Origin of the sequence: Micromonospora sp. WMMD964, from assembly GCF_029581455.1 — a bacterium.
Lineage (GTDB): Bacteria > Actinomycetota > Actinomycetes > Mycobacteriales > Micromonosporaceae > Micromonospora.
In genome coordinates this window covers 1,765,621-1,879,957 of sequence record NZ_CP120860.1, presented here as the reverse complement: position 1 = coordinate 1,879,957, position 114,337 = coordinate 1,765,621, and the positions used below count along the sequence as shown (strand labels likewise).

Sequence of the window (114,337 nt, the reverse complement as noted above, 5' to 3'; positions counted from 1 at the left end):
AACCAGAATCGGGTCTGACCCGGCGTACCGAACAGGTACAGGATCAGGTCTCGGTCGATCGAGATCCGGCCGAAGTCCATGGCCACCGTGGTAGTCGACTTGCCCGGCACCTGCCGGGTGTCGTCGACGCCCACGCCGGCCGAGGTCATGATGGCCTCGGTGGTCAGCGGCGTGATCTCCGAGACCGAGCCGACCAGCGTCGTCTTACCGACGCCGAACCCACCGGCGATAACGATCTTCGCCGACGTCACGCGGCCGCCCGGGTTCGGCGGGCGGTGCGACATGTCAGAGCCTGCGAAGTCCACTCAGCACCCTCTCCAGCAGTTCAGTGCCCACCGCGTCGTCGGAGTCGTCCAGGATGGTCGGCTCGTGGACCGCGACCAGGCCGTCCGTCGCCATGTCGGCGATGAGCACCCGGGCCACACCGAGCGGGAGCTGCATCCGCGCCGCGATCTCCGCGAGCGACTGCACGCGTCCGTCACACAGCGCGGCGATGTACTGGTGTTCGCGGCCCTGGCCGCCGTTGCCGTTGGCAGCGGCGCGACCGCGCACCGTCGTCTCGACGAGCGCTTCCAGCGCGATGTCGAGCATTCCCGCAGCCGCACGCGGCTGCGGGGTCAGCGCGTCACCGACCCGGTCGACCAGCAGCGCCATCTCGTAGCCGACCTGGCCCACGTCGGAGCTGCGAGCAGCCAGCACGGCGAAGGACGAGCCATCCGAGATGGACATCAGGAACAGGAAGCCATTGTCCATCTCCACGACGGTCTGCAAAACCGCGCCTCCCTCGAAGCAGCGCGCTGCCCCCTGGGTCAGGCTGACCAGACCCGACGAGATCGCGGCGAGCTGGTCGGCCCGGTCGCGCGGCAGATCCCGTGACGACGCCAGGAGTAGGCCGTCGGCCGAGACGGCGACCGCATGCGCGACACCGGGCACCCGGTCGGCGAAGTTGGCCAGAAGCCAACCAAGATCCTGAGTAGTTGTCATCCTTCTTGCTCCTTCTGCCCGCTCCCGGCCACCGGGCCTGAGCCAGACTGCGAGGATTGCCCACCCGAAGTCGCCTCCGGGTTGGTCGGGTTGTCCGAGGTGCTACGCCCTCGCTGCACGCCCCGGTGATAGGCGGAGAGCAGGCCACGGACCGCCTCCGGGGAGCGCCGCTGGACCGAGGTGGTGGGCTTCTCCACGGCACCCGGCACCAACTGCGCCATCGGCTTGCGCTTCGGCAGACCGGTCGTGGTGGTCTCGCTCACCGGCACCGCGTCAGCGGCTGCCGAGGCAGCACGCCAGCCGTCGTCGGCCGCGGTCTGCCAGCCGTTGGTCTGCGGCTGGGGCCGGCGGTTCGGCAGGCTCTCAGCGAGGCTGGGGCGACCGCCCTCAGCTGCTGTGGAGCCGTTGCCCCGCGGCGCTCCTCCGGCCGTCGGAGTGTCTGCCATCGGTGTGTTACCTGTCGTCCCGGGTGGTGTCTTGTGGACCGCCTGACCGGTGGCCTCGACCGTGGCGAACTGCTGGGTCGCGTTGTCGCCGTTCTTCGCCGGTTGGGCACCGGCGGCGCCCTCCTCCGGACCCGGGCGGCGGGTACGGAACCAGGCCGACTCCAGCTCCCGGAAGATCGGCAGCTCCATCGTCTCGTCCGCGTACCGCTGGCGGTTCTGCGCCTGCGGTTGCTGCGGAGCCGGTCGACTCTGCGCAGCCGGAGCGGGAGCCGAGGCGGGAACCGGGGCCGGAGGCTGGGCCGGAGCCGGAGGCTGGGCGGCTGCGGCGGACGGCTGTTCGCCGGGTCGCGGCACTCGCGGCAGCTCGGTGGTCATGTCCAGAGCGGCGGCGAGCCGCTCGGGCACCGGCGGGGTCGCGGCGTCCCGGTCGCCGTTCGGCACCGGCGGCCAGGCCGGCGGCGCCGGGGCTCCGGCGGCCGGCGCGGGCGGAGCCGACCGGGGCGTGAACCCGCTGAACGACTGGCCGGAGGCCGGCGGCGCCGAGTACGGCTGACCGGACGCCGGCGACGCCGACACGGGCGAGGCGGACACCGGCGGACCGCCGTACGGCTGGCCGGAGGCCGGGGCGGCGGACACCGGCTGACCGGTGTACGGAGCTCCGGAGTACGGCTGGCCGGAGTAGGGCTGACCCGAAGCCGGCGAGGCGGAGACCGGCGCACCGGAGTAGGGCTGCGCGGAGACCGGGGGCGCCGAGTACGGCTGCGTCTCGGGGCTGCTCGGCAACTGCCGGGGAATCGACGGCTGCTGGCCGGTGCTCGGGCCGTCATCTCCGGCGCGACGCTGCGGCAGCGGGTCGATCCCCTGGCCGTTGGCGGGCCGCGGGGTGAACCCGTCGCCACCGTTGACGCCGTTCGTCCCGGCCGCGCCGGTCAGGTCGGACCAGGCGGGCATCGAGCGGTAGCCACCGGCGTTGGCCGGGGTGCCGGATCCGTTGCGCGACGCGGGCTCGAACGGGCGACCGCCGAGGGTGACCTGGTTGCCGGACTCGCTGGGGCGAGGGCCGTTGCCCAGCGCCGGCAGCGCGCCGAAGACCGGGGCGGGCCCGTTCTGCTGAGGGTTGCCGACGGCGGGCAGGGCCGGGGGCTGCTGCACCCGACCGGAGAGCGCCCTGGGCACCAGCACCGAGGTGGGCAGGGTCACGTCGGCGACGGTGCCGCGGTCGGAGCCGGGGCGCAGCTCGACCCGTACGCCGTGCCGGGACGCCAGCCGGGCGACCACGACCAGGCCCATCATCCGGGAGACGGCCACGTCGACCTGCGGCGGCGTCGCGAGCCGCTCGTTGAGGTCGTGCAGCTGGTCGGCGCTGATGCCGATGCCGCGGTCCTCGACGTAGAGCGAGGCACGGTCGCCGACCCGGCGGGCCTCGACCATCACCTGCGAGTCGGGCGGGGAGAACGCGGTGGCGTTGTCGAACAGCTCGGCGACGAGGTGCACCAGGTCGTTGACCGCGTGCGCGGCGACCTCGATGTCCCGGTCGATGACGCCGAACTCGATCCGGGTGTAGTGCTCGACCTCGGACTGGGCGGCGCGCAGCACGTCGATGAGCGCGGCCGGCTCCCGCTGCACACGGGTGGAGTCGGCACCGGCGAGCACCAGCAGGTTCTCGTCGTTACGGCGCATTCGGGTGGCCAGGTGGTCGAGCTGGAACAGCTCGGCCAGCCGGTCCGGGTCCTCCTCGCCGCGCTCCAGCCGGTCGAGGTGCCCGATGAGGCGGTCGACCAGGATCTGTGAACGGCGGGCCAGGTTGACGAACATGGTCGCGACGGAGGCGCGCAGTGCCGCCTGCTCGGCGGCCGTGCGGACGGCTTCCAGGTGGACGGCGTTGAACGCCTCGGTCACCTGGCCGAACTCGTCACGGCTGCGGACCGGCAGCGGCTCGGCGATCTGGTTGGCCAGCTGCACCGGGGTGAGCTGCCCGACGACCTGCGGGTCACGCAGTCGGGCGACCGCCTGCGGTAGGCCGTACTGGGCGACGGAGAGGGCACCCTGCCGCAGCTCGCGGAGCGAACGGGCCATGGACCGGGCGACCAGGTACGCGAAGAGGATCGCCAGCAGCAGCATGCTGAGCAGCAGACCGGTCTCCAGGAAGACCTGGCGCTGGACGTCCGAGCGGAGGGCTTCGGCCTCCTTGACCACCTGGCTGTCGAGCTGCGTCTCCACGGTGCGGATCAGCTTCGCGTTGGCCGTCATGGCGGCTTCCCACTGGTCCGGGCCGAACGGCGCGCCCCGCATGTCGCCGGTGGTGTTGCCGTCGATCCAGCCGGTGTAGTTCTGTGCCTGCCGACGGTCGCCACCCGCGACGGTCTGGTCGTGGAACTTGGCGTCGTCCGGGGTGGCGACGGCCTTGAAGCTCTGCAGCGCCTGCTGCTGGCCGGTGCCACTGGCGATGTAGTCCGTGCGCAGCGCCGGCGTCAGGCGCTTCCCGCCCTTCACACCCAGCGCGCGGTGCACCACGACCCGGCGTACGGCGAGGAACTCCTTCTCCCGGGCGACCGCCGCGGCGGCGCGCATCCGGTCGCTCAGGTCGTTGTCACCGGCGAGCTGCGTGGCCGAGTCGCGGATGGCGAGCAGGTCGCTGATCAGACCCTCGTACGCCTGCACGGTCTCGGTGAGCGCGAGCTTGCCGTTGAACACCTGGCTGCGGATGCCCGACAGGTCCTGCAGGTTCTGGTCGATGCCGTCGAGCAGGCCCTCCAGGCTGCCCGGCAGGTCCTCGATGTCGGCCCGCTGCTGCCGGTAGGGGATCGCGTCCTGGTCCACCCGGGAGTTCACCCGGTTGTAGGCCTCCTGGTACTGCGCCGTCGGCTGCGTCCCGTCCGCGCCCAGCAGCAGCACGGCGGCGGTGCGCTCGTCCTGCAGGCTGTCGACCAGGTCACCGGAGTAGCTCGACAGGTTCGCCAGGTCGCCGGCCCGGTTGGCATTGTTGAGCGTCTCCACGTGGTCGACCAGACCACTGGTGCCCACCACGACCGTGGCGATGGTCGGCACGATCATGATTAGACCGAGCTTGGACCAGATCGGCATGTCCCCGAGCCGGCTGGCCGGCTGGCGCAGCCGTGACAGGAGGGAGCCCGCCATCTTTGGCCGTTTGCTCACAACACCGCCCTCGCGATTACAGCTTCAACGCGTTGCCCCGGGCAACGCCCAGCGACCGACCCGGCGGGTCGGACCCCCGAGATTCCATCACGCCGGTCCGCAAGAAGAAAGCCCAGGTTGTCCCCGACCGAAGGTGTGATGAGATGTTGATGCGATTTGATAGCAGTCCGTCTGGCCGGAGTAACTGAAGGTAATGGAACATCCGCACCGTGTTGTCCTGCTCGCCGGCCCTTCGGGCTCCGGAAAGTCGTACATAGCGCAGCAAACCGGGTTGCCCGTGCTGTGCTTGGACGACTTCTACAAAGACGGCGATGACCCTACGTTGCCGCGACGAAACGGCCAGGTGGATTGGGAATCCCCCCAGTCCTGGGACGCCTCGACAGCGGTGGAAATCATTGCTCGTCTAGCTCGCGAAGGCCGAGCCGAAGTGCCGGTTTATGCGATCGGTGCGGACCGAAGGGTGGCCACCCGGCCATTCGACGTCGACGGATCGCCACTTTTCGTGGCCGAAGGGATCTTCGCCGCCGAGATCGTCGAGGAGTGTCGACGCCGTGGGCTGCTCGCCGGGGCGTACGCGCTGCGCCGCCCGCGCGGGGCGACCTTCCTCCGTCGGCTGGCCCGCGATCTGTCCGAACAGCGCAAGGCTCCCCGGGTGCTGGTCCGGCGGGGCGTGGCACTCTTGCGGGCCGAGCCCGCGGTCCTGCGTCGGCAGACCGGGTTGGGCGCGGAGGCGGCCCGCGCCCGTGAGGTGCTGCGCCGGGTGTCCGGGCTGCTCGCCGGCCACCCGCACGGCTGAGGCGGTCAGGCCAGCAACTCGGCGTACGCCGGCTTGATCACCTCATCGATGATGCGCAGCCGCTCGTCGAACGGGATGAAGGCGCTCTTCATCGCGTTGATGGTGAACCACTGCAACTCCTTCCAGCCGTAGCCGAACGTGTCCACCAGCAGCGACATCTCCCGCGACATGGAGGTGCCGCTCATCAGCCGGTTGTCGGTGTTGACGGTCACCCGGAAGCGCAGGTCCCGCAGCAGGCCGATCGGGTGGTCCGCGATGGAGGGCACCGCACCGGTCTGCACGTTCGACGAGGGGCACAGTTCCAGGGGGATCCGCTTGTCCCGGACGTACGCGGCCAGTCGACCGAGCGCGCCGTCGGGGGCGATGTCGTCGACGATCCGCACGCCGTGGCCGAGCCGGTCCGCTCCGCACCACTGGATCGCCTGCCAGATCGAGGGCAGACCGAACGCCTCGCCGGCGTGGATGGTGAAGTGGAAGTTCTCCCGCTGCAGGTACTCGAAGGCGTCCAGGTGGCGGGTGGGCGGGAAGCCCGCCTCGGCACCGGCGATGTCGAAGCCGACCACCCCGGCGTCCCGGTGCCGCACGGCCAACTCGGCGATCTCCTGGGAGCGGGCGGCGTGCCGCATCGCCGTGAGCAGGGTGCCCACCCGGATGGTCAGGCCCGCCTCGACGGCCTGGGCGGTGCCCTCGGCGAACCCGGCCAGCACCGCCTCGACCACCTCGTCCAGGCTGAGGTCATGCTCCAGGTGCTGCTCCGGGGCGAAGCGCACCTCGGCGTAGACCACCCCGTCGGCCGCCAGGTCCAGCGCGCACTCGCGGGCGACCCGCCGTAGCGCCGGCGCGGTCTGCATGACCGCCACGGTGTGCGCGAACGTCTCGAGGTAGCGCTCCAGGGAACCGGAGTCGGCCGCCTCCGCGAACCAGCGTCCCAGCGCCTCGGGGTCGGTGGCGGGCAGCTCGTGGCCCACCTCGGCGGCCAGGTCGACGATTGTCGCCGGCCGCAGCCCGCCGTCGAGGTGGTCGTGCAGCAGTGCCTTCGGAGCTTTGACGATGTCCTCGTACCGGATTGTTGCGACCATGCTCAGACCCTAGTCAGCCGGCCGCCGTCCACCCGACCAGGCCGCTCATCCGGGCCAGCCGTAGACGCGTTCGACGGCGAGTCGGATGACCAACCGGCCGTCGGCGACCATGGCGGCCCGGTACTCCGCCCAGTCGGGGTGCTCACCACGGATGCGCCGGTAGACCTCGACCAACTCCTCCACCGTGGCGTCGTCCTCGGTGGCGGCGGGCGGGGTGAGGTCGGCGGTGCCGTCGGCGACCGCGTACGCGCCACCGTCGCCGGTGGTCACGTGGAAGCTCGCCCGGGGGTCGCGGCGCAGGTTGCGGGCCTTGGCCCGGTCGCCGACCGTCGAGCATCGAATGAGCCCCGGCTCGGCCAGGTAGTCGAGGTTCGACAGTTGGGGTCGGCCGTCCCGGCGCAGGGTGACCAGGACCCCGCGCCCGCGTTCGCCGAAGAGCCGCCAGAGAGAATTCGTTGACATGTCATCGACCGTAGGGGGCAGCTCGATGACATGTCAACGATCCGGGTAGGCTGGCGGCATGGACGCGCCACGGTGGCTGGACGAGCGGGAGGACCGCGCCTGGCGGGGCTACCGCCGGATGCGTCGCCTGCTCGACCTGGAGTTGGCCCGGGACCTGACGCAGGACAGCGGTCTCTCCGAGCCCGACTACGACGTGCTCTCCGACCTCTCCGAGTCACCCGAGGGGCGGCTGCGCCTCCGCGACCTGGCCGACCGGATGCTCTGGTCCCGCAGTCGGCTCTCGCACCACCTCACCCGCATGCAGCAACGTGGCCTGGTGACCCGGGAGGAGTGCCCGGACGACGCCCGGGGCTCGATAGTCGTGCTCACCCCGAGCGGCCGGGAGGCCATCGAGGCCGCGGCCCCCGGCCACCTGGCCGCCGTCCGTCGAAACCTCATCGACCTGCTCACCCCGGCCGAGATCGAAGCCCTCGGAGCGCTCACCCACCGGGTCGTCGACCACCTCGGCGGCCGGACGCCCCGCCCCCGGCACGAGCCGGCGACCTGACGTGGATCCCCGCATCCTGCACCGACTGCGCTGCCCGGTCTGCGGTGAGCCGCTGAACGAGACGACCGCCGGCACCGCCCGGGCGTTGCGCTGCCCGCGCCGGCACAGCTTCGACATCGCCCGCCAGGGTTACGTCAACCTGCTCGCCGGTCGGGCCCCGCACGTCGGGGACACCGCCGAGATGATCGCTGCTCGGGCGGACTTCCAGGCCGCCGGTCACTACGACGTCATCTCCGCCGCCCTCGCCACCGCCGCCACCGAGGCCGTCGGCCGTCTCCACGCGTCGGCCGGTTCCGGGCGGCACCGTCGCACGGAGGTAAGCAGAGCAAAGGACACCACACCGGGGGTACGCGTCGAGCCCCCGGTGCCCGACGTCGACGCGTACCCCCTGGTGGTGGACGCCGGCGCCGGCACCGGCCGGTACCTCGGCGCGGTGCTGGCGGCGCTGCCGGACGCCGTGGGTCTGGCCCTGGACGTGTCCAAGCCGGCGCTGCGTCGCGCGGCCCGCGCGCATCCCCGGGCCGCCGCCGCGCTCGCCGACACCTGGCAGCGGCTACCGCTGGCGGACGCCTCGACCGCCGTACTGCTGAACGTCTTCGCACCGCGCAACGGCCCGGAGTTCCACCGGGTGCTCGACCCGGCCGGCACCCTGCTCGTGGTCACGCCGGACGCCGACCACCTCGCCGAGTTGGTGGACGCGCTCGACCTGCTCCGGGTGGACCCCGAGAAGGCGGACCGGGTGACCACCACCCTGGGCGGGTACTTCACACCGGTCGGATCCACCGGGCACCGGGCGGAGCTGGCCCTGACCCGGGCGGAGGCCGCCAGCCTGGTCGGCATGGGCCCGAGCGCGTGGCACACCAATCAGGTCTCCCGCACCGAGCGACTGGCCGCGCTGCCCGAGCCCGTCCGGGTGACGGTGGCGGTCCGGGTGGCCGCCTACCGACCCCGCTGACCTCAGGTGGAGAGGTCGACCTCTTCCCAACCCGGAGGCTCGTCGTGGTACGGCCCGCGCAGGATCACCGCCCACTCCAGTGCCCAGCGGCGCTGCCCGATCGCGTTCGCGTCGACCAGCCCCGGTGCCCGGCGGCCGTCGCGCTCGGTCTCCAGGTAGGCCCAGTCCAGGCAGTAGTGCAGGTCGAGCAGAGCCGCCGCGTCCGCCGGGTGCTGCGGCGCGGTGAGGATCCGGGAGCGCCAGTGCGGGAAGGTCTCCCCACCGGCGATGTGCGGCAGTTGCTCGACCAGCCGTTCGTCGACGGCCAGGGTGGGGTCGAGCTGCTTGCTCAACCCGAGCACCCAGGCCAGCGCGAAGAGCGCGTCGTGGTGCAGCACGAACGACCGGTGGTCGCCCTTGCCGCCCATCACGAACTGCCACTCCGGCGGGGTCACCATCTCCACCAGGTGTGAGCCGAGCAGCCAGCTCATCGCCGCCTGCGGGGGCATCCCGAAGCACCGGGCCAGGATCAGGTGCAGAACGGCGATCCGCGCCTCGATCTCCCCCGTGGGGCGCAGGTCGATCTCGTCACCCGGCTCCCACACCAGCGGGAACTGGGCCGGCGGCAGCGGCAGCCCGAGCCGGGACAGCTCCTCCAGGCTCGCCTCGCGCACCTCACGTGGGTCGGGGGCAGCAACGGTCACGGCGGATCTTCCTGTCTGCTCGCGCCGGCGCACGGCCGGTGTCCCCCCTTGGCCTGCGACAATAGCGCTCTCAGGTGACCGGCACCACGCCCACCCCGGCCCTTGTTCCGGTCAGCCGACGCGCTCGATGACCAGCGGGGTCGACGCCGGAGCCGTCGGCGCGACGCGCACCGCGCTCGCGGCCTCCGCCAACGCCGCCGGGATCCGCGTCGCGTCCTCGGCCCGCACCTCGTAGAGCGCGTCACCGGCCCGCACCGGGTCGCCCGGTCGCTTGTGCAGCACCACACCGGACGGCACGCTGACCGGGTCCTCCTTGCGGGCCCGACCCGCGCCGAGCCGCCACGCCGCGACCCCCATGGCGTACGCGTCGACGGCGGCGACGTACCCGTCCCGGTCGGCGCGGACCACCTCGACCTCGGCGGCCCTCGGCATCGGAGCGTCCGGGTCACCGCCCTGTGCCCGGATCATCGCCCGCCAGGAGTCCATCGCCCGACCGTCGCGCAACGCCGCCGCCGGGTCGGCGTCCGGCAGTCCCGCGGCGTCGAGCATCTCCCGAGCCAGGGCGAGAGTCAGCTCCACCACGTCGGCCGGCCCACCACCGGCCAGCACCTCGACCGACTCGGTCACCTCGACGGCGTTGCCGATCGCCAGGCCGAGCGGGGTGGACATGTCGGTGAGCAGGGCGACGGTCCGGACGCCGTGCGCGCCGCCCAGCTCGACCATGGTGCGCGCCAGCTCGCGGGCCTGGTCGACGGACTTCATGAAGGCGCCCGAGCCGACCTTGACGTCGAGGACCAGCGCGCCGGTGCCCTCGGCGATCTTCTTGCTCATGATCGAGCTGGCGATCAGCGGGATCGCCTCGACCGTGCCGGTCACGTCGCGCAGCGCGTACAGCTTGCGGTCCGCGGGTGCGAGCCCGGCGCCCGCCGCGCAGATCACCGCGCCGACGTCGTCCAACTGCTTGATGAACTCGTCGTTGCTGACCGTGGCCCGCCAACCCGGGATGGACTCCAACTTGTCCAACGTGCCACCGGTGTGGCCGAGACCCCGGCCGCTCAACTGCGGCACGGCCGCTCCGCACGCCGCCACCAGCGGAGTGAGCGGCAGCGTGATCTTGTCGCCGACACCGCCGGTGGAGTGCTTGTCGACTGTCGGCCGACGTACCGCCGAGAGGTCGAGCCGCTCGCCGCTGGCGATCATCGCGGCGGTCCAGCGGGCGATCTCCGGCCCGGTCATGCCGTTGAGCAGGATCGCCATCGCCAGGGCGGACATCTGCTCGTCCGCGACAGCTCCCCGGGTGTACGCGTCGACCACCCAGTCGATCTGCGCGTCCGACAGCACCCCGCCGTCCCGCTTGGCCCGAATAACGTCAACAGCAGCAAAACTCATCAGAAGATCTTCCCTAGTCTGTTGCAGATCCCGACCCACGGCAGCTGACCACGTCAGGGCGGGGGCCGACCGTGCCCGGCGGAGGGATCAAGCCTGACCGCCCGGAGCCGGGCACGGTCGGCCCCCGCCCTCAACCTCAAGAAGCAGACCAGCGCACCGGGATCTCCGCAGGCGGCTCACCCTCACCGGCCCAGAAGATCGTGCCGGTCTCGTCCACCACCACGACCCGGGGCGTGCGGGCCATCCCCCAGGTGATCGCCTCGGCCGGATCATCCCAGCTCGGCGCCTCCTCCAGCACACCGGTCTCGGCGCCCGCGTCGTCCCCGGCCGAGCGTTCCCAGTACGCCGTCCAGACCTGCCGGCCGGCGGACAGGTCGGCGTGCACGAAGACGGTGCCGCGCCCACGCCATGCGGCCAGCCGCTCCGGCACCACCGGCACCGGCGTCTCCCCGGTGACGGCTTCCAGGTCCTCCACGCCGAAGGCGTGCGGCAGCAACTCGGCCATCCGCAGCGGGTCGCCCTTGGTCTCGATCAGGCACTCCGGGCCGCCGTGCTCCCAGAGCAACTGGCGGCAGCGACCGCACGGCATCAGCGGCTGGCCGGTGGCGTCGACGCAGGACAGCGCGACGAGTCGACCGCCGCCGGTGGCGTGCAGGCTGGAGACCACCCCACACTCGGCGCAGAGCGTCACACCGTACGCGGCGTTCTCCACGTTGCAACCCACCACCACGCGGCCGTCGTCGACCAGCGCGGCGGCACCCACCGGGAACGTCGAGTACGGCGCGTAGGCGTGCCGCATCGCGTCGGTCGCGGCGGCGCGCAACCGCGCCCAGTCAATGTCGGTCATGCTGCCATTCTGCCGAAGTAGCCCAGGTCAGAAGCGGGCAGGGCTCCCGCCCACTCCCACTCCCGCTTGACTCCCCACTCCCGCATTCGCTCCCGCTCGCGCTCCCGCCTTCGTGATCAAGTGATGAAAAGTAGGTGAGAGACGCCTCTGACGCCTACTTCTCATCACTTGACCATGGAAGAACGTGTGGGAGGGCTGGACGGCGCACGAAGCGTGCCCGGCGGAAAGGCCCGCCGGGCACGGCTCGGGCGTCAGCCCTTGATGTACGGCTTACCGTCGGCCGCCGGTGCGCGCACCCGGCCGACCAGCCCGGCGACGGCCAGGATGGTCGCCAGATAGGGCAACATGGCCAGGAACTGGCTGGGGATCGAACTGCTGATCGCGCCCAGGTAGGTGGCGAGCTGGTCGGCGAAGCCGAAGAACAGCGCGGCGAGCAGCGCACCGGTCGGGTTCCACCGGCCGAAGATCAGCGCGGCCAGGGCGATGAAGCCCTTACCGCCGATCATGTTCTTGGTGAACGAGTAGAGCGCGAGGGTGTACGACGCGCCGCCGATCCCGGCGACCACTCCGGCCAGCAGCACGTTGCGGTAGCGGATCCGCAGCACCTTGACGCCGAGCGTGTCGGCGGCGATCGGGTGCTCGCCGACCGAGCGCGTACGCAGACCCCACCGGGTGCGGAAGAGCCCGATGTGGATCACCAGCACGAGCAGCAGCCCGAGGTAGAGGAAGATGTTGCCGCGGAACAGCGCCGGCCCGAGCACCGGGATGTCCTTCAGCAGCGGGATCTCCCAGTTGCTGAAGCGGGGCGCGCTGTTGTACTTCGCCGCGTCGGTCTGCATGAGCCGCTCGTAGAGGAAGCCGGTGACGCCGACCGCCAGCAGGTTCAGCACGATGCCCATGACGACCTGGTCGACCAGGTAGCGGATGGCGAAGACGGCCAGCAGCAGCGAGATGAACGCGCCACCGATGGCGGCGGCGACCAGGCCCACCCAGACGCTGCCGGAGATGCTGCCGAACAGGGCGCCACTGAAGGCACCCATCAGCAGTTGGCCCTCGATCGCCACGTTGACCACGCCGGAGCGTTCGCAGAGCACACCGGCGAGCGCACCGAAGATCAACGGCAGGGCCAGGATGAACGTACCCCGAATGATGTTGACCAGCGGCATGAAGTTCTGCCCGGCCGGCGCGGCGGACACCTGCCAGCAGAGGAACGAGAGCACGAAGGCGATGAGCCCGACGCCGAGCACGGGGAGGAACCACCGCTTCGGCACACCGGCGAGCAGCGCCGCGCCGGCGGCGATCGTGATGATCCCGAACAGGATCGCCCCGATCGTGCCGTTGATCTCCAGTGCGGTGCCGGCCGCGTCGTCGCTGAGCGTGAACCGGGCCTGTTGGTCGGTGGCGAGCGCACCGAAGAGCACCGCCGCCAGCAGGCCGAGCCCCAGCAGCGTGATGCCGACCTTGCGGTTACGGGTCCAGAAACCCTCGTCGACGGGTGCGACGGCGATGTCGGGGACAGCCATGGTGGACATGAGTTACCAGCCCTTCGCCAGGCTCGTCTGCAACCGGGCGGCGCGTGCGGCCCGGAGCTGGAAGATCGCCTTCACCAGGGCCGGCGCGGCGATGAAGATGACGATCAGCGCCTGGAGCACGGTCACCAGCTCCAGCGAGATCCCGGAGTACGACTGCATCCGGTTACCTCCGGCCTGCAACGCCCCGAACAGCAGCGCGGCCAGCAGCACACCCCAGGGCTTCACCCGCCCGAGCAGCGCCACCAGGATGCCGTCGAAGCCGATCTGCGCGACCACCAGCGGGGTCAACGCGCTGGCGGTGGAGCCGAGCACCATGTTCGAACCGCCGAGACCCGCCAGGATGCCGGCGAAGACCATGATCAGGATGTACGTCCGCGTGACGCTGATGCCGGCGGTGCGAGCGGCGTCCGGGTTGGCGCCGACCGCCCGCAGCTCGAAGCCGAGCGTCGACCGGTTCAGCAGCCAGGCGACCGCCCAGGTGGCCAGCACGGCGAGCAGGATTCCCGCGTGCACCCGCAGGTTGTCGCCGAGCAGTCGGGGCAGTTGGGCGGAGGGGTCCACCGCCTTGCTGATCGCGTCGGTACGGGTCGGGTCCTGTACGCCGTTCTGCACGATCAACCAGGTGAGGAAGTACGTCGCGACGTAGTTGAGCATGATCGTGTTGATCACCTCGTGCGCACCGGCGCGGGCCTTGAGGATGCCGGGGATGAACCCCCAGATCGCCCCGCCGAGCGCGCCGGCCAGCACCGCCACCAGCAGGTGCAGGCCGGGCGGCAACGGCAGCAGGAAGCCGGCCAGCGCCGCGATGATCACGCCGATGGTGGCCTGACCCTGCGCGCCGATGTTGAACAGGCCGCCCCGGAAGGCCAACGCCACCGACAGGCCGGTGAAGACCAGCGGCGCGCTGTAGGTGAGCGTCTCCGAGATCGGCGCGAGCACCGGCTCCCACCCGTTGGAGCCGTTCAACCAGCCGGTGAACGCCTCGGGGTCGAACACCGAGCCCTTGAACAGGTTCGCGTACGCCTCGCTGACCAACGTCCAACTGGAGTTGATCGCGTCGGACGGGCGCGAGGTGATGTACGAGTACGTGGACAGCACCGCCGGATCGGAAACGATCATCAGCACCGCGCCGACCACGATCGCCAGCACCAACGACAGCAGCGTCACCGTGAAGGTGTTGGCCGCCCAGAGGTTGTCCAGGAACAACCGGCCCAGGCTGGGCTTCGGCTCCGGGCCCTCCCCCGGCTTCGAGGTGGAGCGGTCCGGCTGGGTCGCCACCTCGGCCCGTTCGGTGTTGCCGAGCGTGTTCTGCGCGGCCTGCGCCTCGCTCGCCGGCTCCTTGTCCGGCGAACCCGACTGCGGGTTGGGGGAGTCGCTCATGCCTTGTCCTCGCTCGCGGAGCCTGCGTCGCTCGCCGGGTGCCCGTCTGCCGCGTCGGGCTCGCTGTCGGCCGGTGCCGCGACGGCCTCGTGCGCGGCGTCCGGGCTGATGCCGGCCATCAACAGGCCGATCTCCTCGCGCGGGGTGTCCGGGCCGACGATGCCGATGATCCGACCGCGGTACATCACGGCGATCCGGTCGGCCAGACCGATGACCTCGTCGAGTTCGCTGGAGACCACCAGGACGGCGGTGCCGATGTCGCGCTCGTGGATGATCTGGCTGTGGATGAACTCGATCGACCCGACGTCGACGCCACGGGTCGGCTGGGCGGCGATGAAGAGCTTCAGCGGCCGGGACAGCTCCCGGGCCACGATCACCTTCTGCTGGTTGCCGCCGGAGAGGGTGCCCACCGCCGCGTCGGCGGATGAGGTGCGGACGTCGAACTGCTCGATCCGCTCCTTCGCGGAGGCCGCGATAGCGTCCGGCTTCAGCGCGAGCCCGGCGCCGAACGGCGGACGGTCGTAGATGTCCAGCACCAGGTTCTCCGCGACGCTGAACTCCTTGACCAGGCCGTCCACGCTGCGGTCCTCGGGCACGTAACCGACGCCCGCCCGGAGCACCTTCTTGGGCTTCCAGCCGTCGATCCGCTCGCCCGCCAGGCTGACCGTGCCGGCGAGCACCGGCCGCAGGCCCATGATCGCCTCGATCAGCTCGGTCTGTCCGTTGCCCTGTACGCCCGCGACGCCGAGCACCTCACCCGCGCGCACGGTCAGGTCCACCCCGTCGACCGCGCGGATCTGCCGGTCGTCGTCGACGACCAGACCGGCGACCTCCAGGACCGGCTCGCCCGGGGTGGCCGGGGCCTTGTCCACGGTGAGCCGGACGTTGCGCCCGACCATCAGCGCGGCCAACTCGTCGCGGCTGGCCTCCGGTGAGGCGGTGCCGACGGTCTTGCCGCGTCGGATCACCGTGATCCGGTCGGCGATGGCCTTGACCTCGCCGAGCTTGTGGGTGATGAAGACAATCGACTTGCCGGCCGCCTTGAGCGACCGCATGACCGTCAGCAGCTCCTCGGTCTCCTGCGGGGTGAGCACCGCGGTCGGCTCGTCCAGGATGAGCAGGTCGACGTCGCGGGTGAGCGCCTTGACGATCTCGACTCGCTGCTGGATGCCGACCGGCAGGTCCTCGATCACCGCGTCCGGGTCGACGCGCAGGTTGTAGCGCTCGGACACCTCGGCGACCTCGCGCCGGGCGCGACGCCGGTCCAGGAAACCGGCGATGCCGCCCCGGGTCTGCTCGGCGCCGAGCATGATGTTCTCGGCGACGGTGAACACCGGCACCAGCATGAAGTGCTGGTGCACCATGCCGATCCCGGCGCCGATCGCGTCGGACGGGCCCCTCAGCTTCAGCGGCTCGCCGTCGACCAGGATCTCGCCCTCGTCGGGCTGGTAGAGCCCGTAGAGCACGTTCATCAGGGTCGACTTGCCCGCGCCGTTCTCGCCGAGCAGGGCGTGAATCTCTCCAGGCTCCACCGTCAGGTCGATGTGGTCGTTGGCGACCAGATCACCGAACCGCTTGGTGATGCCGCGCAGTTCGAGTCTCAGCGCAACCTCCTGGAGTGCGAGCGATGGTGCAGCCTAGCTGCCGTCTGCCCGGCCGGACCGGCCCGGCCGACGTGGTGCGCGATCGGCCGCTCCGACCCCACGGTCACCCGCAGGGCCGAAGCGGCCGATCGGTCGTACCTGTCTCCCGCCGACCTCCCCGATGATCTCATCGGAGGAGGCGGCCGGTTGTCACTTGGTCGGCTGGGCCTTCGAGGTGACGGTGATGGTGCCGGCGGCGATGTCCGCCTTGATCTTGTCGACCTCGGCCTTCAGCTCGGCCGGGACCTTGCTGTCGAAGTCGTGGTACGGGGCGATCGAGACACCGTTGTTGGCCAGGGTGCCGACGAAGCCCGGCTTGGCCGGCAGCTTGTCACCGGCCGCGGCCTTCACCACGGCCTCCTTGACGGCCTCCGGGATGTTCTTGACCACGGTGGTGATGATCGCCGAGCAGTCCGGGGTGCTCTCGCAGCCGTCGACGTCCACCCAGATGGTGTTGTACTTGCCACCCGACGCCTTGGCCGCGGCGGTGGTGCCGAGGCCGGAGCCGCCGGCGACCGGCATGATGATGTCCGCGCCCTGGGCGACCAGCGCGTCGGAGACCTTCTTGCCCTCGTCCTGCTTGGCGAAGTCGTTGGTGAAGGAGCCCTTCTGGGTCTCCTTGTTCCAGCCCAGCGCCTGGACGTTCTTGTTCTTGGTCTTGTTGTAGTACGCCACGCCGTCGACGAAGCCGTCCATGAAGATGGTCACCGGCGGGATCGGCAGCGCGCCGTAGGTGGCCACCTTGCCGGACTTGCTCATCCCGGCAGCCAGGTAACCGGCCTGGAACGCGGCCTGGGCGGTGTCGAACTGCATCGGGTAGACGTTGGCGTCACCCGGGTTCGCGTCGACGATGCCGAACTCCTGGTTCGGGTTCGCCTTGGCGATCTTCGAGGTGGCGTTGGCCATCAGGCCACCGACCGCGAGGATGAAGTTGCACTTCTGGTTGACGTACTGCGTCAGGTTCGGCTCGTAGTCGGCCTCGGCCTTCGACGCGACGAACTTGATGTCGATGTTGTCGTTGGCGGCCTTGGCCTCCTGCAGACCCTTCCAGGCCGAGGCGTTGAACGACTTGTCGTCGATGCCGCCGACGTCGGTCACCATGCAGGCGCTGAACTTCTTGGCGCCACTGCCGGCGTTGTTGTCATCCTCGGGGGCCTCGCCACAAGCGGCGGCGGTGAGCGCGAGCCCACCCACCGCGATAATCGAGGCGATCCGCATCCCACGCACCGAGCGCAAGACGTCTCCTTCCCATTGCTCACCGCGCCTTGTGCGGTGGCAGCCCATCAGCCGGCCTGCGGGTGTGCCGCCGGCTGTCCCACGTTACGGACGGGAGCGTACGCCCGCGCCCACCCACCGGCCGACAATCGTGCACGACTGTTGAGCGCCTGTTACCCGGGTGTAACCCTTGCGTGGGGCACGTCACTCTTCGTGCTGGTAACCGAGCGCCAAGGCGTCCGCAACGTCCGTTTCTCGGGGGGCGGTCCCCTCCCCGGACGTTACCGCCAAAAGACCGCGACCGCCGCGTTGACCAGGGTCAGGCCGACGATTGCCAGGAAGTGGCCTCGGTTCACCACGTCCCGCTTCCGGGAGAAGAAGACCATGACGAAGATCAGCAGAGCGATCACCAGCTTCGTCACAAGTTTCGCGGGTGCCGGCTCGTCGCCGTCGCGGAGCGGGGCGGAGAGCCCGAGCCCGGTCAGCAGCTGGATCACCGCTCCCCAGAGCATGGCCTGGTTGATCCGGATCGGGCCGCTGACGTACTGGGCGATCGAGCCGCCGAGCAGCAGGGCGAAGCCGATCAGATGGACATAGAGGAGGATTAGTCGAAGTGCTTCCACGCCGCACATCCTCTCCTATCAACGACGGTTTGTAGTAGGGGGTCGGCCGGCGTGGCGTGTCCGAGCCCGCCCCGCCGGTCACCCGGTCTACGCGACCACCTCGGAGCGTTCGACCTCTGCCGGACCGCCGGCCGCCGGCGTCGACCCGGCCCGCCGGGCGAGCAGCACCAGGAGCATCCCCACCACCGCGTACCCGGCGAGAATCGCCGCTGCCCGACCGGCGCCGGCACCGTCGAAGAAGGCCGCCGAGCGCAGCGCGGTGCCGCCCGCACCGACCGGCAGCCACTGCCCGACCTCGCCCCACGGCTGCGGCAGCAGTTCGGGGGCGGCCGAGACGGCCGAGAGGGGGTTGCCGACCAGGAACACCAGCAGCGCGCCGAGCCCGATCCCCGGTCGGCCGAGCACCGCACCCAGCCCGGCGACGGTCGCCGCGGCGGCGAGCGCGAAGAGCCCGATCACGGCACCCTCGACGAGTCGACCCCCGTCGACCACGCCGAGCCAGTCGTGCAGCACGACGACGCCCGCCACCCCGGCCAGCACGGCGTAGGCCGCCAGCCCGGCCAGCCGGGCGGCCCGTCGGCGCACGAGCACCGTCAGCAACGCGCCGGCCAGCAGGCTGGTCATCGCGAACGGCAGGAAGCCGGCGGCGAAACCGGCGCCCCGGGGGTCGTCCGGGTCGGCGGGCACCACCGGCACCACCGGGACCGGACGACCGGCGGAGAGCTGCCCGGCCGCTTCCGCGAGCAGCGCGGCGACCGTCGGGCTGGCGGCCGGTGCGGTGTGCAGGGCGACACCCTGCGGTCCGACGACGAACGCCGCGTACACCTCGCGGTCACGCAGGGCCCGGTCGGCCGCCTCGGCGTCCGGCAGGTCGGCCACCGCGAATGCGCCGGGCCGGGCCGCGGCGAGTCGGTCGGCCAGGTCGCCGGTCACCGACGCCGGCCCGGCGACGGCGATCGGCAGGTCGCGGGGGGCGAGGTGGGCCGCCGGGGCGGCGAAGAGTGGTACGAGCAGCGCCTGCATCGCCACCGCCAGGAGGGCGACCAGGAGGGCGAGCCGCAATGGTGAGCGGCTGTGGGTGGGTGACGCGGACATGGCGGTCTCCTAAAAACGAACGCTCGTTCTCTAAACACAGCGTGCGCCGCACGCCGTCGATCTGTCAAGAACGAACGTTCGCTTTACACTGGGGGACGTGCCACGGATCTCGGAAGAACACCGCACCGCCCGCCGTCGGCAGATCGTCGAGGCCGCCCGACGCTGCTTCCTGCGGGAGGGCTTCCACCGCACCTCCATGCAGGACGTGATCGCCGAGGCCGGGCTCTCGGTGGGCGCCGTCTACCGCTACTTCCCGAGCAAGACCGATCTGATCAACGCCATCGCCGAGCAGGCGATCGGAGGTGCGGGCCAGGTGCTCACCGAGGTGACCCGGCAGGACCCGCCGCTGCCGCTGCTGGCGGTGCTCGACCGGGTGCTCGCGTACATCGAGACCCAGCTCGACGAGGACGGCGCGCTGCGCATCGCGATCCAGGTCTGGGGCGAGTCCCAGCGCGACCCGGCACTGGCCGCCTTCGTCGCCGAGACGTACAGCGGGTTCCGAGAGCACTTCACGGCCCTGGTCCGACGGGCCCAACGCTCCGGCGAACTCCCCGCCGAGGCCGACCCGGAGGCCGCCGGAGCGGCGTTGTTCGGCCTCGTCCCGGGCTGGTTCATCCAGCGCCTGCTGACCGGCGTCCCGGACCGCGCGACATACCTGACCGGGGTGGGCGCGCTGCTCGGGGCGACCCCGCGATCGTCCTGAGACCGTGACGACGGAGATCGGCGACCGGTAGACGCCCGTCGCCGGGATGGCATCGGGAGAGCTTGCGGATACAGTGCCGCCATGCGCGCTCGCCTCTCCGACATCGCCCAGCAGGCCGACGTCAGCGAGGCGACGGTGTCGAGGGTGCTCAACGACCGCCCCGGCGTGGCCTCGGAGACCCGCCAGGCCGTCCTCACCGCGCTCGACGTGCTCGGCTACGAGCGCCCGGCCCGACTGCGTAAACGCAGCGCCGGCCTGGTCGGCCTGGTGGTGCCGGAGCTGGACAACCCGATCTTCCCCGCTTTCGCCCAGGTCATCGAGTCGACCCTGGCGCAGAGCGGCTTCACACCGGTGCTCTGCACCCAGACCGCCGGTGGGGTGACCGAGGACGAGTACGTGGAGATGCTGCTGGACCGGCAGGTCTCCGGGATCGTCTTCGTCTCCGGTCTGCACGCCGACGCCGCCGCGAACCACGACCGTTACCGGGCGCTGCTCGCCCGACCGTTGCCGGTCGTGATGATCAACGGATACGTACCCGGCATCGCCGCCCCCTTCGTCTCCTGCGACGACCGGGAGGCGGCCGAGCTGGCCGTCGCGCACCTGGTGGCGCTCGGGCACCGACGGATCGGCCTGATCACCGGCCCGGACCGGTTCGTCCCCGTGCAACGCAAGGCGGCCGGCTGGCGCTCGGCGATGACCCGTCTGACCGGTGTCGCCGAATCCGAACTGGGCCCGCTGGCCGAGTTGTCGCTGTTCGGTGTGGAGGGTGGCGAGGCGGCGGCCGGTCGCCTGCTGGACCGGGGCGTCACAGGCATCGTCTGCGGCTCCGACCTGATGGCGCTCGGCGCGATCCGGGCGGCCCGCCAACGCGGCCTCGGCGTCCCCGATGACCTCTCCGTGGTCGGCTACGACGACTCACCACTGATGGCGTTCACCGACCCGCCGCTGACCACCATGCGGCAGCCCGTCACCGCGATGGCGGTGGCCGCCGTCCGGGCCCTGGTGGACGAGATCAACGGGCACGGCGCCCCGCACTCGGAGTACCTGTTCCGCCCGGAACTGGTGGTGCGCGGCTCCACCGCGGTCGTCCCGAACCCCGCGCGGCGGCTCCCCTACGCGAGGTCCGCCTAGCCTGCCGGCCCACACCTTCGACGCCCGGTCCGGCCGGCAGGTCGTCGCCCGCCGCGCGGACGCCTGGTTGGAACGGCGCTCAGCGGGTACCTCGTTCCCGACCTGGTCGTCCGTCGTGCCCCGCGCCGACGGGCGACTGGGCTGCCGGCCCCTTGTGGTGGGGGGCGAGGTGGTACCGGCGCCACGCGGATTCGACTCCGCGCGGCGCCGGTGTCCGTCTGGGCCGATGTGTGCGCCGCCGCCACCCCGGGTACCGCACGAGGCACCGACGCTGCGGAGGTGACCCATGGTGGTACGGGTGGCACAGTGCACGATCGACGTAGAGGACCGGGACCTGATGGTCGCGTTCTGGTCGGCGGCGCTCGGCTACCAGGTCGAGCAGGGCGACGACGGCAGCGCCAGGTTGTGGCCGGCGGGCCAGGCGTCCGCGGCAGCCCCCACCATTTGGTTGCAGGGATCCGGCACGACCAAGCGGGGCAAGAACCGTCTACACCTCGACCTGGTCGCCGACACCGATCCGCAGGCCGAGGTACGACGGTTGGTGGACCTCGGCGCGCGACGCATCGACGTCGGGCAGACCGGCGCCGAAGGATTCACGGTGCTCGCCGACCCCGAGGGCAACGAGTTCTGCGTGCTGGACGCCGCCCCGACCCGCTGACCGCCCCTCGGATCACTTCGCGGTCAGCAGCGCCGCGATCCGGGTGAAGCCGGCCCGCACCTCGGCCTCGTTCGGCGGCTCGACGGGCTCCCCGTGCCCCGCCTCGTCGGCGGCGGCGTCCAACTCCTCGTCGATCACGTCCTCGAAGTCGCCGTAGAGGTCGGCCCCCTCCGTCTGACGGGCCTCGTCCTCGGCGGCGACCTGCGCGGCGGCGATCTCGCTGCGGATCTCGTCGGCCGACAGCGCCGGCAGCAACGGCTCCACCACGGCCATCAACTGCTCCTCGGCCACCACCGCCTCGGCCAACGCCAACGCGTGCGGCCGCTCGTAGGGCCCGCAGACCACCGGCTCCCACTCGTCGAGGTCACCGAGTGGACCGAAGGTGATGATCCACGGCAGGCCGAGGAGCGGTGAGTCCGCCGGCAGGTCCAGTGTCATGAGTGCGCCCACCGGCTCATCATGGTCCGCGAACACGATTCACGACGCCTTTCGGCGCAGTTACCGCCCGTCCGGCGGTCGATCGGTGGTCGGTCAGCCAGGGCGGGCGGCATCCAGGGCTGCGCGGACCAGAGCGAGCGCGGTGGCCGGCGCCACACCGAGGCGAGCCGCCTCGGCCGCGTACCCGGCCGCCGCCCGCTGCAACCGGTCGACGGCGTCGTCGCGGCCGGGGGCGACGAAGGTGCCGTTGCGTCCCCGGGTCTCCAGCAGCCCCGCCGCCTCCAACTCCCGGTACGCCCGGGCCACCGTGTTCGCGGCCAACCGCAGGTCGGCGGCGAGCTGCCGAACGGTGGGGAGTCGACTGCCGACCGGCAACCGGCCGTCGCCGATCAGCTCGGCGAGCTGCCCGCGCACCTGCTCGTACGGGGGCACCGACGAGTCCGGGTCAACCGAGATCAGCACCTCTGCACCTTCTGTCATCAGCCCGCACCGCCCGGCGTACCGGGGTCGGTGTCCTCGTCCACGTCCCTCGGCGGGGCGGCGGCCTCCGCCAGGTCCACCACCCGCCCGCTCGAGGAGGTCGCGAGGAGCGCCGCACCGAACAACACCAACTGGTTGAGCAGGTAGAGATAGAGCAGCAGACCGACGGCACCGGCCACCACGGTGTACGCCGGATTGCGCTCGGTACGCACCACGTAGTACCGCCCGACGGTGTTCAGCAGCGTGATGCCGACCGCCACCAGCAGCACCACCGGGCGCAACCGGGACCTGCTCATCCGCAGCCGGGGCACCGCGAGGAGCAACGCGGTGGCGAGCACCGCGTTGACCAGCACGCTGAGGACGGCGCTGATCGTGGTCAGACCGACCGACCCGGTGCTGCGCAGCAGGAAACGCAGCAGCGACTCCAACGCGTCCACCGCCGCGACCGAGACGCCGAGCAGCACGAAGACGCCGATCATCACACCCAGGTCGACCAGCCGTCGGATCACCAGATTGCCCGGCTGCTGGTTGAGCTGGTACATCAACCGTTGCGAGGACCGGATCGCCTCCACCCACCCGATGCCGGTGAAGACCAGGATGACGAGGCCGACCACGCCGACCGTGTTGCTGGAGTTGGCGATCTGCTGGGCGTCCAGGAACGGCAGATTGTCCTTGAGGAAGTCGGCTGCCGCCGCGCTGACCTCGTCGTTGTCCTCGAGGATCGCCCCGAAGACGGAGTACGCGACGAGGGCGAGGGCGAACACCGCGAAGAAGCCGTAATAGGCGATCGCAGCGGCCAACCGCCCGGCCAACACGTCGGCGTACAGCGTGCCGGCCCGCCACACGTGGTCGAAGATCCCCGACCGGTGGCGCGCGGCGCTCACCCAGCGGTCGATGCCCGCCTCGATCCGGCCGATCACGTTCACGCGATCATCCTCGCCGATCTCCCACTGCTGTGTCGGCAACCGGCTGACGATGCTTGCCGATCGGCGCGTCGCCGACGGTCAGTCGCCGAGGCGGAAATCCCGGCGCGGTTGCCACCGGGCCTGCCCGCTGTGCGAGAACAGGGTGAACGCGTCGACCTCGAACATCGCGGAGAAGTCGGCCAGGTCCTCGTACACCTTGTCCAGAGCCTCCGGTGCCACGTCCTGTGCCACGGTGACGTGCGGATGGTACGGAAAGCGCGCCTGGCGATGCAGACCCGGCGCGGCGGCGATGGCGGCGGCCAACAGCTCGCACTCGCTGATCCCGGCCGCCACCGCGACGAACACCACCTGGGTGACCGGGCGGAACGTGCCGGTGCCTCGCAGGTGCAACGTGAACGGCAGGTGCGCGGCGGCGACGGCGGCCAGATGCCGCTCGACTGTCGGCAGGGTGGCCGTCTGGATCTCGGTGGGCCCCAGCAACGTCACATGTGCGGGCACCGCGAGCGGGTCACCGGCCTCGACCCGTCGCCGGGTGAGCAGGCCACCCCACGGCTCGGGAATGTCCACCGCGATGCCGATCTGGGTGGTGTCGCCGGTCGGCGAAACCCCGCCACTGCGATCCACGCTTCGCGCCGCCCCTCCGGCCACCGACCCGCTCACCTGTCCGTGGAGCTACTCGCCGCGGACGGGCGCGAAGAAACCGACCCGCTCGTACGCCGACCGCAGGGTCGTCGCGGCCACCGCTCGGGCCTTCTCCGCACCGCCGGCGAGCAGTTTGTCCAACTGCGCCGGGTCGTCGAGGTAGGTGCGGGTGCGCTCCTGGATCGGACGGACGAAGTCGGTGACGACCTCGGCCAACTCCTTCTTGAGGTCGCCGTAACCTCGGCCGGCGAACGCGGCCACCAGCTCGTCGATGCCGCGCCCGCTGAGCGCCGAGTGGATGGTGAGCAGGTTGGACACACCCGGCTTGGTCTCGGCGTCGAAGACGATCTCCCGGCCGGTGTCGGTGACCGCCGAGCGGATCTTCTTCGCCGACCGCGCCGGGTCGTCCAGGAGGTCGATGATGCCGGCCGGTGACGACGACGACTTGGACATCTTCGCCGTCGGGTCCTGAAGATCGGTGATCTTCGCGGTGTCCTTGACGATGTGCGGCGCGGGCACCGTGAACGTCTGGCCGAACGTCGCGTTGAACCGCTGGGCCAGATCCCGGGAGAGTTCCAGGTGCTGGCGCTGGTCCTCGCCCACCGGCACGGCGTTGGCCTGGTAGAGCAGGATGTCGGCGGCCTGCAGGATCGGGTAGGTGAACAGCCCGACGCTGGACCGCTCGTTGCCGTGCTTCTGCGACTTGTCCTTGAACTGGGTCATCCGGCTGGCCTCGCCGAAGCCGGTGATGCAGCCGAGCACCCAGGCCAGCTGGGGGTGCTCGGGCACCTGCGACTGCACGAACAGGGTGCTTCGCTCCGGGTCGAGCCCGACCGCGAAGAGCTGGGCGGCGGCCACCCGGGACCGTTGACGCAGCAGCGCCGGATCGTGCCCCGCGGTGATGGCGTGCAGGTCCACGACGCAGTAGAAGGCGTCGTGGGTCTCCTGGAGAGCCACCCAGTGCCGGACCGCGCCCAGGTAGTTGCCGAGGTGGAACGAGTCGGCCGTCGGCTGGATGCCGGAGAAGACGCGGGGGCGGGCGGGAACGTCGGACATGGCGACAATTCTGTCAGCAAGCGACCGGGTCCGTCATGACGGGCCGGCGGGTCGGCTCCGGCCCGCCGGTGTCGGGCTGCTGACCTGGCGTGGTTCGCCCGCGCCGACCCGGCGCGTCGGCCCGACGACGACCCGGCTGTGCTGCCCGGCCATGGTTTCCCGCGGCTGCCCGGGGCCGACCTCCCGGGCCGACCCTCCGCTCTGCTCGCGACACTGCTCGGACAGCCGGACGGTGGAGACCGCGATCCGGGCCACCCGGCGGCCGTCCAGTGTGAGCACCCGCAGCAGCCAGCCGCCCGGCGGTTCGGCGGGGTCGGGCACGGCGACCTCGCTCAGTTCACCGGTCACCGGCACCTCGTCGCCGGCCACCGGCAACCGGCCCAGCGCCGCCATCACGAACCCCCCGACCGTCTCGTACGGGCCGCTGGGGAGTGCCACTCCGGTCCGTTCGGCGAAGTCGGCGAGGTTGAGGCGGCCGTCCACCACGGCGGGCAGGCCGTCGTGTACCGGATCCGGTGCCGCGTCGTACTCGTCGTGGATCTCGCCGATCAACTCCTCGATGAGGTCCTCCAGGGTGACGATCCCGGCGGTGCCGCCGTACTCGTCGACCACCACGGCCAGGTGCTGGCCCTCCCGGCGCATCTCGGTGAGCGCCGGTAGCACCCGTTTGCTGCCGGGGAGCCGCTTCACCTCCCGGGCCAGCTCGCCGACGGTGAGACACCGGTCGGCGTCCGGGCGCAGCAGCACGTCACGGAGGTGCACGAAGCCGACCACGTCGTCGTGGGTGCCGTCGGTGACCGGGTAGCGGGTGTGCGTCTCGGCGCGGACCAGTCGGGCGGCCTCGGCGATGGTCAGCCGCGCCGGGAGGAAGACCACCTCGGTGCGCGGCATCATCACCTCCCGGATCAGGCTGGCACCGGCCACCAGGACCTCGTCGATGATCCGGCGTTCGTCCGGGTCGAGCACCGTGTTCGCCGCGACCAGGTCCCGCAGCTCGGCCTCGGAGATGCGTTCGCGGCCTGCCGCCGGGCCGGCCCCGAGCAGGTCGGTGACGAGTCGGGTGGCACCATCTGCGGCGCGGACCAGCACGCGGGCGACGGCCCGGGCGAGCGGACCGGGATCGCGGCGGGGCGGCACCCGCACGCGTCGCCGGAGCCCGGTACGGGGCGCTTCCCGCATGACAGAGATGGTAGACACCGTTCGCCCATCGCACCCGGGATCGGACGGGCCGGACCGTGAATGTTCGGCTCTGTTTAATCGTGAAAGATTATGGTGAGATGGGGATGATGGCGGGTCGGCGAGGGTGCCGACCGCCGCCTTAGGGTGATCACCGAAGGGCCACGTCCCGGGCGGGCCAGGCAGGGAGGCAACGACGTGAAACTGCTCGTGACCGGGGGCGCCGGCTTCATCGGCAGCGTGGTGACCCGGATGCTGCTCGACGCAGGCCACCAGGTGGTCGTCCTGGACGACCTGCGAACCGGGCACCGCGAGGCGCTCGCCCCGGATGCGACCCACGTCGAGGCGCCCATCCACGAGGCCGCCCGCATCGTCACCACCGACGCCGGCTTCGACGGGGTGCTGCACTTCGCCGCCCTGATCGCCGCCGGTGAATCGATGGTCAAGCCGGAGCTGTACTGGCAGAACAACACCGTGGGCACGCTCGCCCTGATCGACGCGGTCCGGGCCGCCGGGGTGCCCCGGATGGTCTTCTCCTCCACCGCCGCCGTCTACGGCAACCCCACCGAGCTGCCCATCACCGAGACCGCCGTCAAGGCACCCACCAACACGTACGGTGCCACCAAACTCGCCGTCGACATGGCGCTCACCTCCGAGGCCGTCGCACACGGGCTCGCCGCCGTCTCGCTGCGCTACTTCAACGTGGCCGGCGCGCACCTCGACGCTGACGTCTCGCTCGGCGAACGACACGACCCGGAGACGCACCTGATCCCGATCGCGCTGGAGGTCGCCGCCGGTCGGCGGGAGAAGCTCCAGCTGTTCGGCGACGACTACCCGACCGTCGACGGCACCTGCGTCCGCGACTACATCCACGTCGCCGACCTCGCCCGGGCACACCTGCTGGCGTTGGACACCGCCACCCCGGGTCAGCACCGGATCTACAACCTCGGCAACGGCAACGGCTTCAGCAACCGCCAGGTCGTCGACGTGGTCCGGGAGGTCACCGGGCGACCCGTGCCGGTCGAGGTGGCACCGCGCCGCGAGGGCGACCCCGCCGAGTTGGTCGCCTCCTCCGCGTTGGCCCACGACGAGCTGGGCTGGACGCCCCGGAAGCCGACCCTGCACGACATGGTGGGCGACGCCTGGGCCTTCTACCGCGAGCACATCCTGGGGCAGTCGTGACCGGCCCGAACGGCGACGTCGCCGCACGGGCCGCCGAGGGCTTCACCAGCCGTTACGACGGCCAGGCCGCCGGGCGCTGGGCAGCTCCCGGCCGGGTCAACCTGATCGGCGAGCACACCGACTACAACGAGGGGTTCGTGCTGCCCTTCGCGCTGCCGTTGCGCACCGTCGTCGCCGCCGACCGGCAGGACGGAGAGCAGTGGACGGTGTGGTCCGAGCTCTCCGACGAGACGATCACCTTCGGCGCGGACGAGGTCGCCGAGCCGGGTCGGGTGACCGGCTGGGGCGCGTACGTCGCCGGAGTGGTCTGGGCGCTCCGCGAGGCGGGTCACCCGGTGCCGGGCGCCCGGCTGGCGATCACCTCCGACGTCCCGCTGGGCTCCGGGCTGTCCTCGTCGGCCGCGCTGGAGTCGGCGGTGCTCGCCGCCCTGCTCGACCTCGGTGGGCTGGAGCTGCCGCCGGAGCGGCAACCCCGGCTGGCGCAGCGAGCGGAGAACGTCTACGTCGGTGCGCCGACCGGAATCATGGACCAGTCCGCGGCGATCCGCTGCCGCGCCGGGCACGCCCTCTTCCTGGACTGCCGGGACGAGTCGGTCGAGCACATCCCGTTCGACCTGGACGCCGCCGGGCTCGCGGTGCTGGTCGTCGACAGCCGGGCGCCGCACCGGCACGCCGACGGTGAGTACGCTGCCCGCCGCCGTTCCTGCGAGGCCGGGGCGAGTGCGCTCGGCGTCGCCGCGCTACGGGACGTCGGCGTCGACCAGCTCGACGCGGCGCTGGCCCGGCTCGACGACGAGGAGACCCGGCGACGGGTCCGGCACGTGGTCACCGAGGACCAGCGCGTACTGGACACCGTGGCGCTGCTCCGCGCCGCCCGGGTCCGTGACATCGGCCCGCTGCTCACGGCCTCACACGTCTCGATGCGCGACGACTTCGAGATCACCGTGCCGGAGATCGACACCGCGGTCGAGGCGGCGTTGGCGGCCGGCGCGTTGGGGGCCCGGATGACCGGCGGCGGCTTCGGCGGCTGCGTCCTCGCCCTGGTCGAGGCCGACCGCGCCGACGAGGTCGCCGCCGCCGTCACGGCCGCGTACGCCGAACGAGGCTTCACCGCCCCCACCACCGTGACGGTCCTCCCCTCCCCCGGCGCCACCCGCCTCCCCTGACCCTGACCCTGACCGCAGCGGTTGATCAAGAGGTTTGCGTCAGAATCCGAGCCCGGACTGACGCAAACCTCTTGATCACCGGGGGCGGAACGGGGGCCCGGGGTGGGGTGGGGCGGGGACGCGGGGTGGGGTCGGGGTGGGGTCGGTTAGGCGGCTTCGACGATCATGGCGGCGCCTACCGTGCGGTTGGTGGTCTCGTCGATGATGACGAAGCCACCGGTGGTGCGGTTGCGCCGGTACTCGTCGGCCAGCAGGGGCACCGTCGTCCGCAGCCGCACCCGACCGATCTCGTTGAGCCGCAGCTCGTCGGCCGACTCGTCGCGGTGCAGCGAGTTGATGTCCAACCGGTAGTGCAACCCGCGCACGATCGCCCGCGCCGACCGGGTGGTGTGCTTGATCGCGTACCGGCCGCCGACCCGCAGCGGGGCCGTCTCGTCCATCCAGCAGACCATCGCCTCGATGTCCTGGGCGACCGCCGGTGCGTTGTTCGGCCGGCAGATCAGGTCACCCCGGGAGATGTCGATCTCGTCGTCCAGTCGTACCGTCACCGACATCGGTGGGAACGCCTCCGCGACCGGACCGTCGGCGGTCTCCACGGCGGCGATCCGGCTGGTGAAGCCGGACGGCAGCACCATCACCTCGTCACCCGGCTTGAGCACCCCGGAGGCCACCTGGCCCGCGTACCCGCGGTAGTCGGTGACGGTCTTGGACTGCGGGCGGATCACGTACTGCACCGGGAACCGGACGTCGACCAGGTTGCGGTCACTCGCGATGTGCACCCGCTCCAGGTGGTGCAGCAGCGACGGACCCTCGTACCACGGCATGTTCTCCGACCGGGCGACGATGTTGTCACCGCGCAGCGCGGAGATCGGCACCACGGTCAGGTCGGGCACGTCGAGCTTCGCCGCGAACGCGGTGAACTCGTCGGCGATCCGCTCGTAGACCTCCTGCGACCAGTCCACCAGGTCCATCTTGTTGACACAGAGGACCAGGTGCGGCACCCGCAGCAGTGAGCACAGGAACGCGTGCCGACGGGACTGCTCGACCAGGCCCTTGCGCGCGTCCACCAGGATCAGCGCCAGGTCGGCGGTGGACGCACCGGTGACCATGTTGCGGGTGTACTGGATGTGCCCGGGGGTGTCGGCGATGATGAACTTGCGCCGTGGGGTGGCGAAGTACCGGTACGCCACGTCGATGGTGATGCCCTGCTCCCGCTCGGCGCGCAGGCCGTCGGTGAGCAGCGCCAGGTTGGTGTATTCGTCGCCGCGGGCCGCGCTGACCGCCTCCACCGCGGCCAACTGGTCGGTGAAGAGCGACTTGGTGTCGTAGAGCAGGCGACCGATCAGGGTCGACTTGCCGTCGTCCACGCTGCCGGCGGTGGCGAACCGCAGCAGGTCCATCGCCCGGGCCTCCGGCCCGGCCCCGGTGACAGCCCGGTCCTCCGCATTCGCCATGGTCTCGGTGGTCATCAGAAGTAGCCCTCCCGCTTGCGGTCCTCCATGGCGGCCTCGCTGACCCGGTCGTCACCACGGGTCGCGCCGCGCTCGGTGATCCGGGTGGCCGCCACCTCCTCGATGACCTTCTCCACGGTGTCCGCGTCGGAACGGACCGCGGCGGTGCAGGAGGCGTCGCCGACGGTGCGGTAGCGCACCTGCTCCTTGAACCGCTCCTCGCCCGCCCGGGGGCGGAAGAACTCGTTGACCGCGTAGAGCATGCCGTCCCGCTCGATCACCTCACGCTCGTGCGCGTAGTAGATCGAGGGCAGCGGGATGCGTTCCCGGGCGATGTAGTGCCAGACGTCCAGCTCGGTCCAGTTGGACAGCGGGAAGACCCGGATCGACTCGCCGGGGTGGTGGCGGCCGTTGTACAGCGACCACAGCTCCGGCCGCTGGTTCTTCGGATCCCACTGGCCGAACTCGTCACGGAAGCTGAAGACCCGCTCCTTCGCCCGGGCCTTCTCCTCGTCCCGGCGCGCCCCACCGAAGAGCGCGTCGAAGCGGTGCTTCTCCACCGCGTCCAGCAGCACCGGCGTCTGGATCCGGTTGCGCATGCCGTCGCCGGACTCCCGGACCATGCCGCTCGCCAGGGCGTCCGGCACGCTCGCGATGACGAGCTGCAACCCCAGCTCGGCGACTCGCTGGTCGCGGTATTCCAGGACCTCGGGGAAGTTGTGGCCGGTGTCGACGTGCATGACGGGGAAGGGGATGTTGGCCGGGGCGAACGCCTTCTGCGCCAACCGCAGCATGACGATCGAGTCCTTGCCGCCGGAGAAGAGCAGCACCGGGCGTTCCATCTCGGCGACCACCTCGCGCATCACGAAGATGCTCTCCGCCTCCAGGGCGTCCAGGTGGGAGACCCGGTACGCCGCCGGGGTGGTCATGACGCCGGCTCGATTCGCTCGCTCATCCGATTTCCAGACCTTTCCGGTCGGGCATGTCAAGAAAGTCCGCTCAGGCTACCCGGAATGTCTCTGCAGCGCTGCAAGCAACCGGGTGGCGAGATCCTTGCGGCAGACCAGGAGGTCCGGCAGGCGCGGATCCGCCTCGTTGTATCTCAGCGCAGATCCGTCGATCCGGGAAGCGTGTAGTCCGGTGGCCGTCGCCACAGCGACCGGGGCCGCCGAGTCCCACTCGTACTGCCCACCGGCGTGGATGTACGCGTCGACCTCGCCGGTGACCACGGCGGCGATCTTCGCTCCCGCCGAGCCCATCGGCACCAGGTGCGCCCCGACGTCCTCGGCCAGGTCGGTGAGGAAGACCGGCGGCCGGCTCCGGCTCGCCGCCAGGCGGATCTTCCGCTCGCCGGCCGTCGCCGCCTCCACGGTCATCGGCGGGTACGCCGGCGGGTAGTCAGTGCCCAGCACCCGGTGCTGGGCCGGCAGCCCCACCGCCCCGGCGACCAGCCCGTGCGGGGTCGGCGCGCTACGCGCCCAGAGCGCCACGTGCACCGCCCAGTCCGAACGACCCTCCTCGGAGAACTCCCGGGTGCCGTCCAACGGGTCGATGATCCACACCCGGTCGGCGGTCAACCGCGACACCGCCCCGGTGTTCACCTCCGCCGCCCAGGCCAACCGCGACCCCTCGTCCTCCTCGGAGAGCACCGCGTCGCCCGGTCGCCATTTCGCCAACTCCGTGCGGATCAGGTCGTGCGACACCTTGTCCCCGGCCGACTTCAGCGCACCGGTGTCCGCGAAGCCCATCTCCGTACGCAGGTCGAGCAACGCCTGCCCGGCGCGGGACGCCAACCACCGGGCGAACGCGCCGTCGATCATCGGAGGACTGCCCATCTGCCTGCTCCCGTCGCCTCGCCGCGACCCGTGCCCGCACAGGCCGATTCGCCGCGACCCGCGTCGCCGGTCGCGGCACGCCGAAAGGCGCAGACTACCGGCCCAGCGTTTCCGATCCGGTACGCCCCGCCCGGCCGGACCGGGTCGAAAGGTCCCGATCTGGGGCCTTCCGCCCCGACCTCAACTGCCGTGGTAGAGGTTCTGCGTCGGCTCCACGCCCTTGACGACCACCGACTCCACCACGTCGGCGGCCCGGTCCACCAGGAAATCCAACTCCTTACGCTCCGCCGCGCCGAAATCCGACAGCACGTAATCCGCCGGGTCCTGCCGCCCCGGCGGTCGACCGACGCCGAACCGCACCCGGGCGTAGTCCTTCGTGCCCAACGACTTCGACATCGACCGCAGGCCGTTGTGCCCGCCCTCGCCGCCGCCGAACTTCACCCGCACCTGGCCGTAGGAGATGTCCAGTTCGTCGTGCACCGCGATCACCTGCGCCGCCGGCACCTTGTAGAACTGCGCCAGGGACGCCACCGGCCCACCGGAGAGGTTCATGTACGTCAGTGGCTTCACCAGCACCAACTTCGGCCCACCGAAGCCCAGCCGCGCCTCGGCCACCTCGGCCACCGCCCGCTTGTGCCGCCCGAACCGCGCACCGACCCGACCGGCCAGCAGGTCGGCCACCATGAAGCCGACGTTGTGCCGGTTACCCGCGTACTCCCGACCGGGGTTGCCCAGGCCGACCACCAGCCACGGCCCCGCCTCGTCCGTCACGACCCGCCCCTCCCGACGCCCATCCAGTGACCTCCCGATACGCCGACAGGCGCCCCCGACCATCCGGGGACGCCTGTCGCAGAGTACGAACCGATCAGGCCTCGGTGCGCGCCTCGGTGGTCTCGTCGCCCTCGGCGGCCGGAGCGGCGTCCGCGCCCTCGGAGCCCTCGGTGGTCTCGCCGACCTCGGCCTCTTCCTCCTCGGTGGCCACCTCGACCTCGGGCAGCGTCGCCTCGAGCTGCTCGGCGGTGGGGGCGGCGGTCACCGAGGCGACGGTCAGCTCCGAGTCGGCAGCCAGCTCGACGCCGGCCGGCAGCTCGACGTCACCGGCGGTCACCTGGGTGCCCGCCTCCAGACCCTCGATCGACGCCTCCAAGTGGTCCGGCACCTTGGTCGCGTCGGCGGTCACCGAGAGGGTGTCGTGGTCGTGCACGATCAGGGTGTCCCGCGCGGCCTCGCCGGTCAGCTGGACCGGAACCTCGACGGTGACCTTCTCGCCCCGGCGCACCAGGAGCAGGTCGACGTGCTCGAAGGTGTCGCGGATCGGGTCACGCTGAATCGCCTTCGGCAGCGCCAGCACCTGGGTGCCGTCGGTGATGTCGATCGCGAAGAGCTGGTTGGCACCGCCCTTGCGGATCGCCGCGGCGAACTCCCGCGACGGCAGCGCGATGTGCTTGGGCTTCTCGCCGTGGCCGTACAGCACGGCGGGCACCTTGCCGGCCCGGCGGGTACGACGGGCACCACCCTTGCCGAACTCGGTGCGGGGCTCGGCGCTGATCTTTACCTCGGACACGGGGAAACTCCTGATGCTTTTCGCTGCGGCGGCTTGTCGTCTGGCGGTGCTGGGGCGAGGGGCTCGCTGGGGCTCATGCGTCATGAACGACTGCCCGGAGCACCGCGTCGATGACGGTGCCTCCGTGCGGCGCTTTTCAGCGGCCCGCCGGGCACCCTCGCCGTGGCAACCGCACCAGTCTACCCGAGCTGTTTCCAGGGTTTCCGGCAGTCCCCGTTCACGGCTCCAGACCGGCGCGTCGGTGGTGTTCCCACCGCCGCGCCGGCCCCGTTTCCACCAGTTTGACAGCCCCCGCCCCGCCGGAACGCCGAGTCGCGGAAACGGGGCTGGAGATCAGCTCAGGCCGCCGAAGAGGGTGGTCACCGAACCGTCGTCGAAGACCTCCCGGATCGCCCGCGCGAGCAGCGGCGCGATCGACAGCACGGTGAGTTTGTCCAGTTGCTTCTCCGGCGGAAGCGGCAGCGTGTTCGTCACCACGATCTCGCTGATCGAGCTGTTCTTCAGCCGCTCGGTGGCCGGGTCGGACAGCAGCGCGTGGGTGGACGCGACCACGATCTCCGCCGCACCCTGCTCCTTGAGGATGTCGGCGGCCTTGGCGATCGTGCCGCCGGTGTCGATCATGTCGTCGACGATCAGGCAGACCCGACCCTCGACCTCGCCGACGACCCGGTTCGCCACGACCTGGTTGGGCTTCAACGGGTCCCGGGTCTTGTGGATGAACGCCAGCGGGCAGCCGCCGAGCCGGTCGGTCCACCGCTCGGCCACCCGTACCCGGCCCGAGTCCGGCGCCACCACTGTCATCGGTCGGCCGGCGTACTTGTGCTCGACGTACTCGGCCAGGATGTCCATCGCGAAGAGGTGGTCCACCGGGCCGTCGAAGAAGCCCTGGATCTGCGCGGTGTGCAGGTCGACGGTGAGGATGCGGTTGGCTCCGGCGGTCTTCAACAGGTCCGCCACCAGGCGGGCCGAGATCGGCTCCCGACCGCGGTGCTTCTTGTCCTGCCGCGCGTACGGGTAGAACGGCAGCACCACGGTGATCCGCTTGGCCGACCCCCGCTTCAGCGCGTCGACCATGATCAGGGTCTCCATGACCCAGGTGTTCACCCCGTGCGTGACGGACTGCACCACGAAGGCGTCCGAACCACGTACCGAGTCCTTGAACCGTACGAAGATCTCGCCGTTGGCGAACTCGTACGCGTCGGCCGGGGTCGGCGCCACGCCGAGCACCTCGCCGATCTCCTTGGCCAACTCCGGAAAGCCACGTCCGGAAAAGAGCATCAGGCTTTTGCGGTTTTCGGCGACGATGCTGCCCATGGGCCCGTCTGCTCCCGTTATGTCGGCGGTACCCGACCCGGTGGTGGTGGGTCAGGGACTATTCGGTTGCAGTATCTCCCGGGCCGCTCGCGCCGCCCACCGTCTCGGTCACCTCGTGGATTGCCTCACTGTCGCTTGCGGCGCCCGGCGTCTGCGACGCACCCTTCGCGTCCCCGGAACGCTGCGCGCCCTTCGCGTCCCCGGAACGCTGCGCGCCCTTCGCGTCGCTGGCCCGCTGTGCCGCCTCGGCGGCCGCCGTGCCGGCGCGGCGCTTCACCACCCAACCCTCGATGTTGCGCTGACGCGCGCGGGCGACACCCATCGCACCCGCCGGCACGTCGTCGACGATCACCGAACCGGCGGCCGTGTACGCCCCGTCGCCCACCTCGACCGGCGCCACGAACATGTTGTCCGCGCCGGTGCGCGCGTGACTGCCGATCACCGTGTGGTGCTTGTTGACCCCGTCGTAGTTCACGAACACCGACGCGGCGCCGATGTTGGTGTGCTCGCCGATCGTCGCGTCACCCACGTACGTCAGGTGCGGCACCTTCGAGCCCGCGCCGATCTGCGTGTTCTTGACCTCGACGAACGTGCCGACCTTCGCCTTGTCGGCCAACCGGGCGGCCGGCCGCAGGTACGCGTAGGGCCCGACGCTGGCCCCCGCGCCCACCTCGGCGCCGACCGCGTGGCTGCGGACGACCGACGCCTGGGGACCCACCACCGTGTCGACGAGCGTGACGTCCGGCCCGATCAACGCGCCCGAGCCGACCACCGTGGCACCGCGGAGTTGGGTGTTCTGGTCGACCACGGCGTCGCGGTCCAGGGCCACCGTCACGTCGATCCAGGTGGTCGCCGGGTCGAGCAGGCTCACCCCGGTGCGCATCCACGCCTCGTTGACCCGGTCGCGCAGCAGCCGGCGCAGCGTCGCCAGCTCCACCCGGTCGTTGCAGCCCAACGTCTCGACGTGGTCGACGGCCACGTGCACCGCGACCGGCTCGCCGGCCGAACGGAGCAGGCCGAAGACGTCGGTCAGGTACTCCTCGCCCTGGTCGTTGTCGGTGGAGAGCTTGCCCAGCGCGTCACGCAGCCGCACCGCGTCGAACGCGTAGATGCCGGCGTTGATCTCCCGGATCGCTCGCTGCGTCGCGTCGGCGTCGCGCTCCTCGACGATCTGCTCCAGGCGGCCGTCGGCGTCCCGGACGATCCGGCCGAGCCCGGTCGGATCGGGCACCTCCGCGGCCAGCACGGTGGCCGCGGCGGCGGCCTCCTCGTGGGCGGTCACCAGCGCGCCCACCGTCTCGGGCCGCAGCAGCGGCACGTCCCCGTTGATCACCACGACGGTGCCGGGCCCGTCGGGGACGGCGTCCAGCGCGATTCGTACGGCGTGCCCGGTGCCGAGCTGTTCGGCCTGGAGCACCGGCGTGGCGTCCGGCGCGACAGCGGTCAGGTGCTCCCGGACCTGGTCGGCGCCGTGCCCCACCACGACGACGGTGCGGTCCGCGGCCAGTGGCGCGGCAGCGCTCAGCACGTGACCGAGCAGCGTCCGACCGAGCAGCGGGTGCAGCACCTTGGGCAGTGTCGACTTCATCCGCTTGCCCTCACCGGCGGCGAGAACGACGACGGTACGGAGGTGGGACTGGGGCACGACGTGGCTCCCGTCGGGACGGCGGACACTCTCGCGGCCATGCTAGCCGCGGGGCCTCGCGCGTCTTCCTCTTACCCCCACCAGACCCTAAAACGGGCGCAGGTGGACAGCTCGGCCGCCAGGGTTCGAACCTGAAATACGGGTACCAAAGACCCGGGTGTTGCCAGTTACACCACGGCCGATCAACGATGCGAGCGCCTCGCACCAGGGGGATGAACATCCCGCCGGCTACACCTTAGCGTCCCCACCGTCGGACGCCAGCGCTCATTCCACCCCACACCGTCGGGGCGCTCTCCGGGACGCCGCCGGCGCAGCCCTGCCCGGTACTCCCACCGCCCGTCCGGGCACCGGGCCCGCCGCCGCTGACACGGCCTTGACCTGCTGGTACGCGCGAGCATCCGAGGGCGATTCGAAACTTCCCCGTGCGATCTACGGTGCCGTAAGTTACGGTGACGTAGGCGTAACTTCGTGCTCGTCACCATCCCCCTGCGAGGTCCCATGTCCACCGCTCTGCTCGATCCCAACACCGCCGCGCCCGGCCCCAAACCCCTCACCGACGGCAGCCAGTCCCCCGGCATCCTGGCGGCCCTCTGGGCCTTCGTCGTGATCCCCTTCGTCGCCCTGCTGGTCGCCGTGCCCGTCGCCTGGGGTGGTTGGCTCGGCTGGACCGACGTGATCATCGGCACGGTCTGGTACGTCGTCTCCGGGCTCGGCATCACGGTCGGCTTCCACCGCTACTTCACCCACGGGTCGTTCAAGGCCAAGCGGTGGCTGCGGGTGACGCTCGCGGTCGCGGGTTCGCTGGCGGTCCAGGGCGAGATCATCCAGTGGGTCGCCGACCACCGCCGGCACCACGCGTTCTCCGACCTGGAGGGCGACCCGCACTCGCCGTGGCGGTTCGGCACCAGCTTCTGGGCGTTGACCCGCGGCCTGTTCCACGCACACGTGGGCTGGCTGTTCCGCCGCGAACTGTCCAACCGCGAGCGTTTCGCGCCGGACCTCATCGCCGACCGCGACATCAGCCGGGTCGACCGTCTCTTCCCGGTGCTGGTGGCCGTCTCGCTGCTCGGCCCGGCGCTGATCGGCGGCCTGGTGACCTGGTCGTGGCAGGGCGCGCTGACCGCGTTCTTCTGGGCCGGGCTGGTCCGGATCGGCCTGCTGCACCACGTGACCTGGGCGATCAACTCGGTGTGCCACGTCTACGGTGAACGGCCCTTCGCGATGCGTCAGGGCGACCGCGCGTCGAACTTCTGGCCGCTGGCGATCCTGTCGTTCGGCGAGAGCTGGCACAACCTGCACCACGCCGACCCGACCAGCGCCCGACACGGCGTCCTGCGTGGCCAGATCGACATCTCCGCCCGGGTGATCTGGCTGTTCGAGAAGGTCGGCGCCGCGACGCAGGTGCGCTGGCCGAAGCCGGAACGCCTCGCCGCGAAGCTGGTGAAGCCCGTCGCACCCCGGTAAAACCGGGCGGTGCGCCGGGATGCCGCCTGGCAGGATGGCCAGATGACCGAGCCACGCGGGGGGACCGGACGGCTCGGCGGACGGGGAGCCACGGTCGGTCCGGATCGGTCGGACGGCGCGGCGGGGCGGTCCCGACCGCCCGACAGTGAGGCGACGACGTGAACGGGCACAGCGGAGGCACCATCCCACGGCAGGGCGTCACCGAGCGCCAGCGAGGCGGCGACATGCCCGAGACCAATGACGGCGATGGTGTCGGGGGCCGACGGGTGACTCCGCCGGCCCCGACCGCGGCACCCAAGGCCAAACCCACCTCCCGGGTCCGCATGTCGGCGGCCCAGCGACGGGAGCAGCTGATCGCGACCGGCCGGCAACTCTTCGCCGAACGCGGCTTCGACGCCACCTCGATCGAGGAGGTGGCCGCCCGCGCCAAGGTCTCCAAGCCGGTGGTCTACGAGCACTTCGGCGGCAAGGAGGGCCTGTACGCGGTGGTGGTCGACCGGGAGGTCCGGGCCCTACTGGACCGGATCACCACGGCGTTGACCGCCGGGCACCCGCGGGAGCTGCTGGAGCAGGCGGCGCTGGCCCTGCTGGGCTACATCGAGGAGGAGACCAGCGGCTTCCGGGTGTTGGTCCGCGAGTCGCCGCTGATGTCCGGCACGGCCAACTTCAGCAGCGTGATGAACGACGTGGCGCACCAGGTCGAGCACATCCTGGGCGCCGAGTTCAAGAGCCGCGGGTACGACCCGAAGCTCGCCGAGCTGTACTCGCAGGCGCTGGTCGGCATGGTGGCGCTGACCGGGCGCTGGTGGCTGGAGGTGCGCAAGCCACGCAAGGAGACGGTGGCGGCGCACCTCGTCAACCTGGCCTGGAACGGGCTGTCGCACCTGGAGGCGAAGCCGACGCTGATCACGGCCCGCCGCCGCTGACCCGCGTGCCGCACGGCCGCCGACCCGCTCAGCGGCGGTGCGCGTCGGCCACCGGGTGCTTACGGCGCTCCAGCTCCGCCTCCGCGTGCTCGGCCGGGCCGACCTTGTCGTACAGGCCGGTGCCGAACAGGATCAGGCCGAACAGCATCGACACGATCACTGTCGACATCGAGAAGTTGAGGAAGTTCGCGTCGGTCTGCAGCACGGACATCATCACGATGCTGGTCACCAGGAACACCACACCGGCGGTGAGGTTCATGTAGTGGCCGAGGTTGCTCCGCCGCGACGCCCCGATGATCAGGACGATTCCGAAGACCACCGAGGCGAGCGAGAAGGCCAGGTTGGTCCGTAGTCCGAGGGCCCAGGTGCTGCTCCGGGCGAAGAGCGGGTCACCGATCGTCTCGGCGACGCCCCAGACGCCGAAGACCAGGATGTAGACGCCGACCAGACCGGAGAGGACCCGGTAGAGCGGCCGTGCCGGATGGTTGACCGGAAAATGCGGCATACCCGAGCCCCCCTGATGTGACTGTTCAGGGGAATTGTCGCCCAGGAAAACGGGCATGTCAGGCAAAACACCGAGGGTCGCGCGGTCCGCCGGAGGCTGGACCGAGTCAGGTTTTCGCCGGAGCCCGAGCTGCGCAGGGATCAAGCCTGACCGCCCGGAGCAGCTCGGGCTCCGGCGAAAACCCCGACAGCGACCAAAGAAAGATGATCAGAGCACGAGACGAGCCTTCTGGAACGCCTCCGCCTCCTCGTCCGTGCCGACCTTGCCGTACATGCCGACCATGAGCAGCACCAGGGAGGCCGTCAGCACGACGATCACGGTGGTGATGCTGAAGTTGAAGATGTTGGCGTCGGTCCGGATGAACGCGAGGGCACCCAGGCCGATCACCATCAGGGTGTACGCCAGCCACTGGTTGATCGCCACGTCGATGTTGCGGCCGAGCGCGGTGCCGACCAGCACGACGACCCCGAGCAGCACGCTGAGCAGCGAGAAGCCGAGGTTGGTGCCCTGGCCGAGGACCCGGGTGCTGTCCTGGGCGAGGATCTCGTTGCCGGTGCTCTCGACGATGCCGAGCACACCGAAGACCACCAGGTACAGACCGGTCAGCCCGCCGATCGCCCGGTAGATCGGCCGCGCGGGGTGGTTGACGGGGGTGTGGGCCATGTCTGTGTCTCCAACGCCGTGGGGTGAGGTGTCGCCGACGATTGTCTCGCATGTGGCGGTGTGACGCCGCACACGGTCCCGGACCGGCGCGCCCGGAACGCTCAGCTCTCCGGCAGGTCCTCGGCGAGGGTCATCCAGCTCTCCTCGATCCGCTCCCGCTCGGCGCGCAGATCCTTGAGCTGGGCGTCCAACTCGGCGACCCGGGCGTAGTCGGTGGCGTCTGCCGCCAACTGGTCGAGCAACGTGGTCTCGCGCTGGTCGAGTTTGCCGAGCTGCCGTTCCAGTCGGGTGAGTTCCTTGCGGGCCTGGCGGACCTCGGCGGCGGACATGCCGCTCGCGGTCGGCGCGGTGGGCGCGGCGGCGGTCGGGGTGGCGCCGGGTCGGGTGGCGCCGGCCCGCTCCGCCGTCCGCGCCAGGTACTCGTCCACGCCGCCCGGCAGGTGCACCAGTCGGCCGTCACCGAACATCCCGTACGCGGTGTCGGTGACCCGCTCGATCAGGTAGCGGTCGTGGCTCGCCACGATGATCGTGCCGGGCCACGAGTCGAGCAGGTCCTCCAACGCGGCGAGGGTGTCGGTGTCCAGGTCGTTGGTGGGCTCGTCGAACAGCAGGACGTTGGGCTCACCGGCCAGCAGCCGCAGCATCTGCAACCGACGACGCTCCCCACCGGAGAGGTCGCCGACCGGCGTCCAGAGCCGGCGGTCGTCGAAGCCGAACACCTCGGCGAGCTGGGACGCGGACACCTCGCGGTCGCCGAGCTGGACCCGGCGGGCGACCTCCTCGACGGCTTCGAGCACCCGCAGGTGCCCGGGCAGCTCGGCGAGCTCCTGGGACAGGAACGCGGGCCGCACCGTGGACCCGGTGCCGAGGCGACCACCGTCGGGGCGGGTGATGCCGGCGAGCATCCGCAGCAACGTGGTCTTGCCGGCGCCGTTCGCGCCGAGGATGGCGATCCGGTCGCCGGGGCCGACCAGCCAGGTGACGTCGCGCAGGATCTCCTTCGGGCCGGCGTGCAGCTCGACGTTCTCCAGCTCGTACACCTGCTTGCCGAGCCGGGACACGGCCATGCGTTGCAGCGACATGGTGTCCCGCGCCGGTGGCACGTCGGCGATCAACGCGTTCGCGGCGTCGATCCGGAACTGGGGCTTGGACGTCCGGGCCGGAGGGCCACGGCGCAGCCAGGCGATCTCCTTGCGGAGCAGGTTCTGCCGGCGGGCCTCGGTCGCGGCGGCGACGCGCTCACGCTCGGCGCGGGCCAGGGTCCAGGCGGCGAAGCCGCCCTCGTAGGCGCGGACGGTCTGGTCCGCGACCTCCCAGGTGGTGGTGCAGACCGCGTCGAGGAACCACCGGTCGTGGGTGACCACCACCAGGGCGCCCTTGCGGCCGACCAGGTGCCGGGCCAGCCAGTCGACGCCGCCGACGTCGAGGTGGTTGGTGGGCTCGTCGAGGATGAGCAGGTCGGAGTCGCGCACGAGCAGCGCGGCGAGCGCCACCCGGCGTCGTTCGCCACCGGACATCGGGCCGACCGGCTGGTCGAGGCCCAGGTGCGGCATGCCGAGACCGTCGAGGATGGCCCGCACCCCGGCGTCACCGGCCCACTCGTGCTCGGCGCCCATGCCCTCGTCGAGCCAGGCGGTGCCCAGCACCACGTCCCGGACGGTGGCGTCGGCGGCGAGCGTGAGCTGCTGCGGCAGCCACAGCACGCGCAGGTCGCGACGGTGGGTCACCCGGCCCTCGTCGGGGCCCTCCTGCTTGGTGAGCAGCCGCAGCAGGGTGGACTTGCCGGCGCCGTTGAGGCCGACCACGCCGATCCGGTCGGCGTCGTCCAGGCCGAGCGAGACGTCCGTGAGCAGCCGCCCAGCCGCGCCGTACCCCTTGGACACCCGGTCCAGATTGACGATGTTCGCCACGATCCACCCTTCATGATCAAGGCGTCCGGGTGCCGGCGGGCACCTGGACGCCTGCCCCAAGGGTACGCGGACACCCCGGGCGACCGCGCCGCGCGCCCGTGGGACCGGTCGGACGTGCCGTCAGCCGACGCGGGCGCCGGCGACCGGCCCGTGCGCGACCCGCGCCTCCCGGCACACGTCCGCGGCGGTCAGCTCGGCGGCGATCCGCTCCGCGTCGGCCGCGTCGGCGGCCAGGAACACACAGGTCGGGCCGGAGCCGGAGACGATACCGGTGAGCGCGCCCGCCTCCTCGCCGACCTTCAGGGTGTCGGCCAGCGCCGGGCGCATGGCCAGCGCGGCGTCCTGCAGGTCGTTGCCGAGGGTCCGGGCGAGCACCCGCGGGTCGCGCTGGCGCAGGGCGGCCAGCAGCTCGTCGGTGGGGCCCAGCGGGGCACCGGCGGCACCGGAGTCGCGCAGCCGGTCCAGCTCGCGGTAGGCGACCGGGGTGGAGAGGCCGCCGTCGGCGATCGCCACCACCCAGTGCCAGGTGGTCGGGCGGACCAGCACCGGGCTGATCGCCTCACCCCGGCCGGTGCCCAGCGCGGTGCCACCGTAGATCAAAAACGGCACGTCGGAGCCGAGGTCGGCGGCGATCCCGGCCAGCTCGTCGCGGGACAACCCGGTGCCCCACAGGGCGTCGCAGGCCACCAGCGCGGCGGCCGCGTCGGCGCTACCACCGGCCAGCCCGCCGGCGAGCGGGATCTGCTTGCGCAGGTGCAGCCGGGCGTGCGGCAGCACGCCCGCGTACCCGGCGAGGGCGTGCGCCGCGCGGATCACCAGGTTGGAGTCGTCCAGGGCCAACTCGCCGGTGCCCTCGCCCTCCATGGTCAGGGCGAGCGTGTCGCCCCGACGGGCCGTCAGCTCGTCGTAGATCGAGATGGCGTGGTAGACCGTGTTCAGCTCGTGGTAGCCGTCCCGGCGCAGCGGGCCCACCCCGAGGTGCAGATTGACCTTGGCGGGCACCCGGACCCGCACCGGGCCGACGGCCCCACGTGGCTCGTCGTCGTCCGGTCGCCAGGCCTCGGTCACGGGGTGATGTCCCGCACGCGCAGGCGGATGTCGAACGGCTTGGCCACGATCAGCTCCTCGGCGGAGTCGGCGGCCAGCTCGTACCGGCCGTCGACCAGGTCGTACGCGTACACGTGCACCGGATTCTGCTCGATCCGCCAGTAGTGCGGAACGCCGGCGTCCGCGTAGTCGGCAGGCTTCTCCAACCGATCCCGGCGTCGGGTGCCGGGCGACACGACCTCGACGGCGAGCACGACCTGCTCGGCGTTGACGTAGTGATTCTCGACGACGACCGGCCGACTCAGCAGCAGCACATCGGGCTCAAGTGTGTTGCGGTGGTTGAGCGCGACACCGACGGCGGTGACGGGCTCGAACTCGGCGGGCGCGTGCTGAAACAGCCACATCCAGAGCCGGTTGCCGATGTTCTGATGACCGATGCTCGGGAAAGGGACCACGACAAGCACTCCGTCACCTAGCTCGACGCGGGGGGCGTCGTCGGGCAGGGCCAGCACGTCCTCGATGGTGTGGTTGGCCAGCCGCTGCCGGACAGGATCCGGACTCCACATCCCGTGGGCGGTGGGCTCGATCGGCTGCGCAGTCACTCGTACACCTCCTCGGCGGGCACGGCGTCAGCCTACTTCGCGGCCCGCGTACCGACCGGAGCCGACGCGGCGATGGCGGCGAACTGCTCGACGGTCAGGGACTCTCCCCGAGCGCCGGGGTCGACGCCGGCCGCGGTGAGCGCGGCGGCGGCCCGGTCCGCGCTACCGGCCCAACCGGCGAGCGCGGCACGCAGCGTCTTGCGCCGCTGCGCGAACGCCGCGTCGATGACGGCGAACACCCGTTCCCGGGGTACGTCGGATCGGGGCGGTTCGTGGCAGGTGAAGGCGACCAGGCCGGAGTCGACGTTGGGCACCGGCCAGAACACGTTCGGGGGCACCCGTCCGGCGCTCTTGGCGTGGGCGTACCAGGCGAGTTTGACCGACGGGATTCCGTACACCTTGGAGCCGGGACCGGCGACCAGCCGGTCGGCGACCTCCTTCTGCACCATGACCAGACCGTGCCGCAGGGTGGGCAGCACGGCGAGCAGGTGCAGCACCACGGGCACCGCGACGTTGTAGGGCAGGTTCGCCACCAGCGCGGTCGGCGGTGGGTCGGCCACCGCGGCGGCGTCGAGGCGCAGGGCGTCGGCGCGGTGCACGGTGAGCCGGTCGGCGTCCGCCGCGGCGTGCCGCGCGGCGGTCTCCGGCAGCGCCCCGGCCAGTACCGGGTCGATCTCCACGGCGTGCACGTGCGCGGCGACCGGCAGCAGCCCCAGGGTCAGCGAGCCGAGCCCCGGACCGACCTCCAGTGCCACGTCGTCGGGGGTCAGACCGGCGGCGGTGACGATCCGGCGCACGGTGTTCGGGTCGTGCACGAAGTTCTGGCCCAGCTTCTTGGTGGGCGCGACGCCCAGCCGGGCGGCGAGTTCCCGGATCTCCGCCGGGCCGAGGAGGCCGGTCATGCCGGGAAGCGTAGCGACGGGGTCGGTGCCGACCGTCGGGCCGGGCTCACCACGGGCCGAAGGCCCGGTCGCCGGTGGCGGAGATGGCCGCGCACAGCTCGTCCAGGTCGGTGCCGGTGGTCTGGGCGAGCGCCCGGACGGTGAGCGGGATCAGGTACGAGGCGTTGGGTCGCCCTCGGTGCGGCGTCGGGGTGAGGTACGGGGCGTCGGTCTCCACCAGGATCTGGTCGACGGGGGTGAGCGCGGCTGCCGCACGCAGCGCGGCGGCGCTGCCGAAGGTGACGGTGCCGGCGAAGCTGAGCAGGTAACCACGGCGGACGCACTCGCGGGCGAACTCGGCGTCACCGGAGAAGCAGTGCAGCACCACCCGGTCCGGAGCGCCCTCGTCGTCGAGGATCCGCAGCACGTCGGCGTGGGCGTCCCGGTCGTGGATGACCAACGCCTTGCCGTACCGCTTGGCGATGGCGATGTGCGCCCGGAAGCTCTCCTCCTGCGCGGCACGCCCTTCGTCGCCGGTCCGGAAGAAGTCCATCCCGGTCTCGCCGATCCCCCGGACCCGCTCGCGGGCGGCCAGCGACTCGATCTGCCGCAGCGCCTCGTCGAGGTCGCTCAGCCGGGGTGCCTCGTTCGGGTGCAGGGCGACGGTGGCCAGCACCTCGGGATACCGCTCGGCGGTATCCGCGCCCCACTGGGACGAGGCGACGTCGACGCCCACCTGGACCAGCCGGTCCACCCCGACCTCGGTGGCCAGCTCGATGGCCACCGCGACCGGATCGTCGGCCGGTCCGCCGCCGGGCACACCGGCTTCGCTGACCGTGATGTCCAGGTGGGTGTGGCTGTCCAGCACCGCCCGGGGCAGCGGCTCGGGGGCGGGCGGAAACTCTCCGGCCCGCCGCGCGGCGCGCTCTCGGCGCGATTCAGTGGGCTCGCTCATCAGCGACAGCCTTACACACCGGGCCTGTCCATCTGCCCGCCACCCGACGTTCACCTCGACTACGCCGCGCGACACTACCGTCGCCGGGGAGCGAGCGAACCGGGTCGACAGGGCATCTCGTCGAGGGAGAGGGAGACGGCGGCATGAGCGTCACCCCCCAGACCGGCGGGGCCGCCGGCGAACGTACCGGGCTGCGGGTGGCGTTCGGCGGCGGCGTGTACCCGGCCGAGGAGATCGCCCGGGGCGCCGCGTACGAGCTGTTCAGCGCCGACGAGGTGGCCGGCTTCGAGTGGGCGCCCCGACCCGGCAGCGCGCTGCCGTGGCGTCGGTTCGTGCACGTCAGCGAGGTGACCGCGGTGCACGGGGCCGGCGAGCCGGCCGACGAGCCGGAGCACCCGCTGATGATGCCCGCGCACCGCGAGCGGGGTTGGGCGTACCTGCACCAGCTCAGCCAGCAGCCGGCCGCAGCGGGTGACCCGGTGCTGGCGGCGGCGCGGGCGTCGGCGGTGGTCCGGCGGGGCACCCGGATGGTGAAGGTGCTCTCCGCCCAGCAGCTCGCCGGCTACGTGCGGGGCTGGCTGCCGCACGGGTTCTGCTACCGCGAGTACGACGTGGCGCACCTGCGTACGCCCGCGACGACGACGGTGCTGCGCACCGACGGTGACGTCGGCCGGGACGGGCCGGAGGTGGCGTACGCGCTGCGGTGGCGGGCGTCCGACCCGGGCGACTACGACGTGCCGGTGGGCGAGGCGCACCACGGTCTGACCGCGCTGGCGTCCCGGGACCGGCTCGGTGCGCCGGTGCTGGGCACGGGCTTCGTGCCGAGCAACGGTCAGCTCATCCCGGAGTTCATCACCCGCGACTTCGCCGATCTGCCGATGCCGGCGAACGCCGCCCTGATCGCGTACCCGGCGGAGGGGGTGGAGGTGGTGCTCTACACCTATCAGGCCGAGCAGCGCGGTTGGCTGCGGATGGTGGGCCCGCAGTGGCGGCACCTGCTGGCCGGTGTGCCGGGTCTCTCGCCGGACCAGGAGTACGTGCCGAACGGGGACGCGCCGCGCTCCACCCAGCTGGTGGGTCTCTACGGCGACACCGAGTACGAGGCGGTGGCCGACCTGCCCGGCGGGTTCCGGGTGCTGGCGATGACCCGGGCGGCCCGTTACCCGGTGGACGCGGTGGCCCGCCGGGTCCGGTTCGCCCAGTGGCGGGGCGTGCCCTGCCTGGTGCTGCGGGAGGAGGCCGGGTGGTTGCGGGTACGCCTGCGCTTCCCGAACCCGGAGGCGGTAGTGACGACCGGCGCGCAGTGCCACGAACGGGGCGTCTACGAGGCGTGGGCGCTGGGCACCGAGGTGACCGACGACCAGGTGATGGACACCCGGTACGCGATGTGACGCCGCGCGGCGGCAGAACCGGCTGCCGCCGCGCGTCACACTGTCATCCGGCCAGCCGGGCCAGCTCCTCGTCGACGATCGACGGGTCGAGCTTGCGGAACACCGGCTTCGGCGCCGCCAGCGGCCGGCCCGCCTCGATCGGCACCGACTCCCAGCGCGCGCCGACCGTGTAGTCACCGGTGAGCACCGGGTACGCCGGCCCGCCGTCCAGGTCGTCGACCTGCTCGATGACGGGCATGGGCGCGTGCACACCGGTGCCGCCGAGCAGCTCGTACACCTGCTGCGCGGAATGCGGCAGGAACGGGGTGAGCAGCGTGTTGGCGTCGCTGATCACCTGGAGGGCGACGTGCAGGATGGTGCCCATCCGGGGCTTGTCCGCCTCGCCCTTGAGCTTCCACGGTGCCTGCTCGGAGAGGTACTTGTTGGCCTCGGCGACCACCTTCATGGCCTCACCGATGGCCTGCTTCTGCCGGTGCCGACCGATCAGGTCACCGACCGTGGCGAACCCGGCCCGGGCCACCGCGAGCAGCGCCTCGTCGGCCTCGGTGAGCCCGGCCAGGTCGACCGGCGGGATCGCGCCGAAGTTCTTCGCCGCCATGGAGACGCACCGGTTGACCAGGTTGCCCCAGCCGGCGACCAACTCGTCGTTGTTGCGGCGGAGGAACTCGGCCCAGGTGAAGTCGGTGTCGTTGCTCTCCGGGCCGGCGGCGGCGATGAAGTAGCGCAACGCGTCCGCGTCGTATCGCTCCAGGAAGTCCCGGACGTAGATGACGACCTTGCGGGACGAGGAGAACTTGCGCCCCTCCATGGTCAGGTACTCGCTGGAGACGACCTCGGTGGGCAGGTTGAGCCGACCCAGCTCGCCCGGCTCACCGTCGCGGGAGCCCGCACCGGAGTAGCCGGAGAGCAGCGCCGGCCAGATCACCGAGTGGAAGACGATGTTGTCCTTGCCCATGAAGTAGTAGGACCGGGAGTCTTTGCCCTGCCCGTCGGCGGACCAGAACTTCCGCCACGCCTCCGGGTCGCCGGAGCGGCGGGCCCACTCGATCGAGGCGGACAGGTAGCCGATCACCGCGTCGAACCAGACGTAGATCCGCTTGTCCGACCGGTCCCGCCAGCCGTCCAGCGGGATGGGCACACCCCACTCCAGGTCCCGGGTGATCGCCCGGGGCTGGAGGTCGTCGAGCAGGTTGCGGGAGAACCGCAGCACGTTCGGCCGCCACCCCTCGCGGGTGTCCAGCCACTGCCGCAGCACGTCGGCCAGGGCGGGCAGGTCGAGGAAGAAGTGCTCGGTCTCGACGAACTTCGGCGCCTCGCCGTTGATCCGCGACTTCGGGTTGATCAGGTCGATCGGGTCGAGCTGGTTGCCGCAGTTGTCGCACTGGTCGCCCCGGGCGCTGTCGTACCCGCAGATCGGGCAGGTGCCCTCGATGTACCGGTCGGGCAGGGTGCGCCCGGTGGACGGGGAGATGGCCCCCATCGTGGTCTTCGGCACGATGTAGCCGTTGCGGTACATCCCCTCGAACAACTCCTGCACCACCGCGTAGTGGTTGCGGGTGGTGGTGCGGGTGAACAGGTCGTAGGAGAGGCCCAGGCCGTGCAGGTCCTCGACGATCACCCTGTTGTACCGGTCGGCCAGCTCGCGCGGGGTCACCCCGTCGGCGTCGGCCTGCACCTGGATGGGGGTGCCGTGCTCGTCGGTGCCGGAGACCATGAGCACGTCGTGGCCGGCCATCCGCATGTACCGGGCGAAGACGTCGGAGGGAACGCCGAAACCGGAGACGTGGCCGATGTGGCGGGGGCCGTTGGCGTACGGCCAGGCCACTGCCGCGAGAACGTGACTCATGAGCAGCAAGCCTAGTGACCCGTCCGGGGCGCCCGCGAACCAATGGGGGGTGCCGCGCCAGCGGACCGGGCCGACCACCTCGACCATTGGTCCGATTTGTCGCCGACACGCGGCCGAGCTGCCGGTTCCGACCCCCGGACCGGTGTGCAATGAACATCGTGACTGGCAGACGAGCGGCACGCGACCACGAGGACCGTAGCACCGGGCCGGCGGTCGACGACCCCGTCCCCGATTCGGCACCGCCCCGAAGTGCCGGGGTAGCACCCCAGCCCCGGTTGGTGCCCGGCACCGACCCGGGTTCCACGGCACGGCCCGGCACCGACCCGGGTTCCACGGCACGGCCCGGCACCGACCCGGGTTCCACGGCACGGCCCGGCACCGACCCGGGTTCCACGGCACGGCCCGGCACCGACCCGGGTTCCACGGCACGGCCCGGCACCGACCCGGGTTCCACGGCACGGCCCGGCACCGACCCGGGTTCCACGGCACGGCCCAGCCCCATCCCCCGGCCGAAACCCACCGACCGGACCGGGGCCGACCGGCCGGAGACACAGCAGCGGACCGCGTCGTCCGGACACGCCGCCACTCCCGCCCGGCCCGCGCCGACCGCGCCGACACCCACCCCGGCCCGGCCGACGCCGGCGGCACCAGCACCGAGCCCGGCCCGGCCCGGCCCGCCGGGCCCGACAGTCGACTCGGCGGCCGCCGCCAGCGAGGCCGTCGAGGTGGAGCCGACCACCGGGGCTCCGGTGGACGCGGTGCCGCGTCGCGTGCCCGTCCGACAGCAGGGCCGCCGGCATCGGGGCCGACGGGTGGAGAGCGACGCACCAGACGACGACGTCGCCTCCTGGGCGCCGATCGAGGAGGTGCACTGGGACGGCACCCCGGTCCGCGCGGAACCGGAACCGGACCGGGACCGGGACTCCCGCCCGTCGCGACGCCGGACACCCGGCCGGGCCGCCCCGCCGCCCGACCCGCTGCCCGGCCTCGCCACGCTGGTGGCGCTGAGCCTGGCCGCGGCCTTCTTCGCCTGGGTCAGCGCCGGTCCGTTCTGGCTGGCGGTGGGGCACGCCCGAGCGGGCACCGTGGTGATCGACGGCTGCACCGGCGACGGGCTCACCCAGCGGTGCCGGGGCACGTTCACGGCGCAGGACGGGCGGTTCATCGCGCACGGGGTACGGGTGAGCGGGGTGTCCGACGCCGCGAAGGCGACCGGTACGGCGCTGTCGGCGCGAATGACCGGCCCGGACGCGACGACCGCGTACGCCGACACCGGCTTGGGTCGGCACCTGCGCTGGCTGCCCGGCCTGCTGGTGGTGCTGGGCTGCACCGCCGGCATCGTCAGGTGGACCGGGTCGGCCCGGCTGCCCGGCCGTCGGCACCGCCGCTGGGCGGTGGCCGCCGCCGTCGCCGGCCCCGTGATCATCACAGCCGGTTTCCTGGCCGCCGCCTGGTGAGCGGGTGGCCGCCGAGGGTCAGCTGTGCACGATCGTGTAGACGTCCCGGCGGCGCAGCGCGTACTCGGTGGCGACTTCGGTGATGGCGTCCCGGCGGGACCGGCCGGCGGCCTCCCGCTCGGCGACCGCCGCGCGCAGGGTGTCGTCGTCCGGGCGTTCCGGGGCGGTGACCGGCGCTCCGGCCACCACCACTGTGATCTCTCCGCGCGGGTCTCCCTCGGCGGCCCACCGGGCCAGCTCGCCGAGCGGACGGCGGAGCACCTCCTCGTAGGTCTTGGTGAGTTCGCGGCAGAGCGCGGCCGGTCGGTCCGCGCCGAACGCGTCGGCGAGATCGGCGAGAGCCGCACCGATCCGGTGCGGGGCCTCGAAGAAGACGAGGGTGCGTTCCTCGGCGGCGAGCGCGCGCAGCCGGGACCGGCGGGCACCGGGGGTGCGGGGCAGGAAGCCCTCGAAGCAGAACCGGTCGCAGGGCAGACCGGAGACCGCCAGCGCGGTGGTGACCGCGCTCGGCCCGGGGGCGACGGTGACCGGCGCCCCGGCGTCCAACGCGGCGCGGACCAGCCGGTAGCCGGGATCGGAGACGCTCGGCATCCCCCCGTCGGTGACCAGGGCCACCACGTACCCGCCGAGGATGACCTCGACCAGCTCCGGGGTGCGCCGCTCCTCGTTGCCCTCGAAGTACGAGACGATGCGACCGCCGACGGTGACGTCGAGGTCGCGGGCCAGCCGGGTGAGCCGGCGGGTGTCCTCCGCCGCGACCACGTCGGCGCTGCTCAGGACCTCGCGGAAGCGGGCCGAGGCGTCGGCGGCGTTGCCGAGCGGGGCACCGAGCAGGACCAGGCGCCCAGCTTCGGACATTTCACCCACGGATTCGTCTCCTTCATCGACAGCGAATACCGGTATCAGGGACGACGGGCGCCACCGGACACGTTGGCAGCCTACGATCGCCGGGTGACGAGTGCGTCGACAGCGCAGAGCCCGAGCGCCGAGCCGGCCAAGATGGTCGAGGTGACCGGCGATCCCAGCCCCAGCCAGGAGCCGACGGCACCGAGTGCCGACGGCGGCGGCGTGTCCGCCGTGGTCCGGCGGAGGTTCGCCACCGTCGACACCAAACTGGACCGGTTCTCCTGGCTGGCCACGGCGGTGGTGGTGGCCATCGCGGCCATCCTGCGCTTCGTCGGGCTGTCCAGCCCGAAGGGCAAGATCTTCGACGAGACGTACTACGCCAAGGACGCCTACGGGTTGATCAGCCGGGCCGTCGAGTGGAACTACAAGGACAACGTCCCGTCGTACGTGGTGCACCCGCCGCTGGGCAAGTGGTTGATCGGCCTCGGCGAGTGGGCCTTCGGCTACCAGGACGCCGAGTCGAAGGTCTCCGTCCCGGGCCACCTGATCACCACCGCGCCGGAGTTCGGCTGGCGGTTCTCGGCGGCCGTGATCGGCACCCTGTCGGTGCTGCTGCTGGTGCGCATCGGTCGGCGGATGTTCCACTCGACGGTGCTCGGCTGTGCGGCGGGCCTGCTGCTCGCCCTGGACGGCTTCCATATGGTGCTGTCCCGCGCGGCGCTGCTCGACATCTTCCTGCTCTTCTTCGTGCTGGCGGCGTTCGGGGCGCTGGTGCTCGACCGGGACGCGCGCCGTCGCCGCTGGGCGCGGGCCCTTGACGACGGGCTCGACCCGAGCCGGCCGGGCCGTGCCGGCCGACCGCCGACCGGTTGGCGCACCTGGCCGTGGTGGCGGCTGGCCGCCGGGGTGCTGCTCGGCTGCGCCTGCGCGGTGAAGTGGAGCGCTCTGTATTTCGTCCCGGCCTTCGCGCTGCTGGTGCTCCTCTGGGAGGTCGGCGTCCGCCGTTCGGCGGGGGTCCGCCGGCCCTGGCGGGACACCGTGCTCGACGAGCTGCCCTGGGTGGTGCTCGCCGGTGTGCTCATGGTCGGCACCTACCTGGCCACCTGGACGGGCTGGCTGGTCACCGACGACGGCTACTACCGGCTGGCGTCGTCGACGCAGTACGCGACCGACAAGTTGAGCGACCGCCCGGTGATCGGCCCGCTGATCAACCTCTACGAGTACCACCGCGCGGCGTACGGCTTCCACGCCCAACTGGACGACGCGCACAAGTACCAGTCCTGGCCGTGGCAGTGGCTGCTACTCGGTCGGCCGGTGGCGTTCCACTACGCCAGTGACGGCGCGTGCGGCGCGCCGACCTGCGCCTCTGAGATCCTGCTGCTCGGCACCCCGCTGCTCTGGTGGTCGTTCCTGCCCGCCCTGGTGGCGCTGGCCTGGCTCGGCCTGGCCCGTCGGGACTGGCGGGCCGGGGGGATCCTGCTGACCGTGGCGGCCGGGCTGCTGCCGTGGTTCTGGCTCGCCCTCGACGGCCGGACGATGTTCTCCTTCTACGCCGCCCCGGCGGTGCCGTTCCTGGTGCTGGCCGTGGTGTACGTGTTGGGCGCGCTGATCGCTCCCGCCGGGGGTGACGTGGGTGAGGTGGCGCCTTTGGTGCCCGGCGACCCGAGTTACGAACGTCGGCTGGTGGGCAGCATCGCCGCCGGCGCGTACGTGTTGCTGGTGGGGCTCTGCTTCGCGTACTTCTATCCGATCTTCGTCGGCAAGGTGATCCCGTACTCGGACTGGCTGTCCCGGATGTGGCTCGACGGTCGGTGGATATAAGCACCGACCGGCGACGCGCCGCACAGCGCGACGAAGAAGGGCCCGCACGCCGAAGCGTGCGGGCCCTTCTTGAACAAAGACGCGCGCCCCGATCGCCTGCCACGGGGGAAGCGGGCGATTGGGGCGCGCATGAAGAGCTTAACCACCGCGCACCACCGGCACAACGGGTCGACTTGGGTCAGATTTCCGACGGATGGCGGCCGGACCGACAACCGCCATTCTCCAGTTGACCGAGGGTGACCTGGCGTGGACCCAGCGCGCGGAGGCGCCCGGTCAGGGGTTGTCGCCGATCCGGCCGGCGGTCGAGCGCGACGACCTGGACGCGACCAGGCTGAAGACCCACCGAATCTCGATCTTCGCCACCCGAACGATCATCCAAAGTGGATCTCACTACACTGCGGGCCGTGATCAACTTCAGACGATCGACGGCCGTCCTTCTCGGACTGCTGGCGACCACCGCGCTGGCCGGGCCCACCCCGGCGCGGGCCGACGAGGAGCCGGCGCCCGAACCACCCCGGGTCGAACTGGTACTCGACGTCAGTGGCTCGATGCGCGCCGCCGACATCGACGGGCGCAGCCGGATCTCGGTGGCCCAGCAGGCCTTCAACGAGGTGGTGGACGCGCTGCCGGAGGAGACCCAGCTCGGCATCCGGGTGCTCGGCGCGACCTACCGGGGCAAGGACAAGAAGGTCGGCTGCCAGGACACCCAGCAGATCGTGCCGGTCGGCCCGGTGGACCGGAGCGCGGCCAAGGCGGCGGTGGCGACGCTACGGCCGACCGGGTTCACACCCGTCGGCCTCGCACTGCGCTCCGCCGCACAGGACCTGGGCACCGGAGCCACCACCCGTCGGATCGTGCTGATCACCGACGGCGAGGACACCTGCGCCCCGCCCGACCCGTGCGAGGTGGCCCGCGAGTTGGCCGCCCAGGGCACCAGCCTGGTCGTCGACACCCTCGGCCTGGCCCCCGACGAGAAGGTCCGCCGGCAACTGCTCTGCATCGCCGGCGCGACCGGAGGCACCTACACCGCCGCGCAGAGCGCCGAGGAGCTGACCGGTCGGATCAAGCAGCTCGTCGAGCGGGCCGGTGACACGCACACCCGCGCCCCGACCGTCGTCGGCGGCGCGACCGCCTGCGACTCGGCACCGCTGCTCGCCCCCGGTGTCTACGCCGACCGGGAGGCGTTCTCCGAGCACCGCTACTACCGGGTGCCGGTACGCCCCGGGCAGGAGCTGCGGGCCTCGGTGAGCATCGCGCTGGACCGGCCCGTGAACCGGGACTACGGGGTGCTGCTGCGGGCCACCGCGGCGGACGGACGGGAACTGGTCCGGGGCGCGGACGCCGGCAGCGGACGCGCCGACGTGCTCTCCGCCGGACTGCGCTGGTCGGCCACCGCCGACGACGAGGACGCCACCGAGACCGCGGCGAGTTCCGCGCCGGTCGTCGAACCCACCACCGTCTGCCTGGTGGTGAGCAACTCGTTCGCCCCGCGCCCCGGCACCGCGGCCACCCCCGGCATGCCGGTGGAGTTGACAGTCGACGTGGTCGCCGCCGCGCCCGCTCCGGACGGGCCGGACCTCGGCCGGGGTTGGGTGCTGCTCGCCCTGCTCACCGTCGCCGGGCTGATCACCGGCCTGCTCGCCGGACTGCTCACCCGTTGGTGGGTCGCCACCTGGAGGGAGAACTGATGCGCAGCGCACTGTTCCGGTCGCTGGCGGCGCTCCTCGCCGTCGGTGGGGCCGCCCTGCTCCCGGTCGCCGCCGTCGCCGCTCCGAGCCCTTCGCCGGGAGCCACGCCGGTGAACCGGGCCGGCACGTCGTTCCTCACCGCCACCCCGATCTCCGCCGGCCAACCGGTACGGGTGGACGCCTCGATCGGTGACCACCTCTACTGGGCGTTCTCGGCGAAGGCCGGTCAGGTGCACGAGCTCACCGCGACCGTCACCTTCCCGAAGGGACGCAGCGGCGCCTCCACCTGGACGGTCGACGTCTTCGACGGGCTACGCCGCCGTCAGGCGTGCACCGCCGGGGCGCAGACCCCGACGGTCGACGCGAAGGCGTCGACCGTGACGCTGGGCTGCACGTTGCGCGAGGTGCGGGCGTGGGCGGAGCCCTGGTCGGCCGACCCGCTGCCCGGCACGTACGTCATCCGGCTCTCCGTGATCGACCTGCCCGAGCCGGACCTGGGCGCACCTGTCGACGTGGACCTGCTGGTCGGCACGGTGGCCGACCGGGGCACGTCGGCCGACGACGGTGAGTTGGCCGCACCGCTGGTGCCGAACACCAAGGCGGGCACGGTGCTCAACGCCGTACCCGTGGCGGATCCGGAGGCCGACGACGACAGCGACCCGCTCACCGACTGGTTGCCGGACCTCGGGTCGCGCTGGGTCTGGACCGGCGTCGGCGGCGTGCTCGCCGCGGTGGCCGGCGTGGTCGGTTTCGCGATGACCAGGCGGCCCCGGCGTCGCTGAAAGCAGCTCGGGTCGCTGGTGGCCCCGCCGAGGCGGGGCCACCAGCGGTCAGGCGCGCCGGGAACCGCGTGGCAACCAGCCGATGAACCGGTCCTGGAGCGACATGACCGGGGCGGTCCGCAGGTCCTCCGTGGCGGCGGCGAGGCACGAGCCCAGGTAGACGCTGAGCATCGCCCGGTCACCCCCGTACTCCGCCAGCAGGCGGCTACGCTTCGTCGCGCAGGGCCACTCGTCACCGCAGGAGCCGCAGCTCCAGCAGGGGGTTTTCGGGGCGTGATCGTCCACCTGCACCCCCGGCCGTTCAGCACCATCGGTCATCGCACGTCCTTCTTCCAGATGTCCACGGGACTGGGCGGCTGCCGTGCCCGGCCAGTTGTTGATGGTGGTCCCCCCGGAGCCATCAGAGAGGGCGCTACACGTCCCTCCGGTGTTACATCTTTGCGGTAGCTTCTCCGGTCATGGGAGTCGGAAAGTTGACGCTTGACCGCATGGTCCAGCACTACCAATCAGTAGGCCGACACCGTGCGTGACATTTTTCCCGCGACAGTCGCCGTGGCGGTCGCCGGATCGGACGACTGGCTCGGCGCACTGCTCCCCGCCGAGCAGGCATGCCTCGGCGAACGGGCGGTGGAGACCCGTCGGCGGGACTTCGCCGCCGGCCGGTCTTGCGCCCGCCGGGCCATGACCGATCTCGGCCTGCCGCCGACGGCCGTGCCGGCCGCCCCCGACCGCTCGCCCGTCTGGCCCGCCGGGGTGGTCGGCACCATCACCCACACCACCGGCTACTGCGCCGCCGCGGCGGCGCACACCACCGACGTCCGGTCCGTCGGCATGGACGCCGAGCAACACCACGAGATCAATCCGGGTGTACGCCGAATGGTGCTGCTGCCCGAGGAGGAAGCCCTCTGCGCTGGGCTGCCCGGTGGCACGTCCTGGCCGGTCGTCGTGTTCAGCGCCAAGGAGACCGTCTACAAGGTCTGGTATCCGGTCGTGGGGACGTGGTTGGGCTTCTTCGACGCCCACCTCGACATCGACCCGGACGCGGGCACCTTCACCGCCCGGATCGCACCGGCCCGCCTCGACGAGGCGTCGGTCGAGGATCCGCCGGCCACCGTCACCGGCCGGTTCGTCGTCGCCGACGGGCTCGTTCGCACCGCCGCCGTGCTGCCGCGGCGCTGATCCGGCAGCGGCCACAGTGGCCGGAAACGATCGGCTGACGGCCGTCCAGGTTGTCCGGAGGGACGCGACACCGGCCGTGGGACGGGCTCCGGCGCGGCGATCGGGCAATTCGGCACGCACGGTAGCGTCGGCGGGTTCCCCGAACCACACGTACCGAGGCGTCAAGGAGTACGGTGACCCACCCCCAGCCCTCCGCCGGGCCGCAGGACCCCCAACAGCCGAACCAGGAGCCGCCGACGCAGCCGTCCCCGACGACACCGCCGCAGCCGGCCGACCCGGCGGGTCCGCAGACACCGCCGCCCAGTCCGTGGTCGGCGGCGGGGAGCGCGTCGCAGCCGCCGTTCTCGGGTGCCGCGTACCCGGTGGCGGGCGGACCCGGCTATCCGCTCGCCGCACCCCCGACGGTGCCGGCGCAGGGGTCCAACAAGAAGACCGTGGTGGTCGTCGCGGTCACCGCCGCCGTACTCACCCTGCTCGTCTGCGCCGGCGGCATCGTGGCCGTCGTCATCGGCGCCAACCGAGTCGCGCCCAGGGTGACCGAGGCGGGCCCCACCCCCGGGGTGACCCGGCGCGCGATCCAGCCGCCCGCCGACGCCCCCTCGTCTGCGCTGCCGAGCGGCGACACCCGCAACATGTCGCCCGGCGACACCCTCGTCGTCGACGGCGACGAGGGCACCATCGAGATCACCGTGACGAGGTTCAGCACCGCCACCAAGCCCTGCACGGCCTACGGCCTCAAGCCCGACGAGGGCATGTACGTGATCGCCGACGTGACGCTCACCGTCACCAAGGGCACCGCCTCGGCGAATCCTCTCTTCTTCAACTGGGTCGCCGCCGACGGCAGCGAGGCCAACGCGATCGCCGGGGCCTTCTCCGGCTGCGGCAAGCCGATGCCGTCCGCCGAGGAGCTGCCCGCCGGCACCAGGCGCACCGGCAGTGTCGTGTTCGACGTACACGACACCTCGGGAGTGCTGGAGTACCAGCCCATGTTCGAGACCGCGGGCTCCTGGAGGCCGTGATCCGCTGACGCGGCGTGGGGCCGACCCGGACGGGCCGGCCCCACGCTGTCGCGAGACTCGGTGGGTCAGCAGCCCGTCCAGCGCACCGGAGTCACCCGGTCGGCGTAGACGTTGCGGAATCCGACGATGGTGCCGGTGTCGGAGATGGACCGGGCACCGACGCCCACCCCTTCGCCGCCGCCCGGCAGGACCCGGGAGGTGGCCCCCCGGCCAACGCGGTCACCACCCACGACGACCCCCTTGGCGTTGATGTCCGTCACCGACGGGATCTCCTGGTCGAGCAAGGTGTGCGAGCCGTTCCGGAGGTCCCATCGCACCTTCGTCGCGCTGGTGCCACCAAGCCAGACCAGGCCGGTCGCCCAGCGACCCGCAACCGCGGAGACCGTGGTGGACCCGCCACCCGGGACCCCGAGCGACTCGATCCGGCCGTTCGGCCGGCGGACCCAGCCGGTCCAGTCGCCGAAGGGCCCGGCGTGCCCGACGATGGTTCCGTTCGGCGTGATCCCGATCGGTTGGGCGTTGGCCGGAGCCTTGAGCACCTCGACGGTGCCCGGACGGGCGGCCGGCCAGCGCAGCCCGACGAACTCCCCGGGAACGATGTCCGAGCCGTAGCCGACGATGTCGCCCGCGTCGTTGATGGCGGTGACGAAGATGCCGGTGGACGGCAGCACCGGCAACTGCTCGAGCTTGCCGTCGCGGTAGATCCACGGCTGCCCGATGCCGGCTCCCACCGCCGAGCCGTTGCCGATCACGACGCCGTCGGCGTTGACGTCGACCGGCTGAGCCATGCCCGGCACCTCGACCTCGGTGACCTGCTGCCCGTCCCAGAACAGCAGCAGGTACTGGTTGTCGACCTCACCGACCCGCAGAGCCGTGCCGGCGACGTAACGACCCGTCGGGTCGATGGCGTACGCGTCGGCCCGGTAGGTGTCGGCCGGGTACGGCAGCGTGCTGATCGTGCAGGTACGCGGGGCCGCGCCGCCGGGCGCGGCGCTCGCCGTCGCGGAGACGGCGACGCCGAGAGAGGTGGCCAGCAGAGCGGTGGCGGCGGTGCCGGCGAGCATCCTGCGTCGAGTGCTTCGAATCATCCTTACTCCCCGTGTCGGCCCGGGCGCTCCCGGGCGTCGGTCGATACGGGAATCACCCGCGAGCGGACCTCGCGGTTGCGGCATGTCGGGGAAGGGACAGAAGCGGACCTACCTCGCCCAGGTCTCGGCGGTGGTGGTGACCGCCTGGCCGGTGCGGACGGATTCCCCGATGGCGAGGCTGATCAGGTGGTCCTGGCAGGCTTCGGCGAGCGGATACGGCGCGGGGCCTTCCTCCCTCGCCCACGCACCGGCGCGAACGACGATGTCGGCGACCGCGATGTCGTCGTCGGACATTCCACTGCCGACGAACGGGTTGCGGTAGACCACGTCGCCGTCGAAGCTGATGTGCTTCAGGTCGAGCCCTTCCAGGTTGAGGTCGAGGCCGGTCTGACGTCGGACCAGCGACGACTCCACCGGTGTGGTCGGATCGACCAGGCGGACGACCCGGTCGTCGACCAACTCGCCGAGCGACCCCCGCACCACCAGCCGCCGCCCACGCAGCGGGTTCCACCACTGGTTGTCGGTGAAGTCGTAGAGACCCATCCGCCCACCGAAATCGATCGTCGCCAGGGTGGTGGAGAGCTGCCGCGGGGTGTCGTCACCGCTCCAGCCGGACGGCGACAGGGGGTCGGCGAGCGGCGCGACGAAGGCGCGGGCGCTCACCTCGGCGGCGTCGAAACCGACACCGAGCAGACCACGGATCAGCGAGACCGCGTGGTAGAGATGCGTCGAGGAGATCTGCACGGAGGTCGGTTCGCCGAGCACCCCGGCACGGACCAGCGCCAGCCGGGCCGCGTGCCCGGGCATCAGCAGGTACTGCTCGGCGACCTGCACCAGGTCACTGCCGCCGACATCGGCCCAGAGCGCGCGCAGCCCCGCCAGATCCGGCGCGGGCGGCGTCTCGGCGAGCACCGGTACGCGGGCCGCGACCAACTCCCGGGTCACGTCCGGGGTCGCGGACCAGGGCACCGACACGATGACGAAGTCCGGTCGCTCGTGGGCGAGCAGTTCGGCAGTCGTGCGGAAGGTCGGTACGTCCCACGCGGCGGTGACCGCGGCACCACGCGACTCGGTGCGCGTTACCACCCCGGTCACCCGCAGCCGCTCCGGCAGGAGCCGCGCCAGACGGAGGAAGAACTCACCCCGCCAGCCACTGCCGACGATGCCGAACCGGGTCTGGGTGGCGGAATCCATGTGTGCACTCCTCACGTCGAGATCCGGATGCTAGCCGCTCCGAGGGCTACGCCTCTCGCTACGGTGGTGCCCGTGACGCCGATCCGTTCCGCGTGCTGCCCGTCGAGGTGGCCGCGCGGCGACCGCCGCTGGACTACTACCTGGTGCTGCCCCGGCGCTGGCGCACCGAGTCGACGGACGTCGTCGCGGAGGGGATCGTCGTCGAGGAGTTCACCCGCCGCCACGACTTCTCCACAGCGGGTCTGGGCAGCGCGGGGTGGTCGCCGGAGGCCGGCGGGCCGGGCCCGTTCCCAAGTTGATCCACACTGACTAGCCTCGATCCCGTGCAGATCGGCGTGAACGTACCGAACTTCGCCCCCGGCACGGATCCCGACGTGCTGCGACAGTGGGCCCAGACGGTCGAGGGTCTCGGCTTCGACCTGCTGATGGTCTCCGACCACATCGTGGTGACCCCGGACGTGGCCGAGCAGTATCCTGCGCCGTTCTACGAACCGTTCACCACGCTGTCCTGGCTGGCCGGGGTGACCCGACGGGTCCGGCTCGGCACCACAGTGCTGATCGTCCCCTACCGGCATCCGCTGCTCACCGCCCGGATGGCGGCCAACCTCAACCGTCTCAGCGGGGGTCGGCTCGTCCTCGGCGTCGGCGTCGGTTGGGCCCGGCAGGAGTTCGAGGCGCTCGGAGTCCCGTACCACCGGCGCGGCGCCCTCACCGACGAACACCTACAAGCCATGCGCGACGCCTGGCGCGACAGCGACGACTACGACACCGAACCCATCCCCCTCTGGGTCGGCGGCAACAGCGACGCCGGCATCCGTCGAGCCGTACGACTCGGGGACGCCTGGCACCCACTGCGCCTCACCCCGGACGCACTGGCTGACGCCGCCGGACGCCTCGACGCCGTCGCCGCCGACATGGGCCTGCCCAGGCCCGCGTTGGTGCCGCGCATCGCCCTTCGGGAAACCCGCGAGCCGGTCACCGACCCGGGGCGGCTCGCCGGTGTCGGCGCCATCGAGCAGATCCTCGCCGACCTCGACCGGATCCGGCTGCTCGGCGCGGGGACGGTGGTGCTCGACCCGTTCAACGGAGACCTGACCGAGATCCGCCAGCCCGAACGCGCCTGGCGAACCCTCGCGGCCGTGGCCGCGTACGCCAAGACCCAGGAGGACCGATGACGCCCGACGACGAACGACTTCTCCGCCGTGCCGTGCAGATCGCCGGCGAGGCCGGCGCATCCGGCGAACGGCCGTTCGGCTCGCTGCTCGCCGCCGCGGACGGAACCGTCCTGATCGAGGACCACAACACGGTGGTCTCCGACTCGGACATCACCGCCCACCCGGAACTGAAGCTGGCCCGGTGGGCCGCCCGGGAACTCGCCCCGGACGTGGCCGCCGACACCACCATGTACACCAGTTGCCAGCCCTGCCCGATGTGCGCGACCGCCATCGACCGCTCCGGCCTCGGCCGGGTGGTCTACGCCCTGTCCTCGGAGCAGTTCGAGGAGGTCAAGCCGGCCACCCCTGCCCTGCCCCCGGTGCGCTACGAGGGGCCGGCACTCTTCGACGAGGCCCGCCGCCCGATTGACGACCACTACTGACCGATCGAGGCAGCAGACTCCACTTTGTACGATCTGTCGCTCCGGTCAGTCGAACACGTCCCTGCCGTGCGGTAATTGACCGACAGCAATCATCGGGCACCTGCCCGGGGCTGTCTCGTCTCTCAGAGAGGAACGGGGATGCAAGGATCCTTGCGTAAGGCTGCCCTCGCAGCGGCTTTGTCGATCGTCGGTGTGGCGGGTGGGTTGGCCCTGGCGGCACCCGCGCACGCACAGGTCGTCGAATCCGGTTCGGTCTCCTTCAGTGGCGACCCCGGCGACTACATCACCGGCGGTGGCTCCTACGCGTACTCCACCGACGACGGCGACCAACTCACGACGAGCGGTTCGGCCGACAACAGCCGCGTTTCGGTGAGCATCAGCGGCTACAACGGCGACTGGTGGTCGGTGAACTTCGACGCGCCCGGCAGTGCGGCGCTGGCTCCGGGCACGTACGAGGCAGCGACCCGTTACCCGTTCAACGGGGCCGGCCCCGGCCTCGACCTGTCCGGCAACGGGCGCGGCTGCAACGAGCTGACCGGCACCTTCACGGTCATCAACGCGGTGTTCGGCCCCAACGGCTACGTGCAGACCTTCGACGCCACCTTCGAGCAGCACTGCGAGGGCGGGACGCCGGCTGCCCGCGGCGAGGTGCACATCGCCAACCCGCCGCCGCCCGCGCAGCTGGAGCTCGAACTCGCCGTGGCGACCGACGGCATCGCCAACCGGGTGAACGGCAACGCGGTCCTGCACGGCACGGTGACCTGCAACGTGCCCGCCTCCGTGACGATGGACGGCACTGTCACCCAGGTCGTCAAGAAGGTGATCGTCCGCGGCAGCTTCTCCACCCACGTCACCTGCACCCCGGGCAGCCCGACCCCGTGGACGGCCGCCGCCGTCCCGGGCGGCACCACGCCGTTCGCCAAGGGTCTGGCTGAGGCCGTCACCGAGGCCCGCGGCTACGACACCGAGTACGACGAGTACGTCAGGGTGAGCGACACCACGACGGTGAAGCTCACCCGGTCCTGATCCGTCCACGCCTGGCGGCCGGCACGGCCCGGCCGCCAGGCGCCACGGTCACTCGACTGGGCCGGCCCTTCAGGTCGCCGCCCACGCCAGCTTCCTCGTAGGCCGAGACAGCAGTTGGCCCGGATGCCGTCGACCGACATCGACTCGATGATCAGCGCCGCGGGTGCACGAGTCGAGGAGAACCCCCGGGGATGGTCGGATAACCTGCACGGGTGCCTACACCGCTTCCGGCCGTGAGCCCGACTCGCCGGGGACTGTTGGCGGCGGCGACGCTGGTGATGCTCGGGTCGGGGGCGTGCGCCGAGGCCAAGCCGACGTCCGGGGGGCAGCGCGGGCCTGATCCGGAGCTTCTCATCGACGAGCTGACCGCGAGCCTCTCCCGGGACAACCCCTACCGTGACCCCGACACGGGGGAGCGAGCGGCGGCCCGCCGGGCAGCGCGATCCCTGGTCACCGGTCCGAGTGACGGCGCCGATGTGGACCAGATCTTCGATGATCTCGGCTTTCGGGCGCACCGTGGTACGGACCCGGCCACCGGCCGCCCGTTCGACCTCTACCTCGCCACCGGGTCCGACGATCGTGCCTGGGGCGCCGTGCTGGTGGATCGGAGCGCGACTCCGGGTACGGTCATCGAGGTGCCGCACCCCGGCTTCGACATCAACACGGAGAAGCTGGGTTTGGCGGTGCACCGGAAGGTGCCGGCCAGCGTGCTGCTTGTCGCCGGGGCCCATCGGCAGGCCGCCGGCGGCGACGCGGACGTCGCCCACAACGATCGGTCGCTGTTCCACACCCTGGCTGCCGAGTTCGCCAAGAGCGGCCTCGATCAGATCCAGCTGCACGGCTTCGCCGACCGGAACCTGCCCTCGTCCGACGCGGTGGTGTCGACCGGTTCGGCTCCGGTGACGCCGGTGGCCCGCCGGATCGCGGACGGTCTCTCCGGGTCCGGCCTGAGCACCTGCCGGGCGTGGGCGGAGAAGTGCGGCCAGCTTGAGGGCAAGACCAACGAGCAGGGCCGCGCCGCGGCAGCGCTGGAAGCCGTCTTCATCCACCTCGAGCTGAGCTGGTCGGTCCGGCGGGACGCCGAGGCCCGGAGCCGCGTCGCGACAGTGCTCGCGGAGCAGCTCACCGTGGCCTGAGCCGGTGCCGGGTCGTTATCGAGGTCAGAGCCGGCGAGCCGTCCGCCAGCGCAGGGCCCAGTAGCCGGTGCCGTCCAGGATGGACTCACCACCCAGGTCACCCATGGTCGGGCCGTTGGCGGTGGTACGGCTGGAGATGAACCGGTGGTGTCCCCGGTCGTCCACGCCGAGGTACATGCCGGAGTGCTCGATGTTCGCGCCCTGCACCGGCCCGGCGTTGAAGAACAGCAGGTCGCCGGGGAGCAGCCGATCCAGCTCCCGGGCCCGCTTGCCGGTGTTCGGCATCAGCAGAGCCCCTGGTCCCACCGAGGCCATCGCCGTCGCCCGCCGGGGCAGGCCGGGGCCGGCGTTGTTGGTGCCGAGCAGCGGATAGCCCATCCGGTAGCCGTAGACCATGCGCAAGAAGCCGGAGCAGTCCAGGCTGCGGATGTGCGACGGGGTCGGCTTCTCCTTCTTGTCGGGGAACTCCCACGACAACCCGAGATAGTCGTAGAAGTCGGAGTTCTCCGCACGACCGTCCGGATCGATATCCGAGAGTGGCCCGAAGGCGGCGTCGCCGGAGTACTGCCGACCCTTCGCATCCTTCTTCGGCTGGGCGACGTAGGTGTACTCCCGGGCCACCGCCAGCACGTCCGGTGAGCGGTCCGTGCGAGCCTTGGCGAACCAGTCGGTGAACCACTTGTCCTTCTCGGCGCCCGCCCGCCACTCCCGCGGGGCCAGTCGCACCCAGAACTCGGTGGGCACCTTGGCCTTGGTGAACCGTGGTTCGGCGAAGGTCCGCTTCGGGCCGCTGATGTGCACCGTACGGGCACCGTCGGTCATGATCGCAACGGTGTTTCCCTTGGCGTCGAGCATCTGCGTCCGGTCCGGCGCGGTCAGCCGACGGTAGCTGTAGCCGGACGAACTCGGCGCGGCGGCCTGGGCGGCCTGGGCACCGAGACTCAGCTCGATCGGGTCCGTCGCGGAGTGCCGGACGGCGACGTAGGTGAAGGTGCTGCCACCGGTCAGCAACGCGAAGGCGGCGACGGTCATCAGCAAGGCCCGGCCGCGGGAGTAAGTGCGGTAGTTCATGCCTGTCCCTTTTCGGTGATGACGGCCTCAGGTGACCGGCACGAAGCCGGCCACGACGCCGCTGAACGCCACGCCGTAGGTGATGACGGTGACCATGACGGTGGCCAGCACCGTTGCCTTCGGCGGCTGCCGCACGAGCTGGTAGGCGATCAGGCCGGGTGCCACGAAGCCCAGGGTCTGATGCGCGAAGAGCAGCGGCAGGTCGCGTTGGACGATCACGAACAGCGTCATCTGGAGGAGGACGCTGAGCAGGACGATCGCGGCGAAGAGGCGCTTGCCGTAGAGAATCACGATGCGCTGCATCACCTTGGTGAGGGCGTACGTGACGACCGTCATGACCACGATCACCGCGGCTTGCAGCGGGTCCTCGATCAGCGCGAGCGCGATCCAGCCCGGCGTGATCATCCCTCCGGGCGACAGGTTGGTGGTCAGATAGCAGAGCAGCGCGAAGACCAGGCCGATGCCGAGGCAGGCGGTGGCGAGCTGGGCGCTGAGTTCTCCTCCGAATGTCACCGGCGGGTCCTTCCCAGGAACACGGTCTCGCCGTCCACGTCGAAACTGCGCGCGGTCGGCGGACGAAGCATCGATTCGGCCTGGGCGTGGTCCTGCGGTTCCCAACTCGGTAGGGCGGCCAGCTCGTGCAGCAGCACCTCGCCCTGCCCGTGGATGTTCCCGACGGCGACGATGGACCCGTCCCCTGTGGTTACCGCCATCACCTCGCTGACCAGCCGCTCTGGCGGGAGCTTGCCACCCAGGTCGACCACCCGGCTCTGTAGGTCGGCGGGCACGTTGACCCGGGCGCTGCGGGTCATCTCACCGATCAGCACGATGTGCTGCGGCTGGACCCGGCCGGCGAGCGTACCCATTTGTCCGTTTCGCTCCATCCGGTCCGGCCGACAGTTGATCACCATGGTCAGCGGCTGGCTGATCAGCCGTTGCTTCTCAAGCTGTTCGATGTTCATGTACGTCGACTCCGGGTCGTTGGCGGCGAAGATGTTGGCGAACCGGACCCGCTTGCTGCCGTAGAGGACTCGGGCCACCGAGAGCACGCCGGGATCGGGCGGCGCCGACCACATGCCGTTGAGCGCGCTGCGCCGGTCGACGCCGAGCTGTTCGGCGACGGCGAGCGCGATGGCCACGTTCTCCTTGAAGGTGATCCAGCCGAAGCCCGCCATCTCCCGATCGGTCACCGACTCCGGGTCGACCGCGATCAGCTGGCAGTTCCGCTTGGCGGCCTCCTGCTGGAGGATCTCCAGCCGGTCCTTCTCCGCGGTGATGCAGATGCCGCCCTCGGGCATCGACCGGCTCAGCGAACGAGCCACATCGTCGAGAGTCGGCCCCATCTCCGCGAGGTGGTCCTCGCGGACGTTGCAGAGCACCCCGATGGTGGACCGGATCAGCTTGCTCTGGTTGATCTCCTGCAACGCGGGCATGACCGCCATGCACTCGATGACCAGCGCATCCGGGTGGTAGACGGCGGCTCGGCGGACGATGCCGATCTGTTCGACCACGTTGGCGATCCCGAACTTGCGGTGAACCGGCTCCTCGCTGGCGTCCGGGAAGATGAACCGCGCGGCGGTGCCGGTGGTCTTCGCCACCACGACCTTGCTGCCACCGCGCAGCGCACCCGCGCAGAGTCGCGTGATCGAACTCTTGCCACGGATCCCGTTGACCAGCACCCGGTGCGGGATGGTGTTGAGGTTGCGGTTGTGGTTCCGCTGCTCGATCACGCCGGCCACCAGCAGCGCGAGGCAACAGAGGCTGTAGACGGTGTAGAGGTAGAACATGCTCAGCCTTTCATCGCCCGGCTGCGTGTCCCGGCCGCGTGCCGGACGCGCGCAAGGACGGTGGTCCGATCGGTGCCCGCGCCGCGTAGCCGCAGCGCTCCACCGAACCGGGCGGACCCGGTGTGCCGGACCTGACGACAGATCTCCAGGCACATCGCGATCGCGCCGATGTCGTCGTGCCGCTGCGGCGGAACGGGCAGTTCCACGGTTCCATCGCTCATCTGCTCGGCGAAGGAGCTCAACCTCCGCAACGGGCGGACGAAGATGTAGAGCTGCCACACGTGGGTAAGGAGGGCGATGCCCACCACCGCACCCGCCACCAGCAGGGTCCAACGCCGCTCCACCATCGCCGGCAGGCGCAACCCGGCGACGTCCTGCTCCAGCACGACGGCCCATTCGAGGTGGGCGACCGTCTCCGGCGCGGTCAGACCGGAGGCGGCGACCAGCGCGGGGGCCCCGTCCTCGGTGGTCGACTGACCAACCGTGCTGCCCGGGAGTACTTCGACGGCGATTTTCCGGGCCACCTCGCCCTGGAGCGGCTGGAACGCCCGGAAGCCCTCCGAGTCCAGAATCGTCCGCAGCTCGGCGTCGACGACCCGGACCCGGCCGTCGACCCGACGGACCAGCCCGAGAAGGCGGTCAGGGTCGAACTCACCGACCACCGCGTAGCCGTCAGCACGCTGGTTGAAGGCGTACACCAGTGGCAGGCGGTCGGCCGTGTCGTCGAGGTGGATGCCGATCTCGCCGGGCAGTGGCGCGACAGCCCGCAGCGGATCCCGACCGGCGCCGGCCACCACCTTGCCGTCCCGGTCGACCAGGTACAACGCCCGGAGCCGCTGCTCGTCGGCGAGTTCCCGATCGAGCGTCCGATCCGCCTGCGCGAGATCCTTGACGGGCACCCCCTGCGACACCCTCGAGACGGTGGCCAGGCCGTCGTCCAGCAGGCGCCCCAGAGCGTTGCTGGCCTCCTCGGCCCGGTTCTCCTCGTCCCGAACCAACTGCACTGGAATCGTCGGGTCGGAAGCCTGCAACGCGAGCGCCGCGGCCGCCGCCGGCCAGAGCATCGCGACCACCACGGCCGCGGTCAGGCCCTGCAGGACGGTCGGTCGCCACCGCCGGTCCGGTGGGTACTGGTCGCCGGAGGTCAGCGCCAACGCCCGCGCGATCCGGTGGGCCTCGCGAATGCGCATCGGCGCGCGGTGCCGCGTCATCGCGCCGCAGGCGTCGGCCTTGGCCTGGTCCAGCAGCGCCCGGACGGGCCGGACCAGGGACTTGCGCATGAGCAGGAAGCTGAGCAGGGTCACGACCAGCAGACTGAGCCCGAGCACCACCCCCTTGGTGCCCGAGGTCCCCACGCTCAGTTCCGAGGCGAGCAGGGAGACGACCACGAGGCCGCTCTCACCCACCGGCGCGGACGACACCACCAACCTGCGGTCCGCCCACTCCTTGACGATCACCTCACGGCTCTGCGGCGAGTCGGTGCCGGCCAAGCCGGCGAAGACCGTCGGCAGGTGTACGGCGTCGACCGCGTTGGCCCCCTGCATCAGGCTGCTCTTGCCGTCGGCGGTGATCATGTGAATGCCGTGCCCGGCGTCGGGGTTGAGCCGCAGGTTCCGCATGGTGACCGGATGGGTCGCGAGCAGCGCGCGGGTGTCGTCCAGCGGGACGGAGTAGACCAGCGCGGGGCCGTCCGCCGTGGTGACGGCGACCGTCTTGTCGCTCTGCAGCACCGGTGGCAACAGGTCGATCGGGAGCGCCGCGCCCTTGGCGGCAAGAGGTCGCCGGGAGGCGGTCTCCACGATCGCCGCCCCGGCGAAGCCGGTGCCCGGGTCGATCAACCGGGTGAGTAGGTCGGCGTCACTCGTGGTGCCGCGCTCCTGCACCGTCCGGTCCAGCTCGGTCGCCCGACCTCGGGCCTCGACCTGCATGCCCGACGCCAGCTTCGACACCACGTCACGCTGGGAGTCGACGACAGCCGGGAGCACCCCGCGCTGGGCGCTGACGGCGAACCCGAGGATCGCCACGGCGACCACGAACATCGTGGTCCAGAGATAGACCAGTGAGGGCGCGCTGGTGCCGGCCGGGAAGGCCGCCGCCGGCAACTGCTGGTCCAGCGCCCGTCGCCGCCACGCCAGCAACTGTTCCTGCTCATTCGCGGGCCCAGCTGCCGACTGCCACGGCGCGTACTGGGCCGACCTGCCTGACACCGAAACGACTACCTTCCCCCGTGGAGCTGCGCTCTGGACCGCGATCCATCCAGCTCGTCAGCCAGGCACAGCCGCCGGCCGTCGCGAATGCTAGCAAGGTGCCCAACCCCGCGAGCTGGGCCGATGTGGATCGGCTCTCGGCCGGATCGTGGCCGCTATCGGCGGGGCACCCCGCGCACCACCAGGCCCGCCGCGCCGGCTGCCCTGGTCAACAGGTTGCCCTCGATGCGCTCGACCGCGGCCTCGTAGATCCGGCGTCGCCCCGGGGACAGGGCGGGATCCGCCATCGCCCGCTCCAGATCGACCAGACGGATGTCCGGATTGAGATCCACGAAGGTGGGGATCGCCTCGATGGCCACCACCTTCCACCTTTTCGTCTTACCTGCCGGACCAAACGTCACCCGGGTCATCGCACCGTCACGGTTGGCGTTGACCGGCTCGGCGTGCCGGGCGATCTGGTTGCCCATCCCGTAGACGATCCAGGTGTCGCCGATCCGCTCCACCGGCTGAACGACGTGCGCGTGGTGCCCGAAGACAACGTCCACGTCGTCGATCGCGGCGATCTGGCGGGCCCAGGTCTGCTGGTCGACGTCCGGCTCGTGCTCGTACTCGGTGCCCCAGTGCAGGCTGACCACCACGATCTCCGCGCCCGCCTTCCGCGCCGCCGCCGCGTCCCGCCGGATCGCCTTCACGTCGATCAGGTTCGCCACCCAGTCCTTGCCGGGCGGCGGGCGCAGGCCGTTGAAGCTCTTGGTGAAGCTGAGGTGCCCGATCTTCACGCCCTTGGCCTGATAGATCTTGGCGATGCGGGATTCCCGCTCGGTCCGGTAGCTGCCGGTGTGCCCCAGCCCCGCCTTGTCCAGCGCATCGAGGGTCCGCTTGACACCGTCGTACCCCTGGTCGATGGTGTGGTTCGAGGCGGTGGAGCAACCGTCGTACCCGACGCTCTTGATGCCCTTGAGCACCTCCTGCGGCACGCTGAACTTCGGGAAGCCGATGTACGGGCCACCCGGCGGTGCCAGCGCGGTCTCCAGGTGACACAGGGCCAGATCCGCGCTGGAGACGGTTTCCCGCACCGGTGCCAGCATCGGGCCGAAGTCGAGCTCGCCGCCACCGTCGCGCCGAGCCTGGTCCCACAGCTCGGGGTGCGGCAGGATGTCCCCCGCGCCGAGCACGGAGACCGTACGGCCGGCGACCTCCACCGGGGCGCCCACCGGACGGGGCGGGGCAGGTGGTCCGGCCGTTTCGGTCGACCAGGGCCCGAGGACGTAGATCGCACCGACACCGACCGCTAGCGCGATCACGCAACTGAGGGTCGCCCGTAGCGTGCCGGAGAGCCCGCCGCTCGGCTGAGAATTACTCGCCACCGCGACAGGCTAGTACGCGCCGGCGCGCCGTCCGGGGGTCAGCCCACCGGTCACCGTCGCTGCTGACCGATACGACCGAGGCGGGCAGCGTGACAGGCGCTCGTTCGACCGCAGTACCACTCCAGGCGCTCTCGTCGGTTCCCGACTCGGGTACGGCTCCAGGTACATGGCCGCCTCCGACCCTGGTGCCCCAGAGCAGCCGGCCATCCGGTCCGTTCGCGCGATCGGCGGTTACTGATCTACGGTCCACTTCCATGGTGGTGAGCGGTACGCAGGTCAGTCTGCTGGGCCCGGTCGGGCTGACCGTGGCAGGACGGCGGGTCGAGTTGACCGGCAGGCAGCAGGCGTTGCTCGGCGCACTGGTGCTGGAGGCCAATCACGTCGTGTCCGTACAACGGATCACCGACCGGATCTGGGGAGATGATCCGCCCGTCTCCGCCGCCGCCAGGGTACGAGCCCTGGTGGCGGAGCTTCGTCGGGCCTGCGGGCCGCGGGGTGCGACGTTGATCGAGACCAGAAGCCCGGGTTACCTGCTGCGGGTGAGTGACGGGGAGTTGGACGCGGCGTCGTTCGTCGAACGGGTGGAGTCGGCCCGCCGGGCGGCGTTCGAAGGTCGTCCGGCAGAGGCCGTCGCCGACTACGACGCGGCGTTGACCCTGTGGCGGGGTGCGCCGCTGGCCGGACTGCGGGGGCCGCACGTCGAGGCCGAGGCGGTACGGCTCACGGAACACCGGACGGCGGCCCTGGAGGGACGCGCCGAGGCCATGCTGGCACTGGGTCGGCTGCACGAGGCGGTGGCCGAGCTGACCCGGCTGGTCGCGGAGGACCCGCTCCGGGAGAGATCCCAACGGCTGCTGATGCTCGCGTTGCATTCGGGTGGCCGGGCGGCCGAGGCGTTGAAGGTGTACCGCGACTTCCGTACCCGCCTGATCGCGGAGCTCGGGTTGGAGCCCACCGAGGAGCTGCGGAGTCTGCACCAACGCGTGCTGGCGGGCACGCTGGAACCGGCCGGTCCGTTCCCGCCGGAATCGGCGAGGATTCCTCGGCAGTTGCCCGCCGACATCGGACGGTTCGTCGGCCGGGAGGCGGAGCTGAAGCAGCTCGACTGGTTGGCCTCGGGGGCGGAGCGGATCGTGCTGGTGGTCGGTCCCGCCGGCGTGGGGAAGACCGCCCTGGCGGTGCGCTGGGCCCACCGAGCCGCCGACGACTTCCCCGACGGCCAACTGTTCCTCGGCATGCGCGGCTTCGACCCGGGGCAGCGGATGTCTCCCAACGAGGCACTGCCGCTGCTGCTCCAGGCCCTCGGGCAGGCCCCCCGGGACATCCCGGCGGACCTTCAGGCTCAGGTGGCGCTCTACCGGTCACTGCTCGCGGACCGACGCGTCCTGTTGGTGCTCGACAACGTCGCGACCGCGGAGCAGGTCCGGCCGATCCTGCCCGGCGGTGCCGGCTGCCTGGTCGTGGTGACCAGCCGGGACCGCCTCGGCGGCCTGGTGGCGCGAGAGGGAGCGAGCCGGCTCGGCGTGGCGGCGCTCGAGCCGCAGGAGGCGCAGGCACTGCTCGCACACGGGGCCGGTACCGACCGACTGCGGGCGGAGCCGGAGGCCGCGGCGCGGCTGGCGGCGCAGTGCGGTCACATGCCGTTGGCCCTCTCGATCGCCGGGGCGCGGCTGGCCGAGCAGCGTTACCACACGGTCGGCGACTACGTCGCGGAGCTGGCCGACCGGGGCAGGCTGGCCCGGCTCCGGGTCGACGGCGACGAACGCACGGCGGTCCGGTCCACGCTGGACCTCTCCTACCGGGCACTGCCCGCGCCGGCCCGCCGGATGTTCCGACTGATGTCGCTGGCTCCGAGCGGCGGTCTGGCCAGCGCCTCGGCGGCGGCGCTGGCCGGGGTGGACCGAGGCGAGGCGGAGGAGTTGTTGGACAGCGTCGCCCGGGTACACCTGGTGACCGAGGTCGGCGTCAACCGGTTCGCCGCCCACGACCTGCTGCTCGAGTACGCCGCGGAGCGGGTGGCCGAGGAGGACTCCCCGACCGAGCGGCGACAGGCCGTACGGCGACTGATGGCGTACTACCTCTACTCGGCTGTGGAAACGGCACGAGCGGGCGGCTTCTATCTGATCTCGCCCCCGCCGGACACGATCCCGCCCCACGTCACGCCGGAGTCCTTCCGGGACAGGTCCCACGCGCTGGCCTGGCTCGACGAGACGTGGGAGGAGATCACCGCCGCGGTACACCTCTCGGCCGACCTCGACTCCAGGCCGGTGGCGTGCCTGCTGGTGATCGCCCTTCAGGACTACCTCCACCACTTCCGGCCTCTGGCCGAGTCGGTGCGGATGGCGACCATCGGGTTGGCGGCGGCCCGACGCGCCGGCGACCTGGGCGGCCAGGCCGCGATGAGACTGTCGCTCGGCCACGCCAACTGGCGGATGACCAGGCTGGTCGCGGGCCGGGCGGAGTACGAACGGGCCCTGGCGCTCGCCCGCCGGGCCGACTGGCGGCGAGGCGAGGCCGACGCGCTGCGCGGCATCGGCGTCACCCTGAAGCAGCTGGGCAGGCCACGGCAGGCTCTGGCCCGGTACCGCAGGTCGATCCGGATCGACAATGCGTTGGACAACGCACGAGGTGAGTCGTCGGGGCTGAACAACCTCGCCTCAGCCCATCTCGCCCTCGGCCGACTCGGCCCGGCCCAGCGATGCCTCACCGCCTCCCTTCCGTTGGCCGAACGGATCGGAGACCTGAACATGCAGTCGATCGTCCTGGTGAACCTCGGGCTCGTCCGGCAGGAACGGGGACACCTGGCGGCGGCGTTGCACTGGCTGGAGCGCTCCCTGGCCGTCGCCCGGGACGCCGGTCTGCCCTACGGCGAGGCGATCAGCTTCGAGGCTGTCGGTCGGGTGCACAACGACGCGGGCCGCTGGTCGCTGGCGGCCGACGCACACGGCGCGGCGCTCCGCGGCGCCTGCCAGGCGGAGAACCTCAACTGCCAGGTCGATGCGCTGATCGGACTCGCAGAGTCGGCGATGGGAGAGGGTCGGATCGAGGCCGCGCTGGGGCGGCTGGCGGCCGCCGTCACCATCACCGACCGCACCGGCCACCACGCCGGCCGGGTCGAGTCGCTGGTCGGGCTGGCCCGGGTGACTCTGGCCGGCGGTCAGCCGGGCCAGGCGCGCGAACACGCGACCGAGGCGCTCGGCCTCGCCGCTCAGGGCAGCCCGTTGGTGTTGGGCAAGGCGTACGCGACCCTGGGGGCCGCTCTCGTGGCACTGGGCGAGGGGCCCGCGGCCGTCGCCGCGTGCCGACACGCCCTGCGGGTCTTCCGGCGGACCGGGCAGTCGCTCGGGTACGCCAACGCGCTGGTCCCGCTCGGGCGGGCGTACCGGCTCACCGGTGCCGAGCGGGCCGCCCGCTCGGCGTGGGGCCGGGCGCACCGACACTTCGTCGAACTCGACATTCCACGTCAGGCGGAGACCGCCGCGCTGCTCGCCTGACCGGCGCCATGCGCGATCGGAGCGGAGATCATGCGGCCGGATGCGACGTTGTGCCCTGGCATGTTCGCATCTCGTCGCGAGGAGCAGAGGTGGAGTTCCAGCTGTTGGGCGCGGTGGCAGTCGTCAGCGGGGGCAGGCAGGTCCGTCCGTCCTCCGGTCGGGTCCGGAGCCTGCTCGCCTCCGTGGCCTGGCAGCCGCGCGAGTTCGTGCCCGACGAGCGGCTGATCTCGCGGATCTGGGGCGAGGAGATGCCCGTCGATCCGAGAGACGCGCTCTACACCTGCGCCAAGCGGTTGCGGCGTACCCTCGCGCAGGCCGGTGGGGCCGGGCGCGAAGTGGTGCGGTTGCGGGGCGGCTATCTGCTGGACGTGGATCCCGAGCGGATCGACCTGCACCGGTTCCGACAACTGGTCCGGCAGGCGCGGCTGGCCGTCGACGACAACGCCGCCGCCTGCCTCTACGACCGCGCCCTGCGGTTGCCCGCCGGGGCGCCCCTGGCCGACGTGGACTCCCCGTGGGCGGACGGGGCCCGCACGGCACTGTGTCGGGAGCAGTTGTCGGCCCGGACGGCCGCAGCTGCCGCCTGGCTGGCGGCGGGGCGGCACGCGGAGCTGGTGCCGGACCTGGTACATCTGGCCGAGGAGCATCCGCTGGACGAGGCGATCACGGGATTGCTGATGGAGGCGCTGCACCGGTGCGGTCACCAGGCCGAGGCGCTGGAACGCTATGCCGGCATCCGCGCCCGACTGGTGGAGCAGCTCGGCGACGAGCCGGGACCGGCCCTGCGGCAGACGCACCAGCGACTGCTCCGGCGCAACCCGGGGTTCTCCCGAGCCGTGCCCTGACCCGTTGCTTCGTACCACTTCGTCGCGGTCTCCGAGGGAGCCGTCGTTCGGAAACCGCCCGGTCTGGGCACCGGCTGCGGCCGGGCGGACTGAGCCATCGGTTGCGGCCCGGCCAGCTAGGCCATCGGTTGCGGCCACGGGTTCAGTTTCGCCGGGGGCAGGACACGATAGCCCATCCGAGCCGGTGCCTCGTACAGCCTCGGATGTGCGGTGAACCGGATGAGGTGCTCGACGCTCATCGGCTGGAGGTCGGGGACGACGACGTTCACCGCGGTGAGCCCGACGTCGGCCAGTTCCCGGGTGGTGCGGTCGACGACGACCGGCCGCATCCCGGCCCCGGCGAGCCGGCCGACGACCTCGGCCAGCGCCTCGGACGGGTCGGCGGGCAGGGACGGCCGAGCCGTGGACGTGCGGCGATCCGCACCGTCCAGGAGGAAGTCGAACGCGTGCGCGTGTTCCGTCCGGCCCATATGACGGGTGGTGTCTCCCACGGCCCGCAGCCGCGCCGGCGTCACCGGCTCCGCCGTCGGATCCACGAAGTGGATGAACTGCGGGACGCCCAGCGCCTCCAGGAGTGCCTTGTGCGCGGCCCCGGTCAGATCCCGGGCGGAGCTGGCGCCGACCACCCGGTGCGCCCGCGGGTCGTACTCGGCGGCGACCACGCAGTAGACCGTCGGCACGCCCAGATCGGAGGTGGCGTCGAAGAGGTGGACCTCCTTGAACCGGTCACGGCACCAGCCGACCAGTCGGCGCAGCCGTTCGTCAAGGCAGCCGGGATCCACCGGCGGCAGAGCGAGCCGCTGGAGCCAGACGACAGCGTTGGCGTCCCGCTCGACGACCTCGAACAGCCCCCGGACGACGGCTTCCACCGGGTCGGTGTGAACCGCGAAGCCCGTGGACATCCGGCAGCTGAAGTGCTCCGCCGTCACGGTCTCGGTGAGTCCGTAACAGGCCAGCACAGCCGGTATCCAGACCGGCTCGCCGGTGACCAGGTCGAGCCCGGACGTCCAACGGATCGCCGCCTGGGGATCGAAGGGGACGATCGGGCAGTCCGGATGCGCGTACTCGGCTTCCGTGCACCGCGGGTACCGCTCCGGTTCCAGGCACTCGTCGCCCAGTTCCTCGGCTGTCGCCCAGATCCGTTCCTCGGCGAGGACGTCGCGACCCGCGTACCGTTCGGCGACCTCGGCGATGGCGACGAACCGCGCGAGACCCGGATCGTCCCACGCCTGGCCGGAGCCGACGAGATTCTCCTGGTGACCGAGCCGGCGGACCGGACCGGGTGCGCCCGCCTCCGACTTCCAGTAGCAGAAGTCGGCGGGCAGGCCCGGGGTGGCCAGCGCCCCGACCCGGGAGACCAGCCCGTAGGGCGAGACCAGGCCGTCGAGCGATGTCAGGTCCCGCGGTCGATCCCGGTGACGCACGTCCAGTCCCCTCTCCGGCCCCGCCCGCTCGCGTTCGTCGGGCCCACAGCCTGGCAGTGCCTCCGGTCCGCGCCCGGTCACCGGACGACCGGTCGCCGACCGCCCGGCGACGGACGGTGCCGACAGGGTGGTCCACGCCCGATTTCACCGGAAGGAGAACGAGATGGCGGCTGAAGACAGCACCACGGACCTCGACCTCGACGTCGAGGACTACGAGGAGTACGGCACGTTCGGCGAGGTGCCGATGTGCGGCGTGACGCAGAGCTCGAACGTCCAGTGCAACTACCCGATGTGCGCCTGAGCCACCGGCGCGGGTAGTTCGACGGAGTACGTCCGCCCGCCCGTCGTGCCGCGAGCACGGCGGGCGGGCCCGGGGAGGCATGGTGAATCCGGAGTCTCTCGACGAGTTGGTGTCCCCCTACGGCGTGGTGTCGGCCGTCTCCGACGCACGGCCGTCACGGATCTGCGACCGGCTCTACTCGTGCGGGGCCGAGGTGGGTACGCCGGGTCCGGCGAACACCCGCCGCCGTACCGGTCGGCTGGGCGGTGGTGGGCGGAGCTGGGCCGACCCGCGACTGGCCCGGTTCGTCGCCATCGCCGAGGGTGCCGAGCGGTACGCGATGGCGCTGGCCCCGCACCGTCGGGAGATTGTGCGGGCGACCGCCGACGAGCTGGCCGGCGAGTGTCTCGAACCCGTCCGCTATCCGCGCTGCTCGGCACGGGAACTGGCCACCCCCGGCTGCCCGGTCCGCCCGTTCGACCCGGCCGCGCCGATCAGGTGGGTCACCGGACTCGACCTGTACAGTGCCGCGCCGGTCCGGGTACCGGCGGTGATGGCCTGCCGGGACCTGGCCCCGATCGACGACGCGGAACGCTTCGTACACCGACTCTCCACCGGCCACGCGGTGCACACCGATCCGGTGGAGGCGGTCGTCCGCGGCGCTCTGGAGGTGATCGAGCGGGACGCCGTCGCCATCCTCTGGCTGCAACGGCTGTCCCTGCCCACAGTCGCTTCGGGCGAGTTGGCCGAGTCGACGCGCCACCTCGTCGACTGCTGCCGACGCCGTTTCGTCGACGTACGCCTGCTCGACGCGACGACCGACCTCGGTGTTCCGACCGTCTACTGCCTGTTGAGCGCCGTGCACGACCCGCGACTGCGGAACTGGACGGCGGCGAGCACCGGTCGGACCCTGTCGGGTGCGGCGGCCAAGGCTCTGGAGGAGGCGGTCGCCCTGACCGGACTGCTGAGCGAGGGCGCCAGCCCGCCGGGCGGTCCCGCGGGGTCCGTGGCGGTGCACGACGGTGCCCGGTTCATGGGGGCACCGGAGCGGGCGGGCGCATTCGACTTTCTGTTGGCCGATGCCGTCGCGCCGCCGTCCCCCCGACGCCCGGAACTGCCGGCCGATCCGGACCTGGCCCTCGCGGCGCTGGTCGAGCGGCTGGCCGCCGCCGGAGCCCGGCCCGTCGTGGTCGACCGGACCACGCGGGAACTGGCTGACGTGGGGCTGACCGCGGTGCACGTCGTCATCCCCGACCTCCAGCCGCTGAGCCTCCACCCGCTGGCCCAGTTCACCGCACATCCACGGCTGTCCGAGGCACCTGCCCGGATGGGTTACCGGGTGCTGCCCGAAGAGGAGCTGAATCCATGGCCACAGCCGTTCGCCTAACCACCCCCGCCGCGATCGTCCCGGACCGAACGGCCCTGCTCGGCATCGGTCCGTTCGGCCGCCGGGTCACCGGGCTGCTGGCCCGGATGTCGGACGGCACGGAGGTTCCGCCCGACGACGCCCCGGAGACCGCGTTCGCTGGTACGCCGAGCGCGCTGGTGGTGGCCCTGTGGCGCCCCTCGCCCGCGTTGTGCGACCGGGTCGACGAACGCGCCCACGCGACCGGTGTTCCCTGGCTGCCGGTCGTGCTGGAACCCTCGCACCTGCGGATCGGACCGCTGGTGGTGCCGGGTGCCGGGCCTTGTCACGGCTGCTTCGAGGAACGCCGGGCCCAACACGATCCGCACTGGCCGGCGTCCGCAGCCCTGTACGCCGCCTACGACCAGAACCCGGCCTGCGGGCCGGCCGGTTTCCTGCCGCAGCACGCGCGGAGCGCGGCCGGGTTGGCTCTCCGCGTCCTGGCCCGCCCCGACGTGGCGGCCGGTCGGGTGATCTCCGTACCGCTGCGCGGGGTCTCCGTCCGGCAGGACCTGGTGCTCGCCTGCCACGGCTGCTCCCGCTGCGGCCGGCCGTTGCCCGAACGCGATCTGCGTACCCTGCTGCGCCTGGAGAAGAGGGAGGACGCCGGTGTCCGATGACGTCCGGGTACGGCTGTGCCGTGGTCTCGCGGTGGTGCCGACCGAGGAGTCACTCGTCGTGCAGGGCTCGGGGCCCCGCCACGTGTTCCGGGGTCGAGCCGCCGGCACGCTGCTGCCGCGACTTCTTCCCCTTCTCGACGGCTCCCGGGACCGGCAGGAGATCGCCGCCGAGCTGGGCCTGCCGCCGGAGCGCCTGGACCGGCCACTGGCCCTGCTCGACCAACGTGGACTGCTGGAATCCGCCGCCCCACCTCGCCGGGGTGGGGCCCCCGAGCACGTCGTCGACTACCACTCACGCAGCCTGGACGGCAACGGCGGCCATCCCGGCACCGGTGCCCTGCTCGACGCGCTCGCGGTGGTCGCCGTGCACGTCGTCGGGCCGGCTGAGGTGACCAGGGCCCTCGCCGCGGACCTGCGTGAGTGCGGCGTCGGCGAGGTCACCTGCGGGCCACTCACCGAAACCGGTGTCGAGGCCCTCTCCGGAGCCGAGCGGTCCCTGGTGGTCGTGGTCGACGAGAGCCGGGACGACCCGTCAGCGGTCGAGCGGGTGGCCGGACTGTGTGCGCCGCACGCCGTGCCCGTGCTCCGGGTCGCCGCCGATCGCACCCACCTCGAGATCGGGCCGTTCTTCGTCCCCGGTCTCACCGCCTGCCCCGGATGCCTGCGCCGAGGCCGGGCCGAGGCGGGCTGGCCGGGTGCGGCGACCTCCGACGCCACGGCCGGGAAGACGGCGGGGATCGCTGATGCCACGGCCGGAGAGACGCTCGCCGGGCTGGCCGCGACCGAGGTGCTGGGCATCGTCTCCGGGGCGTCCCTGCGGGCTGCGACGACGGTGACCAGGATCGACCTCGACGCCTGGGACACCGGTCAGCACGTCGTCGTGCCGTACCCGGACTGCCCGTGCGACGACGCCGGCGGCGACGGGCCGGAACCGGACCTGGTGGACATCGGCCTCTGGATGACCGAGCGGGTGGTACCAGCGGCCCTGCGGGCCGGCCCCCCGTCGCGGGCCGTCCGGCGGAAGTGGCGGGAGCTGGCGGACGAACGGCCGGTTCACCACGCCCACCCCCAGCGCGGGCTGCCGACAGAACGGTTGCCGCTGCCGGGGACGTTCGGCGACGGCGTGCGCCCGGCCGCACCCGGAAGCCTGCACCAGCCGCTGGTCGCCGACCTGCTCGCCCGGGTGGCGGGCCGACGGCGGGGCGAGGCCGACGGCCCGTCGCAGCGCTGGGTGCCGTCCGGCGGGCAGCTCGGGTCGGTGGAACTCCACCTCGTCACCGAGACCGGCGTCGCCGACCTACCCGGAACGATCTTCCGCTACGACGACCTGAACCACGCGCTGATCGCCCTGCGCGCCGACGCCGTGCCGCTGGCCGACGCGCTGGCCGGCACCGACCTTCCCGCCGACCGTCTCGACGCCGCGCTGGTGTTCACCGCCGCGCACGACCGGGTGGCGGGAAAGTACCAGGACTTCGCGTACCGGCTCACCCACCTGGACGCGGGCTGCGCCGTCACCCAGCTCGCCGCCGTCGCCACCGCGCACGGGCTCCGCACGGAGTTCGCGACCCGCTGGGACGAGAGCCTGGCCGAGCTGCTCGACCTGCAAACGACCGGCCGGTACGTGACCGTGGTAGCCGGCCTACACCGAGGTGAGACATGCCACTGATCCCCGCGGACGTACCGGCCGAGGCGCTGGCGGACCTGGTACGCCGTCGCGCCCCGTTCCCCCGCGTCATCGAAAGGTACGCGCCGGACGACGGGGCGGCCGAGCCCGTGACCGACGGCGTACCACTCGCGGCGGTCCTCGAAGGCCGTAGGTCGGTACGAGAGTTCACCGAGACGCCGGTGGCCGAGGTGACACTGCGCGCAGTGCTGCGCCGGGCGACCCGGGCTCAGCGTGACCAGTGGCCGGTCGACCGGCACCCGGACCCGGGCCTGCGGTTGCTGCTGGCGGTCCGCCGCGCCGACGGTCCGGGTCGGGGCCTGTTCACGCCGACTCCCGCCGGCGACCTTCTCCCGCTCGGCGTTCCGGACTGGCTCGACGATCTGGCGGACGTCTACGCCGACGCGCCGGTGTTCGCGCTCGTCTGCGGCGACCCGGCGGGGATGGGGCGGGAGGCCGCCGGAGGCCTGCTGGTCCGGATCGGCGCGCTCGGCTACGCCATCTGGCTGGCCGCGCGCACCCACGGTCTGGAGTGCGCGGTGTTCGGCGCCGGTCACTATCTGGTGCGGCGGGAGGCGGCCGGGCTCCGCCCGGGGGCGCGGCATCTGTTCACCGTCGCGCTCGGACACCCAGCCCCGTCGCCCGCGGTCGGCTGACGAGATGGCAGCGTCGACCGCCCACCGGTCCACCGCCGCTCCGTCCGACGGTCGGTCCACCGGCGAGGCCGGGCTGTCCGGGCGGGCGCCGGTGGAGGTCACGACCTGGCTCGTGCTGCGCCGCGTGGCCGTGCGCTACCGGCCCTACCGCTGGCACACCGTCGGCTCGGGGCTGCTGGTCCTGATCACGGTCGGGATGAGCACCACGGCGCCGCTGCTGCTCCAGCGGATCATCGACGACGCCCTGCCCCGGCACGACACCACACTGCTCGCGGTGCTGTGCGGCCTGATGATGGCCCTCGGTCTGGTCGGCAGCCTCCTCGGCGTAGCCGAGACCGCGCTTACCAACTGGACCGGCCAGCGCGTGGCGGCGCGGCTGCGCGTCGACGTCTACGACCGCGCGAGAGCGCAGCCGCTGCGGTTCTACAGCGAGCAGGGCCAGGCACAGATCCAGGCCCGCCTGGTCAGCGACATCGACGGCATCGACCGCTTCCTCACCAGTACGGTCCACCAGGCGCTGTCCGCGCTCACCTCACTGGTCGCGGTCGGGATCGCAATGATCATCCTGAGTTGGCCGCTGGCCCTCGTCTCACTGGCCCTGACCGCGCTGCTCAGCCTCTTCAACAACCGCTTCGCCCGGCGGCGGCGCCTGCTGTTCCGGCAGCGACAGCGGCTGCTGACCACAGTTCTGCGGTACGTCTCGGAGGACCTGTCCCTCTCCGGGGTGCTACTCGGCCGCACCCTGCGCCGCACCCGGACCCAACGCGACCGCTTCGTGGAGGTCGCCGAGGACATCCGGGACGTGACGTTCCGGCAGCGCATCGCGGGCATGTCGGCGTACACGGTCATCGGGGTCTCGTTCGCCTGTGTACCACCGCTGATCTTCTGGGCCTACGGCACGTTCACCCCAACGGTGTCGGTCGGCGCCGTGGTGGTGCTGGTCATGCTTCAGACCAGACTGTCCCAGCCGATCCAGAGCCTGTTGCGGCTCAGCGGCGGTGTCCAGGCGTCCGTCGTGATGTTCGAGCGGGTCTTGGAGTACCTCGACATGGACGCCCCGGAGCGGGATGTCGCGCCGGTCCGGCGCACACCGGCCGGGCCGGCGGAGGTGCGGCTGCGCGCTGTCTCCTGCCGCTACCCGGGGTCACCGGCCCCCGCCCTCGCCGGGGTGGATCTGGACTTCCCCGCCGGGTCGGTGACCGTCGTCACCGGCCACACCGGTTCGGGCAAGAGCACCCTGGGACTCGTCCTGGCCGGCCTGCTCTCCCCGGACACCGGCACCGTCCGCGTCGACGGTGGCTCCGCCCTCCCTCGTGCGGCGGCCACCCTGATCCCGCAGCACACCGCGCTGTTGCACGGCACGATCCGGGACAACCTGCTGTTCGCCCGGGACGGCGTCACCCAGGCCGAGCTGGACCGGGTACTCGACACGGTCCGGTTGGGTTCGCTGATCACCGCGTCACGGCACGGCTGGGACACCTCGATCGGCGAGAACGGGCTACAACTCTCCGGCGGGGAGCGGCAGCGCCTGGGCATCGCACGGACCCTACTGGCCGACTGCCGGCTGCTCGTCGTCGACGAGGCGACCAGCGCCCTCGACCAGCACACCGCCGACCGCGTCACCGAGGCGCTGCGGGAGCACTGCCGGGACAAGACCCTGGTCCTCATCGCCCACCGGCTGCCCCGGCTGGAACCACAGGACCGGGTGATCGTGCTGGACCGGGGACGGGTCGCCGAGCATGGCACGCACGGGCTGCTCAGCCGGGCCGGCGGCGCCTACGCCAGCCTGCTCGCGGCACAACCGGTGGCCCGGCCGGCCCGCCGTGAACCGCCCCAGCCCGAACCACCCCGTCATGCACCGGAACTGCCGTTGCGAACGACCTGAGCGAGCCGTACCGACCGCGAGGAGACGCCATGTTCAGTACCACCATCTCCGCCCCGCCGGACCTCGGCGTCGGGCTCGGCTACCGCGAGGAACTGCACGACGGGATCCTCGCCCACCCGGCCGCGATCGACTGGCTGGAGATCATCACGGACCGCTACCTGGTGGATCCGGCGCAGAACAAGCTGCTGCGCGCTCTCCGGGACCGTTTCGTCGTGGTCACCCACGGCCTGGAGATGTCGATCGGCTCGGACGCCCCCGTGGATCCGGACTACCTGGACGCCGTCGCGGCGGTGGCGGACGCCGTCGACGCACCCTGGGTCAGCGACCACCTCTGCTTCACCCGGGAGGACGGCGTCGAGCTGCACAACCTGACGCCGGTGCTCCGCACGGAAGAGAAGGTCAGGACGATAGCCGCGAACGCGCAGCGGGTGCAGGACCGGCTGGGGCGGCCGTTCCTGCTGGAGAACATCAGCTACTACCTCGATCTGCCGGGCGGCATGACGGAGGCCGAGTTCATCACCGCCGTCCTCGACCGCTGCGACTGTGGCCTGCTGCTCGACCTGAACAACGTGGTGGTCAACGCGACCAACCACGGGTTCGACCCCTACGACTTCCTCGACGCGCTGCCGCTCGACCGTGTCGTCCAGGTGCACCTGGCGGGCAACCTGGGCCAGGGTGGCGTACCACTCGTCGACGGCCACGACGCCCCGGTGGGAGACGACGTGTTCGCACTGCTCGAACACCTGGAGAGCCGCCAGCACATCCGAGCCACCATGATCGAGCGGGACGGTCACTTTCCCGACGACTTCACCGAACTCGTCGACGAGCTGGACCGGGTCCGTGCCACCCTCACGGCGGGCAGCGTCTCCCGCGGTGCCCGATGAGCACGGAGGACACCCTTCCCGCCGGCGGGCAGGCGCTGCTGGCCAGGCTCCTGATCGACGGGTCACTCGCCGAGGAGTTGCACGCCGACCCCGACGGGTTCGCCCGGCGACACGGCACCGACCCCGAACTGGCCCGGCGACTGGCCGCCGTGCCATTGCCCGGCCTCCGGCTCACCGCCTCGATCACCAGCCTCAAACGCAAGGCCAGGTTCACCGCCGCCTTCCCCGGCACCGCAGCCCTGCTCCGCGACACCGCCGAGGAGGAGACCGTGCTGCGCCCCGTACTGGGACGTCGGACGCTGAGCCGGCCCGAGGACAGCCTGGCGGTCGGGAGGGAGCTCGCCGCGGCCGTTGCCACGCTGCCCAGCACCGCCCGGATCCGGCTGCTCCGCGAGATGGCGGCGTTCGAAACCCTCTGGTACGAGGCAAGGATCGGCGCCGGTGGGGTGGAACCGCCGGCCGGCCCGCCCGCGCTGCGGCCGGGCGTCCTGCTCGCGACGTTCGATCGCCCGATCGCGGAGATCCAACGGATCGTCGTCGCCGGACGGGCGGGCGGCAGCCTGCCGAGCGGCACCACCCACTACCTGCTGCACGCCACGAGCCGTTCCGGCCTGGTGCGGACGTACCGGCTGCCGTCGAGGCTGGCGGACCTGCTCGCCGCCTGTGACGGCATTCGGACGACCCGTGCGGTCGCGCACCGGGCCGGACTGGCCATCGAAACCGCCGAACGCGGCCTACACGGCATGGTCGCCAAGGGTTTCCTGGGCGGACTGGACGTCAGCGGCACCGGGAATGGGCTGGCCGGATGAGGCGAAGCCGCCCGGGTTCCTCGGGCGCCTTTGCCGACAACGGGTGACGACCGAGCGATCCCGACCCAGGGCAACGCCCCTCGTGGCCTGGCCCAGAAGACCGCGATCGCGGAGAGCGGCCGAGCCCAGCCGTTTTCGGGGGGTGAGTTCACAATAGGATAGACAAACTTAAGGCCCTGACCGGCGCTCTCCCTGGTCAGGGCCTTGCGAAGTGGAGCTGAGGGGATTTGAACCCCTGACCCCCTCGATGCGAACGAGGTGCGCTACCAGTCTGCGCCACAGCCCCCCACCGGCGAACCGGCTTCGGTCCCACCCGGCTTACACCGGGCGGGCCGGCGCCAAGGCTAACAGGTCGCCCGCCCCCACCGCGAATCCGCCCCCGGTGCGGCGTCACGCCAGCCCAAGATCGACTCCAGATCGCCGATACGGCGGCATCCCCGCACGCCGACACCGCCACATCGCCGACCCGGAGTCGATCAACGCCGGCAAGCAACGCCCGCTGCGGCACGACCGGCCGGAGCCCGGCCCACGCCACCGGCCGGCGTGCCGCCTGGGGCAGGGTCAGGCGCCTCGGCCGGCCTCGTAGGGGCGGCCGCGCAGGCCACCCGACCGCCGGTAGGAGACCGACCCGCCGTTGACCGCCGCCGGCAGGTCGCCCGGTCGGTCCAGGCCCATCGCGGCTCGGCGTACGCCCTCGCGCTGGGCGGCTAGGCGGCGCTGCGCCTCCCGGCGGGCCGCCGCCCGACGGGCCTGCTCCCGGCGTACCTCGGCCTGCCGGTCGGCGAGCCAGGCGGCTTCCCGGGCGCGGGCGCGGCGACGGCGACGGCCGGCCAGGGCCCGGCGGCGAAGGTGAACGACGTACAGGGCCAGGAGCAGGAAGGTGACCCCGAAGCTGACCCAGAAGCCGGGGCTGACGAACACCACGCCGATCAGCTCGACGACGTTGAGGAGCAGCAGGGCGGCGAGAACCCGACGTCGTCGGTACACGGCGGGGGTGTGCTGTCGTCGGGGCGGTGGGCGGCGGCGCGACCTCTTCGGTGCCGGTGGCACGGCGCGGAGCCGACCGGAGCGGCGGGCGGCCGGCGGTGCGGAGACCGGCGGAGCAAGCGTTCCGGTAGTCGCGTCCTCACTCAGGGTGACGATCAGCGAACGCGGTGGGTGGACGGGTCGCCGTCCGGGCACAGTGCGGCGCCGCCGGCGGCGCTGGAGCACCCGCGCCGTCGACTGCGCCCGCTCCGCCACCAACCGCTCGGTGGCGTCGTAACGGCGAACCAGCGCCGGGGCCAGGGCGAGCAGGCCGGCGGCGGCGAGGACGGCGAGGAGCACCGAGGTCGGCACCCTCACCCCTCCCGTCACCGAATTCGAAGCAACCGCTCTCCGACCGCAGGATCTTCCATCGATCCCGCCTGGGTGCGTGGATCGTCCGGCCGGGGAGCGCTTGCCGCAGCTTGCAGTTACTTGAGGTTACGGCGCGTCGACCGGGTTGCCACCGCGCCGCGCCGATCCCGTCCGTGGGACGCCTGGCCGAGGGTCGGAAAATTCCGCTCCCGACCGCCCCGCCCCCGCAGATCGCGACGGCGCCCTAGCGCGCGTCGGCGCGTACCCGGTGCCAGCGGGCCAGAAGGCCACCCTCGGCGGCGATCTCCTCGCTCGTCATCGCGTACCCGATGTGATCCCGCCACGCGCCGTCGATGTGCATGTAGCGCACGTGGTACGACTCCTCGCGGAAGCCCAGTTTCTCGACCACCCGCCGGGACGGTCGGTTCTCCGGGCGGATGTTGACCTCCACCCGGTGCAACCCGCCCGGGCCGAACGCGTGGTCCACGGCGAGCGCGAGCGCCGTCGGGATCACCCCTCGTCCGGCGACCCGGGCGTCCACCCAGTAGCCGACGTAGCCGGAGCAGAGGGCTCGTCGCACGATGCTGCCGACGTTGAGATGACCGACCAGTCGGTCGCGGTCGGCCTCGCGCAGACAGACAGCGAACGGCATGCCCTCACCCTCGCGGGCCGACCGCCGTTGGTCGCGGTGCACCCAGCGGAACGCGGCCGGTGAGTTCATGTCGTCCCAGGCGCCGGGCAGCGACGACTCCCAGGGCGCCAGCCAGGCCCGGTTGGCCCGCCGGATATCCGACCACGCCGCGGCGTCGGTGCGCCGGTACGGCCGCAGGAACACCGGGCCGTCCGCCAACTCCACCGGCCAGCCGGGTGCCCGCGGAGGTCCGAAGAGACTCACCCGCACAGTCTCCCGCGCGGGACCGTGTCGCGCGCAAGTGGACCGACCGCCCCGATCCGGTGACGGCGCGCCTCCCGAGTGGAGCGCCTGCGGCTCGACCGGGAGACCGTCACCGGCGACGGTCCAGCAACAGGACGTCCACGGTGGATCCGGCGGCGGCGGTGGTCACCCGCTCGCCGAGGACCAGCAGCCCGTTCGCCTCGGCCAGCCCGGAGAGGGTGAACGGCCCACCGCGCAGCGGTTGGACCGTGTATCCGCCGCCCCGACGCTCCGCGACGTGCGCCGGCCGGAACTCCCGCAGCCCCGCCGGTGACGACACGGTCTCCAGCAGGTGCGCCCGCACGCTGGGTCGGAACACCGGCTCCGCACCGGCGAGCAGTTGGATGGCCGGGCGGGCCAGCACCTCGAAGCCGATCAGCGCGGCGCCGGGGTCGCCGGGCAGGCACACCACCGGCACCTCCTCGGCGCCCACCGTGCCGAACCCGAGCGCGGTCCCGGGATAGAGCGCGACGTCGGTGAACGTGACCGGCCCGGCCCGGCCGCCCTCGCGGCGGGACAGGATCCGACGCACCATGTCACCGGGGCCGGTGCCGGTGCCTCCGGTGGTGATGATCAGGTCGGCGCGCAGGGTCTGGTCCTCCAGCAGTCCGCGCAGCCCTTCCGGGTCGTCGTCGCAGATCCCCACCCGGTACGCCAGGGCGCCCACCTCCGCCGCCGCGGCGGTCAACGCGTGCGAGTTCGCGTCGACGACCTGGCCGGGCTGGCTGCCCCGGCCCACGTCGACGAGTTCGTCACCGGTGGCCACGATGACCACCCGAGGGCTGGGCCGGACCACCACGTGCCCGATACCGGTGGCGGCGAAGACCGCGACCAGCGCCGGGGAGACGTACGTGCCGGCGCGGGCGAGCAGCGTGCCGGCGGGCAGTTCCTCACCGGCGCGGCGTACCCCGTACCCCCGTTTGGGGGTGCGGAAGATCTCTACCGCGGCCATGCCCTGGTCGGTCCACTCCACCGGCACCACCACGTCGGCGGCGACCGGCAGCGGCGCCCCGGCGGCCACCGAGAAGCACGAACCGGGGGTCAGCCGGACCGGCCGCCAGCTCGCGGCCCCCAGATCTCCCACCACGTTGAGCCGGATGGTCCGCCCACCGGGCGTGCCGGAGGGGGCCGGGACGTAACTCGGGCCCCGGCCACCTCCGGAGATGTCCTCCCAGCGGGCGGCGTAGCCGTCCACGGCCGCCTGGTCGAAGGCCGGGAAGGCGTGCGGCGCGACGACGTCCTCGGCGAGGACGTTGCCGTGCGCCTGGGTGAGGTCGAGGTCGAGTGGCGGCAGCGCTCGTAACCTGCGCAGCACGCTGCCCAGGTAGTCGGCGAGCGGCGTCAACTCGTTCGCGGCCGCCTCGGCGTCGGCCGTCGCGGTCATGTACCAGATCCGCCTGCCGCGTCGGCCTTGACGAACTCGGCCAGCCAGGATCGGAACTCGCCGCCCAGGTCGTCGCGGTCGGCGGCGATCTGCACCACCGTCTGGAGGTAGCCCAGCGGCATGCCGGTGTCGTAGCGGGTGCCCCGGTAGACGATCGCGTGCACCGGGGTGCCCTCGGTACGCAGCAACTCCATCGCGTCGGTCAACTGGATCTCGCCCCCGCTGCCCGGCTTGGTCCGCCGGATCGCGTCGAAGATCTTGCCGGGCAGCACGTAGCGGCCGAGCACCGCCAGGTTGCTCGGCGCGTCCTCCGGCTGGGGCTTCTCCACCATCCCGGTCACCTTGACGACCTCGCCGATGTCGGTCAGCTCGGCCTCGGCGGGTTCGACCGAGGCGATGCCGTACCGCTTGGTGTCGGCCGGGTCGACCTCGAAGAAGGCGAGCACCACACCACCGGTGCGGGCCTGCAACTCCAGCATCGCCGGAAGCAGCGGCTCGGACGGCTTGACGAACTCGTCGCCCAGCAGCACCGCGAAGGGTTGGTCGCCGACGTGCGACTCGGCGTACCCGACGGCGTGGCCGAGCCCGAGCTGCTCGGGCTGCCGCACGGTGTAGATCTCGGCCAACTCGCTGGGCCGACGCACGGCGGCCAGCCGCTCGGCGTCGCCCTTCTCCTCCAGCCTGGTCTCCAGGTCGGGGCGGCGGTCGAAGTGGTCCACCATCGACGTCTTACCCCGACCGGTGATCAGCAACACGTCACCGATGCCGGCCTGGGTGGCCTCCTCGACGATGTACTGCAGAACCGGCCGATCCACGACCGGCAGCAGCTCCTTGGGCACCGCCTTGGTGGCCGGCAGGAACCGGGTGGCCAGTCCGGCGGCCGGGATGACGGCCTTGACCGCCAGGGGACGGCCGGTTGCGGCGGCCGTCGATGAGGGGTTCGCTGAGTGCTCCGACATGCCGCGAGACTATCGGCCACGGCTCTGCCGCGGCGGGTGTGGCCCAGAAGACGCGCCGCCGCCCGACCCCGGTCGCGCGGCGTCGGGGCCGGCCCCCGCGCTGTCCGGTGGGCCGCCGGCCGCGTCCGGCCGGGCGTGCGTCGGGCCGGTCGGCGATGATTCGGGTACGCCCGCCGCCGACTCGGACCGGGCGGGCCCGCCCGGCTCCCGGTCGACCTGCACGTGTCGGCCGGCGCGCGGCAGCCCGTCGGAGGGGCTCACCGCGCCCGCGAGCACCGGCAACTCCCGGGTGGTCACGTCCGGGCGTGCCTCGGCGACCCGGTACGTGTCCCGGCCAGCCGCCTTGGCGGCGTAGAGCGCGTCGTCGGCGGCCTCCAGCACCTCCCGCCCGGTGCTGCCGTTGTCCGGGTAGACGGCGATGCCCACCGACACGGTCACCAGGACCGGCCCGGCGTCCGCCTCGACGGCGATCGGGGTCTCGCGCACCACCGCGCCGAGTCGCTCGGCCACGATCGCCGCGCCCCGCGCGTCGGTCTCCGGCAGCAGCAGCACGAACTCCTCACCGCCCTGCCGGAAGGCCAGGTCGACCTCGCGGATCTCGCCGCGTACCCGCCTGGCGAACTCGGCCAGCACGGTGTCCCCGGCCGCGTGCCCGTACGTGTCGTTGACGTCCTTGAAGCGGTCGAGGTCGAGCGCGAGGATGCTCAGCATCCGCCCGAACCGGCTGGCCCGCTCCACCTCCCGCCGGATCGACTCGCGCAGGTAGCGGTAGTTCCACAACCCGGTGAGCGGGTCGGTGAGCGAGAGCCGCTGCGCCTCCTCGTGCACCCGGACGTTGTCCACCGCCACCGCCGCGTGACCGGCGAAGGTGCGCAGGGTGACGAGGTCGTCGTCGTCGAACTCGTCGGCGCCCAACCGGTCGTAGAGGGCCAGCACCCCGAGTGCCGCCGCCGCGCCGGCCTCGTCGGTCGGCGACGCGGACGCGGAGGGGGTCGCCGCGCCGCCGGTCGGGGCGGCGAACGGGACTGCGACGTAGGTGCGACAGCGCGGCTCACCCGACGGGGCGTCGGCCGCCTCCATCCTCCCCCGCTGCGGTTCGCCGGTGGCGGCGACGGCACCGACCACGCCGACGCCCACCGGCACCCGGAGCGTCGACGGCCCGTCCGGGTCGTCCTCCGGCCACCGCCCGTCCAGCCCTTCGGTGCACTGCGCGACGAGCACGCCGCCCGCCTCCACCAGCAGCACCGCACCGGCGCGCGCCCCGGTGGCTCCGATGGCGCTGTGCAGGATCACCCGCAGGATGCGTTGCAGGTCGTGCGTACTGGCCAGGGTGTCGCCGAGGACACCGAGGTGCCCGCGGAGCTGGTCCCGGTTGCTTGTCAACGCCGCGACGTAGGAGCCGGTCTCCCTCGTCATCCGATTGAAGGCGGCGGCCAGCCGGCCCAGCTCGTCGCGGCTGCGGACCGGCACCCGGGCGGTGAGGTCGCCGTGGGCGACCCGGTCCACCGCTCCGGCCAGCTCCACGAGCGGCCGGGTGGTGACCCGGGCCAACCGCCAGGCGCTCAGCACGGCGAGGAGCCCGGCCAGGACGACGACACCCACCAGCGTGGCGTGCAGCCCGGGTGGCCGTTCGCTGGGCACGGAGAGCACCAGGGGCAGCGGCTGCGAGTCGGACGGCCCGATCCTCCGCACGTACCGACCCTCGCTGGTCTCGGTGACCCGCTCGCCGTCGACGGCGCTGGCGGCGGCCAGCACCGCGTCGCGTACCTCGCGGGACTCGGTCGTGTGGGTGACCCGCGCGGCGCTGGCACCGCTGTCGAGCAGGGTGACCGCCACCCCGGTCACCGCCGCTAGCCGGGCCACGAAGGCCGGGTCGACCAGTTGTGCGGCGGTCACGGTGCCCAGCAGGGTTCCGGAACGGTCGCGGAGGTCGACCTGCGCGGCGAGCGCCCGGACCGGGCTGGCCGAGCCGTTGGCCGGGCCGTTGGTCTCGCCGCCCGCCGGACCGTCGGTCTCGCCGCCCGCCGGACCGTCGGTCTCGCGACCTGTCGGGCCGTCGGTCTCGCGACCTGTCGGGCCGTTGGTCTCGCGACCTGTCGGGCCGGAGCAGTCGCGCCAGGGGGCCGCCGGAGCGCCGGGCGAGACGTAGCTGACCGTGCCGCTCACGTCGGTGATCAACACCGCGGCGGCCAGGCCACGGCCGACCAGTTGGGCGGCGGCGACGGCCGGGTCGGCGGTGAGGGCCACCGCGTCGGCGGTGGCCCTCAGCTGCTGACAGAGCGCGTCGACCGAGGTCCGCACGGCGGACGCTGCCACCGCCAGTCGCTCGGTGGAGCGGCTGCGGTCCACGGCCGCGACGGTGGAGGCGACGAAGAGCGCGCCGAGCAGGACCGGCCCGAGCACCACCACGAGGAAGGCTGCCGTCAACCGCCCGCGTAGCGTCACTCGGTCCCCCCGGAAGTTCCGCCTCCGTTGCTTGCGATGCTGACACAGAGCAACCGTGGGAGAGGCGTTGCGTCAGGAGTGTTGCGTGCCGGAATTTTCTGATGAAGCGGAAGTGACGCGTGCCGCGAAGCGGGACGCACGCGTGGAACTGCTCGCCCGCCGCCGGTCGCTGCCCGGTCCCACCCGGGCCGCCGCCGCCGGGCGCGTGCAGGCTGAGCTGGTCGGGTTGGTACGCAGACTGCGCCCCCGCCGGATGACGGCGTACGTGCCGATCGGCTCCGAACCGGGCGGCGCCGACCTACCGGAGGCACTGCGGGCGGCGCTGTCGGCCGACGCCGAGTTGCTGCTGCCGGTGCTCCTCGCTGACCTGGATCTGGACTGGGCGGCGTACACCGGGCCGGCGGACGTGGTCGCCGCCGGTCGGGGCATCCGCGAACCCACCGGCGTCCGCCTCGGGGTGGACGCCGTGGCGGACGCGGAACTGGTGGTCGTACCGGCCCTCGCGGTGGACCGCCACGGTCGGCGGCTCGGGCGGGGCGGCGGCTCCTACGACCGGGCCCTCGCCCGGGTGCCGGAGGCGACGCTGACAGTGGTGCCCCTGCACGACGGCGAGCTGGTCGACGCGCTTCCGGCGGAGCCGCACGACCGGCTGGTCCGCGCGGTCGTCACCCCCGCCGACGGGGTGCGTACGCTTGACGGCGGCCCGGGTGCGGCGCATGGTGTCGCGCCCCACACGTCCGCTGGACGAACCCGGGGCGAATGACGCACCATTGGCACTCGAATACGTCGAGTGCCAACTGGCCGAGCCCAGATCCGGAGGAGAACGTGCCCACGTACCAGTACGCCTGCACCACGTGCGGTCACCAGCTCGAGGCGGTGCAGTCCTTCTCTGACGAGCCGCTGACCGAGTGCCCGGCGTGTCAGGGGCGGCTGCGCAAGGTCTTCAACTCGGTCGGAATCGTCTTCAAGGGCTCGGGCTTCTACCGCACCGACTCGCGGGCCTCCGGCTCCGAGACGACGGCCGGCGGCACGGCCGCCAAGCCGGCGAAGTCCGACTCGTCGTCCGCCGAGAAGTCCGGGTCGTCCTCGTCCGGGTCGTCCTCGTCGTCCGGTTCCTCGTCGGGGTCGTCCTCGTCCGCCGGGTCCTCCTCGGGTGGGTCGTCGTCGGGCGGGTCCAGCGGCGGCAAGGCCCCGGCGGCCAGCTCCGCATCCTGACCTCCAGCGGCCCCCTTCGTCCTTCAGCTTGATCCACTCGGGTTCACGGAAGACGGCCCGTCCCGGTCATCCTGACCGCCCGGTCCCCGTGAACCCGAGTCGATCACGGCTGCGGCCTTAGCAGGTCCAGCCCACTGCCGGGCGTTGTCCACAGGCCGGCCGGTTATCCACAGGTCCCGGCCGACGGTCGGCGAATCACGCCTGGAACGGCCTAACCTGCCGCCGAGGGTGTCACGGCGACGTCCTCCAGACGGGAGGCGGCAGCGGCGATGAGTGATCCAGACTCCGCGCGGGCGCTGCGTCCCCTGCGCCGGTTCACCATGCCCGGCGGGCACACCCTGCTCCGGGCCGTCCTGGTCACCGCGTTGCTCGGCCTGGCCGCCGCCGTCCTGCACACCCCGCCCGGTTGCCCGCCGAGCGCCGCGTCCTCCCCCGCCTCGGCCGGGGCCGACGGCACCAACGGTCCGGTCGACGGAGGCGGCTCAGCCAGCGCCGACGACTCACCCAGCCCCGACGCCGCTCGTTCGACCGAAGCCAACGAGAGCGGGTCGAGCAAGCCTGACGAGAGCGCCACCGACGGAGGTGGCAACGGCGGGCCGCCGCCGACCGGCCCGGCCGGTGAGGACCGCACCGCTACCGGCGACGGCCCGGTCAGACCGCTGCCGCTGCCCACCGGCGCGGTCGGGGTGCCGATCCGGCTGGCCGAGCCGGCCGCGCTCGCGGTGGCCCGCCCCGGCACCCGGGTCGATCTGCTGGCCGCGACACCCGACCGGGCGGGCGCCGACGCCGCGCTGCTCGCGCCCGCGGCACTGGTGCTGGACGTCCTGGGCGCCGACGCGACCGACGGGTCCACAGCGCTCTACCTGGCCCTTCGCCCCGACCAGGCACAACGCGCCGTCGGGCTCCCCGAGGGCACCCGGTTCGCCGTCGTCGTGCGCGGTTGAGCGCCCGCCGCACCACCGGACGCCGGGCTGAGCAGTCCGCGCACCACCGTCGGGTCAGTCCCAGTGTGGGGGGCGTTCGGCGAGCAGCCAGTCGTCGTTGCCGCCCGACCGTTCACCCCAGCCACGGTCCGTGTCGTCGGACGTCTGCTCGGGCAGCACCACGAAGTCTTCGCTCAGGTCGACGGTCCGGTCGTCGTCGCCGCGTACGCCCTGCCGGCCGGGGTCCTCGGTGCTCACGAGCGGCAAGACTAGCGCAATCGGCCACCTCCACCGTGCCGACGCGTGCCGGTTCCACTGCCACCCCGGCGGCGGCGGAACGGCCCGCCGACTGTGGCACGCCGGCAAGAGGCGACCGGGCCGCTGCTCGCGTTGGTAGCGTCGGACGGCGTGACGACCCCCAGCGGCGGCAGCGCCCCGGACGACTACTGGCGACGGCCCGGCACCGACGCCCCGGCGGACCAACCTCCCGCCGCCCCCGTGAGCGGATACACCGGTCCGCCGCCGAGCGTTCCGCCGCCGACGGGTTGGCGTCCACCCGTACACCTTCAGCCGGCACCACCTCGGCAGCTGCCGCCGCAGGACATGGCCTACCTGGATGCGGCCGAGCAGCGCTCGCAGCGGGTCACCTACGGCTTCGGCGCGGCGGCCGGCGTGGTGCTGGTGTTCCTGGTCTGCCTGCTCTGCTCGCGGATCATCTTCTGAGGTGCGAGCGGGCGGGTCAGAGGGTGGTGCCCCAGACCGCCTCGGCCCCGGAGTGGCCGGTGAGGTAGACGTAGACCAGTGCGGCGATGGACAGCCCCACTGTCGCCACCCCCAGAACCGGGATCACCAACCCCGGCAACCGCGGCACCCGGGGGTGCCCACTGGTCGCCACGAGCAGCAGGATCGCCACGATCCCGAGCGGCACCACGATGCGGAACAGGATGTCGCCGTAGCGGGAGTGCTCGAAGATCTGGTCGAGGATCTGTCCCTGGAAGCCCCGGGCGACCAGGGCGTCGGTGAACACCTCACCCGACTTGACAGCCACGAACGCGGTCACCGGCGCGGCCACGGCGAGGAGACCCACAGCCCAGTCCAGCCGGTGCCGCCACCGGGGCAGACCCACGTACGCGATGGCCAGCGCCGCCAGCAGCGGTACGAACACGACGACCGCGTGGACCACCAGGACGTGTGCCGGTAGACCCAGGATCTCCTCGAACATCCAACCCTCCAGGTGGATCACGGTCAGGGGGTGGTCAGCGTACGATCCGCCGAATCGTCCCCAGGCTTTCGACCGGACACACGCGTAACCCGACGATCGGGTTCACCGTCTCGGGACGCGCTCCCGATCTTCGAGGGCTGTGTCGGTGGCCACCCGGGGCGGGCGACGGTTGTCGATGCCGATCGGGCGTGCTGTCATTGGCCGATGTCCGGTGCCGAGGAGCTGCTGCGATCGAAGGGCCTGCGTGTCACGCGGCCCCGCCTCGCGGTGCTCGACGTGCTGAGTGCCGGCGGGCACCTGGAGGTCGACGAGATCGCCCGGCGGGTCCGTGAACGCCTCGACTCGGTTTCCACGCAGGCGGTCTACGACGTGCTGGGCGCGCTGTCGCGCGCCGGGTTGTCCCGCCGGATCGAGCCGGCCGGTGGTCCCGCCCGCTACGAGGCACGGGTCGGCGACAACCACCACCACGTGGTCTGCCGGGGCTGCGGCGAGATCGCCGACATCGACTGCGCGGTGGGCAGTGCTCCGTGCCTGGACCCGAACGTGACGCACGGCTTCGAGGTGGACGAGGCGGAGGTGACCTTCTGGGGTCTCTGCCCGGGCTGCCGGGCGCGCCGCTCCGCCGACGTCTGACCGGCGCAGACGAGACGTGCCCGACGAGGCCGGGCAGCCCGTGGCACTCTTGGACGGTGGACTCCGATGACCTCGGCCTCTTCGGTCCGGGTTCGGTCACGTGGAAGGTGCACGAGGAGCCGATCCTGATCGTCGCCGGCCTGCGTTCGCTCTACCTCCAGGCGTTGCACCCCCGGGCGATGGCCGGGGTCGCGCAGAACAGCAACTACCGCACCGACGCCTGGGGCCGACTGGTCCGCACCGCCACCTACGTCGCGACCACTGTCTACGGGACCACCGCCGAGGCGGAGGCGGCCGGCGCCCGGCTGCGACGGCTGCACGACCGGCTGCGAGCCACCGACCCGCTGACCGGGGAGTCGTTCCGGATCGACGAGCCGGACCTGCTGCGCTGGGTGCACGTCACCGAGGTCGAGTCCTTCCTCAGCACGGCCCGCCGCGCCGGTCTGCCGCTCAGCGACGACGAGGTGGACGGCTACTACACGGAACAGCGCCGGTCCGCCGCGCTGGTCGGTCTGGACCCGGCGACCGTTCCGGGCACCGCGAGCGAGGTGGCGGAGTATTACCGGGCCGTACGGCCGGAGCTGCGGATGACCCGGGAGGCAGCCGAGACGGCGATCTTCCTGACCGCCCCGCCACTGCCGTGGAAGCTCAGCCTGCCGGCCCGGTTGGGGCTCACCCTCGGCCCGCCGCGCTGGGCGTACCTGGGGATCGCCGGCACCGCGTTCGGCCTGCTGCCGGCGTGGGCGCGCCGAATGTACGGCGGGCTCGGCCTGCCCACCACCGCGCTGTCGGCGGATCTGACGGTGCGTGCCCTGCGGCTCGCGTTCGCCGCCGTGCCCCGCCGGTATCTGGAGGGGCCGTTGTTGCAGGCCGCCAAGGAGCGGGCCGCGCGCCACGCCGTCACCGCGATGGCACGCTGACCGGCCGGTCCGTGGCGGGCGTCAGCCGTCGGCGTGCCGGTCCACGGCCGCCCACGGCTCCTTTCCCGGCACCTGCGCCCCGGTCGGGCAGTGCCGGCGGAAGTCACACCAGCCGCAGCGTGGGCCGGGGGCGGTCGGAAACGCCTCGTCGGCGTCGGCACCCTCCGCGACCGCCCGTTCGGCGGCCATGATGTCGCGGGCCGTCTCCTCCGCACGGGTCAACTGCCGGGCCAGCGACTCGACAGTGTGGTCGTGGCCGGCGACCGTACCGGTGGGCAGGTGGTGCAGCTCCACCCGACGGCACGGCCGGCGGAACACCCGCTCGGCCGCGTACGCGTAGAGCGCCAACGCCTGCGAACCCCGCGCGTCGTCGGTGTCCAACCCGCTGCGACCGGTCTTGTAGTCGACGATGACCAGCTCCGGCCCTTCCGGCCCGGGTCGCGAGTCGATCCGGTCGGCTCGGCCGTTGAACGCCAGCACGGCGGTCTTGACCGCCACCACCCGCTCCACGCCGAGCGGGTCGGAGTCGGCTTCCAGCGTCTCGACGTACGCCTCCAGCCAGCTCAACGCCCGCCGGTAGGCGGCCCGCTCCTGCTCGTCGTCGCGGTAACCCTCGCGGACCCAGGTGCCCTTGAGGAGGGTCGCCAGCGCCTCGGGGCGACGCCGGTCGGCGGGCAGCGCATACCAGTTCTTCAGGGCGGTGTGCACGCTGGCGCCGAGCGAGTTGTGCGCCCACGGCGGACCCTTGGGCGGTGTCGGCCGGTCGACGTACGAGTAGCGATAGCGACGCGGGCAGTCAGCGAACGCGCCGAGTTTGCTCGGTGTGCAGACGAACAGGCGCTCCGGCATGCCTTCGAAGCCGAGTTGCTCGGCACCGCCGTCGCGTGGTCGGGGAGCGCGGCCACCGGCCGCCGGTCGGCCCGCTGAGGAGGATCGTCGCACCCTGCGATCCTGCCATCCACCTCCGACAGGGTGGGTACGCCGGTCAGGTCATGTTCACGTAGTGCGTGACGAAGGCGAACACGGCGTCGGCGATGAGCTGGACGGCGATCGCGGCCAGCAGCAGACCGGCGATCCTGGTCAGCACCTCGATGCCGCCCGGACGCAGGATCTTCACGATGCCGCCGGAGAAGCGCAGGACGATCCAGACGGCGACCATCACGGCGAGGATCGCCACGGCGATGGCGGTGTAGTCGCCCAGGCCGTCGGCCTGCTGGACGAAGAGCATCGTGGCGACGATGGCGCCCGGGCCGGCCAGCAGCGGGGTTCCCAGCGGCACCAGGGCGATGTTCGAGGTGGCGTCCGCGCTGGGACCGTCGGTCTTGCCGGTGAGCAACTCCAGTGCGACGAGTACGAGCAGCAGCCCACCGGCCGCCTGCAACGCCGGCAGGTCCACGTGCAGGTAGTCCAGCAGGGTCTGTCCCGCCACCGCGAAGATCACGATCACGCCCAGCGCCAACGCGACGGCCTGCCAGGCCGCCCGGTTCCGGTCGCGGGCGGGCAGCGGACCGGTCAACGCCAGGAAGATCGGCATCATGCCCGGGGGGTCAGTGATCACCAGCAGGGTCACGAAAACCTCGCCGAACAACTTCAGATCCACGTGATCAACCTAGCCGCGCCGTGATCCGCCGAAACGCGGATCAGCCGGAAGCGACCTCGGTCACCCCTTCGGCGACGATCCGCTCGTACGCCTCGACGCCGGTGGTGAACGCACCGAGCTGGACGGTCTTGTGCGTGCCGTGGAAATCGGAGGAGCCGGTGACGAGCAGGCCCAGGTCGGCGGCGAGCGCCCGGACGTGCGCCCGCTCGGCGGGGCTGTGGTCTTCGTGGTCGGCCTCAAGGCCGGCCAGTCCGGCGGCCGCCAACTCGCTGATCAGCTCGTCGGGCACCACCCGGCCACGGCGGGTGGCCCGGGGGTGGGCGAAGACCGGCACGCCACCGGCCGATCGCACCAGCCGGACCGCCTGGAACACGTCGATGTCGTCCTTGGGCAGCCGGTACCGTTCGCCCAGCCAGTCCGAGCCGAACGCCTCCGAGGTGCTGCGGACCAGGCCGGCCCGGATCAGCGCCTGCGCGATGTGCGGCCGGCCCACGGTCCCTCCGTCGGCACCGGCCAGGATCTCCGGCCAGCTCACGTCGATGCCGTCGGCACGCAACAACGCGACGATCCGTTCGCCACGATCCTCCCGGGCGGCCCGCACCCGGGCGAGTTCCGCCACCAGTTCCTGGTGATCCGGGTCGAACAGGTACGCCAGCAGGTGCAGCGGCACCGCCGGTCGGGTGCCGGACCAGCGACAGGACAGCTCGGCGCCCCGGATCAGGCGCAGCCCGGGCGGCAGCGCGGCGACGGCCGGCGCCCAACCGGCGGTGGTGTCGTGGTCGGTGATCGCCAACACGTCCAGCCCGGCCGTGGCAGCGGCCCGGACCAGCTCGGTCGGGGTCAACGTGCCGTCGCTGGCCGTCGAGTGGGTGTGCAGGTCGATCCGCGGGGCGGCGCCGGTACGCGAGGTCACCTCATGACGTTACCGAGGCTCACCTCGACCGGGTGGGTCAGAAGCCGCTCACCAGGACGGGCCGGTCTCCGGCCGGCAGGTCGGGCACCGGCGCGGGAGTCGCCGGCTTCCCGGCCCGTACCCGGCCGACGTCGACCCGGACCAGGTCACCGCCACCGTCGAGGTACGCGGCCTGGGTGTCGTTGCTCCAGACGATCGCGCCGGTCATCGGCGGCCCGGCCGGAACGGCGGTCGGCGCGGGCCCGAGTCGTCGCAGGTCGACCAGGAGCGCGCGGCTGATCTTGCCCACCCGTCCGTTCACCAGCAGCCACCGTCCGTCGGTGGAGACCCCGCCGACGCCGTCCCGGGTCAGGTCCGCACCACAGCTGGACTCCACCGGCGCCAGGTGGCGCGTCGGGTCGAGTACGGCCAGGCAGGTACCGCCCGGGTCGGTCGCGACGGTCTGGCCGACCAGCCGCCCGTCGGGCAGTTCTCCGTAGACGTTGAGGGTCTGCCGGTCGACGGCTGCGGGCAACTGCCCGGCGCCCGGCCGCCAGAGGGTGTGACCGGCACTCGCGGGGTCGAGCCGGACCAGCACGCCGTCACCGACGAACCGGATGGGCTCCGCGGCTGCCGGCACCGGGGTGCGTGCCGCGCCGATGAGCTGGGTGCCGACCACCCCCGCCACGAACAGGTCACCGCCGTCGCGCCAGGCGACCTGTCGGCCGTCCGGTGCCAGGACTATCGAGCCTGCACCGGCGAGCAGCACCTGCACCAGGCCGTCGTCCTGCACCACCCAGAGGGTCCGACCGGCGGCGGTCGGTCTACTGACCACCAACCAGCCGCCCCCGCCGGGCAGCAGCTGCGCCTGTTCGGCCGCCCCGATGTCGCGCAACACCAGCCGCTTCCCATCGGGGTCGACCAACGTCTCGGTGACGACCAGGGAGGCGGACGTCCCGGACGAGGATTCGGCACCTGGCACGCTCGCCGTCGGGACGGGCCGGTTGGCACCGTCCGGATCACCGATCACCGCGATGGGAGTGCCGTCCCGCCCGGTTCCCGCGCCGAGTTGGACCATGCCCGCGCCGAGCAGCACGGTGACGGCCGTCGCGAGCACGAGCCCGGCCCCGGTTCGCCGACGCCGGATCCGGTTCGCCCGTCGAATCGCCTTGCCGGCGGGGTCGGCGCTCAGCGGGCGGGAAAGGGCCACCTGGCGCGAGAGGCTCTCCCGCACCGCACCTTCCAGATCGTCAGGCCGCACCTGGGATGAACGCTTCGGCCCGGCCGTCAGGTTGTCGCGGCGGCCTGGCAATCCGCTCACTGCTGCTCCCCGGAGCCCGTGCCGACGGGCACGGCCGCCGGGGCGGTGGGCGACACGACCTGCGGGCTGACCGGCACGGCGGGCAGCACGACCTGCGGGACGGCCGGGCGGGGTGGGGCCTGTCCGGCTGCCGGCCGCGGTCGGGGCGTCGCGGTGACGCCGGCCACCGAGGGCTGCCCGCCGGGGACACCCCGGCCGACCGGTCGGGCGGCACCGGCTGCTGGTCGACCGGCGGCACCGGCTGCGGCGGGAAGGTCCGCCGCGTCGGCTCCCATCCGGCGACGCAGCGTGGCCAGGGCTCGGGACGTCTGGCTCTTCACCGTTCCCGGTGAGATGTCCAGCATCGCGGCGGTCTGCGCCTCCGACATGTCCTCGTAGTAGCGCAGCACCAACACCGCCCGCTGCCGGTTGGGCAGCTGCTTCAGATGCCGCCAGAGCAGGTCGCGGTCGAGCTGCTGCTCGATCTCGTCGACTCCGGCGCGTTCCGGCAGCACCTCGGTCGGGCGTTCACCGTGCCAACGCCGCCGCCACCAACTCGTCGACGTGTTGACCATCACACGCCGCGCGTACGGCTCGACGGCTTCGATCCCGCCGAGCCGTTTCCACGCGAGGTACGTCTTGGTGAGCGCCGTCTGGAGCAGATCCTCGGCCGTGGCCCAGTCGCCGGTAAGCAGATAGGCGGTGCGTAGGAGCGCGGCGGAGCGCGCCGCGACGAACTCGCGGAACTGCTCCTCCAACGAGTCCCTGCTCGTCACCGCACACCTCCACACCCCAGTTGCCCTGGCAGAGTGCCACGTCAGGGGCGTTCCAGTCCATGACGAAAGGTGCGCACTTACTCCGATGTTCGGTCGAAAACCTTCACGCCCCGTCGTCGGCCTTGGCTTCGTCGGCCTCCTTGCCGAGCCGCGCCTCGACCGCCTGCGGCTCGTACATCTCCTCGACGACGCGCAGGTAGAGCTCGTTCGGGTTGGGTAGGTTCTTGATCTCGCGGAGGGCCTGCTCCTGGCCGGCGGACTCCAGCACGAAGGTGCCGTAGTTGAGCGCTCGCCCGGTCGGGGTCTGTTCGTACTTCATGTCGGTGACCCGGACCAGCGGCATCATCGCGACCCGACGGGTGATGATGCCGTTGACCACCATGACCCGCTTGTTGGTCAGGATGAACCGGTCATACCACCAGTCGGCGACCTTCCACGCCACCCAGCCCATCACGGCGAACCAGAGGAGCACGGCGATGGTGGTCAGCGCGCCCACGTTCTGCCCGGCGAGAAAGCCGGAGAGGTAGCCGAGCACGAAGGTCGCCGCGATGCCGACCAGCAGCGGGGTGGTGAGGTGGATCCAGTGCCGCTTCCACTCACCCCGGTAGCGCTCGGTGGGGAAGAGGTAGCGGGCGACCAGCGAGCTGGGCTCGTCCTCCAGTGGCAGCACCCGCCGGGGAGTCGCTCCGGTCGCGTCGGCGCGCAACCCGGCCAGCTCGTCCTCGGAGATCTGCGGCGGCTGGTAGCCGGCCTCCGGATCACGGATCCAGGCCCGACCGGATCGACCCTGACCCGCGTAGCCGGGCCCGTCGCCGTAGCCGACGTCGTCCGATAGGGACGGACCGTCGGACAGGCCGGCTCCGGCCCCGTAGCCCGGGCCGTCATCGGGCCCGACCCGCGGGATCGGCTCGGTGTCGCGCTCGCGGCGCTCCCGGTCGGGGTCGTCCGGGTCGAAGGGTGGACCGGAGGGGCTGCCCATCGGCGGCTAGGCGACGAGGCTGGTGAAGAAGTCGCCGAACCCCTGCGCAATATCCATGATCCCGCCGCCGAGCGACTTGAACACGTCAGCCGCGGAGTTTGGCCGGTAGGCGACGAAGAAGATCAAGAATGCGATTCCGGCCCAGGTGAGGACCTTCTTGACCATGGCGGGCCATCCTCTCGCGCGGCGCCGGGTCCCATTACCGCAGCGGCACCCAGAGTATCAGTGTGGTGTCGTACAGTGAATATCTGCGTCCGTTCTCCGTCAAACCAGGAGACTTGTCAAGGTCTCCCCGGTAAGTACGGGGATGGTGCGCCGTACACGAGCTCGGGTGGAGTCCACTCGGTCAGGTCGTGTAGCACGACGTCTTCCGCGAGCAGGTGACCCGCACTCGCCGGCCAGGCTATCGCATGGAGCCACATTCCCCGAGCTTCGCCGGCGTACGCGCTTCGATCTGTTGGAGAATTCACCAACCACAGTGGAGTCGGGTGCCCGGCGACCCTGATCCTGGCCTGCCCGACATGGTCGGGGTGACCCGGCCCGGGTTCGGTCAACGCGTCGGCCAACTCCGGCCCGGGGTCCGGCCCGGCCAGTCCGGCGAGTCGGGTGCCCAGGCCGACGCCGGGCTCCTCGGCCACGAAGACCAGATCGGCCGGACCACCGCCGAGCGGCGCCGGGCCCGCGCAGGCCACCGCCGTCGCCCGCACGCCCGTCCGGTCGTCCCCCGCGTACGCCACGCCGGTGAGCGTCCAGCCGGGCGGCAGCGGCCACGGACACCACAGCGGCGTCACCGGCGGATCGGCGGTCGCGGTGATCCGCTCCACCACGCTCGCCACGATGTCCGCTCCGATGTGCTCGGGCACGTGCAGCGGCGGCACCGGGCCACAGCGCAGGCATCTCGAGTCGGTGTGCATCAGATCCGGCGCCCGTACCGGGCCCCCGCATCTCGGACAACTCACCGCGACACTCACATCCCCACCGTCACCCCGTACCGTCGGCACGTCAAGCGGGAACGTCCAATTCGGCGTCCGGGCGCGGCTCAGTCCGGCGGCGGGCCGGCGTGGGCACGAATCCAGGCGTGCATCGCGATACCGCTGGCCACACCCGCGTTGATCGACCTCGTCGAGCCGTACTGGGCGATGGAGTAGAGCTGGTCGCACGCCGCACGGGCCGGCGCGGAGAGCCCGGGGCCCTCCTGACCGAAGAGCAGTACGCAGTCCCGGGGAAGGGTCCCGGTCTCCAGCGGACGCGACCCGGGCAGGTTGTCGATGCCGACCACCGGCAGTCGGCGCTCGGCCGCCCAGGCCACGAACTCCTCGATCGTCTCGTGGTGTCGCACATGCTGGTAGCGATCGGTCACCATCGCGCCGCGCCGGTTCCACCGACGCCGCCCGACGATGTGCACCTCGGCGGCGTTGAACGCGTTGGCGTTGCGGACCACGGTGCCGATGTTGAAGTCGTGCTGCCAGTTCTCGATCGCGACGTGAAAACCGTGCCGGTGCTGGTCCAGGTCCGCGACGATCGCCTCGTGCCGCCAGTAGCGGTAGCGGTCGACGACGTTGCGCCGGTCCCCCTCGGCCAGCAACTGCCTGTCGTAACGCGGGTCCTCGGGCGGGTCCCCCGGCCAGGGGCCCACACCCACCTCAAGCTGGTCTTCGGTCACGGTCATCAGAGGGTACGGACCACGCCGGCACCCGGTGCGACGACCTGCCGGGTCACCGCAGCCCGAGTGCGGCGCCGAGCCGGTCGAGGAAACGACGGTCGGCGGGGGTCGCGAGGTGGTCGGCCCGGCGTTCGCCGGGGCTGGGCACCGCGCGGCACACCCGGGCCGCGACCGACTGCACCCACTGGCGGTACGCGGCCGAGTCGGCGGGGTCGGCGTGCCGACGCAGAACCCGGTGTGCCGCCCGGCAGGCGGCCAACAGGTCCACCAGATCGGTGAGCTGCTCGGTGGTCTGCGGGGTGCCGTCGTGCCGGGCGTAGATCGCGGCGACCACCGCGCGGACGAGATCGCTGTCGAAGGCTCGGCCCGCGGCCACGGCGTCCAGGCCGGCGAGACCGGCCATGACCCCCCGTTCGACGCGGCCGGGCCCGGAGGCGGCAGCCGCCACGAGAACCCGGCCGGGCAGGCTGGTGAGCAGGTCCCACTCGGCGGCGGAATAGGCAGCCGTGGTCGACGGTGCGGCTCGGCGGCCGGCAGAGGGCGGCTCTCCGGCGACGGAGTGGCTCATCGGAACCTCCGGCGTCAGCATATGCGCCGTGCACGGGAGCAGGGCCCCTTCCGCCGCAAACGCGCTGCGGAAGGGGCCCGGAGTCCGTCGGCGCTCAGCCCGGCTCACGGGCATGCCGCCCCGCGCGGTGCGGCGCGTCGCTCAGCGCGGCTCGGGGAAGCTGGGCCGTTCGGGGTCCACCCCGTCGGGGACGGCGCTCGCCGCGTACTCCCGTTTGGGCACCATGACCCTGCGCCGGAAGACGCAGACCATGGTGCCGTCCTGGTTGTAGCCGCGGGTCTCCACCGACACCACGCCGCGGTCGGGCTTCGACCCGGACTCACGCTTGTCCAGCACGGTGGTCTCGCCGTAGATGGTGTCGCCGTGGAACGTGGGCGCGACGTGCCGCAGCGACTCGACCTCCAGGTTGGCGATGGCCTTCCCGCTCACGTCGGGCACCGACATGCCGAGCAGCAGGGAGTAGATGTAGTTGCCGACCACCACGTTGCGCTTGAACTGGCTGGCCGTCTCGGCGTAGTGCGCGTCCATGTGCAGCGGGTGGTGGTTCATGGTGAGCAGGCAGAAGAGGTGGTCGTCGTACTCGGTGACGGTCTTGCCCGGCCAGTGCCGGTACACCGCGCCGACCTCGAACTCCTCGTAGTAGCGGCCGAACTGCATCCTGGTCCCCTTCGACGGGCGGCGATGGAGTTCGGCACAGCATGCCTTACCGAAGGTTAAGGCGACCGGTGGGGCGCGTCGGCGGCGGAAAAGTCACACCTGTCGCTGGCACCCGAGGGGAGACGCAATGAGCGGCGGGGCCCTCCCCGGCACCCGCCGCCCACGCTCTGATGCCGAGAAGTCTGCCCTACGGCGGCGTAGGTTCAACAGAGATCGGCGTCACATTTATCTTTTTGTAACATTACTCTCGGTGACGATTCGGAGGTTGATAAGCGATCTCCGCAGGCCGGATACCTCCTCGTCACGGGCCAAGTTACCGATTCGTACAGCTCAATCGGGTGGATCTCCCTGGAAACGCTCCCATTACCGCAGGTCACGCAAGTGCGTCATGCATTTGCGTTCCGCAGGCCACCGGAAAACAGACGTGGGTCGATGACCTCCGGCCCCCTGGCTGGACCGGGCACGTTTCGCACCCCACCCCCCGGGAATTCGATACGGTCAGCCCTGGTTCTACGGGTCGTAGACAAACCGCGGTGATCGGAGAGTGCAATGGCAACCGTTGAGCTGACCTCGGCGAACTTCGACGAGGTGACCGGCAACGACGGCATCGTCCTGGTCGACTTCTGGGCCGACTGGTGTGGTCCGTGCAAGCGGTTCGCCCCGGTCTACGAGCGCTCCTCGGAGAAGCACCAGAACATCGTGTTCGGCAAGGTCGACACCGAGGCGCAGCAGGAGCTGGGCGCCAAGTTCGACATCCGGTCGATCCCCACGATCATGGCGATCCGCGACGGCGTCATCGTCTTCGCCCAGCCGGGCGCCCTTCCCGAGTCCGCGCTGGAGAACCTGATCGAGCAGGTCGAGGCGCTGGACATGGACGACGTCCGTAAGCAGCTGGCCGAGCACAACCACTGAGTGGTTCGTACGACACGGAAGGCCGGGCCCGATGCGGGCCCGGCCTTCGTCGTACTCCCGGAAGCGTTTGCATGATCACCTGCCCGGGCAGGCCGAACTGACCGTCGGTGGGACCCGGCGCGGCCGGTACATCCCGTATCGTCACGACCCGATGGAGACCCTGACCACCCGCGGGCGCGTGACCCGGCTCGGCGCGACCGCACTCGGCCTCGCCCTGCTACTGGTCGGCACCTTCTGGGGCAGCGACGACGACTTCCCGTTCGGCCCGTTCCGGATGTACTCCACCTCCAACCCGCCGAACGCGCCCGCCCCCGACACCCGCGTCGAGGGAGTGGACAGCGCCGGCACGGTGATCGACCTCGACCAGGACGCGACCGGCATCCGCCGCGCCGAGATCGAGGGTCAGCAGGCCCGGTACGCCGCCGACCCGACGCTGCTCACCGAGGTCGCCGACGCGTACGCCGAACGCCACCCGGACGCCCCCGCGCTGGTCGAGGTCCGCATCGTCATCCGCTGGCACGGCATCCGCGCCGGTCGCCCGACCGGGCAGCACACCGACCAGACCGTCGTCAGTTGGCGGGCGACCCGATGACCGACTGGCTGACCGAGGCCGTCCCCCGGGGCCGGGTGGCCGCGTTCCGGACCCTGATCTACCTCTTCGTCGCCGCCGACCTGGTGATCTTCACTCCCTGGGTGCGCACCCGGGTCAGCGTGCCCGGCGACCTCTACCAGCCGCTGCTGGTCGGTCGCCTGCTCCCCCTGCCGACGCCGACCGAGACGCTGGTGACGGTGATCTTCTGGGCATTGCTGGCGCTGGCACTCCTCGCCGCGACCGGACGAGCCCCCCGACTGCTCGGCTGGGCGGTCTGCGCGCTGTACCTGGAGTGGATGATCATCGCGATGAGCTACGGAAAGGTCGACCACGACCGGTTCGGGCTGCTCGTCGCGCTGGCCGTGCTGCCCACCGCCGGCCGGGCCCGGCACGGCGACAGCACCCGCACCGAGGCCGGCGGGTGGGCGCTCCGCGTCACCCAGATCGCGGTGATCTGCACGTACTTCCTCGCCGCCTTCGCCAAGCTGCGCTTCGGCGGCCTCGACTGGCTGACCGGTTCGGTCCTGGCCCGCGCGATCATCCGGCGCGGCACCGACCTGGCCGACCTCATCGCCCAGGTGCCGTACCTACTGATCGTCGCCCAGTTCGGCATCGTGGCGTTCGAACTGCTCAGCCCGGCGGTCTTCTTCCTGCCACCCCGCTGGCGACACGCCATGGTCGGCTTCTTCTACTCGTTCCACGTGGTCACCATCGCGACCATCACGATCTCGTTCGCGCCGCACCTGGCCGCGATGACCAGCTTCCTGCCGCTGGAACGGGTCCGCCCGCTGGTCTGGGCCCGCCGGCTCGCGGGCCGCGGCCCCGCCGCGCCCACGCCGCCGGATCAGACCCGGGCGGGCACAGGTACGGAGTCGCCGCCGCTCGCTGATCAGGCGCCGGTCGTGGGGCGCCCAGCCGGGCCGTAAAGCCGTTCGCGGGCCTCCTGCGGCAGGGAACAGGCCGCCGTGCCACCGGGCAGGCGGTGCCGGTTGCGCGCCACCCAGCGGTACACCGGCCACGCCACCACCCGCACCGGCGGGAACCGCAGGCCGGCACCGGCCATCCGCCAGACCGGGCCGCTGCCGGCGAGCAGCCGCGCGATGGCATCCGGGCCGGCAGCGCGTACGCCGTCCGCGCCGACCCACTGCACGGCCTCCTCGCACTCGGCCACGGTGAGGCCGAGCGCGTCCAGGTCGGCGAACTGCCAGGGCAGCACGCGCGCGCCGGTCGGGATGCGGCGAGCAATGAAATCCGCGCACTGCGTGCAGAACGCGCAGTCCCCGTCGTAGACGAAGGTCGACGTCTCCATGACCCCATCCTCCCCTCTACGACCACCCGAACACCCACCGGTGTACGGCGGGTCACTTGCGCCACGCTCGTACACGTGTTCGAATATTGCCCATGCGCTGGGACAACCTCACCGCTCCCCCGGTCGAGGGAGACCCCGAGCGGGCAGCGCCAGCGACGCCACCCCTGCCGCTGGCGCTGCCCGGTGCCGTCGTCCGCACCTTCGACACCCCCGAGTTCGCCGGGATGACCTTCTACGAGGTGCAGGCCAAGTCCATCCTCAACCGGGTGCCCGGGCAGTCCCGCGTGCCGTTCGAGTGGACCATCAATCCGTACCGTGGATGCAGTCATGCGTGTGTTTACTGCCTGGGCGGTGACACCCCGATCCTGATGGCGGACGGGCGTACGAAGCCGATCAGCGAGTTGGAGCCCGGCGACCGCATCTATGGCACCGAGCGCCGCGGTGCCTACCGCCGGTATGTGGTCACCACCGTCCTCGACAAGTGGTCCACGGTGAAGCCCGCATACCGGGTCACATTGGCGGACGCCACCACGCTCATCGCCAGCGGCGACCACCGGTTCCTCTCGGACCGTGGCTGGAAGTACGTCACCGGTGCCATGCAGGGCAGCGGCAAACGCCCCTACCTGACCACCAACAATCGCCTCATCGGAACGGGCCGTTTCGCGGCCGGGCCCAAGGAGTCACTCGACTACCGCCGGGGCTACCTCTGCGGGATGGTGCGGGGCGACGCTCACCTCGGCACCTTCTCGTACTCCTACGGGGTGGTGCACCGGTTCCGTCTGGCGCTGATCGATGACGAGGCGTTGAGCAGGAGTGAGCGCTACCTCGCCCAGGAGGGCATCGAGACGAGCCGCTTCGCGTTCACGCCGGCCAGCGCCACACGCCGAGCCCTGTCGGCCATCCGCACCTCCAAGCAGGGGGACATCGAGAGGATCACCGGGCTGATCCAGTGGCCGGTCAGTCCCAGCGACGAGTGGCGGCTCGGCTTCCTGGCAGGCATCTTCGACGCCGAGGGCAGTTGCAGCCGGGGAATCCTGCGCATCAGTAACAGCGACGACGCGATCCTCGACCAGACGACGGCCGCGCTTCGACGGTTCGGGTTCTCGTACGTTCGAGAGGATCCCGGCCGCCCCAACCGGGTGCGGCAGATCAGGCTGACCGGGGGTCTCACCGCCCGGCTCCGGTTCTTTCACCTGACCGACCCGGCGATCAGCAGGAAGCGCTCGATCGAGGGCGCCGCACTGAAGTGCAAGGCGGGCCTCAGGGTTGTCGACATCCAGGCGCTCGGGCTGGAGTTGCCGCTCTGGGACATCACCACCGGCACCGGCGACTTCATCGCCGACGGGGTGGTCAGCCACAACTGCTTCGCCCGCAACACCCACACCTACCTCGACCTCGATGCCGGTGCGGACTTCGACCGGAAGGTGATCGTCAAGGTCAACGCCGGTGAGCTGGTACGGCGGGAGCTGGCCGCGCCGAAGTGGCGGGGCGCGCACGTGGCGATGGGCACCAACGTCGACTGCTACCAGCGGGCCGAGGGCCGCTACCGGTTGATGCCGCAGATCATCGCGGCTCTACGGGACTTCGCGAACCCGTTCTCGATCCTGACCAAGGGCACGCTGATCCTGCGCGACCTGCCCCTGCTCCGCCAGGCCGCCGAGGTCACCAGCGTGGGCATCTCGTTCTCGGTGGGCTTCGTCGACGAGCAGCTCTGGCGGTCGGTCGAGCCGGGCACACCGCACCCGCGCCGCCGGCTGGACGCGGTTCGGGCACTCACCGACGCCGGTTTCTCCGTCGGAGTGTTGATGGCCCCGATCCTGCCCGGCCTCAGCGACGACGACGCGTCGATCGACGCCACCGTGTCGGCGATCGCGGCGGCCGGGGCGACCAGCGTGACCGCACTGCCTCTGCACCTGCGCCCCGGCGCACGGGAGTGGTACGCGCCCTGGCTCGCCCGTGAGCACCCACACCTGGTGCCCCGCTACCGCGAGCTGTACCGGGCCGGTGCGTACGCGCCGCAGGCGTACCAGCGGGAGGTGACCGCGCGGGTGCGGATCGCCGCCCGCCGACACGGGATGCACCGCGGCGAGCGCGGCGACAACCGCAAGCTGCCCGAACCACCACCACCCTCGACGGCCGAGCAACTGACCCTGCTCTAGGGCGGAGCTACAGTCGGCGGGTGCGTACCGCTCAGCAGATCCTCGCCGACTCCGCCGTGATCGCCGTCGTGGGTGCGTCCCGCGACCCGTTGAAGGCCGCGCACTCCGTGCCGCTGCAGATGCAGCGGTACGGCTGGCGCATCATCCCGGTCAACCCCACTGTCGACGAGCTGTTCGGGGAGCGGGCGTACCCGACGCTCGCCGACATCCCGCACCCGGTCGACCTGGTGGACGTGTTCCGGCCGGCGGCCGACGCCGTGCAGGTGGTCCGCGACGCGGCGGCGATCGGCGCCCCGGCGGTCTGGCTGCAGTTGGGCATCGTCTCGGCCGAGGCGCGGCGGATCGCCGAGGAGGCGGGCATGGAGTACGTCGAGGACCGGTGCCTCATCGTCGAACGCGCCGCCGGCGACCTCACCCGCTTCGCCTGAACCCGACGCCCCCACCCCGCCCAGCCCGGCCCAGCCCGACCCCCGGCCCTGCCCGACAACTCCATGATCGACGAGGCGGGGGCGGGGGCGGGTTAGAGCTTGTATTCCTTCAGGAGGCCGCGGGAGATGATGGTCTTCTGGATCTCCGAGGTGCCCTCGCCGATGAGCAGGAACGGGGCTTCCCGCATCAACCGCTCGATCTCGTACTCCTTGGAGTAGCCGTAGCCGCCGTGGATGCGGAACGCCTCCTGGACGACCTCGGCGCAGTACTCCGAGGCGAGCAGCTTGGCCATCCCGGCCTCGACGTCGTTGCGCTGGCCGGCGTCCTTGAGGCGGGCGGCGTTGACCATGAGGGCGTGCGCTGCCTCGATCTTCGTGCCCATCTCGGCGAGCTTGAAGGCGATGGCCTGGTGCTTGGCGAGGGGTTGGCCGAACGTCTTGCGTTGCTGGGCGTAGCCGACCGCCAGCTCGAAGGCGCGGATGGAGACGCCGCAGGCGCGGGCGGCCACGTTGACCCGGCCCACCTCGATGCCGTCCATCATCTGGTAGAAGCCCCGGCCCACCTGGTCGGCGCCGCCGAGGATCGCGGAGTCGGGCACGGTCACCCCGTCGAGGACCATCTCGGTGGTCTCGACGCCCTTGTAACCCATCTTTTCGATCTTGCCGGGGATGGTGAGGCCGGGGGCGGTCTCGCCGAAGCCCGGCTCCTTCTCCAGCAGGAAGGTGCTCATGTTGCCGTACACCGAGTCGGCGCCGGTGTCGGTCTTGACCAGGGTGGCCACCACCGAGGAGTACGCCCCGTTGGTCAGCCACATCTTCTGTCCGTTGAGCACGTAGTGCTCGCCGTCGCGGACGGCCCGGGACTTGATGGCGGAGACGTCGGAGCCGGTCTCCGGCTCGGACATGGAGAACGCGCCGCGGACCTCGCCGGTGGCCATCTTCGGCAGCAGGCGGGCCTTCTGTTCGGCGGAGCCGTGCTGGGAGATCAGGTACGCCACGATGAAGTGGGTGTTGACGATGCCGGAGATCGACATCCAGCCCCGGGACAACTGCTCCACCACGAGCGCGTAGGTGAGCAGCGACTCGCCCAGGCCGCCGTACTCCTCGTCGATGGTGAGGCCGAACAGCCCCATCTCGCGCATGCCGTCGAGGATGTCGGTGGGGTACTCGTCGGCGTGTTCCAGCCGCTGCGCGTGCGGGATGATCTCCTTGTCGGCGAAGTCCCGAACGGTCTCCAGGATCGACTGTTGCACGTCGGTCAGGCCGGGCGTCTGGGCGAGTCGGGCCATCTCAGCCTCCGGGGCTCCGCGCACTACTCATGGGTAACTGAACGCTGGGTAAGTATCGACCTCGGGGACCGACGAGGCCAAGGTGACCAGTCCACACAACCGCTGTGAAAAGGTTCACCGCTGCGGGTAGCGTCCGGCAAGAAGGACTTTTCCGGCACCGGCAGGAGGAGTGCAGCCGTGAGCCACCCGCCGCCGTCGGGACCACCAGGGGACGAGCCGCCACCGTCGCCCTACGAGCCACCACCGGACCAGTCGCCGTACGCGCCGCCGCCACCCGGCCAGCCGCCGTACGCGCCGCCGCCGGACCAGCCGGCGTTCGAGCTACCGGCGGAACGCTCACCGTACGGGCCACCGGCGGACGACCCGTCGCCGTACGCGCAGCAGGGCCCCCAGCAGTCGGCGCACTGGAGCCAGCAGCCGCCGTACCCCCCACAGGGCCCCTACGGTCAGTACGGCCCGCCGCCCGGCGGCCCGGGTCGGGGCACCAACGTGCTCGCGATCCTGTCGCTGGTGTTCGCCTTCGTGTTCCCGCCCGCCGGCGCCGTCCTCGGCCACGTGGCCAAACGGCAGATCCGCACCAGTGGCGAGGAGGGCGACCAGCTCGCCACCTGGGGGTTGATCCTCGGCTACGTCTTCACCGGGCTCACCGTGCTGGCCTGCTGCGGCTGGCTGGCGCTCGTCGCACTGGGCAACACCGGCGACGGCAGGGGCTACTGACAGTGGGCCACCGAGGTCAGCGGAACCGGGCCTCGCGGACGCTGTTGCCGCCGTCCACCACCAGCATCTGACCGGTGATGTACGAAGCAGCCGGCGAGCAGAGGAAGCTGATCGCCGCGGCGACCTCGTCCGGCGTGCCCGGTCGACCGACCGGAGTGCCCAGCCCCTGCTTGACCTCGGCCATCGTGGACGCGGCGGTGTAGATCGTGCCCGGCGCCACCGCGTTCACCGTCACCCCGTCGGCGATCATCTCCATGGCCAGGGCGCGGGTCAGCCCGACGACCCCGGCCTTCGCCGCGGCGTACGCGGCCTCGGTGGGCAGGGCGTTGACCGGGCCGGCCGTGGCCGCGAGGTTGACGATCCGACCCCAGCCCCGCTCGGCCATCCCGCCGATGAACGCGCGGCTGCACAGGAACGCGGTGGACAGGTTGCGGTCGATCTCACCGCGCCACTCGTCGTAGGTCAGCTGGGCGACCGGCCGCAGCACCCCCTGGCTGGCCCGGCTGGCCAGACCGGCGTTGTTGACCAGCACCTCGACGTCGCCCAACTGCTCGGCGACCGCGTCGGCGAGCGCGCCGACCTCGGACTCGTCGGTCAGGTCCGCGACGAAGCCGGTCACTCCCAGCTCACCGGCCCGCTCGTGGATGCGCCGGGTGGTCGAGACGATGGCCACCCGAGCGCCCAGGTCGGCGAGACGCCGCGCGGTGGCATACCCGATGCCGTCCGGGCTGCCCGCCCCGGTCACCAGGGCGACCCGCCCGTCCAGCCGCATGGTCACCGGGTCGGCGAGCGCGACCGGCTCGTCGGGGCCGGGACTCCCCGTCGGCGTAGCCACCCGGGCACGTCGGGCGACGCCGGGGCGGCTGACGTCCCGTCTGGGTCGGCTGCCGGAACGGTCCGCGGCGCGCGCGTCGAATGCCATGCCAGGATCCTGCCCGCTTCGACCGGCCCGAGCAACGCGGCACCCGGTGGCGGGGGCGTCGGGTTTGGGCAGCGCTGGCTACCCTGATGCCGCACCCGACCTGACGGAGAGTTCGTATGACCAACCCCCCGCCGCCCGGCGGTTGGAGCGACCCCACGTGGTCGGCTCAGCCGTCGAGCCCCGCACCGGACCCGACAGTGGTGGCCGGTCAGCCGGTACCCACCCAGCCCGGCCCCATCGACCCGTACGCGCCCACCGACCCGTACGCGGGTGCGAAGGTGCAGCCGGTGGGGGCGTACGGCCCGCCCGGCTATCCGCCACCGCACCCCGGTTACGGCTACCCGCCGCCGCAGAAGACCAACGGTCTGGCCATCGCGTCGCTGGTGCTGGCCCTGGTCGGCCTCACCTCCTGCGGCATCACCGCGCCGATCGGGGCGATCCTCGGCCACGTGGCGCAGAAGCAGATCCGGCTCAGCGGCGAGGGCGGTGAGGGCATGGCGAAGGCCGGCATCATCGTCGGCTGGATCATCACGGCGCTGATGGTGCTGGGCATCGCCTTCTACGTCGTCGCGATCATCTTCGCGGTCACGACGGGCAGCAGCGGCAGCAGCAGCAGCTACTGAGGGCGGCGGCCGGGTCGGCGTACCACCCGGGCCGGATCGACGGCCGGTGGCTGTCGGTCCGGCCCGGCGTGCGTCACTCCGCCGGTGGGGTGAACGAGGAGGTGCGGCTCATCCCGGCGGCCCGGCCCTTCGCGGAGATGACGAGGGCCATCTTGCGGGACGCCTCGTCGATCATCTCGTCGCCGAGCATCACCGCGCCCAGCCGGCCACCGGCCTCCGAGGTGTAGTGCTCGTAGGCGTCGAGGATCAGCTCGGCGTGGTCGTAGTCGGCCTGCGCCGGCTGGTACACCTCGTTGGCAGCGTCGATCTGCCCCGGATGCAGCACCCACTTGCCGTCGAAACCCAACGCCGCGGAACGCTTGGCGACCTCGCGGAACGCGTCGACGTCCCGGATCTGCAGGAAGGGGCCGTCGATGGCCTGCTTGTCGTGCATCCGGGCGGCCATCAGGATCCGCATCAGGATGTAGTGGTACGGGTCGCCCGGGTAGTCCGGGATCAGCGCGCCGACTACCAGCGACTTCATGTTGATCGACGCCATGAAGTCGGCCGGACCGAAGATGATGGTCTCCACGCGCGGCGAGGCGGCGGCGATGGCGTCCACGTTGACCAGTCCGGCGGCGTTCTCGATCTGCGCCTCGATGCCGATCCGGCCGACCTCCAGGCCGAGCGTCTTCTCGATCTGGGTGAGCGTCAGGTCCAGCCACTGCACCTGGGCGGCGGTCTGCACCTTCGGCAGCATGACGCAGTCCAGGTTCGGCCCGGCGCCCTCGACGACCTCGATGACGTCCCGGTAGGTCCACGGGGTGGTCAGGTCGTTGACCCGGACCACCCGGGTCTTGCCCGCCCAGTCACCCTCGTTGAGCGCGGCCACGATGTTCTTGCGCGCGTCCGGCTTGGCCAGTGGGGCGACGGCGTCCTCCAGGTCGAGGAAGACCTGGTCGGCCGGGAGACCCTGGGCCTTGCCCAGCATCTTGACGCTGGAACCCGGCACGGCGAGGCAGGACCTGCGGGGGCGACCGACTACGGCCATGGATGCGCTCCTTCCAGCGTCCGGCGGGCAGGCCGACGCCACCTGACGACGGATCCGAGAACTTAACGATCCCAAAGGGCGTTGTGACGCCACGGTAACCTCGCGCCATGACCGGGGTGAATGGACCTGTGGAAGATCTCACTGGGCGTCGGCTGGTGGTGGTGACCGGGGCCAGCTCCGGCATCGGGTTGGCCGCCGCCGTGCAGTTGGCCTGCCGCGGTGACCAGGTGGCCTTGGTCGGGCGGGACCCGGCGCGCCTCCAGGCCGCAGCGGAACGGGTACGCGAGACCTCGGGCGAGCGTCCCGAGTTGTTCCGGGCCGACTTCGCG

The 114,337-nt window shown here is 71.8% G+C and carries 111 protein-coding genes, 2 tRNA genes and 4 pseudogenes (2 of these 117 running past the window's edge); 46 read left to right on the top strand and 71 right to left on the bottom strand.

Annotated elements, in window-relative coordinates; translation table 11 throughout:
• The 4 genes and pseudogenes from O7616_RS08865 to O7616_RS08850 all read right to left on the bottom strand — a co-directional run.
• A protein-coding gene (locus O7616_RS08865; RefSeq protein ID WP_088986404.1) for an ATP/GTP-binding protein crosses the window boundary here: on the bottom strand, positions 1–284 show its 5' end (the start). It extends 310 nt beyond the left edge of the window; only the first 284 of its 594 coding nucleotides appear in the window; it begins with the start codon at positions 282–284; its stop codon lies off the left edge, out of view.
• Position 285: 1 nt separating this feature from the next.
• A pseudogene (locus tag O7616_RS08860) lies at positions 286–588 on the bottom strand (DUF742 domain-containing protein); the annotation flags it as partial.
• Positions 589–984, bottom strand: a pseudogene (locus O7616_RS08855) (roadblock/LC7 domain-containing protein); the annotation flags it as partial.
• Positions 981–4,586, bottom strand: a complete 3,606-nt coding sequence (locus tag O7616_RS08850) for a nitrate- and nitrite sensing domain-containing protein (RefSeq protein ID WP_282306363.1) — start codon at positions 4,584–4,586, stop codon at positions 981–983. The gene O7616_RS08850 and the pseudogene O7616_RS08855, both read right to left, overlap by 4 nt.
• Before the next feature lie 460 nt (positions 4,587–5,046).
• Here O7616_RS08850 and O7616_RS08845 point away from each other — a divergent pair, with 460 nt between their 5' ends.
• Entirely contained in the window at positions 5,047–5,382 is a 336-nt protein-coding gene (locus O7616_RS08845; protein ID WP_282306362.1) for a hypothetical protein, read from the top strand.
• 5 nt (positions 5,383–5,387) lie between these two features.
• Here O7616_RS08845 and O7616_RS08840 read toward each other — a convergent pair whose 3' ends face one another.
• Both O7616_RS08840 and O7616_RS08835 read right to left on the bottom strand, forming a co-directional pair.
• Positions 5,388–6,461: an adenosine deaminase gene (locus O7616_RS08840; protein ID WP_282306361.1), complete on the bottom strand. Its 1,074-nt coding sequence runs from the start codon at positions 6,459–6,461 to the stop codon at positions 5,388–5,390.
• 45 nt (positions 6,462–6,506) lie between these two features.
• A complete protein-coding gene (locus tag O7616_RS08835; protein ID WP_282306360.1) occupies positions 6,507–6,923 on the bottom strand; it encodes a PPOX class F420-dependent oxidoreductase in 417 nt (138 codons plus the stop codon).
• A 58-nt stretch (positions 6,924–6,981) separates the two neighbouring features.
• On the opposite strand from O7616_RS08835, the gene O7616_RS08830 reads away from it, so the two are divergent.
• Positions 6,982–7,470: a MarR family transcriptional regulator gene (locus O7616_RS08830; RefSeq protein ID WP_282306359.1), complete on the top strand. Its 489-nt coding sequence runs from the start codon at positions 6,982–6,984 to the stop codon at positions 7,468–7,470.
• 1 nt (position 7,471) lies between these two features.
• The gene (locus O7616_RS08825; protein WP_282306358.1) at positions 7,472–8,425 is read left to right on the top strand and encodes a putative RNA methyltransferase; all 954 of its coding nucleotides are present in this window, start codon (positions 7,472–7,474) and stop codon (positions 8,423–8,425) included.
• Between the two features lie 2 nt (positions 8,426–8,427).
• Here the strand turns inward: O7616_RS08825 and O7616_RS08820 are convergent, their stop codons facing one another.
• The 9 genes from O7616_RS08820 to O7616_RS08780 all read right to left on the bottom strand — a co-directional run bounded on the left by O7616_RS08820 (position 8,428) and on the right by O7616_RS08780 (position 18,832).
• Positions 8,428–9,108, bottom strand: coding sequence for a DUF4272 domain-containing protein (locus tag O7616_RS08820; RefSeq protein WP_278143839.1), 681 nt, complete (start codon positions 9,106–9,108; stop codon positions 8,428–8,430).
• Positions 9,109–9,219: 111 nt separating this feature from the next.
• Positions 9,220–10,500 carry a thymidine phosphorylase gene (locus O7616_RS08815; protein ID WP_282307567.1) on the bottom strand — a complete coding sequence of 427 codons (1,281 nt, stop codon included), beginning with the start codon at positions 10,498–10,500 and terminating at the stop codon, positions 9,220–9,222.
• A 133-nt stretch (positions 10,501–10,633) separates the two neighbouring features.
• Complete coding sequence (locus O7616_RS08810) at positions 10,634–11,344, bottom strand: cytidine deaminase (protein ID WP_282306357.1); 711 nt, start codon at positions 11,342–11,344, stop codon at positions 10,634–10,636.
• 251 nt (positions 11,345–11,595) lie between these two features.
• On the bottom strand, positions 11,596–12,876 hold the full coding sequence (locus tag O7616_RS08805) for an ABC transporter permease (RefSeq protein WP_282306356.1): 1,281 nt from the start codon (positions 12,874–12,876) through the stop codon (positions 11,596–11,598).
• A gap of 3 nt (positions 12,877–12,879) precedes the next feature.
• Positions 12,880–14,256, bottom strand: a complete 1,377-nt coding sequence (locus O7616_RS08800) for an ABC transporter permease (protein ID WP_282306355.1) — start codon at positions 14,254–14,256, stop codon at positions 12,880–12,882.
• Positions 14,253–15,800: an ABC transporter ATP-binding protein gene (locus O7616_RS08795; RefSeq protein WP_348773877.1), complete on the bottom strand. Its 1,548-nt coding sequence runs from the start codon at positions 15,798–15,800 to the stop codon at positions 14,253–14,255. Before O7616_RS08795 ends, O7616_RS08800 begins: the two co-directional genes overlap by 4 nt.
• A 249-nt stretch (positions 15,801–16,049) precedes the next feature.
• Positions 16,050–17,117, bottom strand: coding sequence for a BMP family ABC transporter substrate-binding protein (locus tag O7616_RS08790; RefSeq protein ID WP_282307565.1), 1,068 nt, complete (start codon positions 17,115–17,117; stop codon positions 16,050–16,052).
• 278 nt (positions 17,118–17,395) lie between these two features.
• Entirely contained in the window at positions 17,396–17,737 is a 342-nt protein-coding gene (locus O7616_RS08785) for a hypothetical protein (RefSeq protein WP_282262669.1), read from the bottom strand.
• Positions 17,738–17,824: 87 nt separating this feature from the next.
• Positions 17,825–18,832: a hypothetical protein gene (locus O7616_RS08780; protein WP_282306354.1), complete on the bottom strand. Its 1,008-nt coding sequence runs from the start codon at positions 18,830–18,832 to the stop codon at positions 17,825–17,827.
• Between the two features lie 97 nt (positions 18,833–18,929).
• Between O7616_RS08780 and O7616_RS08775 the strand changes: the two genes are divergently transcribed.
• The 3 genes from O7616_RS08775 (at position 18,930) to O7616_RS08765 (ending at position 21,324) form a co-directional block, all read left to right on the top strand.
• Positions 18,930–19,535 (top strand): TetR/AcrR family transcriptional regulator, encoded by a 606-nt coding sequence (locus tag O7616_RS08775; RefSeq protein WP_282306353.1) that lies wholly within the window; start codon positions 18,930–18,932, stop codon positions 19,533–19,535.
• An 81-nt stretch (positions 19,536–19,616) separates the two neighbouring features.
• Entirely contained in the window at positions 19,617–20,666 is a 1,050-nt protein-coding gene (locus O7616_RS08770; RefSeq protein WP_282306352.1) for a LacI family DNA-binding transcriptional regulator, read from the top strand.
• 286 nt (positions 20,667–20,952) lie between these two features.
• Positions 20,953–21,324: a VOC family protein gene (locus O7616_RS08765; protein ID WP_282306351.1), complete on the top strand. Its 372-nt coding sequence runs from the start codon at positions 20,953–20,955 to the stop codon at positions 21,322–21,324.
• Between the two features lie 12 nt (positions 21,325–21,336).
• On the opposite strand, the gene O7616_RS08760 is transcribed toward O7616_RS08765, so the two are convergent.
• The 6 genes and pseudogenes from O7616_RS08760 to O7616_RS08735 form a co-directional block, all read right to left on the bottom strand.
• A complete protein-coding gene (locus tag O7616_RS08760; RefSeq protein ID WP_282262672.1) occupies positions 21,337–21,774 on the bottom strand; it encodes a hypothetical protein in 438 nt (145 codons plus the stop codon).
• Positions 21,775–21,855: 81 nt separating this feature from the next.
• Positions 21,856–22,242 carry a GntR family transcriptional regulator gene (locus tag O7616_RS08755; protein WP_088986419.1) on the bottom strand — a complete coding sequence of 129 codons (387 nt, stop codon included), beginning with the start codon at positions 22,240–22,242 and terminating at the stop codon, positions 21,856–21,858.
• Positions 22,242–23,168, bottom strand: a complete 927-nt coding sequence (locus O7616_RS08750) for a YhjD/YihY/BrkB family envelope integrity protein (protein ID WP_282306350.1) — start codon at positions 23,166–23,168, stop codon at positions 22,242–22,244. The genes O7616_RS08755 and O7616_RS08750 overlap by 1 nt, the downstream gene beginning before the upstream one ends.
• A gap of 78 nt (positions 23,169–23,246) precedes the next feature.
• Positions 23,247–23,816: a 2'-5' RNA ligase family protein gene (locus O7616_RS08745; RefSeq protein ID WP_282306349.1), complete on the bottom strand. Its 570-nt coding sequence runs from the start codon at positions 23,814–23,816 to the stop codon at positions 23,247–23,249.
• 24 nt (positions 23,817–23,840) lie between these two features.
• Positions 23,841–24,866 (bottom strand): tryptophan--tRNA ligase, encoded by a 1,026-nt coding sequence (gene trpS, locus O7616_RS08740; RefSeq protein ID WP_282262676.1) that lies wholly within the window; start codon positions 24,864–24,866, stop codon positions 23,841–23,843.
• Between the two features lie 225 nt (positions 24,867–25,091).
• Positions 25,092–26,045 (bottom strand): annotated as a pseudogene (locus tag O7616_RS08735) (hemolysin family protein); the annotation flags it as partial.
• Between the two features lie 144 nt (positions 26,046–26,189).
• Here O7616_RS08735 and galE point away from each other — a divergent pair.
• Both galE and galK read left to right on the top strand, forming a co-directional pair.
• Positions 26,190–27,224, top strand: a complete 1,035-nt coding sequence (galE, locus tag O7616_RS08730; RefSeq protein WP_282306348.1) for a UDP-glucose 4-epimerase GalE — start codon at positions 26,190–26,192, stop codon at positions 27,222–27,224.
• A complete protein-coding gene (galK, locus tag O7616_RS08725) occupies positions 27,221–28,390 on the top strand; it encodes a galactokinase (RefSeq protein WP_282306347.1) in 1,170 nt (389 codons plus the stop codon). Before galE ends, galK begins: the two co-directional genes overlap by 4 nt.
• Before the next feature lie 146 nt (positions 28,391–28,536).
• On the opposite strand, the gene O7616_RS08720 is transcribed toward galK, so the two are convergent.
• From O7616_RS08720 to O7616_RS08685, 8 genes are all read right to left on the bottom strand, one after another.
• Positions 28,537–29,844 (bottom strand): GTP-binding protein, encoded by a 1,308-nt coding sequence (locus O7616_RS08720; RefSeq protein WP_282264678.1) that lies wholly within the window; start codon positions 29,842–29,844, stop codon positions 28,537–28,539.
• A 14-nt stretch (positions 29,845–29,858) separates the two neighbouring features.
• Positions 29,859–30,770 carry a sulfate adenylyltransferase subunit CysD gene (gene cysD / locus O7616_RS08715; protein ID WP_282262681.1) on the bottom strand — a complete coding sequence of 304 codons (912 nt, stop codon included), beginning with the start codon at positions 30,768–30,770 and terminating at the stop codon, positions 29,859–29,861.
• Between the two features lie 75 nt (positions 30,771–30,845).
• On the bottom strand, positions 30,846–31,676 hold the full coding sequence (locus O7616_RS08710; protein WP_282262682.1) for an inositol monophosphatase family protein: 831 nt from the start codon (positions 31,674–31,676) through the stop codon (positions 30,846–30,848).
• Between the two features lie 180 nt (positions 31,677–31,856).
• Positions 31,857–32,447 (bottom strand): aminoacyl-tRNA hydrolase, encoded by a 591-nt coding sequence (gene pth / locus O7616_RS08705; RefSeq protein ID WP_282262683.1) that lies wholly within the window; start codon positions 32,445–32,447, stop codon positions 31,857–31,859.
• A 94-nt stretch (positions 32,448–32,541) separates the two neighbouring features.
• On the bottom strand, positions 32,542–33,240 hold the full coding sequence (locus O7616_RS08700) for a 50S ribosomal protein L25/general stress protein Ctc (protein WP_282262684.1): 699 nt from the start codon (positions 33,238–33,240) through the stop codon (positions 32,542–32,544).
• A gap of 333 nt (positions 33,241–33,573) precedes the next feature.
• Positions 33,574–34,554: a ribose-phosphate diphosphokinase gene (locus O7616_RS08695; protein ID WP_088986429.1), complete on the bottom strand. Its 981-nt coding sequence runs from the start codon at positions 34,552–34,554 to the stop codon at positions 33,574–33,576.
• A gap of 58 nt (positions 34,555–34,612) precedes the next feature.
• Positions 34,613–36,199, bottom strand: a complete 1,587-nt coding sequence (gene glmU / locus O7616_RS08690; protein ID WP_348773858.1) for a bifunctional UDP-N-acetylglucosamine diphosphorylase/glucosamine-1-phosphate N-acetyltransferase GlmU — start codon at positions 36,197–36,199, stop codon at positions 34,613–34,615.
• 110 nt (positions 36,200–36,309) lie between these two features.
• Positions 36,310–36,381 (bottom strand) — tRNA-Gln (locus O7616_RS08685).
• 316 nt (positions 36,382–36,697) lie between these two features.
• Between O7616_RS08685 and O7616_RS08680 the strand changes: the two genes are divergently transcribed.
• Both O7616_RS08680 and O7616_RS08675 read left to right on the top strand, forming a co-directional pair.
• On the top strand, positions 36,698–37,663 hold the full coding sequence (locus tag O7616_RS08680; RefSeq protein ID WP_282306346.1) for an acyl-CoA desaturase: 966 nt from the start codon (positions 36,698–36,700) through the stop codon (positions 37,661–37,663).
• Between the two features lie 224 nt (positions 37,664–37,887).
• A complete protein-coding gene (locus O7616_RS08675) occupies positions 37,888–38,589 on the top strand; it encodes a TetR/AcrR family transcriptional regulator (RefSeq protein ID WP_282306345.1) in 702 nt (233 codons plus the stop codon).
• Between the two features lie 28 nt (positions 38,590–38,617).
• Here the strand turns inward: O7616_RS08675 and O7616_RS08670 are convergent, their stop codons facing one another.
• From O7616_RS08670 to O7616_RS08640, 7 genes are all read right to left on the bottom strand, one after another.
• Positions 38,618–39,094 (bottom strand): DUF4383 domain-containing protein, encoded by a 477-nt coding sequence (locus tag O7616_RS08670; RefSeq protein ID WP_282306344.1) that lies wholly within the window; start codon positions 39,092–39,094, stop codon positions 38,618–38,620.
• Between the two features lie 207 nt (positions 39,095–39,301).
• The gene (locus O7616_RS08665; protein ID WP_282262692.1) at positions 39,302–39,757 is read right to left on the bottom strand and encodes a DUF4383 domain-containing protein; all 456 of its coding nucleotides are present in this window, start codon (positions 39,755–39,757) and stop codon (positions 39,302–39,304) included.
• 101 nt (positions 39,758–39,858) lie between these two features.
• Positions 39,859–41,667, bottom strand: a complete 1,809-nt coding sequence (locus O7616_RS08660; RefSeq protein WP_282306342.1) for an ABC-F family ATP-binding cassette domain-containing protein — start codon at positions 41,665–41,667, stop codon at positions 39,859–39,861.
• Positions 41,668–41,787: 120 nt separating this feature from the next.
• The gene (locus tag O7616_RS08655) at positions 41,788–42,735 is read right to left on the bottom strand and encodes a 4-(cytidine 5'-diphospho)-2-C-methyl-D-erythritol kinase (RefSeq protein ID WP_282306341.1); all 948 of its coding nucleotides are present in this window, start codon (positions 42,733–42,735) and stop codon (positions 41,788–41,790) included.
• Positions 42,732–43,316 carry a Uma2 family endonuclease gene (locus tag O7616_RS08650; protein WP_282306340.1) on the bottom strand — a complete coding sequence of 195 codons (585 nt, stop codon included), beginning with the start codon at positions 43,314–43,316 and terminating at the stop codon, positions 42,732–42,734. Before O7616_RS08650 ends, O7616_RS08655 begins: the two co-directional genes overlap by 4 nt.
• A 32-nt stretch (positions 43,317–43,348) precedes the next feature.
• Entirely contained in the window at positions 43,349–44,218 is an 870-nt protein-coding gene (gene rsmA, locus O7616_RS08645; protein WP_282306339.1) for a 16S rRNA (adenine(1518)-N(6)/adenine(1519)-N(6))-dimethyltransferase RsmA, read from the bottom strand.
• 46 nt (positions 44,219–44,264) lie between these two features.
• Positions 44,265–45,152, bottom strand: coding sequence for a TatD family hydrolase (locus tag O7616_RS08640; protein ID WP_282306338.1), 888 nt, complete (start codon positions 45,150–45,152; stop codon positions 44,265–44,267).
• Positions 45,153–45,295: 143 nt separating this feature from the next.
• Between O7616_RS08640 and O7616_RS08635 the strand changes: the two genes are divergently transcribed.
• Positions 45,296–46,543, top strand: coding sequence for a hypothetical protein (locus O7616_RS08635; protein WP_282306337.1), 1,248 nt, complete (start codon positions 45,296–45,298; stop codon positions 46,541–46,543).
• Positions 46,544–46,586: 43 nt separating this feature from the next.
• On the opposite strand, the gene metG is transcribed toward O7616_RS08635, so the two are convergent.
• A complete protein-coding gene (metG, locus tag O7616_RS08630; RefSeq protein WP_282306336.1) occupies positions 46,587–48,389 on the bottom strand; it encodes a methionine--tRNA ligase in 1,803 nt (600 codons plus the stop codon).
• A 158-nt stretch (positions 48,390–48,547) separates the two neighbouring features.
• Between metG and O7616_RS08625 the strand changes: the two genes are divergently transcribed.
• Positions 48,548–49,846: a hypothetical protein gene (locus O7616_RS08625; protein ID WP_282306335.1), complete on the top strand. Its 1,299-nt coding sequence runs from the start codon at positions 48,548–48,550 to the stop codon at positions 49,844–49,846.
• 18 nt (positions 49,847–49,864) lie between these two features.
• On the opposite strand, the gene rsmI is transcribed toward O7616_RS08625, so the two are convergent.
• Positions 49,865–50,713 carry a 16S rRNA (cytidine(1402)-2'-O)-methyltransferase gene (rsmI, locus tag O7616_RS08620; RefSeq protein ID WP_282262707.1) on the bottom strand — a complete coding sequence of 283 codons (849 nt, stop codon included), beginning with the start codon at positions 50,711–50,713 and terminating at the stop codon, positions 49,865–49,867.
• Between the two features lie 132 nt (positions 50,714–50,845).
• Here rsmI and O7616_RS08615 point away from each other — a divergent pair, with 132 nt between their 5' ends.
• The 3 genes from O7616_RS08615 to O7616_RS08605 all read left to right on the top strand — a co-directional run bounded on the left by O7616_RS08615 (position 50,846) and on the right by O7616_RS08605 (position 54,983).
• Positions 50,846–52,513 carry a phospholipid carrier-dependent glycosyltransferase gene (locus tag O7616_RS08615; protein ID WP_282307563.1) on the top strand — a complete coding sequence of 556 codons (1,668 nt, stop codon included), beginning with the start codon at positions 50,846–50,848 and terminating at the stop codon, positions 52,511–52,513.
• A gap of 404 nt (positions 52,514–52,917) precedes the next feature.
• Positions 52,918–54,201, top strand: a complete 1,284-nt coding sequence (locus tag O7616_RS08610) for a VWA domain-containing protein (RefSeq protein ID WP_282306334.1) — start codon at positions 52,918–52,920, stop codon at positions 54,199–54,201.
• Positions 54,201–54,983, top strand: coding sequence for a peptidase (locus tag O7616_RS08605; RefSeq protein WP_282306333.1), 783 nt, complete (start codon positions 54,201–54,203; stop codon positions 54,981–54,983). Before O7616_RS08610 ends, O7616_RS08605 begins: the two co-directional genes overlap by 1 nt.
• A 48-nt stretch (positions 54,984–55,031) precedes the next feature.
• Here the strand turns inward: O7616_RS08605 and O7616_RS08600 are convergent, their stop codons facing one another.
• Positions 55,032–55,301, bottom strand: a complete 270-nt coding sequence (locus O7616_RS08600) for a hypothetical protein (RefSeq protein WP_282262713.1) — start codon at positions 55,299–55,301, stop codon at positions 55,032–55,034.
• A gap of 204 nt (positions 55,302–55,505) precedes the next feature.
• On the opposite strand from O7616_RS08600, the gene O7616_RS08595 reads away from it, so the two are divergent.
• Both O7616_RS08595 and O7616_RS08590 read left to right on the top strand, forming a co-directional pair.
• Complete coding sequence (locus O7616_RS08595; protein ID WP_282306332.1) at positions 55,506–56,162, top strand: 4'-phosphopantetheinyl transferase superfamily protein; 657 nt, start codon at positions 55,506–55,508, stop codon at positions 56,160–56,162.
• Positions 56,163–56,335: 173 nt separating this feature from the next.
• Positions 56,336–57,181 (top strand): hypothetical protein, encoded by an 846-nt coding sequence (locus O7616_RS08590; protein WP_282306331.1) that lies wholly within the window; start codon positions 56,336–56,338, stop codon positions 57,179–57,181.
• 65 nt (positions 57,182–57,246) lie between these two features.
• Here the strand turns inward: O7616_RS08590 and O7616_RS08585 are convergent, their stop codons facing one another.
• Together O7616_RS08585 and O7616_RS08580 are read right to left on the bottom strand one after the other, a co-directional pair.
• Positions 57,247–58,269, bottom strand: a complete 1,023-nt coding sequence (locus O7616_RS08585) for a hypothetical protein (RefSeq protein ID WP_282306330.1) — start codon at positions 58,267–58,269, stop codon at positions 57,247–57,249.
• 108 nt (positions 58,270–58,377) lie between these two features.
• A complete protein-coding gene (locus O7616_RS08580; protein WP_282306329.1) occupies positions 58,378–59,463 on the bottom strand; it encodes a Gfo/Idh/MocA family oxidoreductase in 1,086 nt (361 codons plus the stop codon).
• Between the two features lie 92 nt (positions 59,464–59,555).
• Here O7616_RS08580 and O7616_RS08575 point away from each other — a divergent pair, with 92 nt between their 5' ends.
• The 5 genes from O7616_RS08575 (at position 59,556) to O7616_RS08555 (ending at position 63,222) form a co-directional block, all read left to right on the top strand.
• Positions 59,556–59,762, top strand: coding sequence for a hypothetical protein (locus O7616_RS08575; RefSeq protein WP_282306328.1), 207 nt, complete (start codon positions 59,556–59,558; stop codon positions 59,760–59,762).
• 24 nt (positions 59,763–59,786) lie between these two features.
• Positions 59,787–60,638, top strand: a complete 852-nt coding sequence (locus O7616_RS08570) for an LLM class flavin-dependent oxidoreductase (protein WP_282306327.1) — start codon at positions 59,787–59,789, stop codon at positions 60,636–60,638.
• The gene (locus O7616_RS08565; protein WP_282306326.1) at positions 60,635–61,060 is read left to right on the top strand and encodes a nucleoside deaminase; all 426 of its coding nucleotides are present in this window, start codon (positions 60,635–60,637) and stop codon (positions 61,058–61,060) included. The genes O7616_RS08570 and O7616_RS08565 overlap by 4 nt, the downstream gene beginning before the upstream one ends.
• A gap of 177 nt (positions 61,061–61,237) precedes the next feature.
• The gene (locus O7616_RS08560) at positions 61,238–62,086 is read left to right on the top strand and encodes a hypothetical protein (RefSeq protein ID WP_282306325.1); all 849 of its coding nucleotides are present in this window, start codon (positions 61,238–61,240) and stop codon (positions 62,084–62,086) included.
• A gap of 212 nt (positions 62,087–62,298) precedes the next feature.
• A complete protein-coding gene (locus O7616_RS08555; RefSeq protein ID WP_282306324.1) occupies positions 62,299–63,222 on the top strand; it encodes a hypothetical protein in 924 nt (307 codons plus the stop codon).
• Positions 63,223–63,246: 24 nt separating this feature from the next.
• Here O7616_RS08555 and O7616_RS08550 read toward each other — a convergent pair whose 3' ends face one another.
• The 5 genes from O7616_RS08550 to O7616_RS08530 form a co-directional block, all read right to left on the bottom strand.
• Entirely contained in the window at positions 63,247–64,293 is a 1,047-nt protein-coding gene (locus tag O7616_RS08550) for an NlpC/P60 family protein (RefSeq protein WP_282306323.1), read from the bottom strand.
• Between the two features lie 27 nt (positions 64,294–64,320).
• The gene (locus O7616_RS08545) at positions 64,321–64,806 is read right to left on the bottom strand and encodes a poly-gamma-glutamate biosynthesis protein PgsC/CapC (RefSeq protein WP_282262729.1); all 486 of its coding nucleotides are present in this window, start codon (positions 64,804–64,806) and stop codon (positions 64,321–64,323) included.
• Positions 64,803–66,080, bottom strand: coding sequence for a poly-gamma-glutamate synthase PgsB (pgsB, locus tag O7616_RS08540; protein ID WP_282306322.1), 1,278 nt, complete (start codon positions 66,078–66,080; stop codon positions 64,803–64,805). Before pgsB ends, O7616_RS08545 begins: the two co-directional genes overlap by 4 nt.
• 2 nt (positions 66,081–66,082) lie before the next feature.
• Positions 66,083–68,287 (bottom strand): HAMP domain-containing protein, encoded by a 2,205-nt coding sequence (locus O7616_RS08535; protein WP_282306321.1) that lies wholly within the window; start codon positions 68,285–68,287, stop codon positions 66,083–66,085.
• A 155-nt stretch (positions 68,288–68,442) separates the two neighbouring features.
• Positions 68,443–69,654 carry a CapA family protein gene (locus O7616_RS08530; RefSeq protein ID WP_282306320.1) on the bottom strand — a complete coding sequence of 404 codons (1,212 nt, stop codon included), beginning with the start codon at positions 69,652–69,654 and terminating at the stop codon, positions 68,443–68,445.
• 254 nt (positions 69,655–69,908) lie between these two features.
• Here O7616_RS08530 and O7616_RS08525 point away from each other — a divergent pair, with 254 nt between their 5' ends.
• On the top strand, positions 69,909–73,148 hold the full coding sequence (locus O7616_RS08525) for a BTAD domain-containing putative transcriptional regulator (protein WP_282306319.1): 3,240 nt from the start codon (positions 69,909–69,911) through the stop codon (positions 73,146–73,148).
• Between the two features lie 89 nt (positions 73,149–73,237).
• Positions 73,238–73,993 (top strand): AfsR/SARP family transcriptional regulator, encoded by a 756-nt coding sequence (locus tag O7616_RS08520; RefSeq protein ID WP_282306318.1) that lies wholly within the window; start codon positions 73,238–73,240, stop codon positions 73,991–73,993.
• A 116-nt stretch (positions 73,994–74,109) separates the two neighbouring features.
• Here O7616_RS08520 and O7616_RS08515 read toward each other — a convergent pair whose 3' ends face one another.
• Positions 74,110–75,417, bottom strand: coding sequence for a YcaO-like family protein (locus O7616_RS08515; protein ID WP_282306317.1), 1,308 nt, complete (start codon positions 75,415–75,417; stop codon positions 74,110–74,112).
• Between the two features lie 163 nt (positions 75,418–75,580).
• Between O7616_RS08515 and O7616_RS08510 the strand changes: the two genes are divergently transcribed.
• From O7616_RS08510 to O7616_RS08475, 8 genes are all read left to right on the top strand, one after another.
• Entirely contained in the window at positions 75,581–75,718 is a 138-nt protein-coding gene (locus tag O7616_RS08510) for a hypothetical protein (RefSeq protein WP_157742405.1), read from the top strand.
• A gap of 82 nt (positions 75,719–75,800) precedes the next feature.
• Complete coding sequence (locus O7616_RS08505; protein WP_282306316.1) at positions 75,801–77,084, top strand: YcaO-like family protein; 1,284 nt, start codon at positions 75,801–75,803, stop codon at positions 77,082–77,084.
• Positions 77,063–77,722 (top strand): TOMM precursor leader peptide-binding protein, encoded by a 660-nt coding sequence (locus O7616_RS08500; RefSeq protein WP_282306315.1) that lies wholly within the window; start codon positions 77,063–77,065, stop codon positions 77,720–77,722. Before O7616_RS08505 ends, O7616_RS08500 begins: the two co-directional genes overlap by 22 nt.
• Entirely contained in the window at positions 77,712–79,388 is a 1,677-nt protein-coding gene (locus tag O7616_RS08495; protein WP_282306314.1) for a TOMM precursor leader peptide-binding protein, read from the top strand. Before O7616_RS08500 ends, O7616_RS08495 begins: the two co-directional genes overlap by 11 nt.
• Positions 79,379–80,041, top strand: coding sequence for a hypothetical protein (locus tag O7616_RS08490; protein ID WP_282306312.1), 663 nt, complete (start codon positions 79,379–79,381; stop codon positions 80,039–80,041). The genes O7616_RS08495 and O7616_RS08490 overlap by 10 nt, the downstream gene beginning before the upstream one ends.
• Before the next feature lie 4 nt (positions 80,042–80,045).
• Positions 80,046–81,926, top strand: a complete 1,881-nt coding sequence (locus tag O7616_RS08485; protein ID WP_282306311.1) for an ABC transporter ATP-binding protein — start codon at positions 80,046–80,048, stop codon at positions 81,924–81,926.
• A gap of 29 nt (positions 81,927–81,955) precedes the next feature.
• Positions 81,956–82,810, top strand: coding sequence for a DUF692 domain-containing protein (locus O7616_RS08480; RefSeq protein ID WP_282306310.1), 855 nt, complete (start codon positions 81,956–81,958; stop codon positions 82,808–82,810).
• Positions 82,807–83,619: a hypothetical protein gene (locus O7616_RS08475; protein WP_282306309.1), complete on the top strand. Its 813-nt coding sequence runs from the start codon at positions 82,807–82,809 to the stop codon at positions 83,617–83,619. Before O7616_RS08480 ends, O7616_RS08475 begins: the two co-directional genes overlap by 4 nt.
• 212 nt (positions 83,620–83,831) lie before the next feature.
• On the opposite strand, the gene O7616_RS08470 is transcribed toward O7616_RS08475, so the two are convergent.
• The 6 genes from O7616_RS08470 to O7616_RS08445 form a co-directional block, all read right to left on the bottom strand.
• A tRNA-Ala gene (locus tag O7616_RS08470) sits at positions 83,832–83,905 on the bottom strand.
• Between the two features lie 275 nt (positions 83,906–84,180).
• Positions 84,181–84,963 carry a hypothetical protein gene (locus O7616_RS08465; protein ID WP_282306308.1) on the bottom strand — a complete coding sequence of 261 codons (783 nt, stop codon included), beginning with the start codon at positions 84,961–84,963 and terminating at the stop codon, positions 84,181–84,183.
• A gap of 238 nt (positions 84,964–85,201) precedes the next feature.
• Positions 85,202–85,852: a GNAT family protein gene (locus tag O7616_RS08460; RefSeq protein ID WP_282306307.1), complete on the bottom strand. Its 651-nt coding sequence runs from the start codon at positions 85,850–85,852 to the stop codon at positions 85,202–85,204.
• A 109-nt stretch (positions 85,853–85,961) separates the two neighbouring features.
• Positions 85,962–87,275, bottom strand: a complete 1,314-nt coding sequence (gene glp / locus O7616_RS08455; protein ID WP_282306306.1) for a gephyrin-like molybdotransferase Glp — start codon at positions 87,273–87,275, stop codon at positions 85,962–85,964.
• The gene (locus O7616_RS08450) at positions 87,272–88,234 is read right to left on the bottom strand and encodes a UTP--glucose-1-phosphate uridylyltransferase (RefSeq protein WP_282262738.1); all 963 of its coding nucleotides are present in this window, start codon (positions 88,232–88,234) and stop codon (positions 87,272–87,274) included. Before O7616_RS08450 ends, glp begins: the two co-directional genes overlap by 4 nt.
• A 9-nt stretch (positions 88,235–88,243) precedes the next feature.
• A complete protein-coding gene (locus O7616_RS08445; RefSeq protein ID WP_282306305.1) occupies positions 88,244–90,679 on the bottom strand; it encodes a diguanylate cyclase in 2,436 nt (811 codons plus the stop codon).
• An 85-nt stretch (positions 90,680–90,764) separates the two neighbouring features.
• Here O7616_RS08445 and O7616_RS08440 point away from each other — a divergent pair, with 85 nt between their 5' ends.
• On the top strand, positions 90,765–91,442 hold the full coding sequence (locus O7616_RS08440; RefSeq protein WP_282306304.1) for a 5-formyltetrahydrofolate cyclo-ligase: 678 nt from the start codon (positions 90,765–90,767) through the stop codon (positions 91,440–91,442).
• Positions 91,439–91,645, top strand: a pseudogene (locus tag O7616_RS08435) (FmdB family zinc ribbon protein); the annotation flags it as partial. The gene O7616_RS08440 and the pseudogene O7616_RS08435, both read left to right, overlap by 4 nt.
• A gap of 14 nt (positions 91,646–91,659) precedes the next feature.
• Here O7616_RS08435 and O7616_RS08430 read toward each other — a convergent pair.
• Entirely contained in the window at positions 91,660–91,866 is a 207-nt protein-coding gene (locus tag O7616_RS08430) for a hypothetical protein (protein WP_282307819.1), read from the bottom strand.
• 297 nt (positions 91,867–92,163) lie between these two features.
• Between O7616_RS08430 and O7616_RS08425 the strand changes: the two genes are divergently transcribed.
• The gene (locus O7616_RS08425; protein WP_282306303.1) at positions 92,164–92,838 is read left to right on the top strand and encodes a flagellar biosynthesis protein FlgA; all 675 of its coding nucleotides are present in this window, start codon (positions 92,164–92,166) and stop codon (positions 92,836–92,838) included.
• A gap of 54 nt (positions 92,839–92,892) precedes the next feature.
• On the opposite strand, the gene O7616_RS08420 is transcribed toward O7616_RS08425, so the two are convergent.
• Entirely contained in the window at positions 92,893–93,075 is a 183-nt protein-coding gene (locus tag O7616_RS08420) for a hypothetical protein (protein WP_282262743.1), read from the bottom strand.
• 150 nt (positions 93,076–93,225) lie between these two features.
• Here O7616_RS08420 and O7616_RS08415 point away from each other — a divergent pair, with 150 nt between their 5' ends.
• On the top strand, positions 93,226–93,540 hold the full coding sequence (locus tag O7616_RS08415) for a hypothetical protein (protein WP_282306302.1): 315 nt from the start codon (positions 93,226–93,228) through the stop codon (positions 93,538–93,540).
• Between the two features lie 16 nt (positions 93,541–93,556).
• Here the strand turns inward: O7616_RS08415 and O7616_RS08410 are convergent, their stop codons facing one another.
• Entirely contained in the window at positions 93,557–94,039 is a 483-nt protein-coding gene (locus tag O7616_RS08410) for a DUF2231 domain-containing protein (protein ID WP_282307562.1), read from the bottom strand.
• A 204-nt stretch (positions 94,040–94,243) separates the two neighbouring features.
• Between O7616_RS08410 and O7616_RS08405 the strand changes: the two genes are divergently transcribed.
• Together O7616_RS08405 and O7616_RS08400 are read left to right on the top strand one after the other, a co-directional pair.
• Positions 94,244–94,672, top strand: coding sequence for a Fur family transcriptional regulator (locus tag O7616_RS08405; protein WP_282262745.1), 429 nt, complete (start codon positions 94,244–94,246; stop codon positions 94,670–94,672).
• Between the two features lie 56 nt (positions 94,673–94,728).
• A complete protein-coding gene (locus tag O7616_RS08400) occupies positions 94,729–95,592 on the top strand; it encodes an oxygenase MpaB family protein (RefSeq protein ID WP_282306301.1) in 864 nt (287 codons plus the stop codon).
• A 21-nt stretch (positions 95,593–95,613) separates the two neighbouring features.
• Here the strand turns inward: O7616_RS08400 and O7616_RS08395 are convergent, their stop codons facing one another.
• The 11 genes from O7616_RS08395 to O7616_RS08345 form a co-directional block, all read right to left on the bottom strand.
• Positions 95,614–96,534, bottom strand: a complete 921-nt coding sequence (locus O7616_RS08395) for a PD-(D/E)XK nuclease family protein (protein ID WP_282306300.1) — start codon at positions 96,532–96,534, stop codon at positions 95,614–95,616.
• Between the two features lie 43 nt (positions 96,535–96,577).
• Positions 96,578–97,192: a MarC family protein gene (locus O7616_RS08390; protein WP_088986470.1), complete on the bottom strand. Its 615-nt coding sequence runs from the start codon at positions 97,190–97,192 to the stop codon at positions 96,578–96,580.
• 40 nt (positions 97,193–97,232) lie between these two features.
• Entirely contained in the window at positions 97,233–98,105 is an 873-nt protein-coding gene (locus tag O7616_RS08385; protein WP_282306299.1) for a PHP domain-containing protein, read from the bottom strand.
• Positions 98,106–98,142: 37 nt separating this feature from the next.
• Positions 98,143–99,345 (bottom strand): hypothetical protein, encoded by a 1,203-nt coding sequence (locus O7616_RS08380; protein ID WP_282306298.1) that lies wholly within the window; start codon positions 99,343–99,345, stop codon positions 98,143–98,145.
• Between the two features lie 56 nt (positions 99,346–99,401).
• Entirely contained in the window at positions 99,402–100,160 is a 759-nt protein-coding gene (locus O7616_RS08375; RefSeq protein WP_282306297.1) for a SigE family RNA polymerase sigma factor, read from the bottom strand.
• A gap of 103 nt (positions 100,161–100,263) precedes the next feature.
• Positions 100,264–101,139 carry a PH domain-containing protein gene (locus O7616_RS08370; RefSeq protein ID WP_282262751.1) on the bottom strand — a complete coding sequence of 292 codons (876 nt, stop codon included), beginning with the start codon at positions 101,137–101,139 and terminating at the stop codon, positions 100,264–100,266.
• Positions 101,140–101,145: 6 nt separating this feature from the next.
• Positions 101,146–101,304, bottom strand: coding sequence for a hypothetical protein (locus O7616_RS08365; RefSeq protein ID WP_007455302.1), 159 nt, complete (start codon positions 101,302–101,304; stop codon positions 101,146–101,148).
• 116 nt (positions 101,305–101,420) lie between these two features.
• Complete coding sequence (locus tag O7616_RS08360) at positions 101,421–102,098, bottom strand: DUF6758 family protein (RefSeq protein WP_348773876.1); 678 nt, start codon at positions 102,096–102,098, stop codon at positions 101,421–101,423.
• Between the two features lie 80 nt (positions 102,099–102,178).
• The gene (locus tag O7616_RS08355) at positions 102,179–102,802 is read right to left on the bottom strand and encodes an RNA methyltransferase (RefSeq protein WP_282264682.1); all 624 of its coding nucleotides are present in this window, start codon (positions 102,800–102,802) and stop codon (positions 102,179–102,181) included.
• A 52-nt stretch (positions 102,803–102,854) separates the two neighbouring features.
• Complete coding sequence (locus O7616_RS08350) at positions 102,855–103,370, bottom strand: hypothetical protein (protein WP_282306296.1); 516 nt, start codon at positions 103,368–103,370, stop codon at positions 102,855–102,857.
• Between the two features lie 141 nt (positions 103,371–103,511).
• Positions 103,512–104,027 carry a MaoC family dehydratase gene (locus O7616_RS08345; RefSeq protein WP_282262755.1) on the bottom strand — a complete coding sequence of 172 codons (516 nt, stop codon included), beginning with the start codon at positions 104,025–104,027 and terminating at the stop codon, positions 103,512–103,514.
• A 549-nt stretch (positions 104,028–104,576) separates the two neighbouring features.
• Between O7616_RS08345 and trxA the strand changes: the two genes are divergently transcribed.
• The 3 genes from trxA to O7616_RS08330 all read left to right on the top strand — a co-directional run bounded on the left by trxA (position 104,577) and on the right by O7616_RS08330 (position 106,457).
• Positions 104,577–104,939: a thioredoxin gene (gene trxA / locus O7616_RS08340; protein WP_030329190.1), complete on the top strand. Its 363-nt coding sequence runs from the start codon at positions 104,577–104,579 to the stop codon at positions 104,937–104,939.
• 151 nt (positions 104,940–105,090) lie between these two features.
• Complete coding sequence (locus tag O7616_RS08335; RefSeq protein ID WP_282306295.1) at positions 105,091–105,531, top strand: hypothetical protein; 441 nt, start codon at positions 105,091–105,093, stop codon at positions 105,529–105,531.
• A complete protein-coding gene (locus O7616_RS08330) occupies positions 105,528–106,457 on the top strand; it encodes an HTTM domain-containing protein (RefSeq protein ID WP_282306294.1) in 930 nt (309 codons plus the stop codon). The genes O7616_RS08335 and O7616_RS08330 overlap by 4 nt, the downstream gene beginning before the upstream one ends.
• On the opposite strand, the gene O7616_RS08325 is transcribed toward O7616_RS08330, so the two are convergent.
• Positions 106,421–106,840 carry a DUF393 domain-containing protein gene (locus tag O7616_RS08325; protein WP_282306293.1) on the bottom strand — a complete coding sequence of 140 codons (420 nt, stop codon included), beginning with the start codon at positions 106,838–106,840 and terminating at the stop codon, positions 106,421–106,423. The two genes, O7616_RS08330 and O7616_RS08325, sit on opposite strands and share 37 nt — an antisense overlap.
• 92 nt (positions 106,841–106,932) lie before the next feature.
• Here O7616_RS08325 and O7616_RS08320 point away from each other — a divergent pair, with 92 nt between their 5' ends.
• Together O7616_RS08320 and O7616_RS08315 are read left to right on the top strand one after the other, a co-directional pair.
• Positions 106,933–108,999: an intein-containing Rv2578c family radical SAM protein gene (locus O7616_RS08320; RefSeq protein WP_282306292.1), complete on the top strand. Its 2,067-nt coding sequence runs from the start codon at positions 106,933–106,935 to the stop codon at positions 108,997–108,999.
• Positions 109,000–109,019: 20 nt separating this feature from the next.
• The gene (locus tag O7616_RS08315; protein WP_088986484.1) at positions 109,020–109,427 is read left to right on the top strand and encodes a CoA-binding protein; all 408 of its coding nucleotides are present in this window, start codon (positions 109,020–109,022) and stop codon (positions 109,425–109,427) included.
• Positions 109,428–109,519: 92 nt separating this feature from the next.
• Here the strand turns inward: O7616_RS08315 and O7616_RS08310 are convergent, their stop codons facing one another.
• Positions 109,520–110,716: an acyl-CoA dehydrogenase family protein gene (locus O7616_RS08310; RefSeq protein ID WP_282306291.1), complete on the bottom strand. Its 1,197-nt coding sequence runs from the start codon at positions 110,714–110,716 to the stop codon at positions 109,520–109,522.
• Positions 110,717–110,893: 177 nt separating this feature from the next.
• Between O7616_RS08310 and O7616_RS08305 the strand changes: the two genes are divergently transcribed.
• A complete protein-coding gene (locus tag O7616_RS08305; RefSeq protein ID WP_282262763.1) occupies positions 110,894–111,433 on the top strand; it encodes a DUF4190 domain-containing protein in 540 nt (179 codons plus the stop codon).
• A 16-nt stretch (positions 111,434–111,449) separates the two neighbouring features.
• Here O7616_RS08305 and O7616_RS08300 read toward each other — a convergent pair whose 3' ends face one another.
• Entirely contained in the window at positions 111,450–112,355 is a 906-nt protein-coding gene (locus O7616_RS08300) for an SDR family NAD(P)-dependent oxidoreductase (RefSeq protein WP_282306290.1), read from the bottom strand.
• Between the two features lie 116 nt (positions 112,356–112,471).
• Here O7616_RS08300 and O7616_RS08295 point away from each other — a divergent pair, with 116 nt between their 5' ends.
• Complete coding sequence (locus O7616_RS08295) at positions 112,472–112,978, top strand: DUF4190 domain-containing protein (RefSeq protein ID WP_282306289.1); 507 nt, start codon at positions 112,472–112,474, stop codon at positions 112,976–112,978.
• Between the two features lie 73 nt (positions 112,979–113,051).
• Here O7616_RS08295 and O7616_RS08290 read toward each other — a convergent pair whose 3' ends face one another.
• A complete protein-coding gene (locus O7616_RS08290) occupies positions 113,052–114,008 on the bottom strand; it encodes a CoA ester lyase (protein ID WP_282306288.1) in 957 nt (318 codons plus the stop codon).
• A 128-nt stretch (positions 114,009–114,136) separates the two neighbouring features.
• Here O7616_RS08290 and O7616_RS08285 point away from each other — a divergent pair, with 128 nt between their 5' ends.
• A protein-coding gene (locus O7616_RS08285) for an SDR family NAD(P)-dependent oxidoreductase (protein WP_282307561.1) crosses the window boundary here: on the top strand, positions 114,137–114,337 show its 5' end (the start). The gene runs 624 nt beyond the window's last position; 201 of the gene's 825 nt are visible here — the first part of the coding sequence; its start codon is at positions 114,137–114,139; the stop codon falls past the right edge of the window.

Excerpts from the sequence above, each read along its gene's own strand:
- O7616_RS08840 (WP_282306361.1), bottom strand. The coding sequence starts at position 6,461 with ATGGTCGCAACAATCCGGTACGAGGACATCGTCAAAGCTCCGAAGGCA.
- O7616_RS08835 (WP_282306360.1), bottom strand. The coding sequence starts at position 6,923 with ATGTCAACGAATTCTCTCTGGCGGCTCTTCGGCGAACGCGGGCGCGGG.
- O7616_RS08830 (WP_282306359.1), top strand. The coding sequence starts at position 6,982 with ATGGACGCGCCACGGTGGCTGGACGAGCGGGAGGACCGCGCCTGGCGG.
- O7616_RS08810 (WP_282306357.1), bottom strand. The coding sequence starts at position 11,344 with ATGACCGACATTGACTGGGCGCGGTTGCGCGCCGCCGCGACCGACGCG.
- O7616_RS08805 (WP_282306356.1), bottom strand. The coding sequence starts at position 12,876 with ATGTCCACCATGGCTGTCCCCGACATCGCCGTCGCACCCGTCGACGAG.
- O7616_RS08800 (WP_282306355.1), bottom strand. The coding sequence starts at position 14,256 with ATGAGCGACTCCCCCAACCCGCAGTCGGGTTCGCCGGACAAGGAGCCG.
- O7616_RS08790 (WP_282307565.1), bottom strand. The coding sequence starts at position 17,117 with ATGCGGATCGCCTCGATTATCGCGGTGGGTGGGCTCGCGCTCACCGCC.
- O7616_RS08780 (WP_282306354.1), bottom strand. The coding sequence starts at position 18,832 with ATGTCCGCGTCACCCACCCACAGCCGCTCACCATTGCGGCTCGCCCTC.
- O7616_RS08770 (WP_282306352.1), top strand. The coding sequence starts at position 19,617 with ATGCGCGCTCGCCTCTCCGACATCGCCCAGCAGGCCGACGTCAGCGAG.
- O7616_RS08765 (WP_282306351.1), top strand. The coding sequence starts at position 20,953 with ATGGTGGTACGGGTGGCACAGTGCACGATCGACGTAGAGGACCGGGAC.
- O7616_RS08755 (WP_088986419.1), bottom strand. The coding sequence starts at position 22,242 with ATGACAGAAGGTGCAGAGGTGCTGATCTCGGTTGACCCGGACTCGTCG.
- trpS (WP_282262676.1), bottom strand. The coding sequence starts at position 24,866 with ATGTCCGACGTTCCCGCCCGCCCCCGCGTCTTCTCCGGCATCCAGCCG.
- O7616_RS08720 (WP_282264678.1), bottom strand. The coding sequence starts at position 29,844 with ATGGCGAATGCGGAGGACCGGGCTGTCACCGGGGCCGGGCCGGAGGCC.
- cysD (WP_282262681.1), bottom strand. The coding sequence starts at position 30,770 with ATGACCACCCCGGCGGCGTACCGGGTCTCCCACCTGGACGCCCTGGAG.
- O7616_RS08710 (WP_282262682.1), bottom strand. The coding sequence starts at position 31,676 with ATGGGCAGTCCTCCGATGATCGACGGCGCGTTCGCCCGGTGGTTGGCG.
- O7616_RS08695 (WP_088986429.1), bottom strand. The coding sequence starts at position 34,554 with ATGGGCAGCATCGTCGCCGAAAACCGCAAAAGCCTGATGCTCTTTTCC.
- O7616_RS08680 (WP_282306346.1), top strand. The coding sequence starts at position 36,698 with ATGTCCACCGCTCTGCTCGATCCCAACACCGCCGCGCCCGGCCCCAAA.
- O7616_RS08675 (WP_282306345.1), top strand. The coding sequence starts at position 37,888 with ATGCCCGAGACCAATGACGGCGATGGTGTCGGGGGCCGACGGGTGACT.
- O7616_RS08670 (WP_282306344.1), bottom strand. The coding sequence starts at position 39,094 with ATGCCGCATTTTCCGGTCAACCATCCGGCACGGCCGCTCTACCGGGTC.
- O7616_RS08665 (WP_282262692.1), bottom strand. The coding sequence starts at position 39,757 with ATGGCCCACACCCCCGTCAACCACCCCGCGCGGCCGATCTACCGGGCG.
- rsmA (WP_282306339.1), bottom strand. The coding sequence starts at position 44,218 with ATGACCGGCCTCCTCGGCCCGGCGGAGATCCGGGAACTCGCCGCCCGG.
- O7616_RS08640 (WP_282306338.1), bottom strand. The coding sequence starts at position 45,152 with ATGAGCGAGCCCACTGAATCGCGCCGAGAGCGCGCCGCGCGGCGGGCC.
- O7616_RS08635 (WP_282306337.1), top strand. The coding sequence starts at position 45,296 with ATGAGCGTCACCCCCCAGACCGGCGGGGCCGCCGGCGAACGTACCGGG.
- metG (WP_282306336.1), bottom strand. The coding sequence starts at position 48,389 with ATGAGTCACGTTCTCGCGGCAGTGGCCTGGCCGTACGCCAACGGCCCC.
- O7616_RS08615 (WP_282307563.1), top strand. The coding sequence starts at position 50,846 with ATGGTCGAGGTGACCGGCGATCCCAGCCCCAGCCAGGAGCCGACGGCA.
- O7616_RS08605 (WP_282306333.1), top strand. The coding sequence starts at position 54,201 with ATGCGCAGCGCACTGTTCCGGTCGCTGGCGGCGCTCCTCGCCGTCGGT.
- O7616_RS08600 (WP_282262713.1), bottom strand. The coding sequence starts at position 55,301 with ATGACCGATGGTGCTGAACGGCCGGGGGTGCAGGTGGACGATCACGCC.
- O7616_RS08585 (WP_282306330.1), bottom strand. The coding sequence starts at position 58,269 with ATGATTCGAAGCACTCGACGCAGGATGCTCGCCGGCACCGCCGCCACC.
- O7616_RS08580 (WP_282306329.1), bottom strand. The coding sequence starts at position 59,463 with ATGGATTCCGCCACCCAGACCCGGTTCGGCATCGTCGGCAGTGGCTGG.
- O7616_RS08565 (WP_282306326.1), top strand. The coding sequence starts at position 60,635 with ATGACGCCCGACGACGAACGACTTCTCCGCCGTGCCGTGCAGATCGCC.
- O7616_RS08550 (WP_282306323.1), bottom strand. The coding sequence starts at position 64,293 with ATGAACTACCGCACTTACTCCCGCGGCCGGGCCTTGCTGATGACCGTC.
- pgsB (WP_282306322.1), bottom strand. The coding sequence starts at position 66,080 with ATGTTCTACCTCTACACCGTCTACAGCCTCTGTTGCCTCGCGCTGCTG.
- O7616_RS08525 (WP_282306319.1), top strand. The coding sequence starts at position 69,909 with ATGGTGGTGAGCGGTACGCAGGTCAGTCTGCTGGGCCCGGTCGGGCTG.
- O7616_RS08510 (WP_157742405.1), top strand. The coding sequence starts at position 75,581 with ATGGCGGCTGAAGACAGCACCACGGACCTCGACCTCGACGTCGAGGAC.
- O7616_RS08500 (WP_282306315.1), top strand. The coding sequence starts at position 77,063 with ATGGCCACAGCCGTTCGCCTAACCACCCCCGCCGCGATCGTCCCGGAC.
- O7616_RS08490 (WP_282306312.1), top strand. The coding sequence starts at position 79,379 with ATGCCACTGATCCCCGCGGACGTACCGGCCGAGGCGCTGGCGGACCTG.
- O7616_RS08485 (WP_282306311.1), top strand. The coding sequence starts at position 80,046 with ATGGCAGCGTCGACCGCCCACCGGTCCACCGCCGCTCCGTCCGACGGT.
- O7616_RS08480 (WP_282306310.1), top strand. The coding sequence starts at position 81,956 with ATGTTCAGTACCACCATCTCCGCCCCGCCGGACCTCGGCGTCGGGCTC.
- O7616_RS08475 (WP_282306309.1), top strand. The coding sequence starts at position 82,807 with ATGAGCACGGAGGACACCCTTCCCGCCGGCGGGCAGGCGCTGCTGGCC.
- glp (WP_282306306.1), bottom strand. The coding sequence starts at position 87,275 with ATGACCGCGACGGCCGACGCCGAGGCGGCCGCGAACGAGTTGACGCCG.
- O7616_RS08450 (WP_282262738.1), bottom strand. The coding sequence starts at position 88,234 with ATGTCGGAGCACTCAGCGAACCCCTCATCGACGGCCGCCGCAACCGGC.
- O7616_RS08425 (WP_282306303.1), top strand. The coding sequence starts at position 92,164 with ATGAGTGATCCAGACTCCGCGCGGGCGCTGCGTCCCCTGCGCCGGTTC.
- O7616_RS08410 (WP_282307562.1), bottom strand. The coding sequence starts at position 94,039 with ATGTTCGAGGAGATCCTGGGTCTACCGGCACACGTCCTGGTGGTCCAC.
- O7616_RS08405 (WP_282262745.1), top strand. The coding sequence starts at position 94,244 with ATGTCCGGTGCCGAGGAGCTGCTGCGATCGAAGGGCCTGCGTGTCACG.
- O7616_RS08370 (WP_282262751.1), bottom strand. The coding sequence starts at position 101,139 with ATGGGCAGCCCCTCCGGTCCACCCTTCGACCCGGACGACCCCGACCGG.
- O7616_RS08365 (WP_007455302.1), bottom strand. The coding sequence starts at position 101,304 with ATGGTCAAGAAGGTCCTCACCTGGGCCGGAATCGCATTCTTGATCTTC.
- O7616_RS08350 (WP_282306296.1), bottom strand. The coding sequence starts at position 103,370 with ATGAGCCACTCCGTCGCCGGAGAGCCGCCCTCTGCCGGCCGCCGAGCC.
- O7616_RS08345 (WP_282262755.1), bottom strand. The coding sequence starts at position 104,027 with ATGCAGTTCGGCCGCTACTACGAGGAGTTCGAGGTCGGCGCGGTGTAC.
- trxA (WP_030329190.1), top strand. The coding sequence starts at position 104,577 with ATGGCAACCGTTGAGCTGACCTCGGCGAACTTCGACGAGGTGACCGGC.
- O7616_RS08335 (WP_282306295.1), top strand. The coding sequence starts at position 105,091 with ATGGAGACCCTGACCACCCGCGGGCGCGTGACCCGGCTCGGCGCGACC.
- O7616_RS08330 (WP_282306294.1), top strand. The coding sequence starts at position 105,528 with ATGACCGACTGGCTGACCGAGGCCGTCCCCCGGGGCCGGGTGGCCGCG.
- O7616_RS08325 (WP_282306293.1), bottom strand. The coding sequence starts at position 106,840 with ATGGAGACGTCGACCTTCGTCTACGACGGGGACTGCGCGTTCTGCACG.
- O7616_RS08320 (WP_282306292.1), top strand. The coding sequence starts at position 106,933 with ATGCGCTGGGACAACCTCACCGCTCCCCCGGTCGAGGGAGACCCCGAG.
- O7616_RS08310 (WP_282306291.1), bottom strand. The coding sequence starts at position 110,716 with ATGGCCCGACTCGCCCAGACGCCCGGCCTGACCGACGTGCAACAGTCG.
- O7616_RS08300 (WP_282306290.1), bottom strand. The coding sequence starts at position 112,355 with ATGGCATTCGACGCGCGCGCCGCGGACCGTTCCGGCAGCCGACCCAGA.
- O7616_RS08295 (WP_282306289.1), top strand. The coding sequence starts at position 112,472 with ATGACCAACCCCCCGCCGCCCGGCGGTTGGAGCGACCCCACGTGGTCG.
- O7616_RS08290 (WP_282306288.1), bottom strand. The coding sequence starts at position 114,008 with ATGGCCGTAGTCGGTCGCCCCCGCAGGTCCTGCCTCGCCGTGCCGGGT.